The sequence below is a fragment of the Chitinophagales bacterium genome, assembly GCA_020635995.1.
Lineage (GTDB): Bacteria > Bacteroidota > Bacteroidia > Chitinophagales > UBA8649 > JAFMKE01.
Window position 1 is genome coordinate 212,672 of the sequence record JACJYS010000003.1, and the last position, 95,785, is coordinate 308,456.

Consider the following 95,785-nt stretch of genomic DNA (forward strand, 5'->3'; position numbering starts at 1 on the left):
GAATCTCCATCTTTTTGAATAATTGATTTAGGTTTTAGATAAATTTTTACTTTTTCCACTTCAAAAACTTCGGCATTTTTTGCCCAGTGCATTTTCCCTATTAATTCTAAAAATACTACCCAAAGCACTTTCCACAATGGAAACTTTTTTATTAAAATTACATTCAACTTCCCGTCTGCCAAAGACGCTTTGCCTACCTTTCCTACTTTGTAGCCCAAGTATTTAGCATTATAAATGGACAATGAATAAACAGTAGCTGTTTTAGACATATTATCTATCTCAAAATCTATTTGCTGTGGCTTATAATCATAAAAAACACCCCTTGTGGTAGCCCAAGCGTAAGCCAAAAAACCTCTACGCTTTAAATGTCGGTACGTGCGTGCCACCAAGGCTTCAAAACCAACACCTGTAAATCCTACTACAATACCTCTATTAGTATTTAAAGTATCTATTTTAATTATTTTTCCGGTATTTATTACTTGTATAGCTTTAGCTATATTTTTTATGGGCAATTGTAAATGATACGCCACGCCATTTCCCGAACCTAAAGGAATTATTGCCAAAACCACATTAGTATTTACTATAGCTTCAGCTATTTCATTGATAGAACCATCGCCACCTACTGCCACAATAATATCAGTATTATTTTTTACGGCATCTTTTGCAATATATGATGCATGACCGGCATGAGTGGTATAAGCTATTTCCCACTTAAATTTATGCTCATCTATATTGCTTTTAATAAGTTGTGGCAAATTGGATTTCTTAATATCTCCCGAAATGGGATTGACTATAAATAGAACGCTTTTTTGAGGCATTATTCTGCTATTTTTATCTATTTATATGGCTTTTAAGCTAATATCTAAACTGGTGTAGGAGTGTGTTAAAGCTCCCACCGAAATATAATCGGGTTTAGCTTCAGCATATTTTCTAATGGTTTTTAAAGTTATTCCCCCCGAAACTTCCGTTTCTACTTTATTCCCTATTAAAGCTACCGCTTCTTTTACTTGTGCTACCGTAAAATTATCTAACATAACTCGTTGCACTCCACCATGTTTTAAAACCGTTTTTACATCTTCTACACTTCTGGTTTCTATTTCTATTGGCACATTAAAGCCCTTTGCTTTTAAATAATTATTAGCGGCATCAATAGCTTCAACAATTCCTCCAGCATAATCAATGTGATTGTCTTTTATCATTATCATATCGTACAAACCAAAACGATGATTGTAAGCTCCTCCAATTTTTACTGCCCATTTTTCAAAGTATCGCAAATTTGGAGTAGTTTTTCGTGTATCTAACACTTTCACTCCCGTGCCTTCAACTTCATCTACATATTTTTTAGTTAGTGTAGCTATTCCGCTCATTCGCTGCATAAAATTAAGCACCAATCTTTCTGCTGTCAATATACTTCTGGCACTTCCTTCTACATAAAAAACTTCATCGCCTACTTTTACTGTATCGCCATCGGCAAATCCATTTTCTATAAATTTTAAAGAAGCATCTACTTGCTTAAAAATCTCTTTAGCCAATTCTATTCCTGCTAAAACACCATTTTGCTTTATTAAGCATCGTGCTTTTCTTTTTCTATCGGCAGGAATTGTAGAAAGTGTAGAGTGGTCACCTGTAGGAATTACGCCTTTAGGGTCAACAACGTCTTCTTTTAAAGCTAAGGAAATAAATTCTTGTGTTGTCATAAAATAAATAGTCCCAATTAAATTAATAATCGGGACTAAGTTAAGCATTTAATAATTTTTCAATTAATTCTTTTCAAACCTAATTTCTTGAATTAACCATGTACCCATTTTGTTTTTAGCATAAACATAGGTTCTGTACGTTCCAGATGATGTGCTTAATTCTCCAATTTGGTACTTAGCTCCACCAGAATCCCCATTATGAACCATTTTATATCCATTTGGGCTGTTACTTGTAAAGAATTTCTTTACCACTAACTCTGCTTGATTTTTACTATAAACAGCTTCAGTATTTAAAATTGTAACTTCTACATTGCCATCAAAATATTTAGCTAAGGTAGTTGCATTACCACTTTTTAAAGCATCCCCTATTTGAGAAAAATCTTGTGCAGATAAGGTTAAAGCACCAAAACTGAACAAAACAAGCATTAAAACTCTTAATTTCTTCAAAAATTCCATTTTTCTCTTCATTTGTTAGTAACTTTAGCACTAATATTGTGCCAAATTATTAAAATCTTAAAATTTTATTTTAAATTTTTTAACAAAAATATTTCTATTTCTCTTAAATGCAAAAATTAAACCAAAAAACAGCTCTAATTATTATGGATGGTTGGGGTATAGAAACCGATAAAACCCGCAGTGCCATAGCTCAAGCTCACACTCCTTTTGTAGATAGTTTGTATAAAAAATATCCTAACTCTACGCTTATAACCTACGGAACAGATGTAGGATTGCCCAAAGGGCAAATGGGAAACAGCGAAGTGGGACACATGAATTTAGGTGCCGGACGTGTTGTTTTTCAAGAATTGCAAAGAATAAACAATGCGATAGATGATGGAGCATTAGAAAACAATACTGTTTTTAATAAATTGCTTAACTATGCTATTTCTAACAGCAAGCCACTACATTTAATGGGGTTGGTTTCTGACGGAGGTGTACATTCTCATATTAATCATTTAATAGGTTTATGCCAATTAGCTCATAAAAAAGGCGTAAAAGAAATATACATTCATTGCTTTACCGATGGTAGAGATTGTGATCCTAAAACGGGAAAAGGGTTTATAGAACAGCTTGAAAATGAAATAAAAAATACAAATGCAAAAATTGCCAGTGTAGTAGGCAGATACTATGCCATGGACAGAGATAAACGCTGGGAAAGAATAGCGGAGGCTTATCATTTATTGGTTAATGGAAAAGGGAATGCATTTGAAAATGCTACCGAAGGAATAGAAGCATCTTACCAAAATGATGTTACAGATGAATTTATAAAACCTATAGTCATAGTAGATAAAAATAAAAAGCCTATTGCTACTATAAAAAACAACGATGCTGTACTATGTTTTAATTTTAGAACCGATAGATGCAGAGAAATAACCCAAGTTCTTACTATTAAAGATTTCCCTGAGTATGACATGCATAAATTGCAGTTGGCTTATTATACCATGACAAGGTATGATGAAACTTTCACTAATATTCCTGTGCTGTTTTCTAAAGAAAATATAAACAATACCATAGGAGAAATATTGGCTAAAAATGGGAAAACACAACTTAGAATAGCTGAAACTGAAAAATATCCGCACGTAAGTTTCTTTTTTAGTGGCGGCAGAGAAAAACCATTTGAAGGCGAAAGTAGAATAATGGTCAATTCGCCTAAAGTGGCAACTTACGATTTACAGCCCGAAATGAGTGCTTTTGAAGTAAAAGATAAAGCCGTAGCATTTATTAAAGATAAACAGCCCGATTTTATTTGTTTAAATTTTGCCAATACCGATATGGTAGGGCATACAGGCGTTTTTAAAGCAGCTATGAAAGCCGCAGAAACTGTTGACCAATGTGTGAAAGAAGTAATAGAAACTGCACTAAACTACGACTATGATATACTTTTAACTGCCGACCACGGCAATGCCGACATTATGATAAATGAAGATGGCACGCCACACACTGCTCATACTAAAAACTTAGTACCTTTGTTTTATATAAGCAATAATAAAAAATATACAGAACTTAAAAATGGGAAATTAGGAGATTTAGCTCCTACCCTTTTGAAACTAATGGGAATTAACAAGCCAAAAGAAATGACAGGAAATGAATTACTGTAAATACGAAATATATTTTTTCTTACTATTAGCTATATTGGTGGCTCTTTCTTCTTGCACTAATAGTAGTAGCCAAGTTTTTAATCAATATTTTGATGCTAAAACTTATGTAGAGCAGGAAAAAGATGAGCTATTAAAAGATTTTAAACATTACAACAATACCATAATATTAAATGGCAATGAGGAAACTAAACAAAATGAATTATTAGACACTATTGTGGTAGAAGAACTTGTTGATTATTTTTCTAAAGCTAATATTAATAAAAAAATAAACCAAGACCAATATAAAATAGATACTTTTTGGATGCTGGACGCTAAAACTAATGAAAACATTGAAGTACTAAATTATAGTACTACCAACAAAAAATTAGATGTAAAATGGTTTCAGCAATATAGCAATGGCTCAATGAAAGCATTGCTTAGCAAGAGCAATTTTTTATACAGCTACGAAAAAGAGATTTTTTACGGCAAAGAAGATGAATTTAGCGTAGTTTCTTGGCAAAAGATATTAGGACAAGACACTTTACGTGTATTTAGTAAAGTTGAGTTTATACCTTGACGTTAAGCCACGACTTAAAGTGGTTGCACAAGTATGCCCGACAAAAGAACGCCTTTGCGAGTGAAGCACGAATGAAGCAAACTATTTAAAAAACTGTCCTCAAATCGTCATTGCCGCGAAGGCGGTAATCCTTTACAACAAAACTGTAATAACCAATTTTGAGATGCCTTTCTGCAAAGGCATGACGTACATAATAGATTTAGCAAACTTCCCTAAAATCGTTATCTACGGACTTGCCTCTACCTGCCTACAGATATGGTGTAGAAGTGTTTTTTGGATATTATACTTGAACATAGCCCACTTCTCAAACTGACAGTAACGAACATAAAAAAGACGGAGTAAAGGAATGACATTATCAATTATACCCTTATTCTAAACTTTTCTCTTAATTTTACTTTCTCAATTTATTTTTTAGGAAAAAAACCTAACAATAATGCCCAAAGAAATTACTTTAAAAATATATCCTCATCAGTATAATGATCAGTCTTTAATTAAGCAACTAGTTGCTAAAAATCTTGATATCAGAATTGAAAACATCAATCATATTGAGTATTTAAAAAAATCTATTGATGCCAGAGGAAAAAATATAATTTTTCTATTAAGATTAAATGTTTACACCAAAAATGAAAAATTTGAAAAGCATTTAAACACATTTCAATTTCAAAAAACCACAAAAGGCACTTGCCATATTATAGGTTTTGGCCCTGCTGGCGTATATGCCGCTTTGCAATGTTTAGAACTGGGCATAAAACCCATAGTAATAGAAAGAGGAAAACCCGTAGAAGACCGAATACACGACATTAAAAACATTAATAAAAAGCTAATAATTAACAACGAAAGCAACTATTGCTATGGCGAAGGTGGTGCCGGCACATACAGCGATGGGAAACTTTATACCCGAAGCAAAAAAAGAGGAAATGTAGCTAAAGTCTTAGATGTTTTTATACAGCATGGAGCCGATGACAAAATAGCTTACGAAGCTCATCCGCACATAGGAACTAATAAACTACCTAAAATAATGAGTGCCATGCGGAAAAACATTATTGAAAATGGTGGAGAAATACGTTTTAACACTAAACTTACTGATTTGGAAATAGCTAATGACCAAATTTCTACTTTACATTTTTCTGACGGTACAAAAGAAAAATGTGAGCAAGTAATATTAGCAACAGGACATTCTGCAAGAGATATTTATGAGCTTTTAGATAGAAAAAACATAGCCATAGAAGCTAAACCTTTTGCTTTAGGTGTAAGAATAGAGCACAGCCAAGCTCTTATAGATAGTATTCAATACAATAGACCGGAAAGAGGAGAATTTTTACCTCCGGCAAGCTACAGTTTGGTTACCCAAGCGTGTGGCAGAGGCGTTTTTTCATTTTGTATGTGCCCGGGTGGGGTTATTGCTTCGGCAAGCACGGGGCAAAATGAAACCGTAGTAAACGGCTGGAGCTCAAGTGCCAGAAATGGAGCATATTCTAATAGCGGTATGGTGGTAGAAGTACGTCCAGAAAACTGGCAACAATACGCAAAATATGGAGCGTTAGCCGCTTTGCAATTTCAAAAAGACATAGAACAAAAGGCTTTTAAAACCACAAGAAGTATTAATGCACCGGCACAACGTGTAGAAGATTTTATTCAAAATAAAGTTTCTAACACTTTACCCAGAACATCCTATCAGCCGGGAATAAGTAGCTATAATTTGCATGATATTTTACCCAATTTTATTGCTCAAAGTTTACAGCAAGGCTTAATAGATTTTGGCAAAAAAATGAAAGGCTATAGAACTAATGAAGCCGTATTAGTAGGTGTGGAAAGTAGATCCAGTAGCCCCGTACGCATACCCCGAGATAAAGAAACGCTACAACATACACAACTCTCAAACCTTTATCCCTGTGGCGAAGGAGCCGGCTATGCCGGAGGTATAGTAAGTGCCGCCATAGACGGTATGAGATGTGCTCAAGCCATTACTTTAAACAATAAATTATGAGCTTAAACAAAATAGATACAACCAGTATATTGCACAAAATGGGTTTTAAACAGCTAAAACCTATGCAAGAAAAAATGCTTAACGCCAGCGAAAAGCACAACAATATTATTTTGCTTTCTCCTACGGGCAGTGGCAAAACTTTGGGTTTTATTTTGCCTTTACTAAAGCGAATTGACGCTAATTTATCTGAAATTCAATGTATTATTTTATCTCCTACAAGAGAACTGGCATTGCAAATAGAAAATGTACTAAAACAAGCTAAAACCGGATATAAAATACTCACTTGCTATGGTGGACACCCGTTTAGTAGAGAAAAAAACAGCTTAAAAAATCCACCTAAAATTTTAATAGCAACGCCCGGCAGATTACTTGACCATTTAAAAAGAGAAACTTTCAATACTAATTATATTAAAAATTTAATAATTGATGAATATGATAAATGCTTAGAATTGGGATTTAGTAAAGAAATGCAAGCTATACTTTACAGGCTTCCAAACATAAAATTTAATACACTTACATCTGCTACAGAAATAGATGAAATTCCCAATTATTTAAAAATAAATAAAGCTAAAACGCTTAATTATTTAAACGAAACAGAACAATTAAACTTAAAGTACTTTTATATTAATTCCGATTGGGAAACAAAAAACAACACCTTAGCTAAGCTACTTTTTACCTTAAATACTGAGCCGAGCATTATTTTTTGCAATTTCAAAAAAGATATTGAAGATTTAAGTGATTTTTTAAATTCAAAGCAAATAAACCATAGTATTTTTTATGGCGATTTAGAGCAAACCGATAGAGAAAAAGCCTTACTAAAGTTTAGAAACGGCACGGTAAATATACTTTTGGCTACAGATTTAGCTTCAAGGGGTTTAGATATTCCTGAAATAAAAAACATTATACACTACCAAATACCGGGCAAAGAAGAAACTTTTATACACCGAAACGGTAGAACTGCCAGAATGGATAAAAGTGGAAGGGTATTTTTAATTTTAATAAACGGAAAAGAACTTCCTAATTATATTAATAGCGAAATAACTCCTTTAGAATTGAGTAATGAAATAGATAAAAATACCACAGCCGGCAGTACGCAAACCATTTATATTAATGCAGGAAAAATGCACAAAATAAGCAAAGGCGATATTGTAGGTTTTTTATGTAAAGAAGGAGGTTTACAGGTTGAAAACATTGGTTTAATAGAGGTTAAAGAGCGTGTGAGTTATGTAGCTATAGAAAACAATAAAGCTACAGATGCTATAAATAATTGCACCGGCAAAAAGATTAAAAAAGTTAAGGTATTGGTTGCTTTAGCTTAAATACTGCTCGCAAAAATCAGCACAAAATACTTTAATTTGCTCCCTCACTTTTCTAAATTCACTATCCATTTTTTCTACCGAAACTTTTGAAGGATCTGTGAAATTTTGATGAATTTTTATGGCTTTTGAAGGAAAATAAGGACAGCGTTCTTTGGCATTATCGCATACGGTTATTACAAAATCAAAGTCAATATCTTTGTATTCATCAATATTATTAGAAGTTTGCTTAGAAATATCTATCCCATCTTCTTGCATTGAAACAACTGTTTTGGGGTTTACTCCGTGTTTCTCTACTCCCGCACTATAAATTGCGGCTTTATCTTGAGCAAAATAACGCAAGTAAGCTTCTGCCATTTGGCTTCTACAGCTATTGCCCGTACACAATACTAATACTTTTTTCATTTTAACAGCAGCCACTATTAGGTTCGCAACGAGATGTACTTTTTTCCGCTACTTCTGTAGGAATCCCACATTTATCTTTGGCTAAACAATCGGTAGTTTTTGATATAAGTACAAATTCACTTCCATTAAAATCAACCCCAAAACGACCAATGGTATCCATTTGATATTCTATTTCAACTTCTAAATCTGTATAAGAAAAAAGTTTATCGGCAATATTTATAATTGACAGCAATTTTTGAGGCGAAAGTTTATGCTCATAATCATTAGCTACCCATAGCTGAAAGCTAATATTTTTTTCTGTGCGTTCTGTTCCTCCACAATCTACAAAATGCTTGGTAGTTAATCCTGCTTCTGTTATATGAAAATGTGCCGGAACTTTAGTACCGTTTTCTAACACAAAATTTAATTCTGTTATGTTATTCAAGTGATTTTTAAATGCTGATAGTTTCATTTTTTAGTATTTTTCGTTTAACAACAATCTTGTTTTTTATTTGATAAATTTTCTTCTATTTTAGAAAAATATTGTCTTAACTTTTTAATGGCTTGCTCGTTTATACAATAGCAAATTTTATTTCCGTCTATACTTCCTTTTATTATTCCTGCATTTTTAAGCTCTTTTAAATGCTGAGAAACTGTAGGCTGAGCTAAAGGGAGTTCATCTACTATATCGCCACAGATACAAGTATTTACCTTTATTAAATATTCTAATATCGCAATTCTGGCAGGATGTGCTAATGCTTTTAGCATCATTGCTGTTTCATTTTGATTCTCGGTAAAAAATTCTGACTTAGTAGCTCCCACTATATTTATTTATTGCAATATTACGATAAATATTTTAAAGCAATGAGTTTTTTGGGATTTTTTTTAAAAAAAATACTTATTTTATAGAAACTAAAGCGTTTCGGAACTTTTGAAAAGTTCGGGACTCTTCATTTTTTTTGTAAAGGTGGGTATTTCACTTCGTACAATGTGCCAAATATCCGTATATGTCTTTCCGACCAGCGGGAGGAATCTACCTTTTTTGAACGTTTGCTTACTTATGTAAGGTAGATATTTCACTTCGCCTGCTTGCCGCAGGCAGGTTCAATATGACAGGAGGGAATGTGTTTTTTTAATGGATTGCTATAGTCATAAAACAGACCTCAAGTACTTTGTTAACACAAAATAGTCTAATTTATTTTACAACGGTAAATGCCAATAGATAAATACATTTAGCATACCAAGGCTGGACTATTATATATTCCTAATCGGTATTAGATTGCTTCGTTCGTACCTCACTCGCAAAGACGCACACTTTGGACTCGTCTTTGCGAACGAAGTGAAGCCTGCCTGCGGCAAGCAGGCAATCTTATTTAAGTTGGTTGCTGATTTGTTTGTTTGAAATTGGAATTATCATCGTTAAGTAAAAAAATAGCCCACATAAAGCAGGCTATTTTTTAAAGTATTATGGAAGCAATAATTATTCTGCTTTCACTATTTTATAGGTGCCGGTATTACCACTATCCGTTACCATTTTTAGCATATATATCCCTTTAGATAAATTACTTAAATTTAAGGATAATCCTTTAGTTGTTTTTTGAGTAGGAACGCCTATTCTATTACCTTGAACATCTACAACTTCTACAGAAATATCTGTATTTTGTTGTAAATCTATATACAAATAATTAGTAGTAGGATTTGGATAAATTCTCACTAATATATCTTCTATTGAGCCTTTTATAGCCGTAGTAGTTGGGTCGCAGTCTTGGTCAATACCGTCATTTGGTATTTCTGTAGCTCCCGGATAAATAGTATTATCATTGTCATTACAGTCTGTATTTGTTGCAGCATATCCTGCCGGTGGATTTGCAGTACAAGTATCTAATGAAATACCTCCTTCTGCTCCAAAACCATCACCATCTGCATCTATATAGTAAGAGTGAATAGTTAAGCCTTCATCTATATTGCCATCACAGTTATTGTCTATACCATCGCACACTTCTGTAGCGTTAGGATTGATGTTTCCATTGCTATCATTACAATCTAAATGGTTGGCTCTATATCCGGCAGGAGCTGTATTATTACAAACTACAATAGAATCCGTTTCACTTCCATATCCATCGTTATCGGCATCTAAATAATAAGTGTACATGGTTAAGCCTTCATCTACATTGCCATCGCAATTATTGTCAATACCATCACATATTTCAGTGGCATTGGGGTTAATATCAATGTTAGTATCATTGCAATCTAAATCATTATTAGCATATCCCGCAGGTGTTGTAGCATTACATGAAGTAATAAAGTTAGCGGCATCTCCAAATCCATCAAAATCAGCATCTAAATAGTAGGTATATTGTGTTAAACCTTCATCTACATTGCCATCACAGTTATCATCTATATTATTACATATTTCTGTTGCCCCAGGATTTATTGAAGCATTATTATCATTGCAATCTGTACTGTTAGCCACATAGCCCGTAGGAGCGGTAGCTGAACAAGTGGTAATAGAATTAGAGGCATCGCCATAAGTATCATTATCCGTATCAGCATAATAAGTATATTGCGTTAAGCCTTCGTCTATTTGTGCATTACAGTTATCATCTGCATTATTACAAGCCTCTACTGCTCCAGGATTTACAGAATTGTTATTATCATTACAATCAGTATTGTCTGTTACGTAGCCAGCAGGTGGCGTAGCAGAACAAGTAGCAATAGAAGAAGAAGCATTACCATATCCATCATTATCAGCATCAGCATAATAAGTATATTGTGTTAAACCTTCGTCTATTTGTCCATCGCAATCATTATCTAAATTATCACATAGCTCGGGAGCTCCGGGATAAATTGTGTTATTATTATCATTACAATCTACAGTATTATCAGAACCATCTCCGTCATTATCAACCACAGTAGAAGCGTCTGAACCATTACAATCTTCATCTATACTATTATTTGGTATATCAGTTGCTCCGGGGTTTATTCCACTATTTGAATCATCACAATCTGTATTGTCCACTACATACCCTGCCGGAGCTGTAGCTGAGCACGATGTTATAGTACTTGCAGGATCTCCATAAGTATCATTATCCGTATCGGCATAGTAAGTGTTTTGCGGTAAGCCTTCATCTACTTGTCCATCGCAGTTGTCATCTATATTGTTGCAAATTTCTGTTGCTCCGGGATTTATGGCTGCATTGTTATCATTGCAATCTGCACTATTTGCCACATAGCCCGCAGGTGCAGTAGCAGAACAAGTTGAAATAGAATTAGCAGCATCTCCATAAGTGTCATTGTCTGTATCGGCATAATAAGTGTTTTGCGGTAAGCCTTCATCTACATTGCCATCACAATCATTATCTTTATTATCGCACAGTTCTGGTGCTCCCGGATAAACCGTATTATCATTATCATCACAATCCGTATTATTTGCCACATAACCTGCCGGAGGCGTAGCGGAGCAAATATTAATAGGGCTTGCCGAAGCACTTCCGTAAGTATCATTATCACTATCTATATAATAAGCATAAGAGGTATTAACTACCACTGTAATAGAATCTACATTGCTTGAAGGAGCCACAGCCGCCCCCTGCTGAGCACTAACACTGTAATAGATAGTATGTGTTCCCGGTCCTGCTACAGATGGATTAAAGGTAGTACCCGTTACACCCGGGCCACTAAAAGTACCACCTGCGGTAGTAGGTGTTAAAGCAACACTTGTAGCTGTTTGGCAATAAGGCCCACTTGGCGAAGCGGTAAATGAAGCATCGGGTTTTATGTTTAAACCTATATTATAATCTACAGATTCTGTACCTGTAACAGTAAACAAATAACAATTAGCTGTAGTATACGAAGCAGAAATAGTAACTACACAAGAAAAAATACCTGCTTGAGTAGGAGTTCCTTGAAAATAGCCACACCCCATTACGGTTGCGTTATAGGGTATAGTATATGATGGTTGATCTGTACCCCCTACTATGCCATTAGGCATTTGTGAAAAAGCAATAGAGTTTAAAGATGTAATTCTTGCGGTTACCCCAGGTATTGGAGGTGGGACTCCTATATCATTAGGGTCGAAGCAAATTCCTTCAATATAAAATTGAATATTATCTAAGTATGGTGTATTAACTAATCCATCCATTACAGTGGTATCGCACAAGCCCCCAAAGGTTGCAACTGCTGCTCCACCAGTACAAGGCGTTGAATTAGGTGTACATTGTGCATAAGAATAGCTTAAATAAGCTATGCACAAAATAAAAATAAGGTATAATTTTTTCATTGATTATTGATTTTGGTTGGTATAAATATACACTTTTTATTTAAAACAAATTTATTTTTTTGTTAAAATTTGAGTTTAAATAATAATTTTCTTCTTTTTCCACTTCTTTTTAAAGCTTAAAATTCTTCCTACTCTAATACTTATACCATATCATAAATACTTTCTACTTAAATACTAACAAAACACATACCTTTGCAAAAGTGAAACAGACACCTATAAATATTAAAAACAAACGTGCTTATTTTGATTTTGAGATATTAGACAAATATACCGCAGGTATAATGTTGACCGGTACCGAAATAAAAGCCATAAGAGATGGAAAGGCTAATATAAATGAAGCTTTTTGTCAGCTAAAAAAAGATGAGCTACATATTGTAAACATGCATATAGCAGAATATACTTTTGGCACTCATTATAATCATGTTCCTAATCAACCACGAAAACTGTTGCTAAACAAACGCGAACTCCGCCAAATAAAAAAGAAGATAACAGAAAAGGGACTTACCGTTATTCCTTTGTTGCTTTTTTTAAATGAAAGAGGTTTAGCTAAATTAGAAATAGCCGTAGCCAAAGGCAAAAAAACGCATGATAAACGCCAAAGTTTAAAAGAAAAAGACAACAAAAGGGAAATGAATAGGCTGAAAAATAGGTATTAACACGTATTTTAATTAAATTTCATCTAATTCCTTATTGGTTTTTTGTAAATGTTAAAATAAATACCTTACATTTATAAAAATTAACCAACAATATGGAAACAAAATACGGATTTACTTTATTAGAAAAAAATGAAATATCTGACTGGGTAAAAAATTTAGAAGTTTATAGAGATATACGCTTTATTCAAGAACACCACACTTGGATACCCTCTTACGACCATTTTAAGGAAAATAATCATTTTGACCTTCAAAAAGGCATGAAGCACACCCACGTAGTTGACAATGGCTGGGATGATATAGGACAGCATTTTACAATTTTTCCCGATGGAAAAGTGTGTACGGGAAGAAGTTTAGAATTAAATCCTGCTTGTATTTCTCAAAATAATAGAAGTGCTATTTGTATAGAAAATTTAGGAGATTTTGATACTGGAAAAGATGTTATGACCAACGAACAAAAAGAAAGTATTATACTACTAACATCATCTTTAGCTAAACGATTTGGTATTCCTTTAAATACAGATAGAATTGTATATCATCATTGGTTTAGATTAGGAACCGGAGAGCGGAATAACGGTGGCCCAACAACCACTAATAAAACTTGCCCCGGCACTAACTTTTTTGGAGGGAATAGTATGGCTGATGCCAATGCCAATTTTATACCTTTATTAAGTGCTCCTAACAACCCTAATGTAGTGCCAAGCAAGCTGTTATTTTATGGAATAGTAGATGTAAACACAGAGTTAAATGTTAGAAAACAAGCAAATTCAAGGTCTGAAAAAGTTGGTAAACTAAGCAAAGGAACGGTAGTTAGAGTTTATGAAGAAAAAAACAATTGGTATAGAATTTCTCAATCAAACCAAGAATGGGTTTACGCCAATTATATAGATAAATTACGATTAGCTAAAGTGAATGTAGCTACAAATTTGAATGTAAGAAGCGGGCCAGGCACTAACTATGCTAAAGTTGCATCTTTACCAAAAAACTATGACGTTTATGTACACGAAACTTCTAATGGCTGGGCTAAAATAGATGTTGGAAATCAATGGGTTTCTGAAAGTTTTTTAAACTACATTACAGATTTACCTTAATCCATATTAAACTGCTCTTCTAAAGGCAGTTTTCTTTCTAAGTCTTTTCTAATTTTGGGAAGAATTTTATAATCTTCCCAAAAATTTTCATCATATTTTTGATGCAAACTATACAAATTGCTCATACCGGAAAAAGACATATTTTGAGATGCTTCTTTAAGATAATCTTTAACATTATAAGTAAAATATTCTCTTATTAAACAACCCTCAGCACCATAAGCAGGATTTTTTACCAAATGAGTATAATCTATATGAGCATTACTGAGTTTATAGTTATTTTCTTTATCAAAAGTATATTGGGCAGTTGATGTTTTAAATGTCCAATCTTGTGGTTTTTCTCTCTTATAAGATGGATTTTCATTAGCATTAATCTCAGCTAAAACTATAGCATAATCTTGCTTATCTATAATAATAGAACCTTGAATATTTTTGTCATTCAACCAAGCTTTGTTTTGAAACACAATGCTTAAAACTTTTTCTTTTTCCCATTCAATTTCCCAGTCATATAAATACAATTTCTTAGGGTTTAAAAAATTTTCTTCTAAATATTGAATAGGATTTCCTCTTAATAAATCATCTAAATGGTCGCCATGTTTATCGTTATTTTGCTCATAAACTAAAGATTTTCGTAGCTTATCAATATGATATTTTGTTTTTTGCAAAGATTTATTGGTGCTTAAATAATTTTGATTTTCAGTAGTCAACATTGCTTCTATATAACGCACGGCTGTAGTATCTTCTTTGTGTAGCTGTGTGTAATGGCTGTAGGTATAATATTTTTCTTTAGGATAATTTTTATCTATATTATTTACTACTTTTTTAACTATATCTATAGCTTTGGTTTGAGTTATATAAACGCCTTCTAATTCATAATTTTTAAGTTGAAAATAAACGGTATCGGCTATTTTATCTTTATCTATAATTTCGTTTTCATAAGATAAATGTTTGAAATGTAACTTATCAAACTCCATTTTAGGAATGGTTATTTTGCCTTCATTTGAGCTGGAAACGCCATAAATACTTTGTTCTAAAAATCCTTTTTTTGCCAAAGTGCAAGCCATATTGGCTATGGGTATATTTTGCGTTTTATCATAAACATAAAATGTAAGTTGTGCTTGTACATTAAAAGTTACACACAGAAATATGGCAAACAACCCTTTTTTCATTATTCTTCATCATCTGCATCTGGTAGCTCAAGTATTTCTATGGCATCTAACTCATTGCCTGCTATGCCTTTTATTGAGCCAAATAAAGATGCTATATTTTCTTGTACGCCCCATATTTGTTTTTCTCTTTCTTTCCATAGTTTATGCATGGCTCTTTTTTCTCTATCTAATTGCAAAGTCATAGCTTCATAATTTTCTACTATTCTTTTAATATTTTGCTTAAACTCTGTGCTGGTAAAATAGCTGTATAGCAGTTCCATTTTACTTCCTTTATTTTCTTCTGTAGATTTTACCGTTTGCATTTTTATAAGCATCTCCCTCAGTATAAAAGCCAAACTTTTAACTTCGTGAAACCCACATACCCAAACTCCATTCATTTCGCCAAAACGCTCCATATTTTTGGGCATAGTTTCCGTAACAATTACCGCTATATCTGCTTTACTATTAATTTGATCTTGCTTTAATTTGTCTATCCAATCATTAGCAAAAGCCTTAGTACGCTTACTTTCATAAACTATAGTACCACAGTCTTGCTGCAAATTATTAATAACTCTTTGTAAGCAGTCTGCACCTCTTACACCTTTAGGCACTTCTTCTATTTTATCAAATGGAAACGTTTGATTTAGCACTTCTTCTAATGCTAATTCTTGAATTTCTCCTTGCAACTGCATTGAGCCTTGCTCCGCTTTGCGTTTCATTTCGTCTATCAGCTTTTTTTGGTCTTCAAGCTGTTTTTGATATTCTTTTTCTTTTAAAGCATTAGCTTCTCTTTCTTTAGCCCTCCCCTTTTCTTCTATCAGTTTTTGTTTTTCTAATAGCTCTTTTTCCATTTTAAGTTTTTGCTCTTCAGCCGCATCTTTTAGGGCATTTTCTTTTTTAAGCAGTTCTATTTCCTTTTCTTTTAAAGCTCTATTTTCAGTTTTGCGTTGTTCATTTTCTTCTTTCAAAGCTTTAAGCTCTGCTTCTACTTTATTCTGTGCTTCTTTAGTTATTTTTTCTTTTTCGGCTAAAACTTGCTTTTCTAAACGTTCTTTAAAAAGTTCATTTTCACGTTCTTTTTTTTCTTCAAATTCTTTACGCTCTGCTTCAAGCTGCACTTCTCTTTCTTTAAAAAGTTTACTTTGGTTTTCAATACGTTGCTCAAAATCAGCTTGATATTTAGCTTTAAGTTGATTAGACAAAGCATCTTCTACATCAAATTTGTAATTGCAATTGGGACAGGTTATTTTATCGCTCATAGTTTTTCAAAAATACAAATATAATTAGATAATGAGGTAATGAGATAATTTGAAAATTTGGAAATGAGATAATTTGAAAATGGGATAATGGAATAGCAACGGATATACAATAACATACCTTATAAAATAGTTAGAATATAATATGAACTTCAAAATAAAAAGAGTTCCGAACTTTTTGAAAGTTCGGAACTCTATAAGTTTATTAGATAATGAGATAATTTGAAAATTTGGAAATGAGGTAATTTGAAAATTTGGAAATGAGGTAATTTGAAAATGAGGTAATGGTATAACAACGGATATACAATAACATACCTTATAAAATAGTTAGAATATGGTATGAACTTCAAAAATTATATAAAAATCTGCGTATTACTCCTTCTTTTACTTTCTACTTCGTGTTTAAGAAGTCAAAAAACAGGAAACTCGCCTGTGGCAGATTGTGCTTTTGAACTTACCAAAAACCATGTTGTTTACAATCCCAATTACTTTGTAATTGATTATCCTAACGGAGATATACCCAATGGCTTGGGCGTGTGTACGGATGTGGTTGTACGTACATATAGAAAATTAGGTATTGATTTACAAAAAGAAGTGCATGAAGATATGGCTCAAAACTTTAGTCTTTATCCAAAAATATGGGGGTTAAAAAATACAGATACCAATATAGACCACCGTAGAGTGCCTAATTTAATGGTATTTTTTAAACGCAAAGGCACAGAACTTCCCATTACCACAAATGCCAAAGATTACAAACCAGGAGATATTGTTTGTTGGAATTTAGGCGGAGCTATTACACATATTGGCATTGTTTCTAACTACAAAAGCATAGATGGCAAAAGATACCAAATAGTACACAATATAGGTTCTGGTCAAGTATTGGAAGATATGCTTTTTAACTTTAAGATAATAGGACATTATCGCTATTATACCTTTTAGAAATATATAATAGTCCCATATTGGCTTCCTCCTTATTTTACTAAGTGTATTAAATTAAAATATGGTATAATGTTTTTTGAAAGTTCAGAATTTTATAAGTCTATCCTCTCCAAATCTAATAATCTATTCCTCCACACTCGTCTTCCCTGCCGATTTCTATTTTTTTTTATTAAGCCTACAACTCAAATGTAAGCATTTTTTTTTGATATTTTTATTTAAAGAAACTCCACTACCAAATGAAACAGAAAATGCTATCAAGATAAATTCTTCTAAAAGCATAGTAAAACTAATTGTAGCCATCACTGTTTTTAGCTACAAGCAAAAATATAGCTATCTTTGTATTAATGAATTTAAGTACTTATTTATTTTGGGATGTTGATGCTTCAAAAATTTCCTTTGAAGAAGATGCTGCTTTTATTATTCCTAGAGTTTTTTTAAAAGGTAAAATAGACGATGTAAGGGCTGTAAGACTATTTTATGGAGAGGAAAAACTAAAGGAAATACTTACAACAACAAGATATTTAGATAAAAAAACTTTAGCCTATTGCTGTGTTATTTTTCAGTTAAATAAAGAGGATTTTAGATGTTATACAAAGAAACCGTTTACCCAAAAACATTTGAACTCTTAAAAAGAATACAGAGCATTGAAAAACTAAATAACTTTTATTTAGCAGGAGGAACGGCTTTATCGCTGTATTATGGGCATAGAATTTCTATTGACTTAGATTTTTTTACACACACTAATTTTAATACAGAAGAAGTTATTTTAGCTTTAAATAATGCATTTATTAATGATGATATTACAATTATTAATGAAGACACAAATAGTATTTTATTAAGCATAAACAATGTAAAAATTGATATATTGGCACACCAATACCCTTTAGTAGTTACTAATAACAATGTTAATGACAACATTAGAATTTATGCAAAAGAAGACATAATAGCAATGAAGTTGAATGCTTTAGCCAATAGAGGTACAAAAAAAGATTTTTTTGACATTTATGAAGTTTTGCAAGAGTTTTCTCTCCAAGAAATTTTAGATTTCTTTAAAAAGAAATATCCCAATAAAGACTATTATTACATTTTGCGTTCATTAGCTTATTTTAATGATGCAGAATTAAATAAAGAGCCTATGATGATAAAAAAATACACATGGAGTGATGTGAAAAATTTCATAAGCAATCAAGTAAGAAATTTTGAGTAAAACAAATGAGAAAATCTCCCGATAATATTTGAAAAAACTAAATGCAATTAAGACTTTTTTATACTACATCAAGATGTTTACTAAATTTACAAACCCTGCCACACCCAATTGCTCCGGTCTTAAATTTAATATTTCCAACTCTTTAATTTCATCATTTTTAATTAAAGGTTTTAGGCTGTTTCTCAAGGTTTTTCTTCTTTGATTAAAAGCCATTTTTACTACCTTTTTTAATAAAATAAAATCCACTTCAAAATTGTCAGTTTTACGTTTCATAGCCATTACACCGCTCACTACTTTTGGTGGTGGGTTAAAAGCTTCCCTTGGCACATCAAATAAATATTCTGTATCGTAATAAAGTTGAGTTAATATGCTCAAAATTCCATTATCTTTTGTCCCTTCATTGCTACAAATACGCTTAGCCACCTCTTTTTGAAACATACCTACCATTACCGGCACTTTATCTTTATGGTCTATAATATGAAATACTATTTGACTTGAAATATTGTACGGAAAATTCCCTACTACGGCATAGTTGTTTTCAAAAACACTTTCTAAATCTAATTCCAAAAAATCTTGGTTTATAATTTCCAATTTTGGATACTTTTCTGCAAGCAAATTAGCCCACCTATTATCAAACTCTACTACCTTAAACTGCTCTTTATTTTCTAACAGTTTTGTAAGTGAACCACCTCCCGGACCAACTTCTAAAATAGGTAAATCAACGGCATATTCTTTTATAGCATCATAAATTTTATGAAGCACTATTTCGTCCTTTAAAAAATGCTGTCCAAGCCCTTTGTTTAGTTTTATATTTTGATGCCTTGCCAATTATTCTTATTTGGAAACAAATATTGCTATTTTTGCACACTAATCCATAATAATTAATGAAAGAATTTATAATAAAACACGGTGTAGATGCAAAAACTCATTGCAACTTATTTGTAATTGACGATACAAAATCTTTAAAAACAATAAGCCATTTAAACAAAAATCAACAGAAAATAATTAAAAATAACGAAGATAAAAAGCTACATTATTTTAATGATGGCGATATGGCTACCGTGCTAATAGTAGCTAATAAAACTGCCGAAGAAACCAGAAAATTAGGTTATCAATTTTTTAAATTAGCAAAAGCCGAAAAATTAAGCACTTGGAATATCTATCAAAAAACTACTAAAGAAACAAATTTTGCTTTTCTTGAAGGATTTCTGCTTTCCTCTTACTATTTTGATAAATATCAAACTAAGAAAAATGATTTTGTATTAAACATAAATATTGCCGAAGGCATAAATAAAACGGACTTAAAAGAACTACTGAACATAGTAGAAAGCACTTTTACGGCTAAAACTTTAATAAATGAACCGCAAGTTTATCTTAATGCCACACAATACAGCAAAGAGATTAAAGACCTAAGTAAAAAACATGGTTTTAAACATACTGTTTGGAATAAAGACAGAATAATTAAAGAAAAAATGGGTGGAATACTTGCTGTAAATAAAGGAAGTATTCAGGAGCCCACTTTTAACATTTTAGAATACAAAGGAAATGCTAATAGCGAAAACTGGATAGTGCTTGTAGGCAAAGGAATAACCTACGATACTGGCGGACTTAGTTTAAAACCTACTGCCAACAGTATGGATTTTATGAAAAGCGACATGGGAGGCTCTGCTGCCGTAGTGGGAGCTATTAGTGCCATAGCTTCTAATAAATTAAATATAAACGTAGTGGGTTTAATACCTGCCACAGATAACAGACCCGGCTTAGATGCCATAGCTCCGGGAGATGTGATAACTATGTACAGTGGCAAAACTGTAGAAGTTTTAAATACCGATGCAGAGGGAAGATTAGTATTGGCGGATGCTTTGCATTATGCTAAAAAATATAAACCCGAGTTAGTAATTGATTTAGCTACGCTAACAGGAGCTGCGGCAAGAGCTATAGGCAAGGAAGGAATAGTTTGCATGGGAAATGCTGATGAAAAAATTAAAAACGAACTTAAAGAAAGTGGCAATAATGTATATGAAAGATTGGTTGAGTTTCCACTGTGGGAAGAATATGAAGGTCAAATAAAATCGGACATAGCTGATATTAAAAACTTGGGCGGAGCCACTGCCGGAGCTACCACAGCTGGTATATTTTTACAGCATTTTGTTGATTATCCGTGGATGCACTTTGACATAGCGGGTCCTGCTTACCTACATTCAGAAGATAATTACAGAGGCAAAAATGGCACAGGTGTAGGTGTTCGTTTGTTATATAATTTTATAAAAAATAGAAGTTTAGAAAATGCTAAATAATAAACCTGTAATTGGTATTACCATAGGTGATATTAATGGAATTGGTCCTGAAATAATAATAAAAACTTTATCTGACGACAGAATTTATAATTTTTGTGTTCCTGTGGTTTATGGCTCTACAAGGGTATTTTCTCACTATAAAAAGCTTATAGACAATACTAAATTTAAGTACAGTACATTAAAAGATTGGAAACAATTAAATGAAAAACAAACCAATATTGTTAGTATTATAAAAGATGAACCGGAAATAAAACCGGGAGAAGCAGACGACAAAAGTGGCAAATATGCTTTAGATGCTATTGATGCAGCATTAAAAGATTGGAAAGAGGGCAAAATTGATGCAATAGTAACCGCTCCGATAAATAAAAATTTGGTAGCTAAAGCTTCTGATAAAAAATTTACGGGACATACTGAATATATTACGGAGTTTACCGAAAGTAAAGAGAGCATGATGATTTTGCACACCGATTCGTTAAGAGTTGGTTTAGTTACCAATCACTTGCCTGTTAATGAAGTTTCCGGCAAATTAAGTTTAGAATTAGTAGCTAAAAAAATTGAAGAACTTAATAACGCTTTAGTTCAAGATTTTAACATTAACAAACCCAAAATAGCGGTGTTGGCTTTAAATCCACATGCCGGAGACAATGGTTTATTGGGTAGCGAAGAATTAGACATAATAGAGCCTGCTATAAGTCAAAGTAATAGAAAAGGGATACTGGCAGTAGGACCTTTTTCTGCCGATGGTTTGTTTGGCTCAGGAAAATATAAAGCCTTTGACGCTGTTTTAGCCATGTACCACGACCAAGGTTTAGCTCCCTTTAAAGCACTCACTTTTGATGAAGGTGTTAATTTTACGGCAGGTATTCCTTTGGTACGCACTTCGCCCGACCACGGCACGGCTTATGATTTAGCAGGTAAAAACGAAGCCAGCGAAACATCTATGCGACACGCTATTTTTGCAGCTATTGATGCTTTTAATTATAGAAAAGATTATCAAGAACTTATGCAAAACAAACTGCAAAAAAGCAATGTTAAAAGAGAAAAAGAGAGGTAAAACCACTTAATATTATATAATATCCAAATACAAGCAGTTTCGTTCTCTGCCTATAGCGGATTTATTGTACGTCCTTCGGACTCAACGAAAACTTATTTATAGGCGATGGCTTTATTTTTTTATCAAATTATAATTTTCATCAACAGTATAATTTGTTGTTAGTCCTAAGTCATCTAAACATTCAAAAATATATTCTAAAACTACTTCATCATAATCAGGTGCATACTCAAGTATTGTAGTGTCCCACCAAGAATTAATTGCCTTTTCAATAATTTTAAATGTAAATTCCAAAGTGAAATCAGAAAGTGAAATTGCAGGAATTGCAAAATGAATTATTTGGTTTCTAATTCTTCCAAACTTATTGTATAATTCAATAGGCTCTATTTTGTAGCCAGTAGTAGCCCATAGTCTATCAGGTAATTCCGAGTACATAATTGTTTGACCGTGTTCAATCAAATCTTCCATTTTGATATTTCCATCTAACAAGTTTGCTTCTTTAGGTATTTTGGTAAATACAAGTAATGGATGCTCTTCTACAATTTTAGACTTAATTAAAATTTCAAAACCATTTGCAACTTGAACAAGACCCATTGCGTGAGAATAAGGTTCTCCGTGTTCAGAAAAAGTGGCATTAACAACTCCTTTAGCAACCATTGATAAGCCAAAATCTCGCATTTGTGATGCGATTTTGAATTTATCTTTGATTGCAAGATGATTATTTTGACCATTCAAGCCGTGAAAAAAACCTAAAGTATAGGCCTCTATGGCACTTCTGTGTCTGCGATCTCCTCTTTGACTTTCCTCTAAATTTGTAATAAAGTTTTCAAGATCAAAATTTAATAATTTTTTGCTTCCATTTTCTAGCCCTTTTTCATATGCACAAGAAGCACATTTATGACGCTCAAAACTTCCCTGACTAATTGGTAAGTCTTTTACGATTAAATCAGTATCAGTATGATTTTTATTACAAGCCACCTTTTTATTCCTCAGTTTGGTTTATTATCCAATTTGTCCACCCAATAATTGTTGAAGCTCTTCTGAAATATGTTGTGTCAGAACTAACATTATACAATTTGGATCGTTTCATAATTTCAACAATAATTCCTTTTTCTGGCATTTCTCCATTGCCAAGATAAAGTTTCAATGTTTCTTTAAATGCTTTGTGAGAAACGATTAGTTTTACAAATTCTTTTTGTCTGTCAATAAGGTTCAAGTTGAAAACTTGCTTTCCTTTTCTTGTTAAGAAACAACCTGTTTGTCCCGTTAATGGATCTCGTCCTGTATCAATTAATCCTAAATATTTTCCTGCGTTTGAATAATAGTCTGTTTGCCTTCCATCAAAGTCATAGTTTTGAGTAATATCCTCTTTTGAAATAAATTCTTTTTGTTTCAAAAGTTCACAAAGGTTGATTACTCTTTCAAAACTGTCTGCTTGAGGAAATGGAATTTCAGGTTCATTTACAGTTCTTGTGGTGTCAATAATTTGCGATAGGGCTTCAAGGTTAAAACTGCCTTCCTGAACAGCATATTTTCTATGTCTGACAAGAACGATAGAGTTATAATGATCTACATTTGAAAACGCATATTCTCTTAAATGAAAAACTCCGTTTGAATATGTTAGGAAAATTGGGCGAACTTGTTTTTGAATTTTACCACTCCAAAGTTTAAACGGATAGTAAAGTTGTCTAACAAGAAAGTCGTCTGAAATATAGTTTTTAGCTTCAATAAGATTTAATGAAGTGTCACCCTCATAACCTCCGTCAATTTCTACTTGTGAATTTCCCACATTTACATTGAAAAGTCCTTTCTTAGAATTGATGCCAAAAGAAAAAGAAGACGAACTCATTCGTCCGCTAACAGTTGGTAGTAAATTTTCTTCTCCTGTAAAATTGTGAAGAATTTGAGAAACAAAAGCACAGTTTATTGCTGTTGCTTCACTTGTTATATCACGATAATCAAGGCTTTCCAAAAATGCAGGAAATTTGATTGGTGAAACTTCTATATCGTCAATGTTGAAGTCGCAAAACGTTTCAAACTCTCCAATAACATAAACACCTCTTGAAATAGGTAGAATTGAAAGTTTGTTATCAGCAAAAAGTTTTGGAAGTTGAGATTTGTGATCAAACTTCGTCATTAATCTTGCTTCACGGAACTCATTAATTTTTGTTGCTGCAATCTCAATATGACCGTCTTTCAAAATCTTGTCAAGGATTTTGTGCTTTTCAAATATCTTTTCCCACGCAAGGTCATTTTTGGATTTACTCATAGTTTCTGATTAAGACTTCATCAACTTCTCCTCGGTCAGCACCGTTTGAGTTAATTGCTCTGTTTGCTTTTACAATGGTTATTTTATAATCTTTATATAAGTCTTTGATGAAATCTGCTGATGAATTTGAAAGTAAAAATTTCACTCCTTTTTTATGTAATTCATCACAAGCCGTTTTAAGGTCAATTTGGTCATACATATCCCAACCACCTTGCACATAACCTGTAAAGTTTGAACTTTCAGAAATTGGATGGTATGGGGGATCTAAATACACAAAACATTTTTTGTCTGTTTGTTTTAGAATTTCAGAATAATCACCACTGTTAATTTGTACGTTATTATTGTTTAGAAATTTATTAACAGCTTTAAGTGTTGGCTCATTTACGATATTTGGGTTTTTGTATCTTCCAAAAGGTGAGTTAAACTCTCCCGCATTGTTTACTCTGTAAAGCCCATTAAAGCAAGTTTTATTTAAGAAAATAACTCTTGATGCTCTTTGAACAGCAGAAAGTTTTTTAAACTCTCCATTTCTGTCTAAACTTCTTATTGAGTAAAAATATTCAGCTTCGTTTTTATGTTTTTTTAGGTCAGTAATTAGTTCGTCAAGGTTATTTTTAATAACTTCATAAACATTAATTAGCTCCTCATTGAAGTCATTAATTATTGCATTTTTAGGTTGTAGATTAAATAATACTGCACCTCCACCAATAAATGGCTCTATATATTTATAATTTTTAATATTTTCTGGCAAATTCTCAACAATTGAATACATAAGTTGTCTTTTGCCTCCAACCCATTTCAAGAATGGTGCTACTAACCTGTTGCTTTTTGCCATTTTTTATTTTTCTGTTTGCTAAATATTTTAGTCTGCAAGTTAGTAAATTTTGATCAAGTCGTCCAAATTTTGTATTCAGTTTAATTTTTGTGCAGTATGTTAGTTTAGCTATTGCCCACAACGTTGTGTGTAGCGGTAGTCAAATATACAATTAAAATTATAAAAATACATATTTTATTGACACTACACAATGTAATACCCCTTAAGAATATATAATAGTCCTATTTCGGTTACACCTTATTGTGCTATTTATATATAGCACTCCATAGGCATTTACCATTATATTGCATCTAAAAAATAATTTCACATACTTTTATAAAACCACCCCCTGCCTTCGGCAGGTAAACTTTTTTCCTCTCCTTTTTAGGTGGGGGAACATTATGGAATGTGAAATTATTTCTTAGACTTCATATAAAATCCAAAATAGTTTAAAACTATTTTGGACTAACAAAATTGGTATTACTTTTCTGCTACTGCCTCTAAATCCATTCCACATTTAGAGCAAGTATCGCCTTTTTGCCCTTTTACTTCGGGGTGCATGGGGCAAGCATAAGTTTCTTCTACAGATTCTGTTTGCTCTGTATTAGACGCATCATTTCCTGTATTGTTTCCACAAGAAACCAGCATAATGCCCACTACGGCTAATGCTATCATCGTTAATTTAAAAGTTGTCTTTTTCATTTTTTTTAAATTTTAATGGTTAAAAATATGTGTTTATTTAATTTATAGTGTCTGTAATAGAACCACATTTCATCATCTTATCTCCAAAATACGGGTTTTTAACTTCGCTTTGCACACTTAGCCAATCTGCTCCGTAATTATTATTTGCCATAGGGCAATGCTGCACATAAAAAACAGCACCCGATACACCAAATACTTTTATTGATTTTATTAATGCTTGCGATAAAAAATCAAACTGCTTACGTTGCTCTTCTATATCTGTAGATTCAATTATTTTTTCGGCATGAGATTGAATGGTTTTTAAATGCCCCATCCAAAAAACATGTGCCGCTCCTTTTAGCTGAGTCATATCTATATTATTTGCTTTTTCTACTAGTTCTTTTGCATATTGCGATGCTTTTTTAGATTCATCTGCCACCAACGCATCTTTTAAATCTATATAGGTGGTTACCAATGTCGTTAGTTGCTCTTTAAATATAATGGGAGTTAATGCCGTGTAATCAGGTAGTTTATTGGACGTAACAGCATTTTTAATTTGTACATTTTTATTCATCATGCTTTTTTGATTGTTAAGCTGTGCCGAAGCATCTATAACAAATGCTCCATTGGTAACTACTTCTTCGCCCCCTTCTAATCCCTTAACTACATTATATCCATTTTGTGTGGCTTCGCCTAATGCTACTTCTCTATATTCAAAAGTTGGAACTTCTGCTTCGGCATTTTTTACATAAACTACAGAGCGTGTACCCGTCCATAAAACAGCCGATTTAGGCACAGTAAGTTCGTTTTTGTTACCTACAGTTTGCAATGCTCCGGCTATAAACATTTCCGGTTTTAATTTTCCTGTTGCGTTATTTACTTCGGCTCTAATTGTAGCAGCACGCGTATTGGGGTCTATAACAGGATTAATAAAAGTGATTTTTGCCTTAAATTTTTTATTGGGTGCCGATGGCGTTGTAAAATCTATAATATTACCTACTTTAATATAGGGCAAATCATTTTCATATACATCAAATATAGCCCAAAGACTATTTAAGTTTTGTAGGTCAAAGAGCACTTCTCCCGTAGCCATATAATCTCCAACAGCAACTCTTTTTTGAGATACCGTTCCCGAATGGTCGGCATAAATAATAAACGTTTCACGAACAACGCCCGAATTTAAAATATCTTCAATAGTTTTATCACTTATTTTCCAAAATTTCAATTTGTTTTTAGCTGCCTCTAACAGTCCGGGGCTTACATCTTTAATTTTTTGGGCTTCAATTAATTCCTTTTGTGCCGTAATTAATTCTGGCGAATATATAGTGGCTATTTTTTGCCCTTTATTTACTTGCTCGCCCGTATAGCTGATGTATAACTTTTCAATTCTGCCGGGAATATGAGCAACAATACTTGCCGATTGGGTTTCATTAGCCTGTATTTTTCCGTTTAATTTTAAATTGCCCTCATTAGAAGTTGCACCAATTATTGTGGTTTGAATATTTGCCAACTTAACAGCATCTTCTGTCATTTGAAATCCATATTCACTTCCACTACCCGCTTGACTTGCCGGAATTAAATCCATGCCGCATATAGGGCAAACGCCCGGTTCATTTTGGCGAATTTGCGGGTGCATAGAGCATGTCCATACTTCTGTTTCGGTATTATTTTCCGTATGTATATGATTATCTGCCACATTTGGATTTTTAAACAACAGCCATCCTAAAAATAAACCAACGGCTACTGCTACAAGAGCAACTATATATATTTTTGTATTCTTCATTTTCTTTCTATTTAAAAATTGGTTAAACGTTCTATTTTAAATTTTGATAAATGTGATTGCACTATCGCTTTCAGTATTTCTATTTCGTAGCTATTTATATTGTCTTGCAATTTCATTAATTCATCAAACCGCTTACCGCTACTACTATATTCTGCCAGTAATATATCATAAGCACTATTAGAAATTTCAATTTGCTTATTACTTAAATTATACATTAGCTTAGCACTTTCATATTCCGATTTATAGCTTTGAATATTGCTAATCATTTTGTTTGTTACACTTTCCTTTTGCAAGTTATATGCCTCTTGTTTAAGTTTTTCTCCTTCGGTTTTAGCGGTATATTTTTTTTGGTAAAGAGGAATTGCCACCACTACTTTAGGTATAAGAATATCCCTTCCGTTATACTGTGGGTTGGCATCGGTTCGCTTAGCAACCATGCTATAATCTAATCCTAAACCTATAGACGGCATTCTATCTTTAGCGTTTAAAGCCAATTCTTTATTTGATGCTTCAATATTCCAATCTAACTGATTTATAAGCGGATGATTGTCTTGAATATTTTGTTTGAATTGTTCTAAATCGTAATGCAAATCGGCAAACGAAACGGTAGTAGTATCAAGCAAAATAATTGTACTTGCAGGATTATTGACCGCTTCATTAATGGCAGCTGTAAAATACTGCTTTTGTTCTTCAAGAATTTGTATTTTATTGTTTAATTCTTCCAGTTTAATCCTTACCGTAAGCACATCTGAAGCAAGCGATTTGCCACTTTCTACTTTAGCCAGTGCCACTTTTTCAAGCGTTTCAAATATGCGTATATCTTTGTAAATAACATCTTGCTGTTTTTGTAAAAGGTATAGATTAAAATAAGCTGTTTTTATTTGATAATCAATATTTAAACGTTCGGCAGCTACTTGCTCATATTTAGATTTTGCCATAGTAAGCACCACATCTTCTTTGGCTTTTAATGTGCCAAACCATGGAAACATCTGACTGGCAGAAATGCTAAGCACCTGTGCCCCCAATCGTGTTTCGGGGCGTAGAGCCGGAACGCCCACACCTACCGTGGGGTCTGGCAGTTGTTTTACCTGAGGTGCTTTTTTTAAAGCCGCTTCATACTGTAATTGTAGTGCTTTTAGTTCCGGATTATTGTTGTATGCTTTGATTAATAAACTATCAAGTGTTTGACTTTTTAGTACAAATGAAAGCATCATGAAACATAATAATGATAATATTAACTTAATTTTCATTGTTATTTTTTTGAGTGTTATTAGAAAATTTTAGGTGCAATTCTTTCCACAAAGAATAAAGCACCGGCACGGTAAACATTGTTATTACTTGCAAGGTCATGCCACCAAAAGAAGGGATAGCCATAGGCAACATAATATCGGAGCCACGCCCTGTAGAGGTCAAAACAGGAATTAATGCCAATATAGTTGTTGCAGTAGTCATAAGAGCAGGTTTTACCCTACGCAAACCACCTTCTACCACTGCATCTCGTATGCCTTGAATGGTATTGGGCGAATTTGCCTTAAAACTATCTTTCAAAAAAGTGGCTACCAAAACACCATCATCTGTGGCAATGCCAAACAACGCCAAAAACCCAACCCAAACAGCTACACTCAGATTAATGGTCTTCATCTGAAATAAATCTCTCATATTAGTTCCAAAAATATCAAAGTTCATAAACCAAGGCTGCCCATATAACCATATCATAATAAACCCACCGGAAAATGCCACAAACACACCTGAAAACACCATAAGCGATGTAGTAACCGAATTAAATTGAAAATACAAAATGAGAAATATTAAAGCCAATGCTATTGGGATAACTATTGATAATCGTTTATTAGCTCTAACTTGCTGCTCGTAGTTTCCTGCAAATTTATAGTTAATGCCTGTGGGCAAAACCAACTCGCCCTTATCTATTTTGTCCTGCAAATAATTTTGAGCATTATGCACCACATCTACCTCTGCAAAACCTTCTTGCTTATCAAACAAAACATAGCCTACCAAAAAACCATCTTCACTTTTTATTGCCTGCGGACCTTGTTCGTATTCTATATCTACTATTTCACTTAAAGGAATTTGTGTCCCATTGGGTGTAGCTATCAAAATATTTTCCAAAGTACTGGGGTTATCTCTCAATTCTCGTGGATACCGCAAGCGAATACCGTAGCGTTCTCTGCCTTCTACGGTAGTAGTCATAACCATACCGCCCACTATTGTTTGCATTTGTTTTTGCACATCTTCAACAGAAAGTCCATAACGACTTATTTTTTCCCTATTCACATCAAACAGCATATAGGGTTTGCCCACTATACGCTCTGCAAAAACGGCCGAAACCTTCACGCCCTCTACATTTTTTAAATGCTTTTCCAATTCCAAGCCAAAGGCTTCTATCGTTTTTAAATCAGAACCTTTTACCTTAATTCCCATTGGAGCTCTCATTCCTGTTTGCAGCATTACCAAACGGGTTTCTATGGGTTGCAATTTTGGTGCAGAAGTAATTCCGGGAAGTTTTGTGGCTTTTACTATTTCATTCCAAATATCGTTGGGCGAATGAATATTATCTCTCCACTGGCGGAAATAAGAACCATTTTCATCGGGCACTAAATCATTTATATTTATCCCTTGCAATACAGCTTGATTGTATTCAATAGCACCACCTTTTGCCAGTAAATATTTTCCATCTTTATCTTGCTTAAATCGCATTCTGTGTCCGTCTTTATCTGTCATGTATTCCGATTTATACAAAATCATATTTTCGTACATAGACATAGGAGCCGGGTCCAATGAGCTTTCTACCCTTCCAGCTTTACCTACTACCGTTTCTACTTCGGGGATGGCAGTAACCGCCATATCTAAAGCCCTAAGATTGGCTTCGTTTATCTGCATACCCGAATGGGGCATAGCCGTAGGCATCAGTAGAAAAGAGCCTTCATCTAAAGCAGGCATAAACTCTTGCCCCGTATTTTTAGCAATTTGAACACCTAAGAAAATAAGCAATACTACCACAGCAAGAAATATCATTTTTATTTTCAATAAAAACCTTAAAATGCGTTCGTAAAAATGAATAACAACATAAAAACTGCCTATTAAAATACCCGAAACCAAAACAACAAAAATAAAATTTGTAAACAGCGATTTTGTTACACCCAGCGGCATCCAAATAGTAGCCAAAAGCCAAGCAATCAACAGTGCGTAAATAATATTTTTTGCCACCTCAAATTTAGATTGATAAATACCGCCTTTGTATAGTTTCAAACCATAGCTTATTAGCCCGGTAATGCCTACCACAAGTGCTAAAAGACCTATAAATTTATAGCTGCCAAAAAGCAGAATAATACCAAAAATAATGAGTACTAAATTTGAAGCTAAAGTCATCCATTTTGATTTAGATTTTAATCCAAATAACTGAGTTGCCAAAGGAGGAATAATGGTAATGGCAACCACAATAGAAGAAATCAATGCAAAAGTTTTGGTAAAAGCCAAAGGTCTAAATAGTTTGCCTTCTGATGCCACCATAGTAAAAACAGGCAAGAAACCAACTACGGTAGTAGCCACTGCGGTAAGTACTGCCGAAGCAACTTCTGTAGTAGCATTATAAATAGTGATAGATATGGCTTGTTTGGGTGGAGCTTCCTTAATATGTGTAACCATACTTTCTGTAAGCACAATGCCCATATCAACCATAGTACCCACAGCTATAGCTATACCGGAAAGAGCCACTATATTGGCATCAACGCCAAAATATTTCATGGCAATAAAACACATTAAAACAGCCACAGGCAATGAAGCCGCCACCAACAAAGAAGATCTTAAATTAAACAGCATTAAAATAACTACAATAATTGTAATAAGTATTTCCAATCCCAATGCTTCTTGCAAAGTGCCCAATGTTTCGTTAATTAAATCGGTACGATCGTAATAGGGTACAATAGTAACTTGCGAAACCGTTCCGTCTTTTAATGTTTTAGAAGGCAAACCGGGAGCTATTTCGTTTATTTTGCTTTTTACATTATTAATTACCTCCAAAGGATTGGCACCATAACGAGCCACCACTACGCCCCCCACAGCTTCTGCCCCGGATTTATCCAAAACACCTCTGCGTGTAGCCGGTCCCACATTTACTACGGCTATATCTTTAATACGAATAGGTACATTATCTACAGATTTTACCACCGCATTTTCAATATCTTCAATAGATTTTACATAGCCTAAACCTCTAACAAAATACTCGGCAAGGTTTATTTCCAAAGTTTGAGCTCCAATATCTAAATTACTTTCCTTTACGGCTTTCATCACTTGGCTAAGGGTAATGCCATAGCCCCGCATCTTATCGGGTATTACATCTACCTGATACTCTTTTACAAAACCACCAATAGAAGCCACCTCTGAAACGCCCGAAGCAGAAGATAAACCAAAGCGAACATAAAAATCTTGTATAGAACGCAGCTCCTGCAAATCCCAGCCACCGGTGGGGTTTCCATTTTCATCTCGCCCCTCAAGTGTGTACCAAAAAATTTGACCCAATGCCGTAGCATCGGGGCCTAATGTGGGTTGTACACCATCCGGTAAAAGATTGGCAGGAAGTGAATTTAGTTTCTCTAAAATGCGACTTCTACTCCAATAAAATGCTACATCTTCATCAAAAATAATGTAGATACTGGAAAAGCCAAACATGGAATTGCTACGAATGCTTTTTACCCCCGGAATACCCAACAATGAAGAAGTTAACGGATAAGTAATTTGGTCTTCCACATCTTGTGGCGACCGCCCCGTCCACTTAGTGAAAACAATTTGTTGGTTTTCGCCAATATCGGGAATGGCATCTACGGCTACGGGATCTCGTGGCAAGCTATTGACACCTAAATCAAAAGGAGCCACAACAATTCCCCAGCCAATAAAAAGCAACAATAATAGCCAAGCAACAAGTTTATTGTCTATAAAAAATTTGATTATTTTATTTAACATATTTTTATCAATTAACAATTAGGAATGGACAATTTGCAATAAAAAGTTGTCCGATTACTTGCTTAAACAGTTGAACAATTATCTATATATAAATTGAACGGATAATTGAGATACTGCTAATTGTTAATTGAATCAAATAAGGAATGTTTGATAAAGTGTCTGAACATCTTTATCATTCAATGGAGGGCTATACTGTTTGTATAAAGGATAATTTACTTCTTGTGTGTTAGCTACAATAAAATTTGTAACAAAGGCGTATATAAAACTTAATTGTACATTTTGCGGAGTAACTGTAGTATTCGCAGGCTCGTTTAAATCCGAATTATTAATCAATAAAGATTCACTATGGCAACACTTACTTTTTACTATGTTTTCGGCATTATTTTGCGTACACTTATTTTGCTTTTCATTACACGTTTTAGCTTTACTAAAAAAGCTAACATTCTTCACTTTGTTTTTACAATAATGTACATCCATAGAGAAGCCTGTTGAAGACAACATCAACAAGAAAAGCATTAAAAAACTTGTAATTCTATGAAAAAAACTTGTTTTCATTAGCAACAAATGTAGCAAATAATTTTAAAAATACTACAAACCACACTTTTTTTTAACGTAAATTAAACAGCTTAATTTATCCCGGAAATTTCATTCTATAACCAATTTTAATTTTCCCTTCACTTATATTTCTCAGCTTTTTCTTAAGCATTTTACGCTTTAAAGGTTTTAAGTGGTCGGTAAATAAAATGCCCTCTATGTGGTCGTATTCATGCTGAATTACTCGGGCTGTTAAGCCGTCAAACTCTTTAATGTGTTCTTTAAAATCTTTATCAAAATACTTTATTTTGATATTGCTTTTTCTTGACACATTTTCTCTAATATCGGGAATACTTAAGCAACCTTCTTCAAACTCCCATTCTTTTCCTGTTTCTTCTAAAATAGTGGCATTTATAAAGGTTTCTTTCACTCCTTTGTGTTCTTCTCCCTCTTCCATCATCAGTCTGCTGTCTATAATAAATAAACGGATATCTAAGCCTATTTGTGGTGCGGCAAGACCTACTCCGTTAGCATGCTCCATGGTTTTTTCCATGTTTTTTATTAACTCTTGCAGTTTAGGATAATCCTTATCTATTTCTTTCCCTACTTTTTTTAATATAGGATCGCCAAAAGCTACTATTGGTAAAATCATATTCTATTTTTCAGTTGTAAAAACGATTGTAAAATAAGTGTAGCACTTATTTCATCTACTAATTCTTTTTGTTGTCTTTTTTTCTTTTTCATACCACTTAATACCATACTTTGCACTGCCATTTTAGAGGTAAAACGCTCATCCATCCAATGCAGTTTCTTATTGGGAAACATTTCTTGTAGTTTTACTGCAAATTGTTCTATTTCTTCTGCCACTTGCGATTTTGTATTATCTAAATTCTTAGATTCGCCTACTACAAAGGCTTCTACATTTTCTTTTTCGCAATACTGCTTTAAAAATGAAAAAATATCTTTATTGGCAACAGTAGGCAATCCTGTACATATTATTTGCAAAGGGTCTGTTACAGCCACTCCCACTCTTTTCTTTCCATAATCTATTGCCAGTATTCTTGCCAACTCTATTTAGTGTTTATTTAATATTGTATCTAAAAAAGTATTGCAAAATTAATCATAATTTTCAGCAAATAAAAAAGGCTCTTACAGTGTGAAGAGCCTTTATATATTTTTTAGTTAGGAATTTATTATCCTAATAATTCTTTAGCTTGTTCTATCCACTCGCCCCATTGTTCCGGGCTTGTCATAGCATCGCCATGCTCAGCTTCAAGTTTTTCGGCTTTCTTTAAAGTTAAGCCTGCTAAATCAGCATAAGTATAAATACCCATTGAGTTTAATCTTTTTTCAAAAGCCGGACCTATACCATTAACTTTTTTCAAATCATCTCCTTTTGCTTCTTTTTTAGCTTTTGCTTTTTTAGGTGCTTCTGTTTTTGCTTCTTCTGCCACTGGTGCAGGAGCTTCAGCTTTTACTGGAGCATCTTCTTTTTTAGGAGCTACTTTCTTTGTTTTTTTAGCTACTTCTTCTACTACTGCATTTTCATCTACAGGCAATATAGATATATATTTTCTATTTCCTTTAGAACGTGTAAATGTAACTATACCAGCTTCTTTAGCAAAAATTGTATGGTCTTTACCTATTCCTACACCTAATCCCGGATGAAATTTAGTACCTCTTTGACGTACTATAATATTGCCCGGTATAGCAGTTTGACCACCAAATAATTTTACGCCTAATCGTTTACTTTCCGATTCACGTCCGTTTCTTGAACTACCTTGTCCTTTCTTGTGAGCCATTGTTTTGTCTTTTTATATTTCTTACGAAATTTTATCAATTGATATTTTAGTTAAATATTGTCTATGACCATTTTTAACTCTATATCCTTTTCTTCTTTTCTTTTTGAAAACAATTACTTTGTCTCCTTTAAGATGTTCTACAATTTTAGCAGAAACTTTAGATTTTAAAATAGGTGTGCCTACACTTACTTTATCTCCGTCTGCTTTTAAAAGCACTTGATCAAAATCAACTTTATCGCCTTCTTTGCCTTCTAATCTATGTACAAAGATTTCTTTTCCTTCTTCTACTTTAAATTGTTGACCTGCTATTTCTACTATTGCGTACATTCTAATTTAATTTTGGCTTGCAAAGGTAAATGTTTTCTATTAAAAATGAAAATTATTTTTCAAATTATTAAATCTGTTCAAAAAAATAGCATTCATCCATATAAATAACCATTATTTATCTACGTATTTTTCCGTATTTTAATGCCTTTATTGCTATTTTTCTAATGTATTGCTTTATATTTGGTACGAAACTAATCAAAAAAACCCATGAAAAATTTATTAAGCCTTTTTTTAGTAGCTATTATTTTCCTTTTTGCTTGTAATACAAGAAGTAAATCCACAGCCTTTAGTGCCGATTCTTTTACCTTTAATATATATACACCTTATAAAGACAAACCAAATATCAAAGAATTTCAGGTAATTGTTTCTAAAGATGGAAGAAATGATACCATTTATATAAATGACTCTAATGCTTTTAAACTATTTTTTAACACCGCCACTCAAAATTTAGAATACGAAAAAGTAAATGAGCTAAATAATGAAATTAAATTTTATTCAATTACGGATATGGCTAACGGATTTCTTAGTAAGCCAGTTCTTTCTGTTAAAAATATAGAGGGAGAAAAAATTGAATATGCTATTTATGGTGAAGCAAATTTGCTTGATAATACTAAGGAAAAAGATGGTAAACTGAAAACTTTTAGTAATAATGATGATGTACATAAAATTCTTGGCGATTCTAGTATTCTTGATAATACACTTATTGAAATAAAAACAGACTTTAAAAAAGTATTAGGAGATTCTAGCATATTGGACAACACTTTAAGTAATTATAATGGTGATGAACTATATATCATTCTTGGAGATTCAAGCATACTGGATAATACCGTTGCTGAAATGGTTGAAGATCTTAAAAAAGATAATGAAAGTTTAAACAATATAGATGATGCAACTTTAACCCAATATGTAAAAGAAGAAATTAGAGATTGGCTTACAGCTTATACTCATTTTGGTGTAAACCTAAAATATCCTGTTTATATAAGTGTTAAATATGACACTGACGGAAACTCTTATTTCCAGCTAAATTATGATGCTTCAAACTATCTGCTTAGCAAAACAATTGGTAGCGAAAATAGATTATACCGAAATAACGCTAAATTTACCAACATAGGTAGATAATAGAATAGGTTATTTTAAGATTATGACTATTCAATAATTTATACTTTAAGATAGCATCTTAGGACGCTTAAGTAATTTTAGTTACAGTTTGTATCCTTTTTACCTTTGTCTTGACACAAAGGTAACCAAAAGTCAAGACTGTAATCAAAAACACTAAAATGCTACAAAACAGACGATGACAAATTAATGTATGCTCAATTTCAGTTTTCCTAAAGTATTTTTACTCGGAGGAGCATACTAATTTGTCTATCCGTATTTTTATAAAAACCGCTTATGGTTGATGTCTGTTTTACATCATTTCTTAACGTATTTTTGATTAAGGTCAGATAAAAAGTGCACCTTGAGTTTGTAAGCGGAACACCCATTAACCGAAAACTCCGTAAAAAATTAAACTGTTTGAAGAACGGAGTGATGATTTTTTTGAACTAAAAGTTCAAAAAAATCATCATATCAGGGGCGTCATTCCGTAAAATTTTGTAGTGAAACGGAAAAATTTGTGCGGAATCCCAAATTCCTTTTACGAAAACAATTATTAAATAGATGTTCCGAACACCTGTGAGATTTTAAAGGGTCGCTGAAAACTTAGTGCGATTCCCTGACTGCCGTCAGGCAAGTTTTGTAACTTTTCTACTAAAGAAAAGTTAATATAAAATACTTCATGGGTATCTTTCCGGATAGTCATATCCAATTGTTAATGTGAAATAGTCTAAACTATTTTGAATTAATGCCGTTAGATTAATATGTTTAACAAAATAAGGCGAAGCCGAGATTGGACTATTACATTATTTTAAGATTGATTTAAACGTTTTTTAAACAAGTGTAAAATTTTTCTTATACACTTTTTGTATATCTTCATTTTGAAGCTTGGCACTTAACCATAAATCAATTAAATCTTTGCCTATTTTAAAATCTGTCAAACTACCTAATTCTGCTTGTATTTCTTCAAATACTTTTTTCTTTTCTAACTGCCCTGTATTTATAAGTTTATTTATCAATCTTAAAAACACTTTGTGGTCTTCATTAGTATCTGGTCTTCTGGTATATGCTCTAATTAAAGATTCTGCAAGTGTATAATTTTCTAATTCGTAATGGCAAATTATCTCCATTATTTTTACAAAGGCCTTTAAGTCAATTCTAACATTAGCTTTCACGCTCTGTATTTTATCTAACCATTCTAAAACTTCATAAAAATCTGATTTTATAAAATAAATGGTTGAAAAATTAAAATATAATGTCATTAAAGAAGCTTTGTTTATAGAATGAATAAATTCTTTTTCTAAAACTTTCATTTTCTTCAATTCATTATCAATATTATCAATATTACCTGTGTTTAATTTATATAATACAGAATAAATTAAGTAGTTTAATAAATACTCTCGCCTTGTATTATCATTATCTATTTTTATTTTTTCTATTTCAGCTATTTGTCTTTTTAGCTCTTCAAATTTTGAATTTCTAAATAGAGCATATAAAAAGTTAAAATAAAATATTAAATAGCTATAAGTATCTATGGCTATTCTTTTTTTATTCTTTTTGTAGCTGTTTACCATTTTCTCTCTGTAGATTAACTCCCTTTCATGATTACTGATTAAATTATTATAATTGGCATTTATTTTATACCAAAGAATATTAATTTTAAACGAATTTAATTGTAGCACTTGAGTTTCATCATATTTCTCTATCTCATTTTTCAATTCTTCAGTATGCTCATTTTTTACCGAAAAATTTAATCCCCTAACATATAAAAACACCTTATTATTTAGCACTTCTAATCTATTATACAAAGCATATTTATCTATCAAAGCCTCTTTTTCTTTATTATAGTTGTCAAAACCATTTTTAAATACATTAAAATCATGCAACTGAAAATACCCTCTTTCTGCTTCAAGAACTTCAAGCTGAGCGTTATAAAGTTCATACTCTTCCGCTACTTCCTTAGCTTTTTGAATTTTTTTCCATTGCTCTTCTATTAAATTCTTCTTCTTCAAAAAATTGTACTCTCTCAGTAGCTCATTTACTATATCTTCTGCCCTATTCTCATCTATATCTCTCATGCACTTAAGTATTAAGTCTTTTAAATACTTTTTACTTTGTGCTAAATTTTTTACGGTATTCTTATTTTTCAGCTTTTTGCTTAGTATTTTTTCATCATACTCATCCATTTTAGATAGCACATCAAACAACTCAACATAATTATTATCCTTACTATTGGCATTAGAAACATATCTTTTAAATAATCTTTTTTCTGTGGTGGTTAAACTAATAACAAGTTCATGTAGTCTATCTGTTTTTTTCATTTTTTGTGTTTAAATTATTAGCAAATAAAATCATAAAAGATTGATTGTCAATATTTTAGATAAACAATTATTTAATCTAACTTATTATTTAACTCTCTTTATTGGTTTAAATATACAATTATCTTGAAATATTTTTGAAACATAAACAAAAACACCATAGACATGATAACTAAAAGAGAAAAAGAAATAATACGAGAAGTAGCTGAAGGTTTATCTACAAAAGAAATAGCAGATAAGCTATATATAAGTGAAAGAACAGTGGAAACTCATAGAAAAAATATAATAGATAAACTGGGATTAAGTAATTTTTACAGCGTAATTACTTACTCTTTTAGAAACGAAATATTAAACTAACTAACCAACTTTCATTTTCGTCTTTGTGTTGTGTGAAAAAGCTTTCTCTTTAGAGAAGGCTTTTTCTATTTTAAATTGACATTTAGTATTACGAATACTGCTTTTATTCATTAATTAAACCGGCAATAATTAATTGATAATCAATTGATTAAATGAAAATAATTCTTCTTTGGTTTTTTATTTACATCCAAAGTTTGGTTTTAGCAATACTCAAATGGTAAGTAATTTTATACCGATTAGGAATATATAATAGTCCAATCTCGGCTACGCCTTATTGTACTAAATATATTGCTCTATCGGCATTTACCATTGTAAAACACAAAATAGATTAATCTATTTTGTGTTGACAATTGGTATTACATTATCAAATTATTAAAAAGACGAAAACCAATTATGAAAACTAAAATTTTATTGTTTTACCCATATAAGTAATCTTTTCAACAATAAAAAAAACAATAAAATTTATAGAGGCTTCCATTAACTAACCTGGAAGCCTCTTTTTTTATTCTAAAACCTTGTTAATATTGGTTTATTATTCACTATTGTTTCTATTTTTTCTAAAATTTCAGGTGTTAAAACTGCCTGCACTTCTAAAGATTTAAGATTTTCTTTAAGCTGGCTTTCCTTAGTAGCTCCCAAAATAACGGTACTTACATTTTCATTTTTTAAACACCACGCTATTGACAGATTGGTTAAGCTTACGCCTAAATTATCAGCTAAATTTTTAAGCTGCTGAACTTTATTTTTATTTTCCTCTGTCCAAACTCTCTCTTTTATCCAGCTTAAACTTTCTATTTCCATACGGCTTCCTTTAGGAATACCATTCAAATATTTTCCTGTAAGCACGCCACTTGCCAAAGGCGACCAAATAGTAGTACCCAAACCAAAATTTTTAAACAAAGGCAAAAATTCATTTTCCATTTTCTCTCTATGTAGCAAATTATACTGCGGTTGCTCCATTGTAGGGCCTATTAAATTATACTTTTCAGCCACTAAATGAGCTTCTGTTATCTGCTGGGCTGTCCACTCGCTGGTGCCCCAATACAAAATTTTGCCCTGCTGAATTAAATTATGCATAGTCCACACTGTTTCGGCAATGGGCGTATTTGCATCCGGACGATGACAGAAAAATAAATCTAAATAGTCAACTTGCAGTCTTTTTAATGCCGCATGGCAAGCTTCTACCACATGCTTACGCATTAAACCTTTTAAATTAGGACCATCTCCGCCCCAAAAAACTTTACTTGAAACCACATAGCTACTCCTATTCCATCCCATTTTGTTTAGTATTTTGCCCATTACTTCTTCACTTTTTCCGCTGGCATATACCTCTGCATTATCAAAAAAATTAACACCATTTTCGTAAGCCAATTTCATTAAGTTTTCGCTGTTTTGATAGTCTATTTGACTACCAAATGTTACCCAACTTCCAAAAGATAATGCACTTACTTGCAATCCTGAATTACCTAATCTTCTATATTCCATATTTTTTAATTATTTATTTTAACATCTTTTTAAAGGAAAAAGTAGCAAACTTATTTATAAGCTCTTTTAATGTTATTACATTTGCTACCATGTTCAAATTTACCAAAGATTATATTAATTCGCTACAAACGATAGAGGATTATAACATTTTTTTCAAAAAGATAGTTGAAAAAGAAATTACAGAAGCTCCATACAGCGATGATGGATTTTATGCTTATACCGAAGCTAATTTTAAAAGAATTAACTCCTTAAAAACTAAAATTGATTTAGATAAAAAGCTTTATAATGCTTTGCAAGAAGTAAGTAATTGGCATTTTGTGTTAATTACAGAGCCTTGGTGTGGCGATGCTTCTTTTGCTCAGCCAGTAATAGAAGCTGTAACTGTGGCAGGAGATTTAAACCTTAAAATAGCTATAAGAGATAAAAATGAAAATTTAATAAATGCTTTTTTAACTAACGGAGGAAAATCTATACCTATTTTTATTGCTTTAGATGAAAACCTAAATTATAAATTTCATTGGGGACCCAGACCAAAACCACTGCAAGAAGAAGTAGTTGAATTTTTAAAAACTAAACCTTCTGTAGAGGAAAAAATAAAAATGGCACACCTTTGGTATTTAAAAGATAAAGGTAAAACCTTTCAGCAAGAATTATTAGACCTTATAAAACAACATAAATAGTGAATAACAACATAGAAAAAACTTCTGAAATAAAAATAAAAGTGGGTTTAGATAAAGCCAACATTCCCATAGATTTAAAATGGATGGCTACGGATAGTGAACACCAAAATCTTAACGACTGCAAAGTAGTAAATTTATCTATTTGGGATCCCAGAGAAAACAACTCTTTAGGCATAAACCTATGGACTACAGATGTACGTGTAGAAGAAATGCACTCTCATTATTTTAGAACATTAATGAATTTAACAAACAGCTATGTGCAAGCTACAAACAATCCTTTTGCTAAAGATATGCTTAAAGAATTTGTAGAAAACTTAGCTAAAAAAACTTCCGATTGGGAAGAAAATAAAGAACAAAATAAATAGTATGAAAAAGATAGCAATTTTAATAGTTGGTATATTGGTTTCTAATATCCTTTTTGCACAAAAAATAGAACATAAAATAACCGTAACTGCACCGCAGCTGGCTAATGAAACTATGCTTTTAGCCTATCACTATGGCAAAAAACAATACATTTCCGATACTTTTCAATTTGACAAGAAAGGAAAATTGGTAATGGAAGGCGAAGAACCAATGCACCACGGTGTTTATTTGGCTGTTTTTCCAAAATTTGGCAATAGATATTTTGAATTTTTAGTAAAAGGTCAGTTTTTTGACATAACCTTAGCCGATACTTCGCAACTTAACAAGCCTACTTTTAAAAATTCGCCAGATAATGATTTGTTTTATGCCGATATGAATAAAATGGCTGATATAAGAAAACAAAGTCAGGAACTGGAAGCTAAGGTAAAAAGTAGCCAAGGTGCTGCAAAAGAAAAATATGAGGCAGAGCTTAAAAAATTAAATAATGATTTTATAGGCTACAGAGAAAAACTAATGGAAACTAATAAAAATCTTTTTTATGCAGATTTATTGGGAATGATGCGAGAAATAGACCTACCGGACGCACCTGAAAGTATGACAGAAGATGAACAAAATAATTTCCGCTTTGAGTATTTTAGAAAGCACTATTGGGATTACACCAATTTTAGCGAAGAAGGTATAATACGCACTCCTATTTTTGAAGGAAAATTACTTGACTATTTTGATAAATACACTGTAAAACTGCAAGATTCTGTAATAGTAGCTTGCGATTATGTGCTAAAAAAAGCAGAGCAAAACGATAAAGTTTTTCAGTATGTTTTAGTTACACTTTTAAACAAATATGCCAATAGCAAAGTTATGGGCGATGATGCTGTATATGTACATTTGGTTAACAACTACTATGCAACAGACAAAGCATGGTGGACAGACGAAGAAACCGTTAATAAAATGAAAGAACGTGCCGGAGCATTAGAACCTATTTTAATAGGCAAAATATCTCCGGACTTAAACCTAAGAGATACTACTGTTACTAATTTTGTAAGATTGCACTCAGTTGAAAGCGATTATACCATTATATTTATATGGGATCCGGATTGTGGACACTGCAAAAAAGCAGCTCCTGTTTTAAAGAAATTTTACGACAAGCATAAAAATGACGGCATAAAAGTATATGCTATAACTACTGTAAGTATAGAGGAATTAGACAAATGGAAAAAGTTTATTAGAGAAAATGATTTAAACTTTATAAACGTAGGCGATTTATATCATCAAACAAAATTTAGAGATTTATACGACATAAGTAGCACACCGCAAATTTTTATTTTAGACAGCAAAAAAGAAATTATTGCTAAAAGATTAGGTGTAGAACAATTAGAAAACTTCTTTCATCAATACTTAAAAATTAAAGATGATGCCCGATACAACAATTTTGAATTTAAAAAAGTAGAACCTTTAGAAGAAGGACATAATGAGCATGACGGACATGGGCATTAATTTTTTTTATTAGCTTTTATTTCTGCTACTCGTGGCACGACTTGAAGTCGTGCCACGAGTATTTCCCCCACAGTCGGCTTCCTTTTCATTACGACCAACAAGAGATTGCTTCACTTCGCTCGCAAAGACGAACCCGCATGAGTGCGTCTTTGCGAGTGAGGCACGAGCGAAGCAAACTTTATAAATCTATTTGTCTATCCTCTCAAAATCTATTTCTATCTAAAAAATATTTTACTCTCACATATATAAGCTATTATATTTTACCGTATATTTATAAAAAAATATACAGCCATGAAAAATATAATTTTTCTATTCGTTCTTGCATCTCTATCTCTTTTATCGTGCAATAAAGAAACCACTCCCGATAAAAATATACCTGAAATAAACACCAAGCACAAAAGTTTGGTAGCAGCTTCTAATGATTTTGGCGTTGATTTATACAAAACAACTGTACAAAATGAAAATGAAGATGCCAATATTATTCTATCGCCTTTAAGTGTAAGCATGGCTTTTGGTATGCTTATAAATGGAGCAGAAGGAAACACCAAAACAGATATACTCAACACCCTGCATTTGGGTATTGATGAAACGGAAAGCAACCAAACTTGCAGAGATTTATTAGATTTTTTGCCCAATGTAGATACCGATGTGCAATGCGATATAGCAAATTCAATATGGTATAGAAACGGATTTAATGTGCTTCAAGAATTTATAGATGATAATCAGCAGTATTTAGATGCCGAAGTGCAGGGTTTAGATTTTGAAAATCCTAATGCAAAAGATATTATAAATGAATGGGTTTATAATAATACCAATCAAAAAATAGACGGCATTATAGATGAAGTACGTCCCGACCATGTAATGTTTTTAATAAACGCCATTTACTTTAATGCCGCATGGAATGAAGAATTTGAAACACAACACACTTACCAAAGTAATTTTACTACAAATAACGGTAATCAAGTTCCTGTAGATATGATGCACAGCAGTGCTATTGATTTTGGATATTACCAAAACAATAATGTGGAAGTAGTTGATTTACCCTACGGTAATACTAAAAAATATCATTTTACGGCTATTTTGCCTAATGGAAATAATACCATTAGTCAGTTAAGCAACCAAATAAATATGACTGATGTAAATAATTGGGTTGCAGACTTAGAAACAGGACATGGATTAACTATTGATATGCCCAAATTTGAATTAGAATATGAAAAAGGACTTAAACAAATACTAAGCGACATGGGTATGGGTATTATTTTTAACCCTGATGCCGATTTTAGCGGAATTGACGGAGCAAGAGATTTGGCAGTATCGGATGTTAGACACAAAACTTATATGAAAGTTAATGAAGAAGGTACGGAAGCTGCTGCTGTAACTTCTATAGATATAGTGGTTACTTCCCTTCCGGCAGGAGTTTATATTAATCGTCCGTTTATATTGCTAATAAGAGAAGAAACTACGGGTGCTATTTTATTTATAGGTAGAATAAATAATCCTACTGAGTAGTCCTTTTTTCTGTAACGTAAAGTTTACCTCTTATCATCATTAGTATTCCTACTGCTACAAAAAACAAGCTTAACCACTGAGTATTTGTAAACGGACCAAAAAAAACATCAGGTTCTTTTACAAACTCAATAATAAATCTTCCGCCTAAAAACATAATGCCAAAAAGAGCTGTTAAAAAGCCATCTTTTAATTTTCGGGTAGAAAATAAATACCAAAATGTAAGAAAGCATATTAAATACCAAAAGGCTTCGTATAACTGCACTGGATGGCGGGGCAAAAGCAATGAATCTTTCAATGGGAAAACCATAGCCCAAGGTAAATCTGTTGGTTTACCGTATAATTCGCTATTCATAAAATTTCCTAAGCGAATAAAAACAGATGATAAGGCAGAAACTATAGCTACTTTATCTAAAATCCAAAGGAAAGTAAACTCTTTATACTTTTTTATAAAAAGTAAAATACAACACATAACACCCAGCATAGCTCCATGGCTTGCCATACCGCCATTCCAAATTTCAAATATTAAAAAAGGTCTGGCTAAAAACTCGTGCCAATGGTAATAAAGCACATCAAATATTCTTGCTCCCAATATGGCTCCAATAAATAAATACTGAATTAATAAAACTGCATAATGCTCTGATTTTCCCTCTTTTTTTAAAATAATTTTAGCTAAAAAATAAGAAGCTATTATAGAAAGCGACCAAGTTAAACCATACCAAGACAGGCTAATTACTCCAAAATCTATAGCAATGGGATTGGGCCGCCAAACAATAAAATTTAAAATATTAGAACCTGCAACGGCCATAAAGCAATAAATTTATTCTACTTTAAAAACTTAAAGTTTTTGCCGGGATAATAAGCTGTATCGCCAAGCTCCTCCTCTATTCTTAACAGTTGGTTGTATTTTGCCATTCTATCTGTTCTGCTGGCAGAGCCTGTTTTTATTTGCCCTGTATTTAAAGCCACTGCTAAATCGGCTATGGTAGTATCTTCTGTTTCGCCAGAGCGATGGCTCATAACTGAGGTATATTGATTTTTTGTAGCTAAATTAACGGCATTTATCGTTTCTGTTAAACTGCCTATTTGGTTTACTTTTATCAATATAGAATTAGCAATTTTTTCATCTATTCCTTTTTGTAGTCTATTGGTGTTGGTTACAAATAAATCATCACCTACCAACTGAATTTTATTCCCAATTTTATTAGTAAGTGCTTTCCAGCCAGCCCAATCGTCTTCGTCCATACCATCTTCTATTGAAACTATTGGATATTTTTTTGTCCAATCTGCCCAATAACTCGCCATCTCTTCACTGCTTAATTTTCTATTATCTGACTTATGGAAATGATAAACTTTTTCTTTCTTATCATAAAACTCCGAAGCTGCCGCGTCCATGGCTATAAATATATCTTCGCCAGGTTTATATCCGGCTCTTTCTATTGCCGTTAATACGGTTTCTATAGCCTCTTCATTGCTTTTAATATTTGGAGCAAAACCTCCCTCATCGCCTACATTTGTAGAATATCCTTTACTGTGCAATACTTTTTTAAGATTATGAAATATATTCACTCCTTTGTGTAATGCCTCGCTAAAAGTATCGGCACCGAATGGCATAACCATAAATTCTTGAAAATCTATACTATTATCGGCATGGCTTCCACCATTTAAAATATTCATCATAGGCACAGGAAGCGTATTGGCATTAACACCTCCTACATATCTAAAAAGTGGCTGATTACTTGCCGTAGCCGCTGCTTTTGCCACCGCCATGGATACAGCCAAAATAGCATTTGCTCCAAGTTTGCCTTTATTGACTGTTCCATCAGCTTTTATCATTAAGCTGTCTATTAAATTTTGCTCAAAAACGCTAACACCTATTATTTCTTCCGCTATTGTTTCATGTATATTTTCAATAGCTTTTCTCACACTTTTCCCTAAGTAATAGTTTTTATCTCCATCTCTTAGTTCTACGGCTTCGTGCACACCTGTAGATGCCCCACTGGGTACTGCCGCTCTGCCAAAAAATCCATCTTCGGTTATTACATCTACTTCAACAGTTGGGTTTCCTCTTGAATCTAAAATTTGTCTTGCTCTTATGTCTATTATTAGGCTCATTTTTGTAATGATTAATTTTTAGTGGTTAATTTTTAATTCTTTCAACCTGACAGGTTTTTATTTTTAAGGTTTATTATTTTCCATTAATTCTTCAAATCTATCAAACAAATATCTTGAATCGTGAGGCCCGGGAGAAGACTCCGGATGATATTGCACAGAAAATGCCGGCTTATTTTTAATAGCAATTCCCTCTATAGTATTATCGTTTAAATTTACGTGAGTAATCTCCACAGTACTGCTACTTTCTATATCTTCTCGGCTCACTTCAAAACCATGATTTTGAGAAGTAATTTCACATTGTCCTGTTTTAATGTTTTTTACAGGATGATTTATTCCCCTGTGTCCGTGGTGCATTTTATAGGTGCTTATGCCATTAGCTAAAGCCAGTAACTGATGTCCCAAACAAATACCGAATAATGGTTTATTATTGTCCATTACTTTTTTTACGGTATCAATAGCATAAGTTGCCGGAGCGGGGTCGCCAGGACCATTAGAAATAAAATATCCATTTGGATTGAATGTTTCCATTTCTTCAAAAGAAGTTTTGGCAGGGAAAACTTTGATATAAAAATCTCTTGCTCCCATTATTTTTAGCATATTTTGCTTTATACCCATATCTAAAGCTGCCACACGGTATTTTGCATTTTCATTGCCTACGGTATAAGCCTGTGCTGTAGATACTTTAGAAGCCAATTCTAAACCGTCCATATTGGGTGCTTTGTGCAGTTCTGCTTTCAATTTATCTATAGTATCCAGCTCTGACGAAATAATACAATTCATAGCACCTTTATCTCTAACATGTGTAACCAATGCCCGCGTATCTATATTGCTAATGCCTACAATTTTATTGTCTATAAAAAATTGCTCTAAAGATTCTTCTGTTTGCAGTCTTGAAAATCTTTCAGAGAAATTTCTACATATCATCCCGGAAATTTGCACTTTCCCCGATTCCATTTCTTTATCTATAGATCCATAATTTCCTATGTGTACATTGGTCATTATAACTATTTGCCCATAGTATGATGGATCGGTAAATACTTCTTGGTAGCCGGTCATTCCTGTATTAAAACATATTTCGCCATAGGTAGTTCCTTTTAATCCGAAAGATAAACCTTCATAGTAAGTTCCATCGTCTAAAAGTAAAAATGCTTTGTCTGTAGAGCTCATATTTTCAATATTTTGGCGAAATTAAGGCTAATTATTTTTAAGTTCAACCAATTTATTAAGATGATATAAACAAAAAGGGATAAACGCTGTGTTTATCCCTTTTGTATATTTTAATTTGTTCAAAATCTTATTCTTCAGATTTTGTTTCTTCTGCCGATGCTTCAGGAGCTTCTTTAGCAGGTGCTTCTTCTTTTTTAGCTTCTGTAGTAGTAGCTTCAGCTTTTTTACTTCCGCCTCTTCTGCTTCTTCTTGTTTTAGATTTACGGTCTTCTTTAGCTTGAGTGTAAATGGTATTAAAATCTACAAACTCAATCATAGCCATTTCAGCACCATCGCCCGGTCTAAATCCTGTTTTAATAATACGTAAGTAGCCTCCCGGTCTGTCTCCAATTTTAGGTGCTACTACCTCAAACAATTCTTTAGAAGCTTGCTTGCCATGTGCGTTGCTACCTAAGTAAGAATATACCACACGTCTGTTGTGTGTTGTATTCTCTTTTGATTTTGTAACTACAGGCTCAACAAATTTTCTTAATGCCTTAGCTTTAGCTAAAGTGGTAAAAATTCTTTTGCTTATAATTAAAGAACTTGCCATGTTTGACAACATAGCATTTCTATGTGCAGTTTTTCTTCCTAAATGATTAATTTTCTTAGCGTGTCTCATTGCCTCAAGTTATCTATAAATTTTTATAATTATTTCTCGTCTAATTGATATTTTGAAATATCCATGCCAAAGCTTAAACCTTTTTCTATCAGCATAGCTTCTATTTCTACTAATGATTTTTTACCAAAATTTCTGAATTTTAATAAGTCATTTGTATTAAATCTTACCAACTCTTCTAAGCTGTTAATTTTAGCCGCTTTTAAGCAGTTGTATGCTCTAACTGAAAGATCTAAATCTTCTAAATTAGTTTTTAATAGCTTTCTCATTTGAAGTACGTGCTCATCTACTATATCATCTTGATGGCTGTCAAAATCTTCAAAAGTTATATTCTCGTCAGACACTAACATTAAGTGCTGAATTAATATTTTAGCTGCTTCTTTAACCGCATCTTCCGGGTGGATAGTGCCGTCTGTAGTAACTTCAAGGTTTAAAGCTTCATAGTCTGTACGTTGTTCTACACGTGTATTTTCTATTGTGTATTTTACATTTTTTATTGGTGTAAAAATAGAATCTACAGCTATAAAACCTACAGGCTCATCTTCAAACTCATGCTCTTCAGCAGCTACGTATCCTTTGCCTCTTTTTATAGTTAACTCTACTTCTAAAGTAACTACAGGCTCTAAATTGCATATTACTAACTCCGGATTCATAACAGAATAAACATTAGTATGTTTTTCTATATCGCCAGCCGTAAATTGCTCTTTATTTTTAATGGTTAAAAAGATTTTGTCAGATTCATTTTCGTCATCTAACACTTTCTTTAAACGTACTTGTTTTAAGTTTAATATTATTTCTGTTAAATCTTCTAATACACCTCTTACCGTAGAAAACTCATGTTCTACACCGCTTATTTTAACGCCTACAATAGCATATCCTTCTAAAGAAGATAACAATACTCTTCTTAACGAATTACCAACTGTAACACCAAAACCCGGTTCCAAAGGTTTAAATTCAAAGATACCTTCAAAGTCAGTAGCCTTTTGTAATAATATTTTATCTGGTTTTTGAAATGATAATAATCCCATTTGATAATTTTTATTTTATTATTTAGAGTAAAGTTCAACTATTAATTGTTCGTTAATGTTTTCAGGTATAAGTTCTCTTTCCGGCAAAGAAATTAATCTACCTTTCATGGCATGAGGGTCAAATTCTAACCACTCAAATTTGCTTGTTGTAGCTCCTATAGAAGCTTTAATTGGCTCTAATGATTTAGAACGCTCTCTCACTTCTACTACATCTCCGGGACGTAATTGGTAAGAAGGGATATTTACAACATCGCCATTAACAAGAATATGTTTGTGTCCTACAAACTGACGTGCTTGCGAACGTGTAGAAGCTATACCTAAACGGTAAACTACGTTGTCTAATCTTGCTTCTAACATTTGCAATAATATTTCACCTGTTACGCCATCTTTACGAGATGCTTTTTCAAAAACATTTCTAAACTGACGCTCTAACAAGCCGTAGATGTATTTAGCTTTTTGCTTTTCTTTAAGCTGCACACCATAGTCAGATAAAGATTTTCTTCTTCTTGAAGAACCGTGTTGCCCCGGGGCATATTTTCTTCTATCAAAGTATTTATCTTCTCCGTAGATTGCTTCGCCAAATTTTCTTGCTATTTTGGTTTTTGGACCTATATATCTTGCCATTGTATCTTCTTTCTTGTCTTTAAATTAATTATACTCTTCTTCTTTTAGGAGGACGACATCCATTGTGAGGTATTGGAGTTGTATCTTTTATTAAAGTAACTTCTATACCACTTGCTGCCACAGTTCTTATAGCAGACTCTCTACCTGAGCCCGGTCCTTTTACAAACACTTCTGCTTTTCTCATTCCTGCATCATAAGCTGTTTTTGCTGCATCTTCTACTGCTACTTGTGCTGCATAAGGTGTGTTCTTTTTAGAACCTCTAAAGCCGGCTTTACCTGCCGAACCCCAAGAAATAGTTTCTCCTTGGCTGTTTGCAAATGTTACAATTATATTGTTAAAAGTAGCTTTTATGAATACTTTTCCTTCATTTCCTACTTTTACGCTATTCTTTTTAGCTTTTCCTTTTGCAGTGGTTTTACCCTTGCCAGTTCCTTTTTTAGTTGTAGCCATATCTTTTTACTCCTAATTATTATTATTTATTACTTAGTTGCTTTTTTCTTGTTAGCAACAGTTTTTCTCTTACCTTTTCTTGTTCTTGAATTATTCTTAGTACGCTGACCTCTTAAAGGCAAGCCTTTTCTATGACGTATTCCTCTATAACATCCAATATCTTGAAGACGTTTAATGTTTAACTGAATTTCTGATCTAAGCTCACCTTCTACTTTAATATTGTCGCCAATATGTTTATTAATGTTAGCTACGTCATCATCATTCCATTCGCTAACTTTTTTATTGGGGTCAATACCTACTGCCTCTAAAATTTCTTGTGCTCTGGTTTTGCCTATACCAAAAATGTATGTTAATCCTATAACACCTCTTTTATTTCTTGGTAAATCTGTTCCTGCTATTCTTGCCATTTGTTATAAATTTATCCTTGTCTTTGTTTAAATTTTGGATTCTTTTTGTTTATGATATATAAACGTCCCTTTCTTTTCACAACTTTACAATCAGCACTACGCTTCTTTATTGATGCTCTTACTTTCATAATTCTTGTTTTTTATTTATACCTATAGGTAATTCTTCCTTTATTCAAATCGTATGGCGACATTTCTACTGCAACTTTATCTCCCGGTAAAATTTTAATGTAATGCATTCTCATTTTACCGCTAATATGTGCTACAATTTCATGACCATTTTCTAACTGAACTCTAAACATTGCATTAGATAATGCTTCTGTTATTGTTCCATCTAATTTTATTAAATCTTGTTTTGCCATATTTATTTAACTACAATTTCTTGTAGATTTTTATTTTTTGCGATTTTTCTATCTATAACATCAAAATCGGTTAATAGTTCCGCTTTCTCTTTTTTAACTACAATGTCGTGTTCGTAATGAGCACTTACCTTGCCGTCTCTTGTTAAAATAGTCCAACCATCTTTATCTTGAACAACATGTCTTGTTCCCAAATTTATCATAGGTTCAATAGCTAAAACCATATTTTCTTTAAGTTTAGCTCCTTGCCCCCTTTTCCCATAATTAGGCACTTCCGGATCTTCATGAAGTGCTTTTCCAAGTCCATGTCCTACCAATTCTCTTACTACACCATAGCCGTGTTCTTTTTCACAGTATTGATGTATGGCAAAACCTATATCTCCAACTCGCTTACCTACTACAGCTTGTTCTATACCTAATTCTAATGATTTTCTGGTTACATGAAGTAGTTTTAGTACTTCTTCGCTTATTCCTTGCAAAGCAAATGTAAACGCTTGATCACCATAATATCCATTAAGTAAAGCACCGCAGTCTATAGATAAAACATCACCATCTTTAATTTCAACATTATTGGGTATTCCGTGTACTACAGCACTGTTCATTGAAAAACAAAGTGTATTGGGAAACCCATTATAACCTTTAAACCCCGGCTTAGCACCATGGTCTCTAATGTATTCCTCTGCTAATTTATCTATTTGCAAAGGAGTTACTCCCGGTTTTATGTGTGCTGAAATTTCAGCTAGTGTGTTGGAAACAAGTAATGAACTTTCACGAATTAATCCGATTTCTTCTTCTGTTTTTATCATTCTTTTAAATAGAAGCCCCAACACTATGTCTTCCTTTAAGTTTTGATCCTCCCTGCATTAAGCCATCGTAATGACGCATCATTAAATGACTTTCTATTTGTTGTAATGTATCTAAAATTACCCCTACCATAATTAATAAAGATGTACCTCCAAAAAAGTAAGCAAATCCTGTATTAACACCACCTATCATTGCAAATGCAGGTAAAATAGCTATAAATCCTAAAAATATAGAGCCCGGTAAAGTTATTCTTGACACTACCGTATCTATAAATTCTTCTGTATGTTTTCCGGGTTTAATGCCCGGTATAAATCCACCGTCTTTTTTAAGCTGGTCAGCTATCTGCTGCGGATTAACCACCATAGCGGTATAGAAATAAGTAAATACTACTACTAATAAGAATGTAAATATATTGTATAACAAACTCTTAGGATCATTAAATGAATTTACAAACCATCCACTTGCATTTTCTCCTGCTATAAACTGGTAAACCACAGAAGGCAAAAACATAATAGCTTGTGCAAATATTATTGGCATTACTCCCGATGCGTTTACTTTTAAAGGTAAATATTGTCTATTTCCTCCGGCTTGCATCATTTTGCCACCTTGCACTACATTTCTTTTAGCATATTGTATGGCTACTCTTCTTGTAGCTTGTACTAAAGCTATACTTACTAATATAATAATGAAAAGTATTACTAATTCAAATATAAATATTACTAAGCCTCCACCGCTGGCTCCAAATCTTGCAGTAAGTTCTGCTAAGAAAGAACCCGGCAAACCTGCCATAATACCAATCATAATTAATAATGAAATACCATTTCCTATTCCATTATCTGTAATTTTTTCTCCTAACCACATGGCAAATAATGTACCTGCGGTTAAAACTATCATGGCTGTAAGCGTAAACAATACCGGTGAAAATCCTTCTACTATGCTTATTCCATTATTATTTAAAAGAGTAAGGTATCCTGCACCTTGCACCATTGTTACAACTATTGTTAAATATCTTGTAATTTGGTTTATTTGGCGTGTACCACTCTCTCCTTCTTTCTGCAATTTTTGGAAATAAGGTACAGCTATAGTTAATAACTGTACGGCAATTGAAGCAGAGATATAAGGCATAATTCCTAATGCCATTATAGACGCTCTACTAAAAGCACCTCCCGCAAAAACATTTACCATTCCTAAAATACCATTTTGAGCCCTATCTGCTAAAGCGTCAAGGCTTGTAGGGTCAACACCAGGAATAACAATGTAAGAACCTATTCTATAAACCAATACTAATAGTAAGGTGTAAAGAATCTTGTTTCTAAGTTCTTCTATTGAAAAAATGTTTTTTATGGTTTCAATAAATTTCACAGTATCCGTTTATTTTATTTAATTTCTGTAAAACTTCCACCTGCTTTTTCAACTTTTTCTTGAGCTGATTTGCTGATAGCGTGTGCAGAAATATTTAATTTAGTTTTCAATTCGCCATTACCTAATACTTTAACTAATTTAGATTTTTGTATAATATTCTTCTCAGTTAAAAATTCTATATTAATGGTATCTACTTTATATTTATCGGCATAATATTGAAGCTGACCTACGTTTAGTGCTTCATAATCTGTTCTATTAATATTTTTAAACCCTCTTTTAGGTATTCTTCTTTGAAGTGGCATTTGTCCTCCTTCAAATCCAAATTTACGAGAGTATCCTGAACGAGATTGAGCTCCTTTATGACCTTTTTTAGATGTTCCACCTTTTCCAGAGCCTTGTCCTCTACCTACTCTTTTAGAATTGTGTGTAGAACCTTTTGCAGGTTTTAAGTTACTTAAATTCATAGTTATATTTCTTCTACTTTTAATAAATGGGCAACTTTGTTTATCATACCTTTTATTTGTGGGGTACTTTCAAACTCATTGCTTTGTCCTATTCTTCTAAGCCCTAAAGCTTGCATTGTAGCTTTTTGATCTTTAGGTCTTTTTATAATACTCTTTACTTGTGTTACTTTAAATTTTGCCATGACTCTTATCCGTTAAATACTTTCTTCAATGATACTTTTCTATCTTTTGCTACTGAATAAGGATCTCTAAGTTTTAACAAAGCATCTACAGTAGCTCTAATAACGTTTGCAGGATTGTTTGAACCTTTAGATTTTCCTAATACATCATGTACGCCTGCTGCTTCTAATACAGCTCTCATTCCACCACCTGCTATTACTCCTGTACCTTCAGATGCCGGACGCATTAATACTTTTGCGGCTCCAAATTTTCCATCTTGCTCATGAGGTATTGTTCCTTTTAATATTGGAACTTTAACTAAGTTCTTTTTAGCATCGTCCACAGCTTTTTGAATAGCTTCTGTTACTTCTCTTGCTTTTCCCATTCCATGTCCTACTACGCCTGCACCATCGCCTACTACTACTAAAGCTGAGAAACCGAAAGTTCTACCACCTTTAGTAACTTTTGCTACTCTTCTTATGCTTACAACTTTCTCTTTTAAATCTAATTCAGATGCTCTTATTATAAATGATTTTCCTGCCATTTTATTCTTTTGTTTTCTAGAATTTTAATCCGTTTTCTTTTGCTCCTTCTGCTAAGGCTTTTACTCTTCCTTGAAATCTGTATCCGTTTCTGTCAAATACTACTTCGCTTATATTTACAGCTTTAGCTTTATCTGCTAATATTTTTCCTACTGCTATAGATTGCTCTACTTTAGTACCACCAGAAACAGCTGCATCTTTAGAAGAAGCTGACGCTAATGTATGTCCGGCTAAATCATCTATTAATTGAGCATAAATTGCCTTGTTACTTCTAAAAACACTAAGTCTAGGTCTTTCAGCAGTACCAGCAACTTTTTTTCTAATGCCGTGTTTAATTCTTTCTCTACGTTTAATATTACTAATTCCCATTTTGGCTTATTTTTTAGCAGATTTACCTTCTTTTCTTCTAATATATTCTCCTTTAAAGCGAATACCTTTTCCTTTATATGGTTCAATTTTTCTAACAGACTTAATTCTTGCTGCTATTTGACCTATAAGTTGTTTATCGTTACTTTCTAAAGTAACTAAAGGTGCTTTCCCTTTTTCCATTGCAGCCTGTACTTTAACTTCTTCCGGAAGTAAAAATACTACCGGGTGAGAATATCCAACTGCAATTTCTAATACTTGACCTGTAGCTTGAGCTCTAAAACCAACACCCACAAGCTCTAATTCTTTTTTATATCCATTAGAAACACCTTCTACCATATTGGCTACTAAGGCTCTTGTTAAACCATGTAGTGCTTTGTGGCGAATTTGATTTGTTGGTCTTTCAACTGTTAACTTGCCGTCTTCAACTTTGATTTTCATATCTCTGTCTATTGCCTGAGTTAATGCTCCTCTTTTACCTTTTACGGTAAGTAAAGAACCCTCTTGCTTAACTTCAACACCCTGTGGCAAAGTGATTACTGCATTTCCTATTCTAGACATGTTTCTAAATTTTCTTTTGTTTTATTAATATACTTTACACAAAACTTCTCCACCTACGTTCAAGTCTCGGGCTTCTTTATCTGTCATTACACCTCTTGATGTTGACACGATAGCTATTCCCAATCCGTTTAAAACGTGTGGCAAATCGTTAGAACCTTTAAACATTCTTTTACCTGGTTTTGAAGCTCTTTGAATAGATCGCATAACGGGTTTGTTATTGCCATCATATTTTAAAGCTATCATTATTTTACCTTGACCACCAAAAGCTTCATCTTCAAACTTATATTTTAAGATGTAACCTTGATCGTAAAGAATTTCTGTTATTCTTTTCTTTAAATTAGATGCCGGTATCTCAACTGTTCTGTGTTGAGCCATTTGTGCGTTTCTAATTCTTGTTAAATAATCCGATATTGTATCAAAATACATTGTATATTGTTTTTTATTATTACCAACTTGCTTTTGTAACACCAGGTATTTTACCACTTGATGCTAACTCTCTAAATGTTACTCTACTTATACCAAAATAACGGATATAACCTTTTGGTCTTCCTGTTAATCCACATCTGTTTTTTAAACGTACTGGCGATGCGTTTTTTGGTAATTTATCTAAAGCTTCATAGTCTCCAGCTTCTTTTAATGCTTTTCTTTTTTCAGCATATCTGGCTACTAATCTTTCTCTTTTTACTTGTCTTGCTATTATTGATTTTTTAGACATAATCCTCTCTTATTATTTTTTAAATGGCAAACCAATTAGTTTTAACAATTCCATAGCTTCTTGATCTGTTTTAGCAGTTGTTACTATTGTAATATTAAAACCACTAATGTTTTTCACTTTATCAATATCTATTTCCGGAAATATAATTTGCTCTGTTATTCCAAAGTTATAGTTTCCTCTTCCGTCAAATCCTTTATTGTTAATTCCTTGAAAGTCTCTTACCCTTGGTAATGCTACAGAAATTAAACGATCTAAAAATTCGTACATTTTATCTCTTCTTAAAGTTACTTTTGAGCCTATTGGCATATTTTCTCTTAACTTAAAGTTTGAGATAGCTTTTTTAGATAAGGTAGCTACTGCTTTTTGTCCTGCTATTTCAGACATTTCTTGTACAGCTACATCAACTAATTTTTTATCGCTAACGGCACCGTCAACACCTTGGTTTAGTGAAATTTTCACTATTTTAGGTACTGCCATTATTGAAGTGTATCCAAATTTCTCTTTTAAAGCCGGTACTACTTCTTCTAAATACTGTTTTTGTAAACGTGGTGTATAACTCATAATTAAATTACTCCTCCTGATTTCTTAGCAATTCTTTCTACTTTTCCGCCTTCTCTTTTAATGCCTACTCTTGTAGGTTTTCCAGATTTAGGATCTATTAATGAAACATTTGAAATGTGTATAGAAGCCTCAGTAGAAATTATTCCACCGTCAGGATTCTTAGCACTTGGTTTTGTATGTTTCTTAACCACGGCAACATCTTCAACAATAATTCTTGAAACTTCCGGCAAAACTTCTAATACTTTACCTTCTTTTCCTTTATCATTTCCTGCTATAACAACTACTTTGTCGCCTTTCTTAATTTTAAACTTAGGTTCAAATCTTTTCTTACTCATCGTTCTAAATATTAAATAACTTCTGGAGCTAACGCTACAATTTTCATATAATCTTTGTATCTCAACTCACGAGCTACAGGTCCAAAAATACGTGTTCCTCTCATTTCATCTTGAGCATTTAACAATACTACTGCATTGTCGTCAAAACGAATATGGGAACCGTCTGCTCTTTTAATGGCTTTTTTTGTTCTAACAACTACAGCTTTATGTACTGTACCTTTTTTAGCGTTGCCGTTTGGCAATGCTTTTTTTACAGATACTACTACTTTATCGCCTATTGATGCATATCTTCTTTTTGAACCGCCTAGTACTTTTATTACCAGCACTTCTTTTGCACCACTATTGTCTGCAACACTTGCTCTTGATTCTTGTTGTAACATATTATTTAGCTCTTTCTATTATTTCAACTAATCTCCATCTCTTCTTTTTGCTGAGAGGTCTTGTTTCCATTATTTTCACAAGATCTCCTTCATTGCACTCGTTATTCTCGTCATGTGCAGTGTATTTTTTGCTTTTTTTCAAAAACTTGCCATACATAGGGTGAATAACTTTTCTTTCTACCACAACGGTAATGGTTTTATCCATTTTATTGCTGGTAACTATCCCCGATCTTGTCTTTCTTAATTTTCTTTCTACTGTTTCCATTAATCCTTTTAATTTGCAGAATTTTCTAATTCTCTTCTTCTAAGTTCTGTTAATAATCTGGCAACATCTCTTCTCATTGCTCTAATTTTTAACGGATTATCTACTGCAGAAATAGCGTGTGTAAACTCTAGTTTTTTCAACTTTAGTTTAGTTTCACTACTTTTCTCAATCAACTCATCTGTTGTTAATTGCTTTATATCTTCTTTATTTAATGCCATTGCTATTAATTTAAGCTTCTACGTAATCTCTTCTTGTTATTACTTTAGTTTTCACAGGTAGTTTTTGTGCAGCTAAACGCAATGCTTCGTTTGCTACTGCTGAACTAACTCCATCTACTTCAAACATAATTCTTCCAGGTTTAACTACAGCCACCCACCCTTCAGGTGCTCCTTTACCTTTACCCATTCTCACCTCTAATGGCTTGCTTGTGTACGGTTTATCCGGAAATATTCTAATCCAAACTTTACCTTCCCTTTTCATATATCTTGTTAAAGCAATCCTTGCTGCTTCAATTTGACGGTTGGTAATCCAGCTTGAATCTAAAGATTTTAAACCAAAGGTACCAAATGCCACCGTAGAACCACGACCGGCATTACCTTTCATTTTCCCTTTCTGCTGTTTTCTATATTTTACTCTTTTAGGTAATAACATCTTTATTTATTATTTACGCTTCGCAAATTTTCTTTTTTGTTTTGTTTTCTTTCCGTCATCTGTTTTAGGCGATAAATCTCTAGCTCCTAAAACTTCTCCTTTACAAATCCAAACTTTAACTCCAATTTTACCATAAATTGTTTGAGCTTCCACTAAAGCATAATCTATATCTGCTCTTAAAGTTTGTAATGGCGTTCTTCCTTGCTTATATTCTTCTGCTCTTGCCATTTCAGCTCCACCCAATCTACCAGAACAACGCACTTTTATTCCCTGTGCTCCCATTCTCATGGTAGAAGCTATTGCCATTTTTACAGCTCTTCTAAAATTAACACGAGCTTCTAATTGTTTAGCAATGCTTTCTGCAACTATTGTAGCGTCTAATTCCGGTCTTTTAATTTCAACAATATTAATTTGAACATCTTTTCCGGTAAGTTTCATTAACTCTTGTTTAATGGCATCTACCTCTGTTCCTCCACGTCCTATTATTATACCCGGACGAGAAGTATGCACTGTTACTACTATTCTTTTTAATGTTCTTTCTATTATTATGGTAGAAAGACCACCTTTAGAAATACGTGCATTTAAGTATTTTCTAATTTTTACATCTTCAACTAGCTTTTTGTCAGAGTCTTCACCTGGATACCAGTTAGAGTCCCAGCCTCTGATGACACCTAGTCTGTACGATATTGGATTAATTTTTTGCCCCATTAATTTCTTTTATTTTTAAGACGCTTTGATAAAATTGGAGTGCAAATGTAAGGAATAATATTGGAATTAGAAACCTTTATTTCATTTTTTTTGTATTTTTTTCACTACATCAATTTTTATGCAGTTGATAAATACCCTCCTACTCCTATTTACAGCTTTTTATCTTGCTTATTTTTCAAATAAAAATGCTTATCAAAATTTTGATAAGCATTTTTATTATATTTTATTTACTATAAAACTATTCTTCAGATTTAGCTTCTTGTGCTACACCTTCTTTTCTGCTTCCTACCACTATAGTTATATGGTTAGAACGTTTTCTTATTCTATGAGCTCTACCTTGTGGTGCCGGTCTAAAACGCTTTAGCATTTTGCCACCATCTACCCACGCAGATTTTACATATAAATCATACTCCTCAGGCTGCAATTTGTGATTTTGTGCCCAGTTATTAACTGCCGACATCAACAATTTTTCAATTTTTGGAGCAGATTCTTTATTCGTAAACTTTAAAATATTTAAAGCTTCATCTACATTTTTACCTCTTATTAAATCAACTACTAATCTTGTTTTTCTAGTTGACGTTGGGTTATTTCTTAATTTTGCTACAGCTTCCATTTCCTATTTTATTTAAGATGTAAGATATAAGACATAAGATTTTAAGACTTACTTAGGCTTTTATCTTTACTAAATTTTTAAAACTATTTTATTTTCTTACTTGAATGTCCTCTAAATTGTCTTGTAGGAGAAAACTCGCCTAATTTATGACCTACCATATTTTCTGTAACATATACCGGTATAAATTTATTACCATTATGCACAGCTATTGTATGTCCTACCATGTCAGGAATAATTAAACTTGCTCTTGACCAAGTTTTAATAACCGTTTTTTTGCCTGATTCGTTTTGAGCATCAATTTTCTTTAACAAATGATGTGCTACGTAAGGTCCTTTTTTTATTGAACGTGCCATAATCTTCTACTTATTTTGATTTTCTCTTACTAATTATTAATCTGTTTGATGCTTTGTTTTTCTTTCTTGTTTTTAAACCTTTAGCATAAACTCCTGTTCTTGAACGTGGGTGTCCTCCGGAGTTACGCCCTTCTCCACCACCCATTGGGTGATCTACCGGGTTCATTACCACACCTCTTGTTCTTGGTCTTATTCCTTTCCATCTTTTTCTTCCTGCTTTTCCGTATCTTGTTAAGTTATGGTCGGCATTAGAAACAGAACCTATTACGGCTAAACAAGTTTGTAATATCATTCTTGTTTCGCCAGAAGGCAATTTTATAATAGCATATTTACCGTCTCTTGAGTTTAACTGAGCATAAGAACCAGCACTTCTGGCTATTTGTGCTCCTCTTCCCGGTTGCATTTCTATATTGTGTATTACAGAACCTAATGGAATATCTGATAAAAACATGGCATTACCCACTTCTGGTTTTGCTGTTTTGCCAGCCACTACTTTACTTCCTACCGATAAACCGTTTGGAGCTATTATGTATCTTTTTTCTCCATCTTCGTACTGCAATAATGCTATACGAGCTGTTCTGTTCGGATCGTATTCTATAGATAAAACTTCTGCTTTAACATCTTGTTTATCTCTTTTAAAATCAATAATACGATATTTACGTTTTGATCCTCCTCCTCTATATCTTGTAGTTATTCTACCGTTAGAGTTTCTACCACCTGTTTTTTTCAAAGTGGTAACCAATGATTTTTCAGGTTTATCGGTTGTAATTTCAGCAAAATCACTCCCCACTCTGAATCTCATTCCCGGTGTTACCGGTTTAAATTTCTTAATTCCCATTTTTTTACTTTTTTGTGGATTATCTTTCTATAATTATATATTTTCATAGAAATCAATTGTATCGCCTTCCACAAGACTCACAATTGCTTTTTTATAAGATGGTTTTCTTCCTGAAGCCACGCCAGATTTTGTATATCTTACTTTAGATTTTGCAGGTATAAGGTGCGTTCTTACTTTGTCAACACTTACTCCGTACATTTTTTCTATAGCTTCTTTTATTTGCAACTTGTTAGCATCTTTATCTACTACAAAAGTAAATCTATTCATTTTCTCTTGCGTAGCGTTTGATTTTTCAGTAACAACCGGCTTTATTAATATATCTTCTACTATTCTCATGGCTTCTTATTATTTGTTGAAATATTCTAAACTGCTTTCACTTAATATAAGTTTATTGCAATTCATAATTTCATAAGTATTCAAATCTTTTACGGTTTTCACTCCAGAACCTTTACAGTTTCTTGATGAAAGCACCACATTTTTATCTATACTGTTACTTACGTAAAGTCCTTTCTTTTCTACACCTAAATTAGTTAAAAATGTAACAAATTCTTTAGTTTTTGGTGCATCCATTTTTAAATCTTCTACTACTACTATGCCTTCATTTTGTGCTTTGTAGGTTAATGCAGAATATCTTGCTAAGGCTTTAACTTTTTTGTTTAATTTAAAACCATAGTTTCTTGGGCGTGGACCAAAAATACGACCTCCACCTCTTAATATTGGACTTTTAATATCTCCAAAACGAGCACCACCACTACCTTTTTGTTTTCTTATTTTTTTAGTAGAACCTGCTATTTCAGAACGTTCTTTAGCTTTGTGAGTTCCTTGTCTCTGATTAGCTAAATATTGTTTTACGTCTAAATATATAGCGTGGTCGTTAGGCTCTATACCAAATACCGAGTCAGGCAATTCTACTTGTCTTCCTGTTTCTTTTCCAGCTGAGTTTAATACTTTAACTTTCATCTTATTTGCCCTCCACTATTATTGTTGAACCTTTATGACCCGGAACGCTACCACTTACTATAAGTAAATTGTCTTCCGCAATCATTTTTAATACTTTTAATCCTTGAGCTTTAACACGGTCGCCACCCATTCTGCCTGCCATTCTTGTACCTTTAAATACTCTTGACGGTGTAGAACATGCACCTATTGACCCCGGTGCTCTACCTCTGTTGTGTTGTCCGTGTGTTTGCATTCCCACACCTTTAAATCCATGACGTTTTACAACACCTTGAAATCCTTTTCCTTTAGAAGTTCCTACTACAGATACAGCTTCGCCTTCTTCAAAAATATCTAAAGTGATTTCATCACCTACGTTTTTGTCAAAGCTAAAATCTCTAACTTCCATTAAATGTCTTACTGGGTCAACTCCTGCTTTTTTGAAGTGCCCTAACATAGGTTTTGGTGTGTTTTTTTCTTTCTTTTCGCCAAACCCTAACTGTACGGCATTGTATCCGTCAGTTGCTTCTGTTTTAACTTGGGTAACAAAACAAGGTCCTACTTGCAACACGGTGCAAGGAACTCTTTTGCCTTTGCTGTCAAAGACATTTGTCATCCCAATTTTTGTTCCTAAAATAGCTTTCATCTGCTTTTTTTTAATTAATTAAAAAATACTTAGTTCAGATGGAACTTATTCCGATAAAATTATCGGAACATTGGTTTCCCGCTTAAACTTTAATTTCTACATCGACTCCACTCGGCAATTCAAGCTTCATTAAAGCATCAATTGTTTTTGAGTTTGAGCTGTAGATGTCTAATAATCTTTTATATGTCATTAATTGAAACTGCTCCTTTGAATCTGAATTCACGTGCGGAGAACGTATCACATTAAACACTTTTCTTTTTGTTGGTAAAGGAATTGGTCCACTAATAATAGCTCCTGTATTCTTTACAGTTTTGAATATTTTCTCAGCTGATTTATCAACTAAGTTATAATCGTACGATTTTAATTTTATTCTTATTCTCTGTGTCATCTTCTTAAAATATTATTAGTTAGATTTTCCTGTTGCTTTTTCAATTACTTCTTTGGCTATTCCTTCCGGTGCCGGCTGGTAGCTATGGAACTCCATAGTTGACGTAGCTCTTCCCGAAGTAATAGTTCTTAACTGAGTTACATATCCAAACATTTCAGATAATGGAACTTTAGCTCTAATTACTTGCCCGGCTGCCTTAGCATCCATTCCTTCCATTATACCTCTTCTTCTGTTCAAATCGCCTACCACATCTCCTGTATATTCTTCCGGAGTAATTACTTCCAATTTCATAATTGGCTCTAATATTTGTGGTTTCGCACTTTTAGCAGCAGCTTTAAATCCCATTTTAGCAGCTAATTCAAAAGATAAAGCATCTGAGTCAACTTGGTGGAATGAACCATCAAATAATCTAACTTTCATGCTATCTATTTCGTAGCCTGCCAATACACCATTTTTCATGGCTTCTTTAAAGCCTTTTTCTACTGCCGGTATAAATTCTCTTGGAATAGATCCTCCAAAAATATCGTTAACAAACTCTAATCCTTGTTTTTCTACATCTTCTACTGGACCTAATTCAAACTGAATGTCGGCAAATTTACCACGTCCACCCGATTGTTTTTTATAAACTTCTCTGTGTGTTACTACCGCAGAAATACTTTCTTTATAGTTAACCTCCGGTGCACCTTGATTACACTCTACTTTAAATTCTCTTTTTAAACGGTCAACAATAATTTCTAAGTGCAACTCTCCCATTCCACGAATAATAGTTTGACCTGTATTCTCATCAAAATTAACTTGGAAAGTAGGATCCTCTTCAGCTAATTTTGCTAAAGCCATACCTAATTTATCTACATCTTTTTGAGTTTTAGGCTCTATTGCTAATCCAATTACCGGATCTGGGAATTTCATTGACTCTAATACAATAGGATGTTTTTCATCGCATAATGTATCTCCTGTTCTAATATCTTTAAATCCTACTAATGCAGCTATATCTCCAGCATGCAATTCATCTACTTGCTTTTGAGAGTTTGCGTGCATTTGAAATACTCTTGAAATTCTTTCTTTTTTATCTGTTCTTGTGTTTAACACATAAGAACCTGAAGCCAATCTACCGGAATATGCTCTTGTGTAGCATAATCTACCTACATAAGGGTCTGTAGCAATTTTAAATGCTAAAGCTGCAAATGGTTCATTTACATCCGGTTTTCTTTTAATTTCTTCGTCAGTATTAGGGTTTGTACCTTTAATGGCGTCTATATCTAATGGCGAAGGAAGAATTTCCATAACCATATCCAACATAGTTTGAACACCTTTGTTTTTAAATGAAGAACCACACATCATAGGCACTACTTTTCCGCCTATGGTAGCTTCTCTTAACGCATTTAATATTTCTCTTTCTGTTAAAGAGTCCGGATCCTCAAAATACTTTTCCATTAAAGTATCGTCAAATTCAGCAACAGCTTCTAATAATTTTTCTCTAAGTTCAGTAGCTTCGTCTAAAATATCGGCAGGTATCTCTACGGTTTCAAATGTCATTCCGAAATCATCTTCATTCCACACTATACCACGGAAATTAATCAAGTCAACAACTCCTTTAAAGTCATCTTCTGCTCCAATTGGAATTTGTAAAGGCAATGCATGGCTACCCAACATTTCTTTAACTTGGGTACATACATTTAAAAAATCGGCACCTTGACGATCCATTTTGTTAACAAAACCAATTCTTGGTACATTATAATTATCTGCCAAACGCCAGTTAGTTTCAGACTGAGGCTCTACACCGTCAACAGCACTAAACAAGAACACTAAACCATCTAATACACGCAATGAACGATTTACTTCTACGGTAAAATCAACGTGTCCCGGAGTGTCTATAATATTAACATGGTATTGCTGACCTCTGTAGTTCCAATTTACTGTAGTAGCCGCTGAAGTAATGGTAATACCTCTTTCCGCTTCTTGCTCCATCCAGTCCATTGTAGAAGCACCATCGTGTACTTCTCCAATTTTATGATTAACACCTGAGTAAAATAGAATACGCTCTGTTGTTGTAGTTTTACCTGCATCAATGTGAGCCGCTATTCCTATGTTTCTCGTAAATTTTAAATCTCTATTGCTTGACATATTTCTTTCCTTAATTAAATACTAAAATTTGAAATGAGAGAATGCTTTGTTAGCTTCTGCCATTCTGTGCGTATCTTCTTTTTTCTTAACTGCGGCACCTTCTCCTTTAGCTGCTGCCATAATTTCGTTTCCTAATTTTTCTGACATAGATTTTCCGTTTCTTAAACGAGAATATCTAATTAACCATTTCATTCCTACTGAACGCTTTCTGGCAGGACGTACTTCTATTGGAATTTGGAACGTAGCACCACCTATTCTTCTACTTTTTACTTCTACACCCGGAGAGATATTCTCTAATGCTTGTTTCCATAATTCGTATCCATCTTCGCCAGATTTTTCTGAAGCAAAATCTACAGCATCATAAAATATTTTGTAGGCTACTGTTTTTTTGCCGTCTAACATTAAATTGTTAACAAAAAATGTTACGTTTTCGTCTTTAAACCTTGGATCTGGCTGATAATAACGTTTTTGCGGTTTTCTTTTTCTCATCGCTTATTTTTTCTTTTTTGCTGGAGCCGCTTGTCCCGGTTTAGGACGTTTAGCACCATATTTTGATCTTGATTGTAATCTACCTTCAACTCCAGATGTATCTAATGCACCTCTTACTATATGATAACGCACACCAGGTAAATCTTTTACTCTTCCTCCTCTAATTAATACTATAGAGTGTTCCTGTAAGTTGTGTCCTTCTCCCGGAATATAAGCAATTACTTCTATGCCGTTAGTTAATCTAACCTTAGCTACTTTACGTAGTGCAGAGTTAGGTTTTTTAGGCGTAGTAGTATATACTCTTGTACACACACCTCTTCTTTGAGGGCATGAATCAAGGGCACGTGAATTGCTTTTACTCTTAATCGTTTTCCTTCCTTTTCTTACTAATTGTTGAATTGTAGGCATAAATCGCTAAAAATTTTGGACTGCAAAGGTATGGAATTATTTTAAATTACAAAAAGCTTATTTAATTATTTTTTTGGACACTCCACATTTTTTTATGGAAAAGTAGTTTTTTAGACCGCTACGCTTACAGATATAAGACATTAGACTGCTTGATTTTTAGATATTAGACCGCTTCGCTTTTAGACATTAGACCGCTTCGCTTTTAGATTTTTTTTGCTTTCAGCAAAAAACTAACAATTTAGGACTCTTTGTGCTTAGAGTTCTTGCTACTACAGATTTAGTTTATACAACTAATACAAAAGTCTGACATCTATATATCTGGCATCTATAAATCTTTTTAGACCGCTTTGCTTTTAGAGTTTTCTTTGCCTATACCTATAAAAGTTTCAATTATCTAATTGCCACATTTTCAAATTATCTCATTATCTAATTAGCAAACAATTTTCCACTTTGACTAAAATTCCTAATAAAATAGATTAATTTTCTGTCTAAAAAAATGAACATTTCCCTTGAAAAAATGTCATTCACATACAAAAAACTGCATTTCACCACATTTTTAACATTAATAAAGAATCTTATTTTAGCTTTGCGTGTTAACTATTACCTCAAATAATTTTTAAAAAATGAAAAGACTTATAACATTATTATTCCTAATAAATTTTACATTAATTTTTGCCCAAAATGTAGGTATAGGCACTAATACACCAGATGCTTCTGCCAAATTAGATATCAGTTCTACAGATAAAGGACTATTAATACCAAGAGTGAGTATTAGTAATGTCAATACATTTGGTTTAAGTGGAGGAACAACTACCCCGGGTATGATAGTTTATAATACAAATCCTTCAACTATTGGAGGTTATGGTGCAGGATTCTATTATTGGGGTACCACTTGGAATAAAGTAGCCACAGGCAACCCTGTACAAGCCGTTTTAAATGACGGTAAAATTTGGATAGGCAATGCATCTAATGTACCAACAGAACAAACTATGAGTGGCGATGTAACTATCAGCAATGCAGGCGTTACAACGATACAAGATAATAGTGTAGATGGAACAGACATCACTATAACAGCTGAAGCCAATGGTTCATTAATGTATTTTGATGGCACCAATTGGGTAAACTTAGCATCAGGTACAAGTGGTCAGATACTAAAAACCAACGGAGCTGCAGCACCAACATGGACTAACCCGAACGATTTATTTGTATTTGAAAACGGCTTAACCGAAACTGCACCAAACATTGTTAGATTAGGAGGAACGCTTACACAAGCCACTACCATAGCACAAGGAGCATACAATATGACCTATAACTTAAATGGTACAGGGGATTTTGACATACAAGATAACGGCACTTCTGCACTTTTTGTAAGAGATGATGGTTTCGTAGGAATTGGAACAAATAATCCGGAAGATAAATTACATATTAGCGGTGGAGATGTTAGATTAGATGACGGGTATGAACTTTTTTTTGAAGATAATGGAAAAATACGAGCTTTAGATGATAATCACATGATACATTTTAATAGATCTGTTAATCAAATGATTTTTAGAGAATATGGAGATTTTCATTTTCTTACAACGGCAGCAGGAACAGATAGACTAACTATACTTCAAAATGGCAATGTTGGTATAGGCACTAATGCACCTTCGCAAAAACTCCATGTTATTGGAGCAGGGGATGACCAAATGTGGTATGGAGCATCAGGAATTTCCATTATGAACGCAGAAAACACTATAGGAGAAGTGCGTTTAGGAGCGGCTTGGGATAAGCCCGGTGTTTATTCCAGTAACGATTTGTGGCTATTTGCCGGTTCTTCCACTAATAATGTAATAATGGGCAATAGCAATAATGAACTGGTAAGAGTTACTAACACAGGTGTTATTAGATGGGATGATGCGAAAAACACTTATGCCGGTATTGAAGCCTATTATGGAGATAATGACCGCTATGGCTTGGCACAAGCACCCGGAGGAAATACGGCAATTTATACTTCTGCAGGTTATTCTCCTAGTTTTATAAGTTTTAATTTGGCTACTGGTGCTAGTTCATATACCGAATTAGCAAGAATAACCCATGCGGGCGTATTTGAAGCTAAAAATGGTTTGAAAACTAAGAAAACATACAAGTATTTTAGAACTTGTGCTACAGAAGATAATGCTAATACTAAAGATTTAGGAAACTGGGATTTATGTTATTTAGCAGGCGTTAGTTTTTATATGGATAATAATGCTACTTGGGATTTAGATAACCAATGTAATGTATATCCCGTGTACAATACATTAGATGATAACTGGGGAGATGGTGGGGGTAACAATAGTTTAACCCAATCAAATAATGAAACCGTTTCTTATGATACACGATTGTTGTGGAGGGTTTATACGGAAAGTTTTATTGATAATGATGCTGTTTATTGTGGTGTTATTTGTATTAATTTTGAGTAATATAAAAATGATAAATAAAAAACTTATAATGGTAGTATTAAGTACTGCCATTTTTTTTGCTAAGTCCTTTGGTTTTACAGTAAGTGTAACAGATTCTGTTATTGAAGAACCTTTTTTGTTAAAATTAAAAACTTACAATGAAGGGTATCTTATATTAAAGGACTCGGTACTTATATCAGATAAACAAAAAACCAATATTCAATTAAATACCGGAAACTATACCGGTTTTGCAGAACTAAGTATAGGAGATAATTTGGTTTGTGGTTTTATTATCAATAAAAATGAACCTAACTTAAATTTAAGGTTTAATACTGAAAAATATAGCAAAGAAGGTATTGCTTTTAATAATACCAAAGATAATTTATTGTATTCGGAGTTATTAAGTATCAAAGAGAAATTCAATACCTCTTTTAGAAATATTTATGAAGCCAAAAGTAATTTAATGCCATTAGATTCTTTTTACTTAAACAAACAGTTGCAATATGAGCATCAATATGAACAGTTATATAATCAAATAAATATAGTAGCAGATAGTATTTTAAAGAAAGACAGTTTAAACTATACGTCCATATTAGCCGATTTTCTTAAAGTGCCTACTCAAAAATATTTTCCTGCATTAAGTAATAGTTTTGATAATTATGACGCATTATTACATTATCATTATTTTGATTTCATTGATTTTAGCAATCCGTTAATTTTAAATCATCCTGCTTTAAAAGATTACATATACAATTATTTTACATTGTACTGTATCAATACACCCGAAAATTTAAAACAAGGCATTGATATTATTATGAAACAGAGCAATAAAAATACACAAGTAAAAAACTATGTTTTTAATGTGCTGATAGATTTGTTTTTAGAAGGCAAGAATGATGCTATTATTAATTATTTATACGAAAATTACGCAGATGGTTGTGCCGTTCAATTATCCAATTCTAAACAACAAACTGCATTTGAGAGTATTGTTTATACGCAAGTTGGAGCCACCATTCCCAATATTATTTTAAATGATAGTAAGAACGAATTGCAATCGTTACTTAGGAATGCTTCAAAAAATAAATATACCATTGTTTATGTTTGGATGTCAAGTTGCCATGCTTGCGAAACTAAAACGCCAAAATTGGCACAAACCATTGCTCCGTACTTAAAAAAAGGATTGGGTGTTTATAGTATTTCATTAGATGAAGAAAAAGACGATTGGTTTGAAGCCATAGTAAAATACGATATAAAAAGCTGGACAAACGTATCGGAACTAACAGCCTTACAAAATGCTTCGGTTTTACCAAAACTCAACATCAGAGCTACACCAAAATTGTTTATTATAGATAAAAATGGTATTATTGTAGCCAAAGATATTTTTGGTACTGATTTATTAAACAAACTTAATAAACTCTTAAATTAAATTTCATTTCTTTCACAACTTTTTACTTATAGTTTATACCGATTAGGAATATATAATAGTCCAATTTCGGTTGCACCTTATTGTACTAAATATATTGCTTTATCGGCATTTACCATTGTAAAACACAAAGTAGATTAGACTATTTTGCGTTGACAATTGGTATTATTATGCTATTTTTGCAATAACATATATTTACTATGAGCCGATACAAACATTTACCCAATAGTTTTTTTACCGAAAACAGAAAGCGTTTTATTAAAGAATTAAAACCTAATAGCATTGCCATATTTTTTTCTAACGATTTAATGCCACGAAGTGCCGATGGTTTTCATAACTATAGACAAAATCCCGATTTTTATTATTTAACTGGTATTGACCAAGAGGATTGTATGCTTATTTTGTTTCCTGACGCTCCTGTAGCCAGCCAAAAAGAAATACTGTTTTTAAAAGAAACTAATGAACATATTGCCGTGTGGGAAGGTGCTAAGGTAAATAAAGAACAAGGTAAAGAACTTTCGGGTGTCAATAATATTCAATGGAATGACAATTTCAATGCTTCGCTTAATGGTTTAATGTTTCAAGCGGAACATGTTTATATAAATCTAAACGAAAACGACCGCTCCGGCAGTGAAGTTGCCTACAAAGATTTGCGTTTTGCTAATGAACTAAAAACAAGATTTCCTTTGCACAAATTTGAACGCAGTGGCCCAATAATGGCAAAACTGCGTAGCATTAAAAGCAAAGAAGAAATAGACACCATACAACAAGCGTGCAATATTACCGAAAAAGCTCTTAGGCAAGTACTCAAAACCACCAAACCGGGCATGTATGAATATGAAGTAGAAGCAGAAATTATTTCTACATTTATAAAAAATGGAGCTACAGGGCATGCCTACGCTCCTATTATAGCAGGTGGAGCTAATGCCTGCGTTTTGCACTATGTAGATAATGACCAAAAACTAAAAGACGGAGATTTACTGTTAATGGATTTTGGTTCGGAGTATGCTTGCTACGCCTCAGATTTAAGTAGAACAATTCCTGTAAATGGGCGTTTTTCGGCAAGGCAAAAAGAGGTTTATAATGCCTGTTTAAACATTCATAATGAAGCTAAAAAAATGATGTCGCCAGGTGTAACGCTTAACGATTTTAATATAGAAGTTAAGAAAATGATGAAAAGTGCTTTAATAGACATAAAACTTATAGATAAAAACCTAAGTGAAAAAGAACAAATGGCTCTTACTCAAAAATACTATCCACATGGCACCAGCCATTTTATGGGTATAGATGTGCATGATATAGGCAACCGATACGCAATAATTCAAGAAAATATGTGTTTTACTATAGAGCCGGGTATTTATATTCCTAAAGAAAATTTGGGTATTAGAATAGAAAATGATATTATTGTAAAAAATGGAGATAATATTGATTTAATGAAAAATATTCCTATTACTATAGAAGAAATTGAAGATTTAATGAATTGATACTGATAAGTATTTACCAATCAACAATCTCAGTTGCTTTTATGATATATATCATACTTTTAGCTTTCTAAGACCGCTAACTTTGTAGATGTTAATAGTTTTCTTTTTCAACAAAAGAAAGGACAACATTTTGCATTATGATAACGGTAAATGAAGCACTCTCAAAAATAGAAGATAAGGTCAGCACACTAACTCCTATTTGTGCACCTTTAAACCAAGCTTATGGCTTAATATTAGCCGAAAACACAATTAGCAAAATAAATCAACCGCCTTTTAATTCCTCCGCTATGGACGGATATGCTGTAGCAAAAGAAGGATTAAACAGAGAAAATACTTTATTCAAATTAGTTGGGCTAAGTAAGGCCGGAGATGATATAAGTAACGTCCATTTAAGCAAAGGAGAATGTATTCGGGTTTTTACAGGTTCTGCTGTTCCCAATGGTTGCCACAAAGTTGTTATTCAAGAAAAAGTGAAAATTAATAGTACTACAATTGAAATTCCCGAAGGAATAAATGAAGGTGCTAATATCCGATTAAAAGGAGAACAATACAAAAAAGGAGACACGCTACTTTTTAAAGGACAAAAACTAAATGCTGCGGCAATAGGATTACTGGCATCAAGCGGTATATCTAAAGTAAATGTAATTCCCTCGCCTAAAGTGTCCTTAATAATAACGGGCAATGAGCTTACAGAACTTGGAAAACCTTTAAAATCGGGTGAAATTTACGAAAGCAACTCTTATATGTTGGAAGCGGCATTAAAAGAAACTCCTTCGCAAATTATTGATAAAATTAAGCTAAAAGACAACTTATTACACACAAAAAAAAGTATTGCCAAAGCTCTTGAAAAATCGGATATTGTAATACTCTCCGGAGGAATATCAGTAGGCGATTTTGATTTTGTGGGCGAAGCATTAAAACAATTAAAAGTAGAAACCGTTTTTTACAAAGTAAAACAAAAACCCGGCAAACCTATATTTTACGGAAGATACAAAAATAAAGAAATCTTTGCCTTACCCGGAAATCCGGCAAGTGCTCTTACCGGCTTTTATATTTATGTGCTACCTGCCATTAGAAAAAAAATGGGATTTACGGATATTTATTTACAGAAAAAACCATTTAAGTTAACACACGATTTATTAGAAAATAAATCAGACCGAACTACCTTTTTAAAGGCTAAATATATAAAAAACAACATTGAAATTCTTGGGGCTCAAAGTTCAGCCATGTTAAAAACTTATGCCGTCTCTAATGCTTTGGCTATCCTACCTCCTAACTCAAAAAACATGAAAAAAGGAGCAAGTATAGAAGCATATATATTACCCAAAGAATATAATCTAATTTAATAAGCTATTTTTATGATTTATATCATTTATTATACAGTTTCTTCAATTAAAAAATCGTATCTTTACTCATACAACTTTTGTAGTAAAACAACTACGATTTTTGGTATTGATTTAGCAAAATTCTTTCGCTTATGAGCAATGAATATTTTATCTTTTTTCTTTGTCTTTTGCCCATAGTTGCTTTTTTATATTCATCTGTAGGGCATGGCGGTGCAAGCGGATATTTAGCTTTGATGGCTTTATTTGGCGTTGCCACTGAAACTATGAAACCCACAGCTTTATTATTAAATTTATTTGTAGCAGCCATTTCCTTTTACTTTTATTATAAAGAAGGATATTTCAAACCTAAATTGTTTATTCCATTTGCTATAGCATCTATACCGGCAGCTTTTATTGGTGGCACAATACAATTAGACAGTTCCATTTATAAAAAAATATTAGCCGTATTTCTCTTATTTGCCATTGCACGAATATTATTTATAGGAAAAAATCTTCAGCAAAATAATTCTACAAAAGAGATTAAAATATGGTTAGGACTAATAGTTGGATTTTGCATAGGTTTTTTCTCCGGTTTAATTGGAATAGGCGGAGGCATTATTCTCAGTCCTATTATTATACTAATGCATTGGGGAAACTTAAAAGAAAGTGCCGCTGTATCTGCACTATTTATTTGGGTAAATTCAGCCGCAGGACTGTTAGGTCAGTTTAAAGCAGGATACGTTGTAGATACTAATGCCTTTATTTTTGTTTTTCTTGCTTTAATTGGTGGACTACTTGGAGCATTTTTAGGAAGCAAAAAATTAAAAAGCAGACAATTAGAATATATCCTATCCATAGTCTTATTTATGGCAAGTATTAAATTATGGTTTACATGAAAAAAACAAACTCAATAACAGGAATCATTTTAGCTGGCGGAAAAAGTAGCAGGATGGGCACAAACAAAGCTCTTATTCCTATTAATAATATTCCTATGATTGAACAAATAATTAATACCCTAAATTTTATTTGCGATGACATAATTGTTATTGCCAATAATGATTTACCCATAAAAGGCAATTTCAAAATACAAAAAGATATTATTGAAAACTGTGGACCTATGGGAGGTATTCATGCAGGGTTAAATGCCAGTAGTTCATTTAAAAATATAATTGTTAGCTGCGATGCTCCTTACACTAATTTAAAAGCTTTGCAATGCTTAATAGATTATACAAAAAATTCAAACTGTACTTTATTTGAGCACGAAAACAAAATGCATCCACTACCCGGCTGTTATACTACCAACTGCTTACCTACTATAACAGAAAATCTTACTCAAAATAAATTAAAATTAAGAGAAACAGTTACCTCTCTAAATCCAAAAATGATAAACATAGAAAAACTCCTTTTCAAAAATGATTATTTAAAAGCCCTAATAAATATTAATACACCTGAAGACTTAAAAGAATTTATATGAAAATTAATATTAAATATTTTGGATTAATAGCCGATATAACAAACTGTGAAGAAGAATGGGCAAATATTGAAGAAAATGAAGATTTAGAATCTCTATTATCAAAATTATCTGAAAAATATAGTGGACTCAAACAAGCTAATTTTAATATTGCATTAAACTTAGAAATAAATACAAATTTGAATAAACAATTAAAAGATTTAGATGAAATAGCGTTATTGCCACCATTTGCAGGAGGTTAAAATTATGATTACAGAACAAGAAATATCAAGATATTCAAGGCAGATAGTTTTACCCGAAATAGGGATAAAAGGGCAAGAGAAATTAAAAGCAGCCAAAGTTCTTGTTATTGGTGCCGGAGGATTGGGCTGTCCCGCATTAAGTTATCTTGCCGCAGCAGGAGTAGGCACATTAGGTGTTATAGATTTTGATAACGTAGAGGAAAGTAACCTTCATAGACAGATATTATTTACCACTGCCGATGTAGGTAAATTAAAAGCTGAGGTAAGTAAATTGCGACTACAAGAATTAAATCCTTTTATTAAAGTAGTAGCATACACTGAAAAACTGAACTCAAAAAATGCAAGCGATATTTTTAAAAATTACGATATAATTTTAGACGGTAGCGATAATTTTACAACTAAATATTTAGCAAACGATATTTCGGTACAATTAAACAAGCCTTTAGTATATGGCGCCATATACAAACACGAAGGACAAGTAAGTGTTTTTAATTACCGAGGTGGTGCCACATATCGGTGTGTATTCCCCTCTCCTCCTACCGAAACATTAAAAGTTAATTGTTCAGAAATAGGCGTATTAGGTGTGCTCCCCGGAATTATTGGAAGCATTCAAGCGAATGAAGTTTTAAAAATAATTTTAAACTTAGGCAATGTTTTGAGTAATAAATTATTCATTTTCAATAGTTTAACGCTAAAAACTAATATCCTATCGGTAAAAAGAAATACAAATTTGAATACTACAAGCAATATAGATAGCACTATAAGCGATGAAGCCCCTGTAAAGGAAATAAGTGATACAGAAATTGCCAATTTAATAAAATCCGGTGCTACAATAATAGATATAAGAGATAAATGGGAAACACCTAAAATTACAAACTACAAAATAGAACAACTACCGTATAATGAATTATTAAGCAATAATGATATGATAGAGATGGACAAAGAATATGTTTTTGTATGCCAAGCAGGCGTTAGAAGTAAAAATTTAGTTTCATACTTGCAAACAAAACTTAATCATAAAAAATTATACAGCTTAAAAGGAGGAGCATTAAAATTAGTATCACATGAATGAAAGAAAAATAAAAAATATATTTATTGAAGGAGCTATCACTCCAAATTTTATAGCCGAGTCTATTGCTAAGCACCAAAACAAAACAGACATAGGGGCACATCAAATATTTTTAGGTCAAGTAAGAGCAGATATTATTGACAATAAAGAAGTAGAATTAATAGAATACTCTTGCTATACAGATATGGCTTTAAATACATTTCACAATATAAGAGAATCCTGTTTTGAAAAATTTGACATTTCCTGTATGCACATTTATCACAGCATTGGCAAAGTTAAAAAAGGAGAAATATGCCTATTTATTTTTGTTTCATCTAAACACCGAAAAGTAGCATTTGAAGCGTGTAGTTTTTTGGTTGAAGAAATCAAAACAAAAGTTCCAATTTTTGGTAAAGAGGTTTTTAAGAATGAAGATTTTAAATGGAAAGTAAATAATTAAATAAATGGTAGATATAACAGCAAAATCAAACACACTAAGACAAGCCATAGCTACAGCAATAGTTAAAGTAAGCAAAAAAGAAACTATTGAAGCTATAAAAAACAACACCGTTCCTAAAGGAAATGTACTTGAAATTTCAAAAGCGGCAGGTCTTTTAGGGGTAAAACAAACGGCTAATTTAATTCCGGATTGTCATCCTTTGCCTATAGAATATACTCATATAAGCTACGAAATAAAAGGTTTAGAAATAACTATAACTATGGAGGTAAAAACCATATATAAAACCGGAGTTGAAGTGGAAGCTATGCACGGTGTATCTATAGTAGCACTAACCATGTACGATATGCTAAAACCTATAGATAAAGGTATTGAAATACAAAATATTAAATTATTAGAAAAGAAAGGTGGAAAATCTGATTATAAATATCAAATTAATAAAAAGGCATTAAAAGCTGTTGTAATAGTATGTTCAGATACCATTTCTGCCGGCAAAAAAGAAGATAGAGCAGGCAAAGCCATTATAAATAAGCTTAAAGAAAGTGAAATTGAAATTTTAAAATACGAAATTATCCCTGATGAAAAAGAGATTATTCAATCAAAAGTTGAAACATACAGCGAAGCAAAAGCTGACTTACTCATATTTACAGGAGGCACAGGATTATCGCCAAGAGATGTTACGCCAGAATCTATAAGCCCGCTTTTAGATAGAGAAATACCCGGCATAGCCGAAGCTGCAAGAAATTATGGACAAGAAAGAACACCTTATTCTATGCTATCGAGAAGTTTGGCCGGAGTAAAAGGCGAAACATTAATACTTTCACTACCGGGTTCTACAAAAGGAGCTCAAGAATCTATGGATGCGTTGTTTCCTCAGCTACTCCATATTTTCAATATTTTAAAAGGAAAACAACATCAATAAAAATAAAAATTACACCTATGGAAGATTCGGAAAAATTATTAGCATGCACACAGTGTATATCTATAAACAAAAATATACGCTCACTCACTTATGACGAATGTAGGCTGCTTAGTTTAGCAAAAACCAGGAACGTATATAAAAAAGGACAAGTTATTTTCAATGAATCAAATCATCCTTCGGGGTTGTATTGCATTCAAAGAGGCATGGTTAAAATATATAAATTAAGATTAGACGGCAAAGAACAAATAGTGAGATTTGCAGGAGATGGAGATTTTATAGGCTACCGATCGGTATTAAGTCAAGAACCTTACAGAGCTTCTGCTGTTGCTATATCCGATACTTACTTATGCCATATTCCCTCTAAAAGCTTATTTGAGTTTATTGAACAAAATCCAAAATTTGCGGTTCAATTAATTAAAAACTTAGCAGAAAATTTAAGAGATGCAGAAAGGCGGTTAATTAATATATCTAGCATGCAAGCGGGTGCAAGAGTTGCCAGTGCCATTTTATTACTTTATAACAAATTTGGTGTAAATAACAAAGGTGAATTGAATGTACACCTTACTAGAAAAGAAATAGGAGAACTGGCAAATGCTACTACCGAAACAGCCATAAGAGAAATTTCAAAACTTAAAAAAGAAGGAATTATCAATATAAAAGGTAAAGAACTTATTCTTAAAAAAATAGATAAACTAAAAGAGATAAGCGAATTTATATAGTAAAATATAAAATGGTTTAATCTATTTTTGGTATAAATTCCTTAATGGTTTTGATAAGGTTTTCCATTATTGTGCTTAGTGGAAGTACGTATTTCTTTTCTATCCCAATTCCAATAAACCTGCTGATAGCTTCTCCATAAATAATCTATAGGAGCTACTAAAAAGTGCATAAACCGAGTAAATGGTATTATGGCTATAATAAAAAATGCCGAAAATATATGCAATCTAATTATCCAAGGTAAACTTACCACTACTGAAGCATCGGGATTAAATAAAAACACCGATTTTAAATAAGGACTTAAACTACTGGCAAACCAAGATGAACCCCATCTGTGAGAATAAGCCACCAATAACCCCGAAACGATTTGAACTAAAAGTATTAAATACACAATCATATCCATACTATTGCTTACTTCCATCAATCTTTTTTGAGTCAATCTTCTATGAATAAGTAAACAAATACCCAACAATAAACTTAAACCAAAAGCAAAAGCCGTAACCTCTAAAATTAATAAACGAACAGGCATTCTATTCCACAGCAAAACAGTTTTTGGGAATAAAAAAGCCGTTAAATGACCAAAAAATAAAAATATTATACTCCAGTGAAATAATTGGCTACCCAAAAATAATTTTTTACCCTCTAAAAACTGTGTTGATAAAGACGAAACTTTAAACTCTGTAGTACGATAACGAACTATACTTCCTATTAAAAAAACAGCTATAGCCGCATACGGCAATCCTGTAAATATTAAATTATTAATAACGGCACTGCCCGATGTAAATAGATTATACAAAACACATAATGCCAAAATAAACAAACCTGCATACAATAAAAGCTTTACATTGAGATTTATGGAGTTAACTATGTTGTCTTTTTTAAGTACTACAATTATTAAAATAAAAAATGCCAAAAAAGCCAATATCATTCCGGCTATCGTTAAAAAATAATCAGATTGTAAAATATTATTTTGAGCTTTTAAACCTGAAAATGGTATTAGCATTAAAAACAAGGCTATGTTTATCCATTTTGTTTTTGTTATTTTTTCTAATAAATTTTTCATATCTATTTATTTATGCTTTACTGTTTTTTTATTTAATATTATTATATACTTGGCATCCTGTCTTCACATTATTTTGATTCATAAATGAATCTAAATTATTTTGAAGCGTAGGTAGCTCTGTTTTCTTTTCAAAAGGTTTAACATTCTTATAATCTTTATTTATAAGCATTTCTAAGGCACGCAAAGCATGTTCGTAAAGATTAATTTCTTGTTTTGTCAGCTCCTGTTGAATTACTATTTTATACTTTCTTTTCATAACCCTGTTTCTAAAATCAATTCTTGATTGACTAAACTCAACCAACATCATTTTCATACAAGGTTGCAATACGTTAGCTACAAATTCTTCAACAAATTCCTCATCCTTTTTAGTTAACAAAAGAAGTATAAATGGAAGATTATCTGACAATTCACAGCCTGTATCTATATTGTGCTCTTTCATCTCTCGCTGCATTTGCACTAAAAACTCTCCACGTTTATAATCTTCGCCAAATAGAACATATCCTAAATCTAAATAGCAAAGTGCCTGAATATGAAAAGTTTTAGCAAATACTTCCTCTATATCATGCAAAGTATGCGTATTAGCATAATCTAATAAAGGCTTAAAGGTTTCTGCTGCCTCTTTTGAGTGTTTTTTCAGCAATTGATAGCATGCCTCCAAATTTTCTATATATTCATCTCCTGTAGGATATTGAAACACATTTGCTAATGATATGTATAGTTCTTTGTTCATTTTTATAATCCTCTTGCCGGACGTTCTTTAAACCCAAAGCCTGTTTCTCCTTTTACGTCTGCTGTAGCTTCTAACATTTCTATTGACTCTTCTCTATGGCTTGGAGGAATTACAAATCGCTCATCAAAAGTAGCTAATGATGTTAATCTGAAAATAGCATTTGCTTCATGCTCTGTCATTCCCACTTTTGAAAGAACTTCATTAACATACTTTTCTGATATATCTCCTACTGTTGCTCTTCTTCTGTGTATTTTTACTGCCAATAATTTTTCTAATACTTTTTGTACCGTTTCTACATCTCCAGCAGAAAACATAGATGCTAAATATTTCATTGGCAATCTTGATTTATCTATACCGGCAAATAAAGATGAACTTGTGGTTTCATAAATGCCATCATCTCCTACTTGAGCCATGGCTGGCAACATAGGCGGAACATAAAATAAGTTAGGCAATGTTCTAAATTCAGGGTGCAAAGGCAAAGCTACTTTCCACTCTTTTAAAAATTTATACGTTGGCGAGTTTTGTGCTGCTGTTATTGTAGAATCTGCTATACCGTTTTTTCTTGCTTCCGCAATAACTTTTTCATCAAACGGATTTAAGTATATACTTAATTGTTTTTCTACCAACTCACTTTCATCGCATGATGCAATTTCATGAATTTTATCGGCATCGTAAAGTAATACACCTAAGTATCTTATTCTTCCTACACATGAGTGCATACAGGCTGGAGCTTGTCCGGACTCCAACCTTGGATAGCACAAAATACATTTTTCTGACTTACCGGTATTCCAGTTGTAGTAAGACTTTTTATATGGGCATGCCGTTACACACATTCTCCATGCACGACATCTTTCTTGATTTATTAATACTACGCCATCTTCTCCTCTTTTATATAATGCACCCGATGGGCATGAAGCCACACACGCAGGATTTAAACAGTGGTTGCATATTCTTGGTAGATAGTGAAAGGTAAGTCTTTCTAATTGAAACAAACTCTCTTGTTCTGCTTCTGTTAAACTGCTAAAATTTACATCTTGGCGAGCATAATCTTTAGAGCCACCTAAATCATCGTCCCAGTTTGGTCCTGATTGAATTTCTAAAGGTTCTCCTGTTATTAAAGAAACGGCTCTTGCTGTAGGTTGGTCATCGCCTTCTTCTGCGGTAAATAAATCTTGATATTTATATGCCCAAGGATGATAATAATCTTCTAAAACAGGCATATTAGGATTGTGAAAAATATTTTTTAAACCTTTTAATTTTCCTGCTCCTTTCAATTTTATTTTACCTGCTTTAAGCTCCCAGCCTCCTTTGTATATTTCTTGATTTTCCCATTTTGTAGGATAGCCTGTGCCCGGTTTTGTTTCCACATTATTCCACCACATATATTCAGCTCCTTTACGGTCTGTCCATATATTTTTACAAGCTACAGAACAAGTATGACACCCGATACATTTATCAAGATGAAAAACCATTGCTATTTGAGATCTTATATCCATTGTATTACGTTATGCTGTTTATTAATATTCTACTTTTTCCATTTTTCTTACCAATACATGTGTATCTCTATTTACCCCTACCGGTCCCCAATAGTTGAAATGGTAGGTAAACTGTCCATAACCGCCACACAGTAAGTTTGGTTTTAAGTGTACTCTGGTAAATGAATTGTTCATTCCGCCACGTCTTGGTTCGCCTTTTGCCCCTCTTCTCTCTTGAGATTTTGGTATATTGTAAGTACGCTCTACCGCATGGTAAACTATACAAACACCTCTTGGTATTCTGGCACTTACACAAGCCCTTGTAACATAAGTACCGTGGTCATTATACACTTCTACATAGTCATTATCTTTAATTCCTAATTCTTCAGCATCTTCTTCATTTAACCAGCATGGCTCTCCTCCTCTTGAAAGTGTCAACATTCTTAATGTATCGCCATAAGTTGAGTGTATATGCCATTTACCATGAGGAGTTAAACAGTTTAATACTTTTGCTTTTCCATCATTAACGGTTTTTCTTATATCTCCATAAACATCCGGAGTTGGCGAAGGTTTATATGTTGCTAAATGTTCGCCTAAAGCAATATATGCATCGTGGTCTAAATAAAAATGTTGACGTCCTGTAAGTGTTCTCCACGGTACAAACATATCAATATTGTAGGTATAAGCACAGTAAGTTCTACCTTCGTGCATTAAGCCAGACCATAGCGGAGATGAATTATATCTCTTTGGTTGTGCTTGTAGGTCTAAAAATTCTATACTTACACTTTCATAAGGTTTTCCTAATTCGGCTATTTCTTTAACACCTATTTTTTCAGCTGCATTTTCATAAGCACGTTTTGCTAATTTTCCATTTGTTAATGACGATAATTTTAAAATAGCATTTATAGCTTCTACATCTTCTTTTATAGATGGATACTCCGTTCCATCATCCCATTTTTGTATATGCTGGCGATGGTCTAACATTTCATCATAAACATCTTCGCACATATAATGATTGCCATGAGCTCCTAATCCTTTTTTAGGAATACCTTTTCCTAATGCAATATATTTATCGTAAATTTTAGTGTAATCTCTTTCTTCAAAAACAATTTTATGCATTGTTTTTCCCGGTATCAAATCACACTCTCCTTTACTCCAATCTTGCAATTTTACCTGACTAATTTCATCTTTTGAATCGTGAGATAAAGGTAAGTTTACTACATCTTTCATTTTTTCAGGCAAATGAACTTTAGCCATTTCAGTAAACTTTTTAGCTACAGCCTGAAAAATTTGCCAATCTGTTTTTGATTCCCAAACCGGAGGTATTGCCGGAGAAAGTGGATGTATAAACGAATGCATATCTGTAGAGTTAATATCTGCTTTCTCGTACCACGATGCTGTTGGAAGTACTATATCGGAATACAATGCAGAGGTATCCATTCTAAAATTAATATCTATTATCAAATCCATTTTGCCTTTAGGAGCTTGCTTTTTAAACTCAATATCATGTACCAAATCTTCAGCTACTTCATCGGCTATTTTATTAGTATGTGTTCCTAAATAATGGTCTAAGAAATATTCGTGTCCTTTTGCAGAAGTACCTATTGCATTTCCTCTCCAAATAAACCAAACCCTTGGGAAATTAATTTCTTCATCCGGCTGAACTACCGAGTGTTTTAAATTTCCTGTTTTTAATTCAGAAACTATATAATTTCTTATTTCATCATCTGTATTTGCACCATTTTTTTGTGCATCTTTTACTATATCAAAATTACTTTTGTTATACTGAGGATAAAATGGCATCCATCCATTTCTAACAGATTTTACTACCCAATCGGCTGTATGCATATTTGCCAAAGGATTGTCCGGAGATGAATTATAGGTTTTTTGATTGCCGTCATATCTCCATTGGCAAGTATTTATATAATGCCAAATAGGAGTTTGTTGCAAACGTGTAGCACTTTGCCAATCTTTTCCACTCATTATAGTTGACCACGAATCCATTGGAGCTAATTTTTCCTGTCCTACGTAGTGGTTCATTCCTCCTCCATTTTTCCCGTTGCAACCCGTAAGCATTTGAGCCATTATAGATGACCGATACATTAAATTTTCGTGGAACCAGTGGTTTATTCCCGCACCAACTATTACCATGCATGCACCTTCTGTAGCTTCTGCCGTGCTTGCCCATTCTCTGGCTATTTGTATAATGGTTTCTTTACTAACTCCTGTAAAAATTTCTTGCCATGCCGGTGTATAAGCTGCATTTTTATCATCGTAAGAAGTTGGGTATTCACCCTCTAAACCTCTGCCCACTCCGTATTGCGACATGGTTACATCATAAATAGTAGCTACAGGAATTTTCTTTCCATTAGCTCCTTTAACATAACGAACCGGAACACCTCTATTAGCTGTTTTTTTCAAGCCATATTCTACAAATTCTACTTGTAAAACATCATCATGTTTATTAATAAAAGTAAGTTCAGGATCAAATTCTTTTGCTGTTTCTCCATCAAAATAATTTAAGTTCCACTTTCCTTTTTCTTCTTGCCAACGATACCCCGAAGTTCCCATAGGAGAAACTAAATCGCCTGTTTTTGTATCAAAATTTAAAAACTTCCAATCGCCATTTTCTACTTTTTCATATTTCTTAACTTCATTGGCTCTTATCATTTTTCCCGGATGATAAACTCCATTTTTTTCTTCTAATTTTATAAGAAATGGACAATCTGTAAAGCGTTTTACATAGTCTATAAAATAAGGTGTTTGTTTTAGTACATGATACTCTTGTAAAATAACGTGGGTAACTGCCATCCAAAATGCTCCGTCAGACCCTGCGTGCAGTGGCACCCATTGGTCTGCGTGCTTACATACCATACTAAAATCGGGAGATAAAACCACCGTTTTTGTTCCATTATGTCTGGCTTCTGAAAAGAAGTGAATATCGGGAGTTCTGGTCATTCCCAAATTTGCTCCCATGTTTACAATATATTTTGATTTGTACCAGTCAGCACTTTCGCAAACATCTGTTTGTTCGCCCCATATTTCCGGGTAAGCATTAGGTAAATCGCAATACCAATCGTAAAAACTTAAATTTACACCGCCTATTAATTGAAGATACCTTGCCCCAGATGCATAACTTAGCATACTCATAGCCGGAATAGGAGAAAATCCTATAATTCTATCACTTCCATATTTTTTAATGGTGTAAATATTAGACGCGGCTATCAACTCTAATAGCTCGTCCCACTTTACTCTTCTAAAACCGCCTTTACCTCTGGCTCTTTGGTATCTTTTTCTTTTTTCACTATCTAACTGAATGCTTTCCCACGCTTTTACCGCATCTCCGTTATTATCTCTTTTAGCTTGTCGGTACAAATCTATTAATGCACCTCTTACAATAGGATATTTTACCCTAATAGGGCTATATAAATACCATGAATATGAAATACCCCTTTGGCATCCTCTTGGTTCGTATGGTGGCACTTCTTTATTAAACTGTGGGTAGTCTAACTGCTGTAATTCCCACACAACAATACCATCTTTAACATGAATGCCCCAAGAGCATCCACCTGTACAGTTTACGCCATGGGTACTACGTACCACTTTGTCGTATTGCCAACGGTTTCTATAAAATTCTTCCCATTTTCTTTCTTTTGGGGAGATAATATCTTCTATCCAGCTCATAATTTTATTTTAATTGATAATTTGTCTTCTATAAATACCTTCTTTAACACATTCTACTTTGCGTTTACTCCATATAACATATACTAATACTACTAATAATATAGCCCCTACAAGTCCTAATGGAAGCAAATAAAAAGTGCTTGCAACTTTTGCTTCCTCTGCTTTTCCGGCATTTTCAGCAGAAACAAGTTTTAAAAAGGCTGTAAGTTGATGAACTTCTTCGTCCGTTAGTTTATTATCGTTATAGGTTTCTTTCATTGCAGGAAAAGGAGGATTTGAAACTATCCCTGTTACTCCTGCCGTACTTAATCTTTCATGGGCATCTGTTAGGTTTTTGGCTAAATTTCCGCCATATATATTGTCATAATCAACAGTATGGCAAGAAATACAAGAAGCTCCCCCGTTTACAAATTTTTGTTTTCCTAAAAATAATAACTCGCCTTGTTTTTCATCTTCTTTTGTGAAATTTACAGGTGCTACTTCCTCAACTACCGGAGTTTCCGCTACGGCTTCTCCGCCCTTAGCACCTACTCCAAGATAAACTAAAATAGCATCTATATCTGCATCGGATAACTGCGTGAAAGGTGGCATAACCATTTCATTAAACTCTTTAAATATTTGTACAGCATCAGCATTTCCACTATTAATAAAAGCTTGCGAATCTTTAATCCATTCTTTTAGCCATTCTTTGTCCCTTTTATCGCCTATATTTAATAAGCCGGGACCTACAGTTTTAACATCAGATACTTGATGACAAGCTGTACAATGCTGCTTATATAACTGCTCTCCGTCTTGAGCAATTAATGCCGTACTGATAAATAATAAAAATAAAATTGTTAAGGATAATTTGTAGTCTTTCATTTTCAATGCCTAATTTCAGCATCAAAGTAACGACTTCTAAAACGGGTAATTTATGATTTATATCATATTTATGACATTATTCTAATAATTTGTGAAGTTTCTTCATATCTAATATGAAAATATCTTTATTGTCAATTTCAATTATGCCGTTTTTATTAAAAGTACTTAGTACTCTAACCACACTTTCATAAGTACACCCTGTTAAATTAGAAATATCTTTTCTTGAAATGGTAAAACTTAATTTGTTTTCAATTTCTTCATCAAAACCAAAGGCGTCATAATTCATTATTAAGGCTAATGCTACTTGCTGATTTACTTTTAATGAAGTAAAATATTTAATTTGATTTTCTGACCGTTTTAATTCATCAGCAAAAAACAGCAATACTTGATAGCAAAACTCATTATTGGCTTTAAGTACGTTTTTAAATATTTCTATGGGAATTTGTTTTACCTCTGTATCTATTAATGCCATTGCAGAAATAGAATAAGTCATTTCTACGCCTAAACCTCTGTGCCCTACTATTTGCCCGTCTGTAGCAAATCTTATTATTCTTTCTATCTTATCTGAATGAGTATTAAAAACTTTAATTTTTCCTGTACTTATTATACCAATATTTTCTACTAAATCAGCTTCTTTAATAATGTATTCGCCCTTCTTATACAGCTTTGTTGTTTGATAATGCTTAATTAAAGATTTCCATTCTTCAGTACAATATTCTTCTACTAATCTATTAAAATGATTTTTAGATTCGTGGGTAATAAACCAATTCTTAATATTCATTCTCTATTTATTTTGAAAAAATTGATAGCTCTAATTAGGTATAAATCGTTTACAAAAATAAAGTTTTTCAATGAAAATGAATTGATTTGGGTTTTGTAATAATTTTAATGGTTGAGGTTTTACACTATCCTCCTATAGAAACCATACTTCTATTTTTTTGGTTTCTCTTGGTATTTTTTAACTCTGCTGTAGTAGCCATACCCGCACGTATTTCTTTTTTAGCACCTATGCTTCTTTCTATTAAAGGCAATATATCTTCACCATTTCTATAAGCGATAAGCAAATCTGACTCAGTAGAAGAGAAAAGACAATTTTTTAATTTACCATCTGCCGTTAATCTAATTCTATTGCATGTACCGCAAAATGGCTGGGTTACCGAATTTATAAAGGCAAAAGTGCCTTCAAAATTTTTTATTTTATAATTTACCGAGGTATCGTTTGGTCTATCATTTATTCGCACAATGTGCTCTAAAGAAAATTTATTTTCAACCGCTTCCATCAATTTTTTATATGGAACAATTTTTTTCCACTCCCATTTATTGCCGTTAAATGGCATAAACTCAATAAACCGCACATGCAAAGGTTTATGTTGCGTCCATGCTATAAAATCAATTATTTCATCATCATTAATCCCGTTCATTACCACCGTATTTACCTTTACTTCAAAGCCTTCTTTTAATAACAAATTGATATTATCCACAACTTTGTCAAATACAGAAAAACGCGTTATGGTTTTAAATTTATCGGGATTTAGCGAATCTAAACTGACGTTGATTTTTTTAATATTATTTTCTTTAAGAACAGCAATGTGTTTATGCAAATTAACGCCATTGGTAGTTATTCTTAAATCTACCGGCAATTTTGCTAATTCTTCTAAAATCAAATCAACATCTCTTCTATAAAAAGGTTCGCCACCTGTTAGCCTTATCTTGTTAACTCCTTTGCTCACAAATATTTTAGAAATACCAATAATCTCTTCAAAGGTCATTATTTCAGATTTATTGCATATTTCAATTCCTTCTTCGGGCATACAATAAAAGCAACGCAAATTACATCTATCTGTCAATGATATTCGCAGATAATCATGTTTTCTGCCAAATCCGTCTGTCAATTCGTTATGCATATTTGTGTGCATTTATTAATTCTTATTTAATAAGAGAAATTGTAAATAAAACAATACTTTATGCTAATTTTTTAAATTCATTTTTTGAAATTAACTTGTGTGCCAAAGGAAATAATGTGTGGTCTTCTTTAAAAATATGAAGCTTTAGTTGCTCTATAAATTCTACCGCTGTATGGTATGCTAAATCGCAAATAACAGCTCTTGAAGCTGGGTCCGGTATTCTGGCGGCAAGCCCTAACATATTAAATATTAAACTGGCTGACTGAATAAAAGAAACATGCTCATCTTCCATAAGGTCAACGGCTGTATGTGGATTATCTTCATCTGTATTATGCTCGCCAGATGCTAATAATTTCTCTTTCAATATTGGAAAAATAGTTTGTTCTTCTCTCCTATTCTGATCAATTATTTTATCGTCAAAAAAAGTAAAAAAACCACCTGCCACATCACTTATATGCTGGGTTAAATTATAATTACTATTTTTAAACTCTATCATTACCTGCTCAAATAACTCTAATTCTTTTAAGGTTTTATCATGTTCTTTAATGTAAGTTTGTAATAGTGGATTCATATCACTTACTTTCACATCATTTAAGGTGTAATTTAAGTCATAAGCATCAGGAGGATCCATTGGAGAATACTCTTCTTTATCTAATACTTTCTCAACTTTTTTAGTTATTTTCTCTTTGCTACCTTTTAAAGGCTCTACTAATCTTTTTCCTGTATTTCTATCTATTATTTTCATGCTAAAGTTATTTGTAAAGAATTATTTTTTATGATTTATATCACATTTTCAAAGTTACTCATTTTCTTCTGTATCTTTTTTAAATTTATGTTTAAAAAATGTGGGATTAACAATTAAAGACACATATCCCCAGTTATTAACAGCATTTTTATCTCCACCTTTTAAGTATTCCATACTTTGAGAAGCTATTAATTGAGAATAACCTAATTTTAGTGCCGCCCATTTAGTAATATTATATCCACCGTATAAATCTATTTCAGTTCCTAAGTATGGCTTAGCGGCAGTACCCGCAAAACTGCTTGGGTCTTGCATTTTATTTCCTGTAAAAAAGAAATGGAAATCTCCTCCAACACTAAATTTATTGGGATTGTATTTTATTTTCAAGCATAAATCTTGAAGTCCTACATTGCTTATGTGGTTTCCTACGTAAAAATAATCCATGAAACCATTAAAAGCATGGTTAGTACCAAACATAGGATTAAATGAGTGGTTGGTTCTATAATAAGATGGATCTGTTTTAGTTTGACTTGTTCCTGAAATATATTCATAAACTAAATGTACACTTCCGTTTTTTATAAACTTGTAAGAAAAATCTGCACTGGCTAAATAACCAAACATTTTTAATGGTTTTTTAACTACGGCTGTTCTTCCCGTTTGGGCATAAGCGTTAAGTACCAGTCCAAACTTTGACTTATTATAAGAAATATGTGTTCCGAATATTTGTGTAAATCGCACTTTATGTATATCCTGCCCTACCAAATTTGTATCACTTGCTTGCACGCCTACATTTAATGCTAATAAACTAACTTCTAAATTTTTCTTTTCAAAATCTTTATGAATCCATAGCGATTGAAATGTTTTATAGCTATTACCCACAGTATAAACTGTACCAATAAATTTTTGAGAATCTTGATTATAGGCAAAACCAAGTTGAATTTCTGCTTTAGACTTATCTCTATATTTAAAAATAACCGCATCGTGGCTTCGTGCTTGCTGCACCCAACCTACGTTTCCAAAAATTCTATGGTCGTCATATATAATTTCTTGACGCCCAAATTTTACAGCTCCCATCTTTTTCTTTCCCATATATATTTCGCCCCAAGCTTCATGAAGAGAAACACCGTTAGCTTCATTAGCTACCAACTGAGATTGACTTCCCCACGTTCTCACATCTTGAAGAGAAATATAAGTAGAAAACCACTTATCCATTTCAAAGGCTAAGTTTAATCTTGTCCTCTGCGAAATAGAAAATGCCGATTTCTGTCCTTTACTTGCCAATGTTTTATACCCGTGATAGTATTCGGCTCGTGGTCTTAATTCGCCCGAAACTGTAAAAACTTGCGAAAAAGCACCGCTTGAAGTGGCAATAAATGCCAATAGTAACAAATATTTTATTTTATTTTTCATAATAATTAAGGATTATCAAATTCTCTTTTAGGCCCTTGATAGTACCACCAATTAAGCACTAAACAAAACACATAGTAAATAGCAAAACCATATAAAGCATACTCCGGAGTTCCATTTTTAATTTGAGCACCAAAAACAATAGGAATAATAAATGAACCATAAGCTGCTATTGCCGATGTCCATCCCAAAACAGGGCCTGCTTGCTCTTTGTTAAAAATATAAGGTATGCTTCTAAATGAAGAACCATTCCCAATACCGGTAGCTAAAAACAGCAACATAAAACATGCAAAAAACGGCCACCAATAAACTTCTGGCGATGATGCTTCTCTTGCTTTTATAACAAAAAATGCTACGGCAATTGCTCCTATTATTTGAAGTACGGTACTTATTGCTGTAATTTTTGCACCACTATTAATTTTATCAGAAATCACTCCACCTAAAGGTCTAACCAAAGCTCCTATGGCAGGGCCTATAAACACCCACAACATAAAGTTGGGAGCATTAGGATTTATAAAAGAAGGGTCGGCAGGATTTGAATAAACAAAAATATCTTGACACAACTTTGGAAATGCAGCGGAATAACCAATAAAAGAACCAAATGTCATAGTATAAATAATGGTCATAATCCAATTGTGTTTACTTTTCAGTATGGCAAATTGCTTATTCAAGTTTGACTTTATTTCACTTGGTGTAGCATATTTCATTAATAAAACAGTAAGAATAATAACAATGGGCAGTACTATCCACATATTAAGTTTAAATTTTACCAAAAGAATAGCTCCCACCGCTGCCGAAATCAAACCTAAAAAAACCATAAAAAGCGTTTTGCTTACACCTTTTACTGTAGATGGCAAGTTTGGTGTTCCCGTAATCACATTATTCATTCCAAAAAAAGCAGCAACAGAAGATAAAAGAACAAGAGGCACCCATACCCAACCGGCATTTTGAACGCCATTTAAAGGTGTTGTAGCGTTGGCATTTACAACGGCAGTCCCTACTGCTCCAAATAAGGAAATACCGACTACAATAGGAATTAATTTTTGCATAACGGCAACGCCTAAATTTCCAATTCCCGCATTCATACCCAAAGCATAACCTTGATTTTTCTTTGGAAAGAAAAAACTAATATTACTCATAGACGATGCAAAATTTCCTCCTCCAAAACCTGACAATAATGCCATAGAAGCAAATAAAAGATAAGAAGAATTAATATCGCTTAATGCTATTCCTGTGCCAATGGCTGGAAAAACCAATAATAAAGTGGTTATAAAAATTACATTTCTACCACCTCCTAAAGAAATTAAAAAAGAATTGGGCAAACGCAATGTTGCTCCGGCAAGACCCGCTATAGCCGGCAATGTATAATAAAGATTATTTACCTCTTTAAGTTTTTCTAAATATTCCGGTGTGCCTAATTCTAATCCTTGAGTCATACCAAACGAAAAACCAAAGTTTCTCATATAATTAATAATTACGCCCCACATCATCCACACCGAAAATGACAATAAAAGAGCGGGAATGGATAGCCACAGATTTCGGTTAGCAATCTTTTTTCCCGTAGCTTCCCAAAAGCTACTATCTTCTACATTCCATGTTTCTATATTTGTTTTCATAGGTTTTATTTTTTTTATAAAAGGTTGTTTAATTTTCTTCGCTTTTAGATGCCTCAGGATTCTTTAGCATGAACAAACAGAATAAAAAGCTTACAGCAGCTCCGCCAGCTATTATGAAAAAGAATGTTTTGGAATCAACTAATGAATAAATAACTAAATACACCACAGCTCCCACATTGCCATAAGCTCCTGCCATACCGGCAATTTGACCTGTCATTTTTTTATTAATCATAGGAATGATAGCAAATGTGGCTCCCTCTGCTCCTTGCACAAAAATTGAACAGAATACAGTAATAATTATAGCTACTATTAGCCACCACATACCATCAAAAGCGGGAATAATTGTTACAGCACCTTCGGCATCAAGTGGCCCGTATTTACCAATTAAAGCCATTAATAAAAATCCTATTGTTATACCAAACATATAGATTAGCATGGTGCGTTTTCTATTACTCATTTTATCAGAAATTAATCCACCTAAGGGACGAGCAAATAGATTTACAAAAGCAAAAGAAGCTGCCACTAAACCTGCTAATGATGCGGTCATTATATGCACACCTTCGCCATTTGTAAGATCTTTAAATGTCATTTCAAAAAACATTGGCAACATGGATACTACCGCCAACTCGGCTCCGAAATTGGCAAAGTATGTAGAGTTTAATGCCGCTACGCTACTCCATGGATATTTTTCATTATCAGGAATCCCTGCTTTAAGTTTTGGTAGATTTACCTGCAAGGTTTTAGCTATGTGTACTATTAATATAACTAATAAAACTCCATAAATTATATAACTTGTACTCAAAGACAATAAAGGATGTCCATCTATCTTTATATTTCCTATACGCCAAGTAAGTATTGCCATTGCACCAACTAAAGGAATAGACCAAATTACATACTGAACTAAATCCATGTATGATGTTACCATCATAGGTTCAGTTTTACTACTTTTTGCTACCGGTTTATCGGCAGGGTGGTCTTCTACTAAAAAGTAATACATTACTCCATATATCATACAAACTGCACCATTAAATGCTAATGCCCATCTCCAAGCATTATCTCCTAAACCCAGCATATCGCCAAAAAAATGTACAGCCAACCAAGGCAAAGTAATAGACGCAAAAGCAGAACCGAAATTTCCCCAACCGGCATAAAGCCCTTCTGCTCTACCTACCATACTATGTGGAAACCAATTGGCAACCATTTTTATACCTACTACAAAGCCCGCACCTATGGTTCCTAAAAGCAATCTGCTTATTACTAATTGAATAAAAGAATTTCCAAAAGCAAAAAAGAAAACGGGAATAGCACATAAAATCATCAATCCTGAAAAAACTATTCTGGGTCCATACTTATCTATTAAAGAACCTACTATAATCCGTGCAGGAATAGTCAATGCTACGTTACATATAGCCAATATTTTAACATGTTCTGCGGTAAGCCAATCTATACTATGCAACATAGTAGTAGCCACAGGAGCCATATTAAACCAAACATAAAATGTTAGAAAAAAAGCAATCCATGTGTAATGCAAGGTTTTAATCCTTTTACTGGAAAAATCAAATAAACCCGGTTCAGCCATAACTTTATAATTATTTACACTACAAAATTAGCGACCGAAAAAACCGTGAATTATGATACCGAATAGCTCACTATATGTTTTATATCATATTATTGTGCAAAAATGTTTAATAATTTTGTGCCATTGCAAAAACAATTAGACATAAAAAACACCCTAAAAACAAACTTTTATAGTAACAATGGTATAAATCAAATTGACTCAACCCTAAAAACCCCATTTTGTCATATTTGATTTATATCATTTTACTGAAATATAGAAAATAGATGTTTTTAATATGAATTATAGCCTTGAAGAAATAGAAAATAGTGAGTTTATTAAAAAAACTTTTGAGTTTTGGTTTGAAACTAATGGTCATATCCGCTCTCCTTTCCCCTCATACGTAATTCCGATGGTTAAAGAATCGGCTATTCTGCAATTTCAAGAATGGATTAATAAGCTTCCGAAAAAAGCTGAAAAAGAAATAGACGATACTGTTGTTTGTGAAAAATTTGAAGAAATTTTATTTGAATTAGGAAGTCATTTTGTTAAAACAGAAGATGAAAAAATTACTTTAAAATACCCTTTTCTGCCCAGAATTGGCGATCCAATTAATAAAAGTATAGAACACAACAATAGTGAAGTAATTTTCAGAAAAGTGCTAACAGAAAAAGACAATAAGCACTTATTAATAAGAGCTAAAGAAATTGAAACAAAGCAAACTTGGGAAACCAAAATAGAGTTACCTATTTAGTTCTTAAACAAAGTTAAAATTGAGCTAATTCAATTTATTAAGTTAACTTAGTGGGAAAATATTAGTATTCTCATGAAAAATATTCTTATTGTAACTTTCTTGTCTTTACTAAGTGTATCTGTGTTTTCTCAAAATATAGTTAAAACAGAGTCTAAAGTAGATTTTAAAATAGGTAGTGTGCTGTGGAGTAAAGTGAAAGGCTATATACCTGAAATACACGGCAAAGCTAAATTTGACAAAAATAATTTAAGTAATTCATCCTTTGATGTTTATGTTGCTGTAAAAGGAATTAACACAGACAATGAAAAAAGAGATGAACATTTAAAAACTGCCGACTTCTTTGATGTAGAAAAATACCCTAATATGTCTTTTAAATCAACAGGAATAAAAAAAGATAATGAGGGATATATTGCCACAGGAAAACTTACGGTAAAAGATGTAACTAAAACCGTAAATATCCCCTTTGTAGCTAATGAAGAAAATGGCAAAACCCAGTTAATTGGTACTTTAGAAATAGATAGATTAGATTATAATGTAGGAGTTGACCAAAGCAAAATGTTGGTAGATAAAAAAGTGAAGATTACTATAACTTGCGTAGTGGAATGAGGTGTGAGGATTAAGAAGCTAAAAAATAACTAAATAATGATTGCAGTAATTTTTACATCACAAAGAACTAAATATACTGAAGGTTATAGCGATTTTAATGAAAAATTAGAAGCCATTGCTAATAATATGTCTGGCTTTATAAAACAAGAAAGTGTAAGACAAGAAAATGGTTTTGGTATTAGTATTTCGTATTGGGAAAATATGGAAAGTGCCAAAGAATTTAAACAAATTCCACTTCATATAGAAGCTCAACAAAAAGGGAAAACACATTATTATGAGTGGTATGATGTAAAAGTTTGTGCAGTAAATAAACATTATACATTTAATATTAAAAATTAAGATTAAACAAAATGAAAACAAAATTTATATTTTTTATTAGCATTCTTGCCTTACTTTTTTCTTGTGGCAAAACTGAAGGGCCTGGTGGTAAAAACAATATTACGGGTTACATTTATGTAGAAAATGAAACATTTGGCGCTATTCATCCTGCTACTGAAAAAAAAGTATATATTATTTATGGCGATAACAGCAACTACGGAGATAAAGACTTAACGAACTACGATGGCTACTACCATTTTGATAAGTTGCATCCCGGAGATTATACCATTTTTACTTATTCCAAATGTGAAGAAATTAATGCCGACTGCCCTTCCGGAAAAGAAGTTGTTTTTATAGATATTAATTTGCCGGACAAAAAAGGCACTACTGAAGTAGATACCATTTTTATTAAAGAGTAGAACTATACTGTTTTAACTCCATACAGTTTACACAGCCAACCCAAATGCCCTGCGTGTACTCCCAAATGCCTTATGTGGTGCATGATAATGGTTTTATAAGTAGGAGGCATTCCAAAACTCAATTTATAAGCATTTTCTTTTTCTAAATCAGCATCGGTAAAAGTTTTTAAATGCTCAATAGAAAGTTCATGAACTTCTTTCATTGCTTTTATCAAGTCCAAAAAAGGAATAGATGTATTTTCATTTCCCGATTTTGAGATAGCAAAATCATCTAAAAATGCAATATCCGATTTTTTGCCATGAGTACCGTACAAAATTAAATCTTGCTCTGCCCACGCTATATGTCCTACCACCCAGTGCAAAGTATTCAATTTAACACCTTCCATTTCAAAAACTTTAAGCGGATTCTGTTCTTTTAAAAAGCTTAAGTACCACAAAGCCAATCCCTGTGAAAATTCAACAGTATCTATTAATGTTTGTATTTCTTTGTTTTGCATAAAGTAAATTTACAAATTAAGATGCTTATTTTTTTTAGCTTCCCCAATTCTCCCTATCTAAACTCCTATACTGAATAGCCTCAGCTACGTGCTGTGGCAGTATATTTTCTTCATTATCTAAGTCAGCAATAGTTCGGCTCACTTTTAAAATTCTATCATAAGCTCTGGCAGATAAATTTAATTTATCCATTGCTCTGTCTAACAGTTTTTTAGAAGCATCTGAAATTTGACATACTTTCCTAAGTTGCTTAGTGCTCATTTGGGCATTACTATATATTTCTTGCCCTTCAAAACGCTTACTTTGTATATCTCGTGCTTTTATAACACGTTCCCGAACCACATCACTTTTTTCTTCTTTATTTTCAGAGCTCAAATCTTTAAACGGAACAGGTGTTACCTCTACATGCAAGTCAATTCTATCCATTAAAGGTCCACTTATTTTGTTTAAATACTTTTGCACCACACCCGGTGGGCAAACACACTCTTTATCAGGATGATTATAATAGCCACATGGGCATGGGTGCGTTGCATATTCATACCTTTGCAATTTAAATCAAAATTGCCGTGTAACAAACCATATCCAAAGGAATTGAAAACCTTGGGGGATCATTTGCGTAAGACTCGATTGGATAGGTCTTTGAGCCATCCTGATGTTGCTAAAATTCTGAATGTAGATGTAGAAACTGTATTGTGTTGGGAGCATAATAGAAATGAGCCTACCGTTAAATA

The 95,785-nt window shown here is 32.9% G+C and carries 104 protein-coding genes and 1 pseudogene (1 of these 105 only partly in view); 32 read left to right on the forward strand and 73 right to left on the reverse strand.

Features of this window, described 5'->3' with window-relative positions; translation table 11 throughout:
- The 3 genes from H6578_06755 to H6578_06765 form a co-directional block, all read right to left on the reverse strand.
- Nucleotides 1-818, reverse strand: partial view of a hypothetical protein gene (locus tag H6578_06755; protein ID MCB9226844.1) — the 5' portion only. It extends 85 nt beyond the left edge of the window; only the first 818 of its 903 coding nucleotides appear in the window; the start codon lies at nucleotides 816-818; its stop codon lies beyond the left edge, outside the window.
- 21 nt (nucleotides 819-839) lie between these two features.
- On the reverse strand, nucleotides 840-1,697 hold the full coding sequence (nadC, locus tag H6578_06760) for a carboxylating nicotinate-nucleotide diphosphorylase (GenBank protein MCB9226845.1): 858 nt from the start codon (nucleotides 1,695-1,697) through the stop codon (nucleotides 840-842).
- Nucleotides 1,698-1,760: 63 nt separating this feature from the next.
- Entirely contained in the window at nucleotides 1,761-2,165 is a 405-nt protein-coding gene (locus tag H6578_06765; GenBank protein ID MCB9226846.1) for a DUF4783 domain-containing protein, read from the reverse strand.
- A gap of 95 nt (nucleotides 2,166-2,260) precedes the next feature.
- Between H6578_06765 and H6578_06770 the strand changes: the two genes are divergently transcribed.
- The 4 genes from H6578_06770 (at nucleotide 2,261) to H6578_06785 (ending at nucleotide 7,655) form a co-directional block, all read left to right on the forward strand.
- Nucleotides 2,261-3,793 (forward strand): 2,3-bisphosphoglycerate-independent phosphoglycerate mutase, encoded by a 1,533-nt coding sequence (locus tag H6578_06770; GenBank protein ID MCB9226847.1) that lies wholly within the window; start codon nucleotides 2,261-2,263, stop codon nucleotides 3,791-3,793.
- A complete protein-coding gene (locus H6578_06775; protein ID MCB9226848.1) occupies nucleotides 3,780-4,349 on the forward strand; it encodes a hypothetical protein in 570 nt (189 codons plus the stop codon). The genes H6578_06770 and H6578_06775 overlap by 14 nt, the downstream gene beginning before the upstream one ends.
- A gap of 433 nt (nucleotides 4,350-4,782) precedes the next feature.
- Nucleotides 4,783-6,336, forward strand: coding sequence for an FAD-binding protein (locus H6578_06780; GenBank protein ID MCB9226849.1), 1,554 nt, complete (start codon nucleotides 4,783-4,785; stop codon nucleotides 6,334-6,336).
- On the forward strand, nucleotides 6,333-7,655 hold the full coding sequence (locus H6578_06785; protein ID MCB9226850.1) for a DEAD/DEAH box helicase: 1,323 nt from the start codon (nucleotides 6,333-6,335) through the stop codon (nucleotides 7,653-7,655). Before H6578_06780 ends, H6578_06785 begins: the two co-directional genes overlap by 4 nt.
- On the opposite strand, the gene H6578_06790 is transcribed toward H6578_06785, so the two are convergent.
- The 4 genes from H6578_06790 to H6578_06805 form a co-directional block, all read right to left on the reverse strand.
- The gene (locus H6578_06790; protein MCB9226851.1) at nucleotides 7,647-8,057 is read right to left on the reverse strand and encodes an arsenate reductase ArsC; all 411 of its coding nucleotides are present in this window, start codon (nucleotides 8,055-8,057) and stop codon (nucleotides 7,647-7,649) included. The two genes, H6578_06785 and H6578_06790, sit on opposite strands and share 9 nt — an antisense overlap.
- A 1-nt stretch (nucleotide 8,058) precedes the next feature.
- Complete coding sequence (locus H6578_06795) at nucleotides 8,059-8,508, reverse strand: hypothetical protein (GenBank protein ID MCB9226852.1); 450 nt, start codon at nucleotides 8,506-8,508, stop codon at nucleotides 8,059-8,061.
- A 17-nt stretch (nucleotides 8,509-8,525) separates the two neighbouring features.
- On the reverse strand, nucleotides 8,526-8,858 hold the full coding sequence (locus tag H6578_06800; protein ID MCB9226853.1) for a winged helix-turn-helix transcriptional regulator: 333 nt from the start codon (nucleotides 8,856-8,858) through the stop codon (nucleotides 8,526-8,528).
- 658 nt (nucleotides 8,859-9,516) lie between these two features.
- Nucleotides 9,517-12,315: a T9SS type A sorting domain-containing protein gene (locus tag H6578_06805; protein MCB9226854.1), complete on the reverse strand. Its 2,799-nt coding sequence runs from the start codon at nucleotides 12,313-12,315 to the stop codon at nucleotides 9,517-9,519.
- Between the two features lie 200 nt (nucleotides 12,316-12,515).
- Here H6578_06805 and smpB point away from each other — a divergent pair, with 200 nt between their 5' ends.
- Nucleotides 12,516-12,971 (forward strand): SsrA-binding protein SmpB, encoded by a 456-nt coding sequence (gene smpB / locus H6578_06810; protein ID MCB9226855.1) that lies wholly within the window; start codon nucleotides 12,516-12,518, stop codon nucleotides 12,969-12,971.
- Nucleotides 12,972-13,063: 92 nt separating this feature from the next.
- The gene (locus H6578_06815; protein MCB9226856.1) at nucleotides 13,064-14,059 is read left to right on the forward strand and encodes an amidase; all 996 of its coding nucleotides are present in this window, start codon (nucleotides 13,064-13,066) and stop codon (nucleotides 14,057-14,059) included.
- Here the strand turns inward: H6578_06815 and H6578_06820 are convergent.
- Together H6578_06820 and H6578_06825 are read right to left on the reverse strand one after the other, a co-directional pair.
- The gene (locus tag H6578_06820) at nucleotides 14,056-15,225 is read right to left on the reverse strand and encodes a hypothetical protein (protein MCB9226857.1); all 1,170 of its coding nucleotides are present in this window, start codon (nucleotides 15,223-15,225) and stop codon (nucleotides 14,056-14,058) included. The genes H6578_06815 and H6578_06820 overlap by 4 nt on opposite strands.
- Nucleotides 15,225-16,463, reverse strand: a complete 1,239-nt coding sequence (locus H6578_06825) for a DUF2130 domain-containing protein (protein ID MCB9226858.1) — start codon at nucleotides 16,461-16,463, stop codon at nucleotides 15,225-15,227. The genes H6578_06820 and H6578_06825 overlap by 1 nt, the downstream gene beginning before the upstream one ends.
- 336 nt (nucleotides 16,464-16,799) lie before the next feature.
- Between H6578_06825 and H6578_06830 the strand changes: the two genes are divergently transcribed.
- From H6578_06830 to H6578_06840, 3 genes are all read left to right on the forward strand, one after another.
- Complete coding sequence (locus H6578_06830; GenBank protein ID MCB9226859.1) at nucleotides 16,800-17,399, forward strand: DUF1287 domain-containing protein; 600 nt, start codon at nucleotides 16,800-16,802, stop codon at nucleotides 17,397-17,399.
- A 344-nt stretch (nucleotides 17,400-17,743) separates the two neighbouring features.
- Nucleotides 17,744-18,028, forward strand: a complete 285-nt coding sequence (locus H6578_06835) for a hypothetical protein (protein MCB9226860.1) — start codon at nucleotides 17,744-17,746, stop codon at nucleotides 18,026-18,028.
- Nucleotides 17,983-18,606 carry a nucleotidyl transferase AbiEii/AbiGii toxin family protein gene (locus H6578_06840; GenBank protein ID MCB9226861.1) on the forward strand — a complete coding sequence of 208 codons (624 nt, stop codon included), beginning with the start codon at nucleotides 17,983-17,985 and terminating at the stop codon, nucleotides 18,604-18,606. Before H6578_06835 ends, H6578_06840 begins: the two co-directional genes overlap by 46 nt.
- A gap of 63 nt (nucleotides 18,607-18,669) precedes the next feature.
- Here the strand turns inward: H6578_06840 and rsmA are convergent, their stop codons facing one another.
- Nucleotides 18,670-19,434, reverse strand: a complete 765-nt coding sequence (rsmA, locus tag H6578_06845) for a ribosomal RNA small subunit methyltransferase A (protein ID MCB9226862.1) — start codon at nucleotides 19,432-19,434, stop codon at nucleotides 18,670-18,672.
- A gap of 56 nt (nucleotides 19,435-19,490) precedes the next feature.
- On the opposite strand from rsmA, the gene H6578_06850 reads away from it, so the two are divergent.
- Both H6578_06850 and pdxA read left to right on the forward strand, forming a co-directional pair.
- A complete protein-coding gene (locus H6578_06850) occupies nucleotides 19,491-20,903 on the forward strand; it encodes a leucyl aminopeptidase family protein (GenBank protein ID MCB9226863.1) in 1,413 nt (470 codons plus the stop codon).
- Entirely contained in the window at nucleotides 20,893-21,957 is a 1,065-nt protein-coding gene (gene pdxA, locus H6578_06855; protein ID MCB9226864.1) for a 4-hydroxythreonine-4-phosphate dehydrogenase PdxA, read from the forward strand. Before H6578_06850 ends, pdxA begins: the two co-directional genes overlap by 11 nt.
- A 111-nt stretch (nucleotides 21,958-22,068) precedes the next feature.
- Here pdxA and H6578_06860 read toward each other — a convergent pair whose 3' ends face one another.
- From H6578_06860 to rplU, 12 genes and pseudogenes are all read right to left on the reverse strand, one after another.
- A complete protein-coding gene (locus H6578_06860; protein MCB9226865.1) occupies nucleotides 22,069-22,932 on the reverse strand; it encodes a hypothetical protein in 864 nt (287 codons plus the stop codon).
- 4 nt (nucleotides 22,933-22,936) lie between these two features.
- Nucleotides 22,937-24,223, reverse strand: coding sequence for a transcriptional regulator (locus H6578_06865; GenBank protein ID MCB9226866.1), 1,287 nt, complete (start codon nucleotides 24,221-24,223; stop codon nucleotides 22,937-22,939).
- The gene (locus H6578_06870) at nucleotides 24,216-25,058 is read right to left on the reverse strand and encodes a DNA adenine methylase (protein ID MCB9226867.1); all 843 of its coding nucleotides are present in this window, start codon (nucleotides 25,056-25,058) and stop codon (nucleotides 24,216-24,218) included. The genes H6578_06865 and H6578_06870 overlap by 8 nt, the downstream gene beginning before the upstream one ends.
- Nucleotides 25,059-25,517: 459 nt before the next feature.
- A pseudogene (locus H6578_06875) lies at nucleotides 25,518-25,610 on the reverse strand (ATPase P).
- Nucleotides 25,611-25,776: 166 nt separating this feature from the next.
- Nucleotides 25,777-27,501, reverse strand: coding sequence for an efflux RND transporter periplasmic adaptor subunit (locus H6578_06880; protein MCB9226868.1), 1,725 nt, complete (start codon nucleotides 27,499-27,501; stop codon nucleotides 25,777-25,779).
- An 11-nt stretch (nucleotides 27,502-27,512) separates the two neighbouring features.
- Nucleotides 27,513-28,751 (reverse strand): TolC family protein, encoded by a 1,239-nt coding sequence (locus tag H6578_06885; GenBank protein MCB9226869.1) that lies wholly within the window; start codon nucleotides 28,749-28,751, stop codon nucleotides 27,513-27,515.
- Nucleotides 28,741-32,478, reverse strand: a complete 3,738-nt coding sequence (locus tag H6578_06890; protein MCB9226870.1) for an efflux RND transporter permease subunit — start codon at nucleotides 32,476-32,478, stop codon at nucleotides 28,741-28,743. Before H6578_06890 ends, H6578_06885 begins: the two co-directional genes overlap by 11 nt.
- Before the next feature lie 132 nt (nucleotides 32,479-32,610).
- Nucleotides 32,611-33,033, reverse strand: coding sequence for a hypothetical protein (locus tag H6578_06895; GenBank protein ID MCB9226871.1), 423 nt, complete (start codon nucleotides 33,031-33,033; stop codon nucleotides 32,611-32,613).
- A 76-nt stretch (nucleotides 33,034-33,109) separates the two neighbouring features.
- A complete protein-coding gene (locus H6578_06900; protein MCB9226872.1) occupies nucleotides 33,110-33,664 on the reverse strand; it encodes a peptide deformylase in 555 nt (184 codons plus the stop codon).
- Nucleotides 33,661-34,080, reverse strand: a complete 420-nt coding sequence (gene ruvX, locus H6578_06905; GenBank protein ID MCB9226873.1) for a Holliday junction resolvase RuvX — start codon at nucleotides 34,078-34,080, stop codon at nucleotides 33,661-33,663. The genes H6578_06900 and ruvX overlap by 4 nt, the downstream gene beginning before the upstream one ends.
- Nucleotides 34,081-34,205: 125 nt before the next feature.
- Nucleotides 34,206-34,814, reverse strand: coding sequence for a 50S ribosomal protein L27 (gene rpmA, locus H6578_06910; GenBank protein MCB9226874.1), 609 nt, complete (start codon nucleotides 34,812-34,814; stop codon nucleotides 34,206-34,208).
- A gap of 21 nt (nucleotides 34,815-34,835) precedes the next feature.
- A complete protein-coding gene (gene rplU, locus H6578_06915; protein ID MCB9226875.1) occupies nucleotides 34,836-35,141 on the reverse strand; it encodes a 50S ribosomal protein L21 in 306 nt (101 codons plus the stop codon).
- Between the two features lie 207 nt (nucleotides 35,142-35,348).
- On the opposite strand from rplU, the gene H6578_06920 reads away from it, so the two are divergent.
- A complete protein-coding gene (locus tag H6578_06920; GenBank protein ID MCB9226876.1) occupies nucleotides 35,349-36,260 on the forward strand; it encodes a hypothetical protein in 912 nt (303 codons plus the stop codon).
- An 809-nt stretch (nucleotides 36,261-37,069) separates the two neighbouring features.
- On the opposite strand, the gene H6578_06925 is transcribed toward H6578_06920, so the two are convergent.
- Nucleotides 37,070-38,557, reverse strand: a complete 1,488-nt coding sequence (locus H6578_06925) for a hypothetical protein (protein ID MCB9226877.1) — start codon at nucleotides 38,555-38,557, stop codon at nucleotides 37,070-37,072.
- 162 nt (nucleotides 38,558-38,719) lie between these two features.
- On the opposite strand from H6578_06925, the gene H6578_06930 reads away from it, so the two are divergent.
- Nucleotides 38,720-38,911: a response regulator transcription factor gene (locus tag H6578_06930; protein MCB9226878.1), complete on the forward strand. Its 192-nt coding sequence runs from the start codon at nucleotides 38,720-38,722 to the stop codon at nucleotides 38,909-38,911.
- A 507-nt stretch (nucleotides 38,912-39,418) separates the two neighbouring features.
- Here H6578_06930 and H6578_06935 read toward each other — a convergent pair.
- Nucleotides 39,419-40,396 carry an aldo/keto reductase gene (locus H6578_06935; protein ID MCB9226879.1) on the reverse strand — a complete coding sequence of 326 codons (978 nt, stop codon included), beginning with the start codon at nucleotides 40,394-40,396 and terminating at the stop codon, nucleotides 39,419-39,421.
- A gap of 89 nt (nucleotides 40,397-40,485) precedes the next feature.
- Between H6578_06935 and H6578_06940 the strand changes: the two genes are divergently transcribed.
- The 4 genes from H6578_06940 to H6578_06955 all read left to right on the forward strand — a co-directional run bounded on the left by H6578_06940 (nucleotide 40,486) and on the right by H6578_06955 (nucleotide 44,442).
- Complete coding sequence (locus H6578_06940; protein MCB9226880.1) at nucleotides 40,486-41,076, forward strand: thioredoxin family protein; 591 nt, start codon at nucleotides 40,486-40,488, stop codon at nucleotides 41,074-41,076.
- Nucleotides 41,076-41,441, forward strand: a complete 366-nt coding sequence (locus H6578_06945; GenBank protein ID MCB9226881.1) for a gliding motility protein GldC — start codon at nucleotides 41,076-41,078, stop codon at nucleotides 41,439-41,441. The genes H6578_06940 and H6578_06945 overlap by 1 nt, the downstream gene beginning before the upstream one ends.
- Before the next feature lies 1 nt (nucleotide 41,442).
- Nucleotides 41,443-42,933, forward strand: a complete 1,491-nt coding sequence (locus tag H6578_06950; GenBank protein MCB9226882.1) for a DUF5106 domain-containing protein — start codon at nucleotides 41,443-41,445, stop codon at nucleotides 42,931-42,933.
- A 291-nt stretch (nucleotides 42,934-43,224) separates the two neighbouring features.
- Entirely contained in the window at nucleotides 43,225-44,442 is a 1,218-nt protein-coding gene (locus H6578_06955; protein ID MCB9226883.1) for a serpin family protein, read from the forward strand.
- On the opposite strand, the gene lgt is transcribed toward H6578_06955, so the two are convergent.
- From lgt to H6578_07135, 36 genes are all read right to left on the reverse strand, one after another.
- On the reverse strand, nucleotides 44,432-45,247 hold the full coding sequence (lgt, locus tag H6578_06960; protein ID MCB9226884.1) for a prolipoprotein diacylglyceryl transferase: 816 nt from the start codon (nucleotides 45,245-45,247) through the stop codon (nucleotides 44,432-44,434). The genes H6578_06955 and lgt overlap by 11 nt on opposite strands.
- Nucleotides 45,248-45,264: 17 nt before the next feature.
- Nucleotides 45,265-46,554: a phosphopyruvate hydratase gene (eno, locus tag H6578_06965; protein ID MCB9226885.1), complete on the reverse strand. Its 1,290-nt coding sequence runs from the start codon at nucleotides 46,552-46,554 to the stop codon at nucleotides 45,265-45,267.
- Between the two features lie 63 nt (nucleotides 46,555-46,617).
- Nucleotides 46,618-47,721, reverse strand: a complete 1,104-nt coding sequence (gene carA / locus H6578_06970; GenBank protein MCB9226886.1) for a glutamine-hydrolyzing carbamoyl-phosphate synthase small subunit — start codon at nucleotides 47,719-47,721, stop codon at nucleotides 46,618-46,620.
- 127 nt (nucleotides 47,722-47,848) lie between these two features.
- Nucleotides 47,849-48,382 carry a 50S ribosomal protein L17 gene (rplQ, locus tag H6578_06975; GenBank protein ID MCB9226887.1) on the reverse strand — a complete coding sequence of 178 codons (534 nt, stop codon included), beginning with the start codon at nucleotides 48,380-48,382 and terminating at the stop codon, nucleotides 47,849-47,851.
- 29 nt (nucleotides 48,383-48,411) lie between these two features.
- A complete protein-coding gene (locus H6578_06980; protein MCB9226888.1) occupies nucleotides 48,412-49,407 on the reverse strand; it encodes a DNA-directed RNA polymerase subunit alpha in 996 nt (331 codons plus the stop codon).
- 18 nt (nucleotides 49,408-49,425) lie between these two features.
- Nucleotides 49,426-50,031, reverse strand: coding sequence for a 30S ribosomal protein S4 (rpsD, locus tag H6578_06985; GenBank protein ID MCB9226889.1), 606 nt, complete (start codon nucleotides 50,029-50,031; stop codon nucleotides 49,426-49,428).
- 28 nt (nucleotides 50,032-50,059) lie between these two features.
- The gene (rpsK, locus tag H6578_06990; GenBank protein ID MCB9226890.1) at nucleotides 50,060-50,482 is read right to left on the reverse strand and encodes a 30S ribosomal protein S11; all 423 of its coding nucleotides are present in this window, start codon (nucleotides 50,480-50,482) and stop codon (nucleotides 50,060-50,062) included.
- A gap of 29 nt (nucleotides 50,483-50,511) precedes the next feature.
- On the reverse strand, nucleotides 50,512-50,889 hold the full coding sequence (gene rpsM, locus H6578_06995) for a 30S ribosomal protein S13 (protein MCB9226891.1): 378 nt from the start codon (nucleotides 50,887-50,889) through the stop codon (nucleotides 50,512-50,514).
- A gap of 11 nt (nucleotides 50,890-50,900) precedes the next feature.
- The gene (gene rpmJ / locus H6578_07000) at nucleotides 50,901-51,017 is read right to left on the reverse strand and encodes a 50S ribosomal protein L36 (GenBank protein MCB9226892.1); all 117 of its coding nucleotides are present in this window, start codon (nucleotides 51,015-51,017) and stop codon (nucleotides 50,901-50,903) included.
- Nucleotides 51,018-51,029: 12 nt separating this feature from the next.
- Complete coding sequence (gene infA / locus H6578_07005) at nucleotides 51,030-51,248, reverse strand: translation initiation factor IF-1 (GenBank protein ID MCB9226893.1); 219 nt, start codon at nucleotides 51,246-51,248, stop codon at nucleotides 51,030-51,032.
- Between the two features lie 2 nt (nucleotides 51,249-51,250).
- Nucleotides 51,251-52,051 carry a type I methionyl aminopeptidase gene (gene map, locus H6578_07010; GenBank protein MCB9226894.1) on the reverse strand — a complete coding sequence of 267 codons (801 nt, stop codon included), beginning with the start codon at nucleotides 52,049-52,051 and terminating at the stop codon, nucleotides 51,251-51,253.
- Between the two features lie 4 nt (nucleotides 52,052-52,055).
- Nucleotides 52,056-53,411 carry a preprotein translocase subunit SecY gene (gene secY / locus H6578_07015; protein ID MCB9226895.1) on the reverse strand — a complete coding sequence of 452 codons (1,356 nt, stop codon included), beginning with the start codon at nucleotides 53,409-53,411 and terminating at the stop codon, nucleotides 52,056-52,058.
- Between the two features lie 14 nt (nucleotides 53,412-53,425).
- Nucleotides 53,426-53,875, reverse strand: a complete 450-nt coding sequence (gene rplO, locus H6578_07020; protein ID MCB9226896.1) for a 50S ribosomal protein L15 — start codon at nucleotides 53,873-53,875, stop codon at nucleotides 53,426-53,428.
- Between the two features lie 2 nt (nucleotides 53,876-53,877).
- On the reverse strand, nucleotides 53,878-54,057 hold the full coding sequence (rpmD, locus tag H6578_07025; GenBank protein ID MCB9226897.1) for a 50S ribosomal protein L30: 180 nt from the start codon (nucleotides 54,055-54,057) through the stop codon (nucleotides 53,878-53,880).
- A 5-nt stretch (nucleotides 54,058-54,062) separates the two neighbouring features.
- On the reverse strand, nucleotides 54,063-54,578 hold the full coding sequence (rpsE, locus tag H6578_07030) for a 30S ribosomal protein S5 (GenBank protein MCB9226898.1): 516 nt from the start codon (nucleotides 54,576-54,578) through the stop codon (nucleotides 54,063-54,065).
- Nucleotides 54,579-54,594: 16 nt separating this feature from the next.
- A complete protein-coding gene (locus H6578_07035; protein MCB9226899.1) occupies nucleotides 54,595-54,945 on the reverse strand; it encodes a 50S ribosomal protein L18 in 351 nt (116 codons plus the stop codon).
- A 6-nt stretch (nucleotides 54,946-54,951) separates the two neighbouring features.
- Nucleotides 54,952-55,503, reverse strand: a complete 552-nt coding sequence (rplF, locus tag H6578_07040) for a 50S ribosomal protein L6 (GenBank protein MCB9226900.1) — start codon at nucleotides 55,501-55,503, stop codon at nucleotides 54,952-54,954.
- Between the two features lie 24 nt (nucleotides 55,504-55,527).
- Nucleotides 55,528-55,929, reverse strand: a complete 402-nt coding sequence (gene rpsH / locus H6578_07045) for a 30S ribosomal protein S8 (GenBank protein ID MCB9226901.1) — start codon at nucleotides 55,927-55,929, stop codon at nucleotides 55,528-55,530.
- A gap of 19 nt (nucleotides 55,930-55,948) precedes the next feature.
- Complete coding sequence (rpsN, locus tag H6578_07050; protein ID MCB9226902.1) at nucleotides 55,949-56,218, reverse strand: 30S ribosomal protein S14; 270 nt, start codon at nucleotides 56,216-56,218, stop codon at nucleotides 55,949-55,951.
- Between the two features lie 12 nt (nucleotides 56,219-56,230).
- A complete protein-coding gene (gene rplE / locus H6578_07055; protein ID MCB9226903.1) occupies nucleotides 56,231-56,779 on the reverse strand; it encodes a 50S ribosomal protein L5 in 549 nt (182 codons plus the stop codon).
- Between the two features lie 2 nt (nucleotides 56,780-56,781).
- Nucleotides 56,782-57,114: a 50S ribosomal protein L24 gene (gene rplX / locus H6578_07060; protein ID MCB9226904.1), complete on the reverse strand. Its 333-nt coding sequence runs from the start codon at nucleotides 57,112-57,114 to the stop codon at nucleotides 56,782-56,784.
- Between the two features lie 11 nt (nucleotides 57,115-57,125).
- Nucleotides 57,126-57,494 carry a 50S ribosomal protein L14 gene (gene rplN / locus H6578_07065; GenBank protein MCB9226905.1) on the reverse strand — a complete coding sequence of 123 codons (369 nt, stop codon included), beginning with the start codon at nucleotides 57,492-57,494 and terminating at the stop codon, nucleotides 57,126-57,128.
- A 1-nt stretch (nucleotide 57,495) separates the two neighbouring features.
- Nucleotides 57,496-57,759, reverse strand: a complete 264-nt coding sequence (rpsQ, locus tag H6578_07070) for a 30S ribosomal protein S17 (GenBank protein ID MCB9226906.1) — start codon at nucleotides 57,757-57,759, stop codon at nucleotides 57,496-57,498.
- Between the two features lie 8 nt (nucleotides 57,760-57,767).
- Nucleotides 57,768-57,977 (reverse strand): 50S ribosomal protein L29, encoded by a 210-nt coding sequence (rpmC, locus tag H6578_07075; protein ID MCB9226907.1) that lies wholly within the window; start codon nucleotides 57,975-57,977, stop codon nucleotides 57,768-57,770.
- A gap of 10 nt (nucleotides 57,978-57,987) precedes the next feature.
- A complete protein-coding gene (gene rplP / locus H6578_07080) occupies nucleotides 57,988-58,410 on the reverse strand; it encodes a 50S ribosomal protein L16 (protein ID MCB9226908.1) in 423 nt (140 codons plus the stop codon).
- Nucleotides 58,411-58,419: 9 nt separating this feature from the next.
- Nucleotides 58,420-59,118, reverse strand: coding sequence for a 30S ribosomal protein S3 (gene rpsC / locus H6578_07085; GenBank protein MCB9226909.1), 699 nt, complete (start codon nucleotides 59,116-59,118; stop codon nucleotides 58,420-58,422).
- Nucleotides 59,119-59,356: 238 nt separating this feature from the next.
- A complete protein-coding gene (gene rplV / locus H6578_07090; GenBank protein MCB9226910.1) occupies nucleotides 59,357-59,731 on the reverse strand; it encodes a 50S ribosomal protein L22 in 375 nt (124 codons plus the stop codon).
- Between the two features lie 83 nt (nucleotides 59,732-59,814).
- Nucleotides 59,815-60,084 carry a 30S ribosomal protein S19 gene (rpsS, locus tag H6578_07095; GenBank protein ID MCB9226911.1) on the reverse strand — a complete coding sequence of 90 codons (270 nt, stop codon included), beginning with the start codon at nucleotides 60,082-60,084 and terminating at the stop codon, nucleotides 59,815-59,817.
- A 10-nt stretch (nucleotides 60,085-60,094) separates the two neighbouring features.
- Nucleotides 60,095-60,922: a 50S ribosomal protein L2 gene (gene rplB / locus H6578_07100; GenBank protein ID MCB9226912.1), complete on the reverse strand. Its 828-nt coding sequence runs from the start codon at nucleotides 60,920-60,922 to the stop codon at nucleotides 60,095-60,097.
- A gap of 33 nt (nucleotides 60,923-60,955) precedes the next feature.
- Nucleotides 60,956-61,258: a 50S ribosomal protein L23 gene (gene rplW / locus H6578_07105; protein ID MCB9226913.1), complete on the reverse strand. Its 303-nt coding sequence runs from the start codon at nucleotides 61,256-61,258 to the stop codon at nucleotides 60,956-60,958.
- A gap of 9 nt (nucleotides 61,259-61,267) precedes the next feature.
- Nucleotides 61,268-61,882 (reverse strand): 50S ribosomal protein L4, encoded by a 615-nt coding sequence (gene rplD, locus H6578_07110; protein MCB9226914.1) that lies wholly within the window; start codon nucleotides 61,880-61,882, stop codon nucleotides 61,268-61,270.
- Nucleotide 61,883: 1 nt separating this feature from the next.
- The gene (gene rplC, locus H6578_07115; GenBank protein ID MCB9226915.1) at nucleotides 61,884-62,504 is read right to left on the reverse strand and encodes a 50S ribosomal protein L3; all 621 of its coding nucleotides are present in this window, start codon (nucleotides 62,502-62,504) and stop codon (nucleotides 61,884-61,886) included.
- An 82-nt stretch (nucleotides 62,505-62,586) separates the two neighbouring features.
- Nucleotides 62,587-62,892 (reverse strand): 30S ribosomal protein S10, encoded by a 306-nt coding sequence (gene rpsJ, locus H6578_07120; GenBank protein MCB9226916.1) that lies wholly within the window; start codon nucleotides 62,890-62,892, stop codon nucleotides 62,587-62,589.
- A 15-nt stretch (nucleotides 62,893-62,907) separates the two neighbouring features.
- Complete coding sequence (gene fusA / locus H6578_07125) at nucleotides 62,908-65,016, reverse strand: elongation factor G (protein MCB9226917.1); 2,109 nt, start codon at nucleotides 65,014-65,016, stop codon at nucleotides 62,908-62,910.
- 21 nt (nucleotides 65,017-65,037) lie between these two features.
- Nucleotides 65,038-65,505: a 30S ribosomal protein S7 gene (gene rpsG / locus H6578_07130; protein ID MCB9226918.1), complete on the reverse strand. Its 468-nt coding sequence runs from the start codon at nucleotides 65,503-65,505 to the stop codon at nucleotides 65,038-65,040.
- Between the two features lie 3 nt (nucleotides 65,506-65,508).
- Nucleotides 65,509-65,913 (reverse strand): 30S ribosomal protein S12, encoded by a 405-nt coding sequence (locus H6578_07135; protein ID MCB9226919.1) that lies wholly within the window; start codon nucleotides 65,911-65,913, stop codon nucleotides 65,509-65,511.
- A gap of 623 nt (nucleotides 65,914-66,536) precedes the next feature.
- On the opposite strand from H6578_07135, the gene H6578_07140 reads away from it, so the two are divergent.
- The 11 genes from H6578_07140 to H6578_07190 all read left to right on the forward strand — a co-directional run bounded on the left by H6578_07140 (nucleotide 66,537) and on the right by H6578_07190 (nucleotide 77,427).
- On the forward strand, nucleotides 66,537-68,357 hold the full coding sequence (locus tag H6578_07140) for a hypothetical protein (GenBank protein MCB9226920.1): 1,821 nt from the start codon (nucleotides 66,537-66,539) through the stop codon (nucleotides 68,355-68,357).
- A 7-nt stretch (nucleotides 68,358-68,364) separates the two neighbouring features.
- Nucleotides 68,365-69,762 carry a TlpA family protein disulfide reductase gene (locus H6578_07145; GenBank protein ID MCB9226921.1) on the forward strand — a complete coding sequence of 466 codons (1,398 nt, stop codon included), beginning with the start codon at nucleotides 68,365-68,367 and terminating at the stop codon, nucleotides 69,760-69,762.
- 197 nt (nucleotides 69,763-69,959) lie between these two features.
- On the forward strand, nucleotides 69,960-71,243 hold the full coding sequence (locus H6578_07150) for an aminopeptidase P family protein (protein MCB9226922.1): 1,284 nt from the start codon (nucleotides 69,960-69,962) through the stop codon (nucleotides 71,241-71,243).
- Between the two features lie 137 nt (nucleotides 71,244-71,380).
- Complete coding sequence (locus H6578_07155) at nucleotides 71,381-72,589, forward strand: molybdopterin molybdotransferase MoeA (protein ID MCB9226923.1); 1,209 nt, start codon at nucleotides 71,381-71,383, stop codon at nucleotides 72,587-72,589.
- Nucleotides 72,590-72,720: 131 nt separating this feature from the next.
- Nucleotides 72,721-73,464, forward strand: coding sequence for a sulfite exporter TauE/SafE family protein (locus tag H6578_07160; GenBank protein ID MCB9226924.1), 744 nt, complete (start codon nucleotides 72,721-72,723; stop codon nucleotides 73,462-73,464).
- Complete coding sequence (locus H6578_07165; GenBank protein ID MCB9226925.1) at nucleotides 73,461-74,042, forward strand: molybdenum cofactor guanylyltransferase; 582 nt, start codon at nucleotides 73,461-73,463, stop codon at nucleotides 74,040-74,042. Before H6578_07160 ends, H6578_07165 begins: the two co-directional genes overlap by 4 nt.
- Nucleotides 74,039-74,281: a MoaD/ThiS family protein gene (locus H6578_07170; protein MCB9226926.1), complete on the forward strand. Its 243-nt coding sequence runs from the start codon at nucleotides 74,039-74,041 to the stop codon at nucleotides 74,279-74,281. Before H6578_07165 ends, H6578_07170 begins: the two co-directional genes overlap by 4 nt.
- A gap of 4 nt (nucleotides 74,282-74,285) precedes the next feature.
- A complete protein-coding gene (gene moeB, locus H6578_07175; protein MCB9226927.1) occupies nucleotides 74,286-75,353 on the forward strand; it encodes a molybdopterin-synthase adenylyltransferase MoeB in 1,068 nt (355 codons plus the stop codon).
- Nucleotides 75,346-75,789 (forward strand): molybdenum cofactor biosynthesis protein MoaE, encoded by a 444-nt coding sequence (locus H6578_07180; protein MCB9226928.1) that lies wholly within the window; start codon nucleotides 75,346-75,348, stop codon nucleotides 75,787-75,789. Before moeB ends, H6578_07180 begins: the two co-directional genes overlap by 8 nt.
- A gap of 4 nt (nucleotides 75,790-75,793) precedes the next feature.
- Nucleotides 75,794-76,708, forward strand: a complete 915-nt coding sequence (locus tag H6578_07185) for a bifunctional molybdenum cofactor biosynthesis protein MoaC/MoaB (GenBank protein ID MCB9226929.1) — start codon at nucleotides 75,794-75,796, stop codon at nucleotides 76,706-76,708.
- Between the two features lie 17 nt (nucleotides 76,709-76,725).
- Nucleotides 76,726-77,427, forward strand: coding sequence for a Crp/Fnr family transcriptional regulator (locus H6578_07190; GenBank protein MCB9226930.1), 702 nt, complete (start codon nucleotides 76,726-76,728; stop codon nucleotides 77,425-77,427).
- Between the two features lie 41 nt (nucleotides 77,428-77,468).
- On the opposite strand, the gene narI is transcribed toward H6578_07190, so the two are convergent.
- From narI to H6578_07245, 11 genes are all read right to left on the reverse strand, one after another.
- Complete coding sequence (gene narI / locus H6578_07195; protein ID MCB9226931.1) at nucleotides 77,469-78,488, reverse strand: respiratory nitrate reductase subunit gamma; 1,020 nt, start codon at nucleotides 78,486-78,488, stop codon at nucleotides 77,469-77,471.
- 28 nt (nucleotides 78,489-78,516) lie between these two features.
- Nucleotides 78,517-79,218: a hypothetical protein gene (locus H6578_07200; protein MCB9226932.1), complete on the reverse strand. Its 702-nt coding sequence runs from the start codon at nucleotides 79,216-79,218 to the stop codon at nucleotides 78,517-78,519.
- A gap of 2 nt (nucleotides 79,219-79,220) precedes the next feature.
- The gene (narH, locus tag H6578_07205; protein MCB9226933.1) at nucleotides 79,221-80,714 is read right to left on the reverse strand and encodes a nitrate reductase subunit beta; all 1,494 of its coding nucleotides are present in this window, start codon (nucleotides 80,712-80,714) and stop codon (nucleotides 79,221-79,223) included.
- A 21-nt stretch (nucleotides 80,715-80,735) separates the two neighbouring features.
- Nucleotides 80,736-84,377: a nitrate reductase subunit alpha gene (locus H6578_07210; GenBank protein ID MCB9226934.1), complete on the reverse strand. Its 3,642-nt coding sequence runs from the start codon at nucleotides 84,375-84,377 to the stop codon at nucleotides 80,736-80,738.
- Nucleotides 84,378-84,386: 9 nt separating this feature from the next.
- Nucleotides 84,387-85,238, reverse strand: a complete 852-nt coding sequence (locus H6578_07215; GenBank protein MCB9226935.1) for a c-type cytochrome — start codon at nucleotides 85,236-85,238, stop codon at nucleotides 84,387-84,389.
- Between the two features lie 76 nt (nucleotides 85,239-85,314).
- On the reverse strand, nucleotides 85,315-86,019 hold the full coding sequence (locus H6578_07220; protein MCB9226936.1) for a Crp/Fnr family transcriptional regulator: 705 nt from the start codon (nucleotides 86,017-86,019) through the stop codon (nucleotides 85,315-85,317).
- A 124-nt stretch (nucleotides 86,020-86,143) separates the two neighbouring features.
- Entirely contained in the window at nucleotides 86,144-87,154 is a 1,011-nt protein-coding gene (gene moaA, locus H6578_07225) for a GTP 3',8-cyclase MoaA (GenBank protein MCB9226937.1), read from the reverse strand.
- A 46-nt stretch (nucleotides 87,155-87,200) separates the two neighbouring features.
- A complete protein-coding gene (locus H6578_07230) occupies nucleotides 87,201-87,887 on the reverse strand; it encodes a hemerythrin domain-containing protein (GenBank protein MCB9226938.1) in 687 nt (228 codons plus the stop codon).
- 54 nt (nucleotides 87,888-87,941) lie between these two features.
- The gene (locus tag H6578_07235; protein ID MCB9226939.1) at nucleotides 87,942-89,294 is read right to left on the reverse strand and encodes an alginate export family protein; all 1,353 of its coding nucleotides are present in this window, start codon (nucleotides 89,292-89,294) and stop codon (nucleotides 87,942-87,944) included.
- Nucleotides 89,295-89,299: 5 nt separating this feature from the next.
- Entirely contained in the window at nucleotides 89,300-90,907 is a 1,608-nt protein-coding gene (locus H6578_07240) for a NarK/NasA family nitrate transporter (GenBank protein ID MCB9226940.1), read from the reverse strand.
- 28 nt (nucleotides 90,908-90,935) lie between these two features.
- The gene (locus H6578_07245) at nucleotides 90,936-92,486 is read right to left on the reverse strand and encodes an MFS transporter (protein ID MCB9226941.1); all 1,551 of its coding nucleotides are present in this window, start codon (nucleotides 92,484-92,486) and stop codon (nucleotides 90,936-90,938) included.
- 274 nt (nucleotides 92,487-92,760) lie between these two features.
- Between H6578_07245 and H6578_07250 the strand changes: the two genes are divergently transcribed.
- The 4 genes from H6578_07250 (at nucleotide 92,761) to H6578_07265 (ending at nucleotide 94,559) form a co-directional block, all read left to right on the forward strand.
- A complete protein-coding gene (locus H6578_07250; protein ID MCB9226942.1) occupies nucleotides 92,761-93,216 on the forward strand; it encodes a hypothetical protein in 456 nt (151 codons plus the stop codon).
- A gap of 72 nt (nucleotides 93,217-93,288) precedes the next feature.
- Complete coding sequence (locus H6578_07255) at nucleotides 93,289-93,822, forward strand: YceI family protein (GenBank protein ID MCB9226943.1); 534 nt, start codon at nucleotides 93,289-93,291, stop codon at nucleotides 93,820-93,822.
- Between the two features lie 36 nt (nucleotides 93,823-93,858).
- A complete protein-coding gene (locus H6578_07260; protein ID MCB9226944.1) occupies nucleotides 93,859-94,161 on the forward strand; it encodes an antibiotic biosynthesis monooxygenase in 303 nt (100 codons plus the stop codon).
- Nucleotides 94,162-94,172: 11 nt separating this feature from the next.
- Nucleotides 94,173-94,559: a hypothetical protein gene (locus H6578_07265; protein ID MCB9226945.1), complete on the forward strand. Its 387-nt coding sequence runs from the start codon at nucleotides 94,173-94,175 to the stop codon at nucleotides 94,557-94,559.
- 2 nt (nucleotides 94,560-94,561) lie between these two features.
- On the opposite strand, the gene H6578_07270 is transcribed toward H6578_07265, so the two are convergent.
- Nucleotides 94,562-95,056: a DinB family protein gene (locus tag H6578_07270; GenBank protein ID MCB9226946.1), complete on the reverse strand. Its 495-nt coding sequence runs from the start codon at nucleotides 95,054-95,056 to the stop codon at nucleotides 94,562-94,564.
- Between the two features lie 34 nt (nucleotides 95,057-95,090).
- A complete protein-coding gene (locus tag H6578_07275) occupies nucleotides 95,091-95,603 on the reverse strand; it encodes an ATP-binding protein (GenBank protein MCB9226947.1) in 513 nt (170 codons plus the stop codon).
- Nucleotides 95,604-95,785 lie beyond the last annotated feature (182 nt).

Excerpts from the sequence above, each read along its gene's own strand:
- nadC (MCB9226845.1), bottom strand. The coding sequence starts at position 1,697 with ATGACAACACAAGAATTTATTTCCTTAGCTTTAAAAGAAGACGTTGTT.
- H6578_06765 (MCB9226846.1), bottom strand. The coding sequence starts at position 2,165 with ATGAAGAGAAAAATGGAATTTTTGAAGAAATTAAGAGTTTTAATGCTT.
- H6578_06770 (MCB9226847.1), top strand. The coding sequence starts at position 2,261 with ATGCAAAAATTAAACCAAAAAACAGCTCTAATTATTATGGATGGTTGG.
- H6578_06775 (MCB9226848.1), top strand. The coding sequence starts at position 3,780 with ATGAATTACTGTAAATACGAAATATATTTTTTCTTACTATTAGCTATA.
- H6578_06780 (MCB9226849.1), top strand. The coding sequence starts at position 4,783 with ATGCCCAAAGAAATTACTTTAAAAATATATCCTCATCAGTATAATGAT.
- H6578_06785 (MCB9226850.1), top strand. The coding sequence starts at position 6,333 with ATGAGCTTAAACAAAATAGATACAACCAGTATATTGCACAAAATGGGT.
- H6578_06790 (MCB9226851.1), bottom strand. The coding sequence starts at position 8,057 with ATGAAAAAAGTATTAGTATTGTGTACGGGCAATAGCTGTAGAAGCCAA.
- H6578_06795 (MCB9226852.1), bottom strand. The coding sequence starts at position 8,508 with ATGAAACTATCAGCATTTAAAAATCACTTGAATAACATAACAGAATTA.
- H6578_06805 (MCB9226854.1), bottom strand. The coding sequence starts at position 12,315 with ATGAAAAAATTATACCTTATTTTTATTTTGTGCATAGCTTATTTAAGC.
- H6578_06815 (MCB9226856.1), top strand. The coding sequence starts at position 13,064 with ATGGAAACAAAATACGGATTTACTTTATTAGAAAAAAATGAAATATCT.
- H6578_06820 (MCB9226857.1), bottom strand. The coding sequence starts at position 15,225 with ATGAAAAAAGGGTTGTTTGCCATATTTCTGTGTGTAACTTTTAATGTA.
- H6578_06825 (MCB9226858.1), bottom strand. The coding sequence starts at position 16,463 with ATGAGCGATAAAATAACCTGTCCCAATTGCAATTACAAATTTGATGTA.
- H6578_06830 (MCB9226859.1), top strand. The coding sequence starts at position 16,800 with ATGAACTTCAAAAATTATATAAAAATCTGCGTATTACTCCTTCTTTTA.
- H6578_06835 (MCB9226860.1), top strand. The coding sequence starts at position 17,744 with ATGAATTTAAGTACTTATTTATTTTGGGATGTTGATGCTTCAAAAATT.
- H6578_06840 (MCB9226861.1), top strand. The coding sequence starts at position 17,983 with ATGTTATACAAAGAAACCGTTTACCCAAAAACATTTGAACTCTTAAAA.
- H6578_06850 (MCB9226863.1), top strand. The coding sequence starts at position 19,491 with ATGAAAGAATTTATAATAAAACACGGTGTAGATGCAAAAACTCATTGC.
- pdxA (MCB9226864.1), top strand. The coding sequence starts at position 20,893 with ATGCTAAATAATAAACCTGTAATTGGTATTACCATAGGTGATATTAAT.
- H6578_06865 (MCB9226866.1), bottom strand. The coding sequence starts at position 24,223 with ATGAGTAAATCCAAAAATGACCTTGCGTGGGAAAAGATATTTGAAAAG.
- H6578_06870 (MCB9226867.1), bottom strand. The coding sequence starts at position 25,058 with ATGGCAAAAAGCAACAGGTTAGTAGCACCATTCTTGAAATGGGTTGGA.
- H6578_06880 (MCB9226868.1), bottom strand. The coding sequence starts at position 27,501 with ATGAAGAATACAAAAATATATATAGTTGCTCTTGTAGCAGTAGCCGTT.
- H6578_06885 (MCB9226869.1), bottom strand. The coding sequence starts at position 28,751 with ATGAAAATTAAGTTAATATTATCATTATTATGTTTCATGATGCTTTCA.
- H6578_06890 (MCB9226870.1), bottom strand. The coding sequence starts at position 32,478 with ATGTTAAATAAAATAATCAAATTTTTTATAGACAATAAACTTGTTGCT.
- H6578_06895 (MCB9226871.1), bottom strand. The coding sequence starts at position 33,033 with ATGAAAACAAGTTTTTTTCATAGAATTACAAGTTTTTTAATGCTTTTC.
- H6578_06900 (MCB9226872.1), bottom strand. The coding sequence starts at position 33,664 with ATGATTTTACCAATAGTAGCTTTTGGCGATCCTATATTAAAAAAAGTA.
- rpmA (MCB9226874.1), bottom strand. The coding sequence starts at position 34,814 with ATGGCTCACAAGAAAGGACAAGGTAGTTCAAGAAACGGACGTGAATCG.
- rplU (MCB9226875.1), bottom strand. The coding sequence starts at position 35,141 with ATGTACGCAATAGTAGAAATAGCAGGTCAACAATTTAAAGTAGAAGAA.
- H6578_06920 (MCB9226876.1), top strand. The coding sequence starts at position 35,349 with ATGAAAAATTTATTAAGCCTTTTTTTAGTAGCTATTATTTTCCTTTTT.
- H6578_06925 (MCB9226877.1), bottom strand. The coding sequence starts at position 38,557 with ATGAAAAAAACAGATAGACTACATGAACTTGTTATTAGTTTAACCACC.
- H6578_06930 (MCB9226878.1), top strand. The coding sequence starts at position 38,720 with ATGATAACTAAAAGAGAAAAAGAAATAATACGAGAAGTAGCTGAAGGT.
- H6578_06935 (MCB9226879.1), bottom strand. The coding sequence starts at position 40,396 with ATGGAATATAGAAGATTAGGTAATTCAGGATTGCAAGTAAGTGCATTA.
- H6578_06940 (MCB9226880.1), top strand. The coding sequence starts at position 40,486 with ATGTTCAAATTTACCAAAGATTATATTAATTCGCTACAAACGATAGAG.
- H6578_06950 (MCB9226882.1), top strand. The coding sequence starts at position 41,443 with ATGAAAAAGATAGCAATTTTAATAGTTGGTATATTGGTTTCTAATATC.
- H6578_06955 (MCB9226883.1), top strand. The coding sequence starts at position 43,225 with ATGAAAAATATAATTTTTCTATTCGTTCTTGCATCTCTATCTCTTTTA.
- lgt (MCB9226884.1), bottom strand. The coding sequence starts at position 45,247 with ATGGCCGTTGCAGGTTCTAATATTTTAAATTTTATTGTTTGGCGGCCC.
- eno (MCB9226885.1), bottom strand. The coding sequence starts at position 46,554 with ATGAGCCTAATAATAGACATAAGAGCAAGACAAATTTTAGATTCAAGA.
- carA (MCB9226886.1), bottom strand. The coding sequence starts at position 47,721 with ATGAGCTCTACAGACAAAGCATTTTTACTTTTAGACGATGGAACTTAC.
- rplQ (MCB9226887.1), bottom strand. The coding sequence starts at position 48,382 with ATGAGACACGCTAAGAAAATTAATCATTTAGGAAGAAAAACTGCACAT.
- H6578_06980 (MCB9226888.1), bottom strand. The coding sequence starts at position 49,407 with ATGGGATTATTATCATTTCAAAAACCAGATAAAATATTATTACAAAAG.
- rpsD (MCB9226889.1), bottom strand. The coding sequence starts at position 50,031 with ATGGCAAGATATATAGGTCCAAAAACCAAAATAGCAAGAAAATTTGGC.
- rpsK (MCB9226890.1), bottom strand. The coding sequence starts at position 50,482 with ATGGCTACAACTAAAAAAGGAACTGGCAAGGGTAAAACCACTGCAAAA.
- rpsM (MCB9226891.1), bottom strand. The coding sequence starts at position 50,889 with ATGGCAAGAATAGCAGGAACAGATTTACCAAGAAATAAAAGAGGTGTT.
- rpmJ (MCB9226892.1), bottom strand. The coding sequence starts at position 51,017 with ATGAAAGTAAGAGCATCAATAAAGAAGCGTAGTGCTGATTGTAAAGTT.
- infA (MCB9226893.1), bottom strand. The coding sequence starts at position 51,248 with ATGGCAAAACAAGATTTAATAAAATTAGATGGAACAATAACAGAAGCA.
- map (MCB9226894.1), bottom strand. The coding sequence starts at position 52,051 with ATGATAAAAACAGAAGAAGAAATCGGATTAATTCGTGAAAGTTCATTA.
- rplO (MCB9226896.1), bottom strand. The coding sequence starts at position 53,875 with ATGAATTTAAGTAACTTAAAACCTGCAAAAGGTTCTACACACAATTCT.
- rpmD (MCB9226897.1), bottom strand. The coding sequence starts at position 54,057 with ATGGCAAAATTTAAAGTAACACAAGTAAAGAGTATTATAAAAAGACCT.
- rpsE (MCB9226898.1), bottom strand. The coding sequence starts at position 54,578 with ATGGCAGGAAAATCATTTATAATAAGAGCATCTGAATTAGATTTAAAA.
- H6578_07035 (MCB9226899.1), bottom strand. The coding sequence starts at position 54,945 with ATGGGAATTAGTAATATTAAACGTAGAGAAAGAATTAAACACGGCATT.
- rplF (MCB9226900.1), bottom strand. The coding sequence starts at position 55,503 with ATGTCTAGAATAGGAAATGCAGTAATCACTTTGCCACAGGGTGTTGAA.
- rpsH (MCB9226901.1), bottom strand. The coding sequence starts at position 55,929 with ATGTATTTTGATACAATATCGGATTATTTAACAAGAATTAGAAACGCA.
- rpsN (MCB9226902.1), bottom strand. The coding sequence starts at position 56,218 with ATGTCTAAAAAATCAATAATAGCAAGACAAGTAAAAAGAGAAAGATTA.
- rplE (MCB9226903.1), bottom strand. The coding sequence starts at position 56,779 with ATGAGTTATACACCACGTTTACAAAAACAGTATTTAGAAGAAGTAGTA.
- rplX (MCB9226904.1), bottom strand. The coding sequence starts at position 57,114 with ATGAGTAAGAAAAGATTTGAACCTAAGTTTAAAATTAAGAAAGGCGAC.
- rplN (MCB9226905.1), bottom strand. The coding sequence starts at position 57,494 with ATGTTACAACAAGAATCAAGAGCAAGTGTTGCAGACAATAGTGGTGCA.
- rpsQ (MCB9226906.1), bottom strand. The coding sequence starts at position 57,759 with ATGGAAACAGTAGAAAGAAAATTAAGAAAGACAAGATCGGGGATAGTT.
- rpmC (MCB9226907.1), bottom strand. The coding sequence starts at position 57,977 with ATGGCATTAAATAAAGAAGATATAAAGCAATTAACAACAGATGAGTTG.
- rplP (MCB9226908.1), bottom strand. The coding sequence starts at position 58,410 with ATGTTATTACCTAAAAGAGTAAAATATAGAAAACAGCAGAAAGGGAAA.
- rpsC (MCB9226909.1), bottom strand. The coding sequence starts at position 59,118 with ATGGGGCAAAAAATTAATCCAATATCGTACAGACTAGGTGTCATCAGA.
- rplV (MCB9226910.1), bottom strand. The coding sequence starts at position 59,731 with ATGGAAGCTGTAGCAAAATTAAGAAATAACCCAACGTCAACTAGAAAA.
- rpsS (MCB9226911.1), bottom strand. The coding sequence starts at position 60,084 with ATGGCACGTTCAATAAAAAAAGGACCTTACGTAGCACATCATTTGTTA.
- rplB (MCB9226912.1), bottom strand. The coding sequence starts at position 60,922 with ATGGGAATTAAGAAATTTAAACCGGTAACACCGGGAATGAGATTCAGA.
- rplW (MCB9226913.1), bottom strand. The coding sequence starts at position 61,258 with ATGAGAATAGTAGAAGATATATTAATAAAGCCGGTTGTTACTGAAAAA.
- rplD (MCB9226914.1), bottom strand. The coding sequence starts at position 61,882 with ATGAAAGTTAAAGTATTAAACTCAGCTGGAAAAGAAACAGGAAGACAA.
- rplC (MCB9226915.1), bottom strand. The coding sequence starts at position 62,504 with ATGAAAGCTATTTTAGGAACAAAAATTGGGATGACAAATGTCTTTGAC.
- rpsJ (MCB9226916.1), bottom strand. The coding sequence starts at position 62,892 with ATGACACAGAGAATAAGAATAAAATTAAAATCGTACGATTATAACTTA.
- fusA (MCB9226917.1), bottom strand. The coding sequence starts at position 65,016 with ATGTCAAGCAATAGAGATTTAAAATTTACGAGAAACATAGGAATAGCG.
- rpsG (MCB9226918.1), bottom strand. The coding sequence starts at position 65,505 with ATGAGAAAAAGAAAACCGCAAAAACGTTATTATCAGCCAGATCCAAGG.
- H6578_07135 (MCB9226919.1), bottom strand. The coding sequence starts at position 65,913 with ATGCCTACAATTCAACAATTAGTAAGAAAAGGAAGGAAAACGATTAAG.
- H6578_07140 (MCB9226920.1), top strand. The coding sequence starts at position 66,537 with ATGAAAAGACTTATAACATTATTATTCCTAATAAATTTTACATTAATT.
- H6578_07145 (MCB9226921.1), top strand. The coding sequence starts at position 68,365 with ATGATAAATAAAAAACTTATAATGGTAGTATTAAGTACTGCCATTTTT.
- H6578_07150 (MCB9226922.1), top strand. The coding sequence starts at position 69,960 with ATGAGCCGATACAAACATTTACCCAATAGTTTTTTTACCGAAAACAGA.
- H6578_07155 (MCB9226923.1), top strand. The coding sequence starts at position 71,381 with ATGATAACGGTAAATGAAGCACTCTCAAAAATAGAAGATAAGGTCAGC.
- H6578_07160 (MCB9226924.1), top strand. The coding sequence starts at position 72,721 with ATGAGCAATGAATATTTTATCTTTTTTCTTTGTCTTTTGCCCATAGTT.
- H6578_07165 (MCB9226925.1), top strand. The coding sequence starts at position 73,461 with ATGAAAAAAACAAACTCAATAACAGGAATCATTTTAGCTGGCGGAAAA.
- H6578_07170 (MCB9226926.1), top strand. The coding sequence starts at position 74,039 with ATGAAAATTAATATTAAATATTTTGGATTAATAGCCGATATAACAAAC.
- moeB (MCB9226927.1), top strand. The coding sequence starts at position 74,286 with ATGATTACAGAACAAGAAATATCAAGATATTCAAGGCAGATAGTTTTA.
- H6578_07180 (MCB9226928.1), top strand. The coding sequence starts at position 75,346 with ATGAATGAAAGAAAAATAAAAAATATATTTATTGAAGGAGCTATCACT.
- H6578_07185 (MCB9226929.1), top strand. The coding sequence starts at position 75,794 with ATGGTAGATATAACAGCAAAATCAAACACACTAAGACAAGCCATAGCT.
- H6578_07190 (MCB9226930.1), top strand. The coding sequence starts at position 76,726 with ATGGAAGATTCGGAAAAATTATTAGCATGCACACAGTGTATATCTATA.
- narI (MCB9226931.1), bottom strand. The coding sequence starts at position 78,488 with ATGAAAAATTTATTAGAAAAAATAACAAAAACAAAATGGATAAACATA.
- H6578_07200 (MCB9226932.1), bottom strand. The coding sequence starts at position 79,218 with ATGAACAAAGAACTATACATATCATTAGCAAATGTGTTTCAATATCCT.
- narH (MCB9226933.1), bottom strand. The coding sequence starts at position 80,714 with ATGGATATAAGATCTCAAATAGCAATGGTTTTTCATCTTGATAAATGT.
- H6578_07210 (MCB9226934.1), bottom strand. The coding sequence starts at position 84,377 with ATGAGCTGGATAGAAGATATTATCTCCCCAAAAGAAAGAAAATGGGAA.
- H6578_07215 (MCB9226935.1), bottom strand. The coding sequence starts at position 85,238 with ATGAAAGACTACAAATTATCCTTAACAATTTTATTTTTATTATTTATC.
- H6578_07220 (MCB9226936.1), bottom strand. The coding sequence starts at position 86,019 with ATGAATATTAAGAATTGGTTTATTACCCACGAATCTAAAAATCATTTT.
- moaA (MCB9226937.1), bottom strand. The coding sequence starts at position 87,154 with ATGCACACAAATATGCATAACGAATTGACAGACGGATTTGGCAGAAAA.
- H6578_07230 (MCB9226938.1), bottom strand. The coding sequence starts at position 87,887 with ATGAAAATAATAGATAGAAATACAGGAAAAAGATTAGTAGAGCCTTTA.
- H6578_07235 (MCB9226939.1), bottom strand. The coding sequence starts at position 89,294 with ATGAAAAATAAAATAAAATATTTGTTACTATTGGCATTTATTGCCACT.
- H6578_07240 (MCB9226940.1), bottom strand. The coding sequence starts at position 90,907 with ATGAAAACAAATATAGAAACATGGAATGTAGAAGATAGTAGCTTTTGG.
- H6578_07245 (MCB9226941.1), bottom strand. The coding sequence starts at position 92,486 with ATGGCTGAACCGGGTTTATTTGATTTTTCCAGTAAAAGGATTAAAACC.
- H6578_07250 (MCB9226942.1), top strand. The coding sequence starts at position 92,761 with ATGAATTATAGCCTTGAAGAAATAGAAAATAGTGAGTTTATTAAAAAA.
- H6578_07255 (MCB9226943.1), top strand. The coding sequence starts at position 93,289 with ATGAAAAATATTCTTATTGTAACTTTCTTGTCTTTACTAAGTGTATCT.
- H6578_07260 (MCB9226944.1), top strand. The coding sequence starts at position 93,859 with ATGATTGCAGTAATTTTTACATCACAAAGAACTAAATATACTGAAGGT.
- H6578_07265 (MCB9226945.1), top strand. The coding sequence starts at position 94,173 with ATGAAAACAAAATTTATATTTTTTATTAGCATTCTTGCCTTACTTTTT.
- H6578_07270 (MCB9226946.1), bottom strand. The coding sequence starts at position 95,056 with ATGCAAAACAAAGAAATACAAACATTAATAGATACTGTTGAATTTTCA.